We start from the raw sequence: 110,829 nt of genomic DNA on the forward strand, positions 1-110,829 counted from the left end.
CACGACACGTTGACCGACGCGCTGCGCGCCACCGCGCCCGTCGTCGTCGAAATCGAAGTGGCCTGACGCGCAGCGCGCGTCGTTTCGGAGACTCCATGCAAACCGTATCGATGCTGATCGGCGGCGTACGCCGCGATTCGTCCAGCGGCGCGACATTCGTGCGCCGCAACCCGCTCGACGGCGAAATTGCGTCGACCGCACCCGCGTGCACGATCAACGATGCACGCGCGGCGGCCGACGCAGCGGCTCACGCGTTTCCCGGCTGGGCGGCCCTCGGCCCCGGCGCGCGCCGCGCGCTGCTGCTCAAGGCCGCCGCCGCACTCGAAGCGAAGCACGACCAGTTCGTCGCCGCGATGGCGGCCGAAACCGGCGCGTCGGCGCTGTGGGCCGGTTTCAACGTGCAGCTTGCCGCGAGCGGCCTCGTCGAGGCCGCGTCGCTGACCACGCAGATCGGCGGAGAGCTGATTCCGTCCGACGTGCCCGGCTCGCTCGCGATGGGCGTGCGGCAGCCGGCCGGCGTCGTGCTCGGCATCGCGCCGTGGAATGCGCCGGTGATCCTCGCGACGCGCGCGCTCGCGCTGCCGCTCGCATGCGGCAACACGGTCGTGCTGAAGGGCTCGGAACTGTGTCCGGTCACGCACGGGCTGATCGTCGAGGCGCTGCAGGAGGCCGGCTTGCCGCCGGGTGTCGTGAACTTCGTGACGAACTCGCCCGACGATGCGGGTGCCGTCGTCGACGCATTGATCGCACATCCGGCCGTGCGCCGCGTGAACTTCACCGGGTCGACGCGGGTCGGGCGGATCGTCGCCGAAGCGTGTGCGCGCCATCTGAAACCGTCGGTGCTCGAGCTCGGCGGCAAGGCGCCGTTCGTCGTGCTCGACGATGCCGATCTCGACGCGGCGGTGGCTGCGGCCGCCTTCGGCGCGTTCGCGAATTCCGGGCAGATCTGCATGTCGACCGAACGGCTCGTCGTCGATGCGGCGATCGCCGATGCGTTCGTCGCGAAGCTCGCCGACAAGGCGGCTTCGCTGCCGCTCGGCGATCCGCGCCACGGGCCCGTCGTGCTCGGCTCGCTGATCGACATGAAGGCCGTCGAGCGCTGCAACGCGCTGATCGACGATGCGCTCGCGCATGGCGCGACGCTCGCGTGCGGCGGCAAGTCCGACAGCACGCTGTTCCCGGCGACGCTCATCGATCGCGTGACGCCCGCGATGCGGATCTATGCGGAGGAATCGTTCGGGCCGGTGAAGGGCATCGTGCGCGTCGACGGCGAAGAGGCGGCGATCCGCTGCGCGAACGACAACGCGTTCGGGTTGTCGTCGGCCGTATTCAGCCGCGACGTCGCGCGCGCGATGCGCGTCGCGGCGCGCATCGAAGCGGGCATCTGCCACGTGAACGGCCCGACCGTGCACGACGAGGCGCAGATGCCGTTCGGCGGCGTGAAGGACAGCGGCTTCGGCCATTTCGGCGGCAAGGCCGGCATCGCCGCGTTCACGGACCTGCGCTGGATCACCGTGCAGACCGCGCCGCGTCACTATCCGTTCTGAGAGGCTGGCGACGATGAGGATTGCGATTCTCGGCGCGGGCGCGATGGGCTCGCTGTTCGGCGGCTTGCTGGCCGAGCGCGGCGCGGCCGTCACGTTGATCGACGTGAACGACGCGCATCTCGACGCGATTCGTCGCGACGGGTTGCGCATCGACGACGATCGCGGCGAACGCCGCATCCGCACGCTGGCTGCCGTGCGACCCGAAGCCACGCATGCGGCGGCGCTTGCCGCGCCCGACACACCATTTGATCTGCTGATCGTCTTCACCAAATCGCTGCATACGCACGCGGCGCTCGACGGCGTGCGCGCGTTGCTGAGCCCGCATACGTCCGTGCTGACGCTGCAGAACGGGCTCGGCAACGTCGAGACGCTGAACGCGTTCGTGCCGCTCGAACGCATTCTGGTCGGTGTCACGACGTGGCCGGCCGACGTCGCCGGCCCCGGGCATGTGCGCTCGCACGGTGCCGGCACGATCCGCATGATGACGGCCGACGGTGCGGCGCGCCCGTTCGCGGCGACGGTGGCCGCCGCATTGTCGGATGCCGGGCTCGCGTGTTCGCTCGATGCCGACGTGTGGGCCGCGATCTGGGAGAAGGTCGCGTTCAACGCGGCGCTCAACACGTTGTGCGCGACGACGCGCTGCACGGTCGACCAGCTCGGCTGTCATGACGACGGGCCGAGGCTCGCGCTGGCGATCGCGGCCGAGACGGCCGCCGTCGCGCGTGCGAAAGGCATCGGCGTCGACGGCGAGCGCATCGCGCGCAACGTCGGGCATGCGATCCGCGAACATCGCGGCCACCGGCCGTCGATGCTGCAGGACGTGCTCGCGGGCCGCCGCACGGAGATCGACGCGATCAGCGGCAGGGTCGTCGCGGCGGCGCGCGAGACGGGCGTCGCGGTCCCGCATACCGACACGCTGCTCGCGCTGGTCAGGCTGATCGACGCGCGGATCGACTGAGCATCGGGCCGATCGCAGGCTTGCAGCGCGCGGCAGCACGCATGCACCGCGCGCGGGCAGACGATGCGTGGCCGATACGGACTGGACAGGAACGCTGAACGAGCCGGCGCGTCGACGCCGACCGCGCAGCACGAGATTCGGGCACGCGCCTGCGCGCCAGCCCGGGCAACTGGAGACGCCATGAAAGCCATCGAATGCCGTTGTCTTGCTGCGCGCCGTGCGCGCACATCGCCGCCGCCGCGTGGCGCACGGGAGGCCGCATGAGCACGCGCGACGGATTGCCGGCGCCGTCGGTCGACATCGGCGCGACACTCGACGACGGGCCGTTCACGACGATGCAGCGCTGCGTGGTGCTGCTCGCCGCGCTGGCGATCGTGCTCGACGGTTTCGACGGCCAGTTGATCGGTTTCGCGATTCCGGTGCTGATCCGCGAATGGGGGATCACGCGCGGCGCATTCGCGCCCGCGGTGGCGGCCGGGCTGATCGGGATGGGTATCGGCAGCGCGTGCGCGGGGCTCGTCGCGGACCGCTTCGGCCGTCGCCAGGCCGTGATCGGCAGCGTGTTCCTGTTCGGCGTCGCGACCTGCGCGATCGGCTTCGCGCCGAACGTCGCAGCGATCGCGATGCTGCGTTTCTGCGCGGGGCTCGGGATCGGCGGCGCGCTGCCGACGGCCACGACGATGACGGCCGAATACACGCCTGCGCGGCGCCGCACGATGATGGTCACGGCGACGATCGTGTGCGTGCCGCTCGGCGGCATGCTGGCCGGGTTGTTCGCGCACGAGGTGCTGCCGCGCTACGGCTGGCGCGGGCTGTTCTTCGCGGGCGGCGCGCTGCCGCTCGTGCTCGGCTTCATCCTCGTGCGCGCGTTGCCCGAATCGCCGCGCTATCTGGCGCGCCGCCCCGCGCGCTGGCCGGAACTCGGTGCGCTGCTCGCACGCATGCAGCGGCCGGTCGCGCCCGGCACCGTGTTCACCGATTTGCGCGATGCGCGTGCGCCCGGTGCGCGAGGCGGCTTCGGCGCGCTGTTCGGCGGCGGCCAGGCGCGCGACACGATCGCGCTGTGGTGTGCGTTCTTCATGTGTCTGCTCGCGGTGTACGCGGCATTCAGCTGGCTGCCGACGATGCTGGCCGCGAGCGGGCTCAGCGTATCGGTCGCGGGCGCGGGGCTCACCGCGTACAACCTCGGCGGCGTGATCGGCGCGCTGCTGTGCGCGTGGGCGATCGCGCATGCCGGTTCGCGCTGGCCGCTCGCGCTGTGCAGCATCGGCGGCGCCGCGAGCGCGGCCTGGCTGATGGGCGTCGACGCGGGGCGTCACACGGGCTGGCTGATCGTCGGGCTCGGCCTGCACGGCCTGTTCGTCAACGCGGTGCAGTCGACGATGTATGCGCTGTGCGCGTACATCTATCCGACGGCGGTGCGCGCGACCGGCACCGCGAGCGCGCTCGCGTTCGGCCGGCTCGGCGCGATCCTCAGCGCGTTCGCCGGCGCGATCGTGATCACCACGGGCGGCGCGAATGCGTACCTGGCGATGCTGGCCGCCGCGATGGGCGTGGTCTGCGTCGCGCTGCTCGCGATGCGGCGGCACATTCCGCGCTTGACGCGCGAACGGGCGTTGCCGCGCGAAGGAGAGGAGCTGGCCCGCACGTCGTCGTGACGCGCGGGCGCATGGCGTGCGTTACAGCGTGGTCCGAACGTGCCACAGCTCGGGGAACAGCACGACGTCGAGCATCTTGCGCAGATACGGCGCGCCGCTCGTGCCGCCCGTGCCTTGCTTGAAGCCGATGATGCGCTCGACGGTCGTCACGTGACGGAAGCGCCACTGGCGGAACGCATCCTCGAGATCGACGAGTTCCTCGGCCATCTCGTACAGCTCCCAGTGCTGCTGCGGATGACGATAGACCTCGAGCCACGCGGCCTCGACCGTTTCGTCGTGACGCATCGGCTGCGTCCAGTCGCGCTCGAGCCGCTCGGGCGCGATCGCGAAGCCGCGGCGCGCGAGCAGGCGCACGACTTCGTCGTAGAACGACGGCGCCTCGAGCGTCGCACGCACCTGTTCGAGGATGTCGGGCCGGTGTGCATGCGGCTGCAACATCTGCGCGTTCTTGTTGCCGAGCAGGAATTCGAGCTGCCGATACTGGTACGACTGGAAGCCCGACGACTGGCCGAGATACGGCCGCATCGCCGAATATTCCGACGGCGTCATTGTCGACAGCACGCTCCACGCCTGCACGAGCTGCTCGAGAATGCGCGACACGCGCGCGAGCATCTTGAACGCGGGCGGCAGCGCATCGTCGCGCACGGCATTAAGCGCGCCGCGCAGCTCGAACAGCGCGAGCTTCATCCACAGCTCGCTCGTCTGATGCTGGATGATGAACAGCATCTCGTTGTGATCGGGCGACAGCGGATGCTGCGCATCGAGGATCGAATTCAGCGACAGGTAGTCGCCGTAGCTCATCGACTTCGAAAAATCGAGCTGCGCGTCGTGCCAGCCGGCTGGCGCGCCGGCATCGCCCGGCACGTGCGGCGCTTCGTGGGTGGCGCGTGCGCCCGAGAACGGGCAGCCCGCCGGCGCATCGTCGCCGGGTGGCTGCATATGACCAGAATTCACGACTTTCTCCAGAATTGAATGACGGGGGCGCGGCGCGCGGCCTGCGCGCGCCGGGCGACGCCGATCAGGTCACCGCGCCGCGCTCGGCGAACTCGGGTGCCTTCCACGCGTCGGTGGCGAGGATGTCGCGCAGCGTCTCGACCGCATCCCACACGTCGGCGAAGCGCGTATAGAGCGGCGTGAAGCCGAAGCGCAGCACGTACGGCTCGCGATAGTCGCCGATCACGCCGCGCGCGATCAGCGCCTGCATCACCTCGTAGCCGTGCGGATGCTCGAAGCTCGCCTGCGAGCCGCGCTGGTGATGCGCGCGCGGCGTGACGAGCTTGAGCGACAGGCCGGCGCAGCGCGCTTCGACGAGCGCGATGAACGCGTCGGTCAGCGCGAGCGACTTGCGGCGGATGGTGTGCATGTCGGTCTGCAGGAACACGTCGAGCCCGCATTCGACCATCGACATCGACACGATCGGCTGCGTGCCGCACAGGAAGCGCGCGATGCCCGGATCGGGCGCGAAGCCCGGCTGCATCGCGAACGGCGCGCGGTGGCCCCACCAGCCCGACAGCGGCTGCGAGAAATGCGCGAGATGGCGCTGCGGCACCCACACGAACGCGGGCGAGCCGGGGCCGCCGTTCAGGTACTTGTACGTGCAGCCGACCGCGCCGTCCGCGCGTGCGCCGTTCAGGTCGACCGGCACCGCGCCGGCCGAGTGCGCGAGATCCCACAGCATCAGCGCGCCCGCGTCGTGCACGAGCTGCGTGACGGCCGGCATGTCGTGCATGTAGCCGGTGCGGTAGTTCACGTGCGTGATCATCGCGACGGCCGTATCCGCGCCGAGCGCGTCGGGCAGATCCGACGGATCGTCGATCAGGCGCAGCTCGTAGCCGCCGCCGAGCTGCTCGATCAGCCCTTGCGCGATGTACAGGTCGGTCGGGAAGTTCGAGCGCTCCGACACGATCACGCGGCGCTCCGGCGCGCGCTCGGCCTGGTGGCGCAGCATCGCCGACAGCAGCTTGAACAGGTTGATCGAAATGGTGTCGGTCACGACGGTTTCGCCGGGCGCGCCGCCGATCAGCGTCGCGAGCTTGTCGCCGAGGCGGCGCGGCAGCGCGAACCAGCCGGCGGTGTTCCAGCTGCGGATCAGGCCTTCGCCCCATTCGGCGCTGATCACCTGCTGCGCGCGGGCGGCCGACGCGCGCGGCTGCGCGCCGAGCGAGTTGCCGTCGAGGTAGATCACGCCGTCGGGCAGCGCGAACTGGTCGCGCAGTGTGGCGAGCGAGTCGTCGCGGTCGAGTGCGAGCGCGTCTTCACGGGTCTTGATCATGATGTCGGGTAAAGGGTTCGGGTAATCAGGCGGCGCGGCCGGGCAGCGCACGCAGCACGGCGCGCACGGGGCTTGCGTCGAGCGTCGTGAACTTCAGCGGCAGCGCGATCAGTTCGTAGTCGCCTTGCGGCACGTCGTCGAGCACGATCCCTTCGAGGATCGCCATCCGGTGCGCTCGCACGCGGTGATGCGCATCCATGGTCTTCGATTCCTGCGGGTCGAGCGACGGCGTGTCGATGCCGATCAGCGTCACGCCGTGCGCGGCGAGCAGGTCGACGGTCGCGGGCGCGACCGCGCAGAAGCTGCTGTCCCAGTGCTCGACGCTCGCGTGGGCATAGGTGCGCAGCAGCACGCGCGGCGGTACGCCGTCGAGCGCGGCCTCGATGTCGGCCGGCTGCACGACCGGCGTGGCGCCGATGCAGTGGATCACGCGGCAGGGCCCGAGGTAGGTGTCGAGCGGCACGGCGCCGATCGGCGCGCCGTTCGCGTCGTAGTGCAGCGGCGCGTCGCAGTGCGCGCCGGTATGCGGCGACAGCGTCAGGCGGGCGACGTTGACCGGCGAGCCGGCCTCCATCCGCCACACGCGTTCAACGGAGACCGGCGTGTCGCCCGGCCATACGGGAGTGGCGGGGCTGATCGGCGGCGAGATGTCCCAGAGTGTGTCCATGGCATGACGAATCGGTGAGTCGATCCTTCGAATGATAGGTGGACGCTCGTAGAAAGTGCTTGCGAAATAAACATGGACAATCCGCCGGATTGGCAGATAATTCGAATCAGAGGGAAAACGGGGATCAAAAATGCACGCGATCACGCTCGATGCCACCGACTGCCGGATCCTGGCAGTCCTGCAGGAAGAGGGCAGAATCAGCAATCTCGATCTGGCGGAGCGGATCTCGCTGTCGCCGTCCGCCTGTTTGCGCCGGATGCGCCTGCTCGAGGAGCAGGGCGTGATCGAGCACTACCGCGCATGCCTGAGCCGCGAGAAGCTCGGCTTCGAGCTCGAGGCATTCGTGCAGGTGTCGATGCGCAATGAGGAAAACCAGTGGCACGAGCGCTTCGCGGAAGCGCTGCGCGAATGGCCGGAGGTGGTCGGCGCGTTCGTCGTGACCGGCGAGAGCCACTATCTGTTGCGCGTGCTCGCGCACAACCTCAAGCACTATTCGGATTTCGTGCTGAACCGGCTCTACAAGGCGCCGGGGGTGATGGACATCCGTTCGAACATCGTGCTGCAGACGCTGAAGGACGAGGCGGGCGCGCCGGTCGGGCTGGCGCGCACCGGGGCGATCAAAGCGGTGTGAGGCCGTGGAACCCGCCGCCGTGGAACACGAGCGGCGGCGCGTCGTCGGTTGCGGCCCGCACGCCGCAGCGCTCCACTTCACCGACGAAGATCACGTGGTCGCCTTCGTCGTAGCGGCTGCGGTTGTGGCATTCGAACCACGCGAGCGCACCGTCCAGCACCGGCATGCCCGAGTTGCCTGCCGCGTGCGCAATCCCTTCGAAACGATCGCCCTTGTAGGTCGAGAAACGCTTGCACAGGTCCAGTTGCGACGCCGCGAGCACGTTCACCACGTAATGGCTGTTGCTGCGGAACACCGGCGTCGACGCAGATTTGTGCGCGAGGCTCCACAGCACGAGCGGCGGATCGAGCGACACCGAGTTGAATGAGCTCGCGGTGATGCCGATCAGCTGTCCGGACGGCGCGCACGTCGTGATGACCGTGACGCCGGTCGCGAACTGGCCGAGCGCCTGGCGAAATGCGGCCGAGTCGAAATCCGGCGGAGTGGGCTGGTTCATCGGGCGGCCATCCGGGACGAAACGGGCGGGCGCGGCGCACGGCGGATCCGGGGGGCGCGGCGGACGAAAGGCGGCAAGGCCGGGGTGGTCGATTGGAAAGTGGTGCGCATGCCCGGATTTTAGCGGAATCAGGGCCGCCGGGCCCGTACGGGCGGCGCATTGCGGCGCGAGCGTGAGGTAGCGAACACTGCCGCGCGGCGCCGAAATTGCGCGCAAATGCCTGTTCCGTCGCGTTTTGTTGCGCGTGGTTGGCAGCGGCGTCGCGTGGCGAACGTGCTGCCTTGCTATCGCGCCGCCGCCAGTCCGAGCGACAGCGCGCCCGTCACGATCAGGCTCGATGCCCACACGGCATCGAGGTTGAACCAGCTCCGCGCGACGAATTTCAGCCCGAGATAGCGATAGACGAGCCACGCCAGCACGCCGCCCGTCGCGATCATCGCGGCCGCATGCACGGCCGCGACGACGAGCGCCATGCCGAGATGCGCATCGACGAGCGTCGCGGCCGCGCGATGGCCGGCGTCCCCGGCGCCCCCTTCGAGCCCGCAGAGGCCGAGGTAGATCGGCACCAGCATCAGCCCGGCGCCGTGCGCGATCGCGACCGCGAACGACCACAGCCCGAGGCGCGCCGGCGCGATCCGCGCGAGCGCCCGCGGATGGCGGCGGCGGATCAGCAGCAGCGCGCCGAAGCCGATCACGAGCGCGCTCGCGCCGATCCGGATCGCCGACTGCCACGCGAGCAGCGCGGCGAGCAGCCCGAACGGCAGCATCACCATGAACACCGCGAGCGCGTGGCCGAGCGCGAGATAGCCGAGCGCCGCGACGAGCGCGCCGCCGCGGCGCGTCATCAGCGCGTTCGACACGGCCAGCGGCCAGCCCATCGCCGGATTGAGCCCGTGATAGACGCCGCTCGCGAGCACGGCCGCCCAGAGCGCGAGCGGCGCGGAGAGCCCCGTGTTCAACGCTTGACCGACGGATAGCAGAACGAGTCGGTCGAGCAGTCGCCGCCTTCCAGCCGGATCTGGTGCGCGCGATAGCCTTCGGGGAAGTCGACCCAATAGTCGTCGGCGAGCGTGAGCCCGCCGTCCGGCCCCGCATGCGCGAGCACCTGCGCGGCCGGCACGCCGTCCGGGTAGAACTGGTCGTCCCACGTCGAGTACAGCGAGTTGGTCCAGTACACGCGCCGGCCGTCGCGGCTGATTTCCACCATCTGCGGGCCGCCCGCGAACGCGCGGCCGTTCGTGTGCGGCGCCCGGCGCACGATCCCGCCGATCCGTACCGACCCCGCGAGCACCGGCTGATGCGGATCCGACACGTCGTACTGGCGCATCTCGCCGGTGCCCCAGCACGACACGTACAGGAAGCGGTCGTCGAGCGACAGGTCGATGTCGGTCACGAGCGGCGGCACCGCGCCGAATCCCTTGAGCAGCGGCGGCAGCTCGTCGGCCGCGGCCGGTTCGGCCGGGATCGTCGCGGTCTTGCGCACATGGAACTTGCCGCCTTCGCGCCACCAGGTCCAGATCGACCCTTCGAGATTGGTCGTGTCGACCACCACGCCGACGAACCCGTATTCGCGCACCGGATCGTGGGCGGGCCGCACTTCCAGCGCCATCTGGTGGTGCGCGCCGAGATCGATCGTCTGCACGTTGCGCCGCGCGCGCAGGTCCCAGAAATGCAGCCGGTGGCCGTACCGGTTCGCGAGCAGGTCTTCCGGCACGATGCCGTGCTCGAATTGCGGCGGCAGCGCCCATTCGCTCGACACCATGTAGTCGCGCGGCAGGTTCCACCAGAAGTCGTAATGCTTGTCCTGCGGGCCGCGATCGATTTCCCAGCGGCCGAGCACGTCGAAGGTCTCGCAGTCCATGATGAAGATGCCGGGCGCGCCGTCGGTGCCGTCCTTGCCGGCTCCGCCTAGCGTGCTCACGTAGATGCCCTCGGGGCCGCAGTGGACCGTGTGCGGTCGCGAATAGCCGGTCTTCGCGAAGATCTCGTCGGGCTCGATGATCTTGTGGATGCGCGCCTGCGTCGGATGCGGCTTGGTGTCGATCACGTAGATGCGTGACGAGCGCAGGCCGGGGATGATCAGGAAGCGCCGCTCGAGAAACGCGTGGCCGGTGAGCGGCGACAGCGACGACGAACACGCATTCCAGCCGAAGTGGTGAAACTCGTCGCCGGTGTTCGGCATCGTCACCGTGTGGACGATTTTTCCGTAGGTCGCGGAGCCGGGCTTCACGTCGATCACGGCGAGCGCGTCGGGTCTGGAAAAATCGGGGCTCAGCAACAACGTATAGGCGAACGCTTCCGCCGGCGCCTGCATCGCAAGTTCCGGCGAAGCGTGAAAGGTCGGGTCGGGCCGCATGCTCATCGGGGTGCCTCTCTCGGTTGTATCGGATCGGTGGCGCACGGCCGTTCGCTGTGGCGTGCGGGGCGAAGGCGTTGCGCGGCGCACGCGTCGGCGGGACGCGCGCAGCCGTGCATCAGGTCGGGAAAGCGGGCAGGCGCGAGGGCCCGGATCGCTGCGCAGGGCAGCGCGAGGGTGCGGGTGAAGCGGCGGCGCGTCGTGCGCCGGCGGTGCGGGCGATATCTGCCAAGGCGTGCATAGCGATGTTCCGGCGGATGATGGATACATCAGGAGCGGGCATGCATCGGACGCTGCGTGCAGCCGGACGGTGTGCCGTCGCGGCGACGCGTGACCCGGTGTAGAAGTGTAGACGAGAAACGCGCGACGGGTCGTGTGCGGCGGGCATGCGGTTCTGCCGGATTCGCACGCGAGTGAGATACTTGAACGCGTGCCGCTTTGCCCGCGCAAACGGGCGGCGGCGAGACGAACAGGCGGCGGCATGTACACGCGTGCGTGTCGCCGCTGTCATCAACGAGGGACTGATTTCATGGGGAACGACATGCTTGAAACCGCGACTGTGGGCGGCGGGTGCTTCTGGTGCACGGAGGCCGTGTTTCTCGACGTCGACGGTGTGACGGCCGTCCAGTCGGGCTATGCGGGCGGCCATACGCGCAACCCCGGCTATCGCGACGTGTGCGAGGGCGACACCGGACACGCGGAGGTCGTGAACGTGACGTTCGATCCGGCCCGCATCGGCTATCGCGAGATCCTTGAGATCTTCTTCGCGACGCACGATCCGACCCAGCTGAACCGGCAGGGTAACGACGTCGGCACGCAGTACCGTTCGGTCGTGTTCTCGCATTCGGATGCGCAGCGCGACACTGCGCTCGACGTGATCCGCGAACTGGAGCGCGAACAGGTGTTCGGGCAGCCGATCGTCACGCAGGTCGTGCCGCTCGACGACAACAACTACTGGCCGGCCGAGGACTATCACCAGAACTATTACGCGCGCAATCCGGGGCAGGGCTACTGCTCGGTCGTGATCGGGCCGAAGCTCGCGAAATTCCGCCAGAAGTTCTCTCACCGGCTGAAGTCGGTGCGCGGCGCATGAGCGGTGGCCAGGCAGCCACCAAGCAGCCACTAAGCGGCGCCTGATGCCTGCGCCGCCTCGTCGCGCCAGTGCGCGCACGCGGCGGCGATCTCGCGCGCGAGCGCGATGCACGACAGCGGCGCGGAGCCTTCCGCCTTGTTGTTGATCGTGATGATCACCGGCTGCCCGGCCAGCGCGTAGCGCGCGGCCAGTTCGGCGAGCGCCGAGCGCGTGGCCGGATCCTCGTCGACGAGCTTGTCGAACGGCTCGTACTTCGCTTTCGCCTGCTCGTACTTGAACCCGCCGTGCAGGCTCCAGCGCACGATCAGCGGCCCCGGCGTATCGCCGTCGAGCAGTGCGAGCGCCGCCGCCTGGCGCAGCGGGTCGGGCATCCGTGCATGCAGGCCGACGCAGTAGCGCACGCCGAGCGCCGCGAGCGCGCGGATGAAGCGCGGCGTCAGCAGGCTCGCGTCGCGAATCTCGATCGCGTAGCGCGTGCCGTCCGCTTCCGGGGCCAGCGGCGGCAGCGCCGCAAAGAACGCCGACAGCCGGTCGATCAGCGCGGCCGGGTCGGCGAGCAGCTGATCGGGCATCGGCGAGAACTGGAACACGAGCACGCCGGCCTTCTTGCCGAGCCCGTCGATGCACGGCTGCACGAATTCCGCGGTTGCAAGCTGCGCGTCGAGAAAGGTCGGGTTCGGTCCCGACGGCTCGCCGCGCCGGCCGCGCACCACCGCGTCGGTCACGGAGGCCGGCGCCTTCACGACGAAGCGGAAATCGTCCGGCACCTGCTGCGCGTAGCGCAGGTAGTCGGCCACCGACAGCGGGCCGTAGAACGACCGGTCCAGGCTCACGCTTTTCAGCAACGGATGCGCGCCGTATGCGGCGAGCCCTTCGCGCGACAGCTTCGTCTGTGCGAAGTCGCCGTCGTAGACGATGCCGTCCCAGCCGGGGAAGTACCACGACGATGTACCGAGCCGCACGTTCGGCGGCAGCGCGGCCGCCGCATCGGCGACTTCCGCGGAGACCGGTGCGGGCGCCACACCGCGCTGGCGTCGGCCTTTCTTCGGCGGCGCGGCCGGCGGGGACGGGTCGTCCCACAGCATGCCGGAGGCGGGCGCGGGTTCTTCGTCCGGGGCGGACGGGCGGGGCGATGCGCGGCGGGCGCGGGCAGGCGATTGCCCGTCGTCGCCTTCGTGGGGCGTCACGTGCTCGCTGCGGCTTGCAGCGTCGTCGTCGGACGCAGCCGCGCGCGCGTCGTCGGACGGCGCGCCGAACAGGTCGAACTGCCCTTCGGCGTGCGCCCCGTCCGTGTCGTCGCGCTGCTGTCGTTGCGGCGGCGTGTTGCGCCGCGTCCTGCCGTCACCCATGCATGCCCAGCGTCAAGTGCCGCCTAGCGCGGCAGCGGGTTTTCGTACATGTAGCGCCGCGACCACGGCAGCGTTTTCGCGCTCTGGCCGGCCTTGCGGCACACGATCTGGAAGATCGACACGTCGTCGTGCTCGAACGCATACGCGCAGCCGGCCAGATACACGCGCCAGATGCGGAATTTTTCGTCGTCGACGAGCGAGCGTGCCTGGTCCGCCTTCGCCTCGAAGTTCTCGGTCCAGATCTCGAGCGTGCGCGCATAGTGTCGCCGCAGGCTTTCGATGTCAATCGCCTCGAGGCCGCCGCGCTGCGCCGATTCGAGCGCGAGGCTGATGTGCGGCAACTCGCCGTCCGGGAACACGTAGCGGTCGATGAACTCGCCGCCGCCGAGCGCCGTTTCGCCGCTTTCCGCGTCGGTCGACGTGATCCCGTGGTTCATCGCGATGCCGTCGTCGGCCAGCAGGTCGTGCACGCGCGAGAAATAGAGCGGCAGGTTCTTGCGGCCGACGTGCTCGAACATCCCGACGCTCGTGATCCGGTCGAACTGGCCCTCGATCTCGCGGTAGTCCTGCAGCCGGATCTCGATCTTGTCCTCGAGGCCGGCGGCCTTCACGCGCGCGGTCGCGAGATCGAACTGGTTCTGCGACAGCGTCACGCCCAGACACGTCGCGCCGAACTTCTGCGCCGCGCGCAGCACGAGCGCGCCCCAGCCGCAGCCGATGTCGAGCAGGCGCTGGCCCGGCTGGAGCCGGATCTTGGTCAGGATGTGGTCGATCTTCTTGATCTGCGCGGTCGCGAGATCTTCGTCGCCGTTCTCGAAGTACGCACACGAGTACACCATGTTCTCGTCGAGCCACAGCTGATAGAACTCGTTCGACACGTCGTAGTGATACTGGATCGCCTTCCGGTCGGTGTTCTTCGTATGATTGAAGTAGCGCCGCACGCGCGCGAGCTTGTTCGCGTTGGTGACCGTGTTGCGCGCCAGCGAATAGCTGATGTTGATGATGTCCGACAGCCTGCCTTCGATGTCGATCTTGCCCTTCACGTAGGCCTCGCCGAGATTGTCGAGGCTTGGTTCGAGCAAGAGCGGCAACGCCGACGCGCTGTTGACCTTCAGCGTGACCTGCGGCGCGCTGAAGGTGCCGAAATCGAGTTGTTCGCCATTCCATAGCACCAGGCGCGCGGGGATGTTCGCCTTTGCCCGTACTTCGTCCGCCCACTGTGCCAGCTTCTTTTCCCAGAACATTTGGATTCTCCGTTTGTTCGTTGAATCGAATACAGCCAAGTATCTTGACGGCGCTCGCCCTTCGCGAGGCGGGCGCCCGGATGCAACACGAGATACGACCGGTTCGCGCCGGCGCTGCCGGAGCCTTTACGGCGACAGGCGCGAGATCGTCCAGCCCGGCGCCGCCGGGGCGTCGCGCGTATAGAGCAGCCGGTCGTGCAACCGCGACGGGCGGCCCTGCCAGAACTCGATCGCGTCGGGCACGAGGCGATAGCCGCCCCAGTGCGGCGGACGCGGCGGATTCTCGCCGTAGCGTTCGGCCACGTCCCGCTCGCGCGCTTCGAGCGTCGCGCGGCTGTCGATCACGGCGCTCTGCTCGGAGGCCCACGCACCGATGCGCGAGCCGAGCGGGCGCGACGCGAAATAGCGGTCGCTTTCGTCGGCGCTGGTTTTCTCGATGCGGCCTTCGATGCGCACCTGGCGCTCGAGCTCGATCCAGTAGAACAGCAGCGCCGCCTGCGGATGCGTGGCGAGTTCGCGGCCTTTGCGGCTTTCGTAATTGGTAAAGAAGACGAACCCGCGTTCGTCGACACCCTTGATGAGCACGATTCGGGCCGACGGCCGGCCGTCGTCGCCGACGGTGGCGAGCGTCATCGTATTGGGCTCGGGAAGTTTGGCGGCGAGCGCCTCCTTGAACCAGCGATCGAACTGGGCGAAGGGGTCGGGGGCGGCATCGGCTTCGTCGAGCGAAGCACGTGAATAGTTGATGCGAAGATCGGCGAGAGTCGTCATGTTATGCAAACGCTTCAATCTGGGGCCAGTATAGCGAACGCTGAAGAATCGTGCGTGCACAGTGGCGCGTACGGGCGGGGATATCAGGCAAAATAGAGGGCTGCTCGACTTACGTTTTCCTTGCTGCCATGTCCGCTGCCGACGCTGCCCCGCCCAGTTCCTCTGATCTTACCCCGAGCCCGACAATCCAGCTTGACGTGGATCGCGACCGCCGTTTCGGCGGCATCGCGCGGCTGTACGGCGCGCCCGCGCTCGCCGCGTTCGAGCGTGCACACGTCGCCGTGATCGGGATCGGCGGCGTCGGGTCATGGACAGCCGAAGCACTCGCCCGCAGCGCGGTCGGCACGCTGACGCTGGTCGATCTCGACAACGTCGCGGAAAGCAATACCAACCGTCAGATTCACGCGCTCGACGGCAATTACGGCAAGCCGAAGGTCGACGCGATGGCCGAGCGGATCGCGCTGATCGATCCCGCGTGCCGCGTGAACCGGATCGAGGATTTCGCGGAGCCCGACAACTTCGACGCGCTGCTCGGCGGCGGTTTCGACTACGTGATCGACGCGATCGACAGCGTGCGCACGAAGGTCGCGCTGATCGCATGGTGCGTCGCGAAAGGGCAGCCGCTCGTTACGGTCGGCGGCGCGGGCGGCCAGCTCGACCCGACGCGCATCCGCATCGACGATCTCGCGCTGACGATCCAGGATCCGCTGCTGTCGAAGGTGCGCGCGCAGTTGCGCAAGCAGCACGGCTTTCCGCGCGGGCCGAAGGCGCGCTTCAGGGTGAGCGCCGTGTATTCCGACGAGCCGCTGATCTATCCGGAAGCCGCCGCGTGCGACATCGAGGACGGCGCGGAGCCGTCCGCGGCCGCGCATGTCGCGGGGCTCAACTGTGCGGGGTTCGGTTCGAGCGTGTGCGTGACTGCGAGCTTCGGCTTCGCGGCCGCCGCGCATGCGTTGCGTGCGATCGCGGCGCGGGCCGCCGGCTGAGCCGTTGAACGGCTGAACGTCGAATCGTTCGACGTGAAGGAATGCTGCGGCGCGTCACGCGCGCCGCGTGCGATGCGGCAGGTCAGCCGGGCCGTTGCAGCCCGGCCGGTCGCGCGTCAGTTGAGCGCCATGCTCAGCTTGCGTCGCCATGCAGCGACGAGCTCGGGGTGATCGCCCGCCAGTTCGAACACCGAAATCATCGTGCGGCGGCCGAGATCGTCGCCGTACGCGCGGTCGCGCATCACGATTTCCAGCAATTGCTCGAGTGCGCCTTCGTACGCCCGCCGTGCGATCAGGCTCTGCGCGAGGTCGAAGCGCGCTTCGAGATCGGCGGGGTTTGCGGCGATGCGTGCTTCGAGCGCGTCGGTCGGCGGCAGGTCGGCCGTCGCGTCGAGTGCGTCGAAACGGGTCTTGATCGCCTGGTAGCGCGGATCGCCGCCCTGCACGGTCTGCGGCGCGAGACGTTCGGTCTCCGCACGCGCGAGGTCCACCTGGTTGTTCGCGAGCAGCAGCTCGATCAGGTCGAGCCGTGCGTCGTCGAAGCCGGGGTTTAGCGCGAGCGCCGCTTCGAGGTGGGTGACCGCATCGTCGTAGCGCGACTCGGCGATCGCGTATTGCGCGGCGCGGCGTTCGGCTTCGTCGGGCGCCGGCAGCAGCCGGTCGAGGAATGCGCGCAACTGGCCTTCCGGCAGCACGCCGACGAACTGGTCGACCGGGCGCCCGTCGGCGAACGCGATCACGTGCGGAATGCTGCGCGTCTGGAAGTGCGCGGCGAGCTCCTGGTTCTCGTCGACGTTCACCTTCACGAGCTTCCAGCGGCCTTCGTAGTCGGCTTCGAGCTTCTCGAGCAGCGGGCCGAGCGTCTTGCAGGGGCCGCACCACGGCGCCCAGAAGTCGACCAGCACGGGCGTGTCCAGCGACGCCTCGATGACGTCTTTCTCGAAAGTGGCAAGCGTGGTGTCCATGTCGTTCTCTGCTGTTCGAATGTCGTCAGGATGGGGGCGGCACGCCCCTTTTTCAACGCGGCTTTGATTCGGGCAGCGGGATCCACTCGGTTTCGCCCGGCACCTTGCCCATTTCCTGGTTTGTCCACGCCTGTTTCGCGCGCTCGATCGCGTCGCGGCTGCTGGCGACGAAATTCCATTCGATGAAGCGTTCGCCGTCGATCCTGTCGCCGCCGAGCAGCATCGCGCGTGCGCCGTTGCTGCTCGCGAGCGTGACCGTCGCGCCCGGCGTGAGCACGGCCATCTGCTCGGCCGGCACCGGCGTGCCGTCGATCGTCAGGTCGCCGCTGACCACGTAAACCGCGCGCTCCTCGTGCGATGCGTCGAGCTCGACGCGGCCGCCGGCCGCGAACTCGGCGGCGACGTACAGCGTGCGCGAGAACGTCGTGACGGGCGAATGCAGGCCGAACGCGTCGCCGGCGATCACCGTCAGCGCCACGCCGTTCGCGTCGCGCTTGGGCAGCGTGCCGGCCGCATGGTGTTCGAACGACGGCTCGGTGGTCTCGTTGGCGACCGGCAGCGCGACCCAGGTCTGGATCCCGTGCACCGTGTGACCGTTGGCGCGCTGTGCGTCGGGCGTCCGTTCCGAGTGGACGATGCCGCGGCCGGCCGTCATCCAGTTCACGTCGCCCGGCACGATTTCCTGCAGCGAGCCGAGGCTGTCGCGGTGCAGGATCGCGCCGTCGAACAGGTAGGTGACGGTGGCGAGCCCGATATGCGGATGCGGGCGCACGTCGAGGCCGGTACCGGCCGGCAGCGTCGCGGGGCCCATGTGATCGAAGAAGATGAACGGGCCGACAAGGCGCGCGGCGAGCGCGGGCAGTGTGCGGCGCACCTGCAGGTTGCCGATGTCGCGGATGTGCGGCTTCAGCAGGGCTTTGATCGGATCGGTCATGGCGGGTCTCGTGAGGACGGCGGGGATGCCGGTCATTGTACTGGCCGCGCGGCAACGACGCGCGCAACGATGCGGTGCAGACGCGGGCCGGCAAGCCCGGCCCGCGCGGAGCGATCGTCGGGTCGCTGCACCGCTGCTCGGGCAGCCGATTCCATGCGCGCGGCGCAGGTATCGGGCGGGCCGCACGGCGAAACCCGGTAGACTGACCGGCTTCAGAACAACCATTCGAAAATCGAGGAGACGCCGATGATGGCCCCGAAGGACTTGCTGCTCGCGCTGATCGTGATCCTGGCGTGGGGCGTGAACTTCGTCGTGATCAAGGTCGGCCTGCACGGCATGCCGCCGATGCTGCTCGGCGCGCTGCGCTTCACGCTCGCCGCGGTGCCCGCGGTGTTCTTCGTGCGCCGCCCGCAGATTCCGTGGCGCATGCTGATCCTGTACGGCGCGACGATCCAGCTCGGCCAGTTCGTGTTCCTGTTCACCGGCATGTACGTCGGCATGCCGGCCGGCCTCGCGTCGCTCGTGCTGCAGTCGCAGGCGTTCTTCACGCTCGTGTTCGCGATGCTGTTCCTCGGCGAGCGGCTGCGCGTGCAGAACCTGATCGGCCTCGCGATCGCCGCGGGCGGGCTCGTCGTGATCGCGGTGCAGGGCGGGGGCGCGATGACGCTCGCGGGCTTTCTGCTGACCATCTGCTCGGCCGCGATGTGGGCGTTCGGCAATATCGTCACGAAGAAGGTCGGCCGGGCGAACCTCGTGTCGCTCGTCGTGTGGGCCAGCCTCGTGCCGCCGGTGCCGTTCTTCCTGCTGTCGCTGTGGTTCGAGGGGCCGCAGCGGATCGAAGCCGCGCTCGTCGGCCTGACCGGCGCGTCGATCTTCGCGGTCGTCTATCTCGCGTTCGTCGCGACGCTCGTCGGCTACGGCTTGTGGAGCCGCCTGATGTCGCGCTATCCGGCCGCGCAGGTCGCGCAATTCTCGCTGCTGGTGCCGATCGTCGGACTCGCGTCGTCGGCGCTCTTTCTCGACGAGCACCTGACGCGCGTGCAACTGATCGGCGCCGCGCTCGTGATGGGCGGGCTCGCGGTGAACGTGTTCGGCGGGAAGCTGATGCGCCGCTTCGCGGCGTCGTGACGCGCCGGCACGCAGTGCGTGCCGGCGGCGGGGGAAGGGTGGCCGTCAGGCCATCCGGCTCTTCGCGAGCGGCGGATTCGCGGCGAAGTAACGCTTGATGCCGCGGAAGATCGCGTCGGCCATCTCGTCGCGATAGCTGTCGTCGTTGAGCTTGCGCTCTTCGTCCGGGTTACTGATGAATGCGGTTTCGACGAGGATCGACGGAATGTCCGGCGCCTTCAGCACGGCGAACCCGGCCTGCTCGACCGAGCCCTTGTGCAGCTTGTTGATGCCGCCGACTTCCTTCAGCACGTAGCCGCCGTAGCGCAGCGAATCGCGGATCTGCGCGGTCGTCGACATGTCGAACAGCGCGCGGTTCACGGTCGCGTCCTGCGTCTTGATGTTGATGCCGCCGATCAGGTCCGACGAGTTTTCCTTGTTCGCCATCCAGCGTGCCGCGGCGCTCGTCGCGCCGTGGTCGGACAGCGCGAACACCGACGAGCCGCGCGCGGACGGCGTCGTGAACGCATCCGCGTGGATCGACACGAACAGGTCCGCGCCGACGCGACGCGCCTTCTGCACGCGCACGTTCAGCGGTACGAAGAAGTCGGCGTCGCGCGTCATCATCGCGCGCATGTTCGGCGCACCGTCGATCTTCGCGCGCAGCTTCTTCGCGATGTCGAGCGCGATGTGCTTCTCGTACGTGCCACCGCCGCCGATCGCACCCGGATCCTCGCCGCCGTGGCCCGGATCGATCGCGACCGTCAGCAGGCGCACGGTGCCGCCCTTGCCGGATTTCGGCGCGGTGAACTTGTAGGCGTCGCTGTCGTCTTCGCTGTCGTCGCGGCGCGCGATGACGGGCGGCGGCTTGACGGCCGGCTTCGCGGGCGCCGAAGGCGTGGTGGCGGCCGGCGGTGTGCGCGGCGTGGCCGGTGTGTTTTGCGCGAAACGCTGGAAGAACGCATCGCTGTTGTCGTTGCCGGCCATGGGCGGCGGCGGGGGCGTGCCCGGGCCGTTCAGCGCGGTCGGCGGCTGCATCTGCTGCGCACGCGCGGTGTCGTTGAGCGCCTGTTCCTTGCGTTCGGTCTGCGCGATCAGGTCGGTCAGCGGATCGGGGGCGACGGCCGGATACAGGTCGAACACGAGCCGGTACTTGTAGGTGCCCACCGGCGGCAGCGTGAACACCTGCGGCTTCACCGAACCTTTCAGGTCGAACACCATCCGCACGACGTGCGGCTGATACTGGCCGACACGTACCGACTGGATCTGCGGATCGTTCGGCGCGATCTTCGACACGAGGTCGCGCAGCGCCTGGTCGAGATCGAGGCCGCTCAGGTCGACGACGAGCCGGTCGGGACCCTGCAACAGCTGTTGGGTATTCTGCAGCGGCTGATCGGATTCGATCGTGACGCGCGTGTAATCGCGTGCGGGCCACACGCGCACGCCGAGCACCGACGACGCATGCGCGAGCCGCGGGGTGACGAGACCGAGCACCAGCGTCGACGCGCCCGCGCACAGGATCTGGCGACGGCGCCAGTTGTGCGTCGCGGTGGCCGCCGATTCGATCGAGCGGAACGGTTTGATCAACATCTTTCGAGACATGCCTTTCCTGAAGCGCTGAACGCCCGGACGGTGAGGACGCGGCCGTCGCCATCCACGTCGAGCGAGAAAACCAGATCGGGCACGCCAAGCAGAGTGCCCGCCTGTTGTGGCCATTCGACGAGACAGATCGCGCTGGAATTGAAATATTCGCGAAAGCCTGCGTCGGACCATTCGGCCGGATCGTTGAATCGATACAGATCGAAGTGATAGACCTCAAGTTCCCCATCGTCGCGTGCGAATGCGTACGGTTCGACGAGCGTGTAGGTCGGACTGCGTACGCGCCCGGTGTGGCCGAGGCCGCGCAGGAGCGCGCGCACGAGGGTCGTCTTGCCCGCGCCGAGGTCGCCGACCAGCTGGATCTGCAGCCCGTCGAACGCATGGGTGCGGGCGAGTTCGCTGCGCGCCGCGTCGAGTGCGTGCGCGAAACGGGCGCCGAAGGCCTCGGTCGCCGCTTCGTCGGCGAGTGCGATCACGCGTTCCGCGAGCGGGGCGGGCAGCGTGTCTGCATGAGGCGTATGGGACGTGGCTGACATTCTCGTAAAATAGTGCGATGAACCGATTACCGGAACTCGCCGCATCCGACAGGCCTTCGACTCGTGCCGAAGGCGCGGCGCCGTGCGCGCTCGATGATGCGACGTTGACTGCGCTCGCCGCTCGCATCAGGGCGTGGGGGCGCGAATTGGGTTTCGGGGCGATCGGCATCAGCGATACCGATCTCTCGGATGCCGAAGCAGGCCTCGCCGCCTGGCTGGAAGCCGGGTACCACGGCGAAATGGATTATATGGCGAAACACGGGATGAAACGTGCACGTCCGGCCGAACTTGTGGCCGGTACGCGACGCGTGATCTCCGTGCGGCTCGCCTATTTGCCGGCCGAAACGCTCGCCGCCGACACGCCCGATGCGTCGTCCGGCACCCTCGCGCCGCGCGACTGGCGCGCACGCGAGCGTGCGCGGCTCGACGATCCGCAGGCGGCCGTCGTGTCGATCTATGCGCGCGGCCGCGACTATCACAAGGTGCTGCGCAACCGGCTGCAGACGCTCGCGGAGCGCATCGAGCGCGAGATCGGCGCGTTCGGCTATCGCGTGTTCACCGATTCGGCGCCGGTGCTCGAGGTCGAACTCGCGCAGAAGGCCGGCGTCGGCTGGCGCGGCAAGCACACGCTGTTGCTGCAGCGCGACGCCGGTTCGCTGTTCTTCCTCGGCGAGATCTACGTCGACGTCGCGCTGCCGACCGACGCGCAAGTGTCGCCCGACACCGCCCCCGAGACGCCCGGCGCGCACTGCGGCAGCTGCACGCGCTGCATCGGCGCATGCCCGACCGGCGCGATCGTCGAGCCGTATCGCGTCGACGCGCGCCGCTGCATCTCGTACCTGACGATCGAATTGAAAGGCAGCATTCCCGAGCCGCTGCGGCCGCTGATCGGCAATCGCGTGTACGGCTGCGACGACTGTCAGCTCGTGTGCCCGTGGAACAAGTTCGCGCAGGCCGCGCCCGTCGCCGATTTCGACGTACGGCACGGCCTCGATCGCGCGACGCTCGTCGATCTGTTCGGCTGGGATGCCGACGCCTTCGATACGCGGATGCAAGGCAGCGCAATCCGGCGTATCGGTTATGAAAGCTGGCTGCGCAATCTCGCGGTCGGGCTCGGCAATGCGCTGCGCGCGCCGGCGGATCGGCTCGCGTCGCAGGCGCGCGAAGCGATCGTCGCCGCGCTGCGGGCCCGTGCCGACGATCCGTCGCCCGTCGTGCGCGAGCATGTCGAATGGGCGCTGCGTGCCGCATGAAGGCGGCGTAAAGTGTCGGCGGCGCGCGGCGGTGCCGCACGTGTCACAGGTGAGGAGAGGGTCATGTTCAATGCAGTCATCGACGCACCGTTCGGCAAGGTCGGGATCCGCACCGATGCCGCGGTGGTGCGCGAGATCGTCTATCTGCCCGAGTCGATGAAGTCGGTCGATCCGGATTCGCCGCTCGCGAAGCGCGCGGTCAGGCAGATCGAACGTTATTTCGAGCGTGCATCGGCGCGCTTCGACCTGCCGCTCGCGGACGTCGGCAGTGCGTTCCAGCATCGCGTGTGGGACGTGATCAGCGACATTCCGCCGGGCACGGTGCTGACCTACGGACAGGTCGCGAAGCGCATCGGCAGCGCGCCGCGCGCGGTCGGCCAGGCGTGCGGCGCGAACTATTTTCCGCTCGTGATTCCGTGCCATCGCGTGGTCGCGGCGGGCGGCCTCGGCGGCTTCGCGAATCACGACGACAACGGCTATTACCAGCAAGTGAAGCGCTGGCTGCTGGCGCACGAAGGTGTCCCGTACCGATGAGCGAACCGCTGCTTTCCCCCGACGCAGGATCCGACGACGCGGCGGCGGCGGCATCGCCCGCGCTGCTCGCGAGCCGTGCGTCGATCGACGTGTTCTGCGATGCGCTGTGGCTCGAGCACGGGCTCTCGCGCAATACGCTCGACGCATACCGTCGCGATCTGGTGCTGTTTTCGCAATGGCTCGCCGCGGCGCACGACGCGCCGCTCGATGTGGCCGACGAAGCGATGGTGACGGGCTATATCTCCGCGCGCAGCGATGGCAAGGCGACGTCGTCGAACCGCCGTTTGTCGGTGTTCCGTCGCTATTACGGGTGGGCCGTGCGCGAACATCATGCGAGTGCCGACCCGACGCTGCGGATCACGTCGGCGAAGCAGGCCGCGCGCTTTCCGTCGACGTTGTCCGAGGCGCAGGTCGAGGCGCTGCTCGGCGCGCCCGACGTCGACACGCCGCTCGGCCTGCGCGATCGCACGATGCTCGAGCTGATGTACGCGAGCGGGCTGCGCGTGAGCGAACTCGTCACGCTGAAGACCGTCGAGGTCGGGCTCAACGAAGGCGTCGTGCGCGTGATGGGCAAGGGCTCGAAGGAGCGGCTCGTGCCGTTCGGCGAAGTCGCGCACGGCTGGATCGAGCGCTACCTGCGCAACGCGCGGCCGGCGCTGCTCGGCGCGCGCGCGGCCGACGCGCTGTTCGTGACCGCGCGCGGCGACGGGATGACGCGCCAGCAGTTCTGGAACATCATCAAGCGCCACGCGCAGCGCGCCGACGTGCGCGCGCACCTGTCGCCGCACACGCTGCGGCACGCGTTCGCGACGCACCTGCTGAACCACGGCGCCGACCTGCGCGTCGTGCAGCTGCTGCTCGGCCACAGCGACATTTCGACCACGCAGATCTACACGCACGTCGCGCGCGAGCGGCTGAAGACGCTGCACGCGCAACACCATCCGCGCGGCTGATTCGATGCGTAGCGGGCGGTTCGCGCGCCGGCATGCCGTGACGCGTTACGCGAGTTCGCGCAGCTTGTGCTTGAGCACCTTGCCGGTCGATGCGGCCGGCAGCGCATCGAGTACGCGAATGTGTGCAGGGCGCTTGTAAGGCGCGAGCCGGTCCGCGCACCACGCGTGCAGGGCAGCCTCGGTCGCCGCCGCGCCCGGCATCAGCTCGACGAACGCGAGCACTTCCTCGTTGCCCTCGACCGCACGGCCGATGACCGCCGCCTGCACGACGTCCGGATGCGCGTTCAGCACCTGTTCGACTTCGACCGGATACACGTTGAAGCCCGAGCGGATGATCAACTCCTTGCTGCGGCCCGCGATCGTCACCGCGCCGTCCGCTTCCTGCCGTGCGAGATCGCCGGTGCTCAGCCAGCCGTCGGGCGATACGGCCGCGCGCGTTGCGTCCGTGTTGCGGTAGTAGCCGAGCATCACGTTCGGCCCGCGCACGCGGATTTCGCCCACTTCGCCCGGCGGCACGTCGGTGCCGTCCGGTGCGACGAGCCGCATCTCGACGCCCGGAATCGGCACGCCGACCGAACAGTCGGTGCGCGGCGCGTCGAGCGGCGTCTGCGTGATCGTCGGGCTGCTTTCGGTCATCCCGTAGCCGTTGTGCAGCGGCACGCCGTACCTGCGCTCGACGCGCGCCTTCAGGTCGGCATCGAGCGGGGAGCCACCCGAATACGCGAAGCGCAGCCGCGGCGCATGCCACGCGTGAGCGTGCGTATGCAGGTGCTCGAGCAGCTTTGCGTGCATCGCGGGCACGCCCTGGAAGATCGTCACGCCTTCGTCGGCCAGCGCGACGCGCACGGCCTCCGGCGAGAAGCGCGGCGCGAGCCGCAGCGTCGCGCCTGCATAGAGGCTGCCGAGGCAGACCGACGCGAGCCCGTACACGTGCGACACGGGCAGCATCGTGTACACGACGTCGTCGGGCGACACGCGGCGCAGCGTGCTCGAGGTCGCCGCGATGAACAGCAGGTTGCGATGTGACAGCATCACACCCTTCGGCGCACCCGTGGTGCCGGTCGTGTAGATCAGCGCCGCGCATTGGGCGGCGCCGTCGGCCGCGACCGGCTCGTCGGGGGCATTCACGTCGAGCCGGTGCGACCACGCACCGATGTCGATCGGCAGCGCGTCGGCCGGCGTCGCGTCGTAGCGCACCGCGTGTGTGCGCGCATCGGGCGACGCCTCCGTCGCGAAGGCGATCAGTTTCGGCTGCGCGTGCGCGGCGATCGCATCGAGTTCGCCGGCCGACAGCCGCGCGTTCGTCATCAGCGCCCATGCGTCGACGCGCGCGACCGCGAACAGCAGCACGATCTGCGCGACGCTGTTTTCGGCCACGATCATCACGCGGTCGCCGCCGCGCACGCCGAGGCTCGCGAGCCGCCCGGCGGCCGCGTCGACGGCCTGCGCCAGCTCGCCGTAGGACAGGCGGCGCGCATCCTCGATCAACGCCGGGTGCGCGGGCGCACGCGCGGCCCAGCGGGCGGGCACGTCGGCGATCCGGTCGGGTAGCGCGGCGAGCAGGGCCGCGACGTCGAGCGGCGCGGATGAGCGGTCAGACGAGGTCATGGCGTCTCCAGTGGAAGGGCCGGGCGGCGGCACGGCGAGATTTGCGAACGATCGTGCCATGGCGGCGCGTACGCCACAATCGGCCGATTGGGCAATAACGCTTCGCACGCGCCGCAATGATGGCGCATTGCGGGGCGATGGCGTCGGCCGGTGCGTGAGGGGGCCGCGAGTATACCGCCGGCGCGCCGCGCACTCGCGCGAGCGCATGACGGAGGATCGTGCAATGGCGCCCGCCCGCCGGTCGTTCGCCATTAAAATGCCGCCATGAGCAAATCCAGACACGTGTCCGAGACACCCGCGACCCAGCTGCTGCGCCGCCACGGCGTCGCGTTCGGCGAGCATCCGTACGAATACGTCGAGCACGGCGGCACCGGTGAATCGGCGCGCCAGCTCGGCGTCGACGAACACAGCGTCGTGAAGACGCTCGTGATGGAGGACGAGCACGCGAAGCCGCTGATCGTGCTCATGCACGGCGACCGCACGGTGTCGACCAAGAACCTCGCGCGGCAGATCGGCGCGAAGCGCATCGAGCCGTGCAAGCCCGACGTCGCGAACCGCCACTCCGGCTACCTGGTCGGCGGCACGTCGCCGTTCGGCACGCGCAAGACGATGCCCGTGTACGTCGAATCGACGATTCTCGAATTGCCGACGATCTACCTGAACGGCGGCCGCCGCGGCTATCTCGTGAGCCTCGCGCCCGCGGTGCTCGCGACGCTGCTCGGCGCGACGCCCGTGCAGTGCGCGAGCGTCGACTGAGGGTTTCACCTTCGTGGCAGGCCGTGCTCGTTCGGTAGAATGGGCGCCGTTTCGGCTGGTCGGCCCGTGTGGCCGGCCGCCACAGCCTGCCGGCGGTTCGTCGCGACGGCGCCTGCCGCCACCGGCCGGTACGCCGTGCCCGGCCGTCCCTTCACCGATTCGTTGAAAGAAGAGTTCTCCGCATGCAGATCCTGCTCGCCGCACTTGTTGCCTACCTGATCGGTTCGGTGTCGTTCGCCGTCGTCGTCAGCACCGCAATGGGCCTGGCCGATCCCCGTTCGTACGGGTCGAAGAATCCCGGCGCGACCAACGTGCTGCGCAGCGGCAACAAGAAGGCCGCGATCCTGACCCTCGTCGGCGACGCGTTCAAGGGCTGGATCGCCGTCTGGCTCGCGCGTCACTTCGGGCTGCCCGACGTCGCGGTCGCGTGGGTCGCGATCGCCGTGTTCCTTGGCCACCTGTATCCGGTGTTCTTCCGCTTCCAGGGCGGCAAGGGCGTCGCGACCGCGGCCGGCGTGCTGCTCGCCGTGCACCCCGCGCTGGGGCTCGCGACCGCGCTGACCTGGCTGATCATCGCGTTCTTCTTCCGCTATTCGTCGCTCGCGGCGCTGGTGGCGGCCGTGTTCGCGCCGCTGTTCGACGTGTTCCTGTTCGGCATGCCGGGTCACAACCCGGTCGCATGGGCCGTGCTGGCGATGAGCGTGCTGCTCGTGTGGCGTCACCGCGGCAACATCTCGAAGCTGCTGGCGGGGCAGGAAAGCCGGATCGGGGACAAGAAGAAGGCGGCGGCCGACGGCGGCGCGCAGGACGGCGGGAAAGCCTGAAGGAAGGTGTGACTGCCGCCGCCCGCCGGGGCGCGCGGGGCCCGGCGGCGCGGCATCACTGGCCGACGGTGTCGATCAGTCGCGGAAGTTGTTGAAGTCGAGCGGGGTGTCGGTCACGTCCTTGCGCAGCATCGCGATCACGTTTTGCAGATCGTCGCGCTTCGTGCCGGCCACGCGCACCGCGTCGCCCTGGATGCTCGCCTGCACCTTGATCTTGCTGTCTTTCACGAGCCTGACGATCTTCTTCGCGAGGTCGCCCGTCACGCCTTTCTTCACGGTGACGATCTGCTTGACCTTGTCGCCGCCGATCTTCTCGACCTTGCCGTAGTCGAGGAAGCGCACGTCGACGTTGCGCTTGGCGAGCTTGTTGATCAGCACGTCCTTGACCTGGCCGAGCTTGAAATCGTCGTCGGCGAACAGCGTGAGCTCGCGCTCCTTGTGCTCGACGCGTGCGTCGGAGCCCTTGAAGTCGAAGCGCGTCGAAATTTCCTTGTTCGACTGCTCGATGGCGTTCTTCACTTCGATCATGTTCGCTTCGGAAACGACGTCGAACGATGGCATGGCATTCTCCCTTGAGATGCGGGCGCCCGGCTCGCGCGCGGGCACTCGCTATAATTGCGGACTGTTTGCCATTTTACCGATGCCCCTTCGTTTGCCCAAGGCCGGCCGTGTGCCTGCCCGGTGAACGTGACCGCGAATGCCGATGCCTCCTGACGATTCCGCCCTGTCGCTGCTCCCCGACCATCCGCTCGCCGCGCACAACACCTTCGGCATCGGCGTGCGCGCGCGCTTCGCCGCCCGCATCACGGACGCGGCGCAGTTCGCGGCGCTGCATCGCGACCCGCGGGTCGCGAACCTGCCGCAACTTGTGCTCGGCGGCGGCAGCAACGTCGTGTTCACGCGTGATTTCGACGGCGTCGTGCTGCTCGACGAGATCGTCGGCCGCCGCGTCGTGCGCGAAGACGACGACGCGTGGTACGTCGAGGCGGGCGGCGGCGAGACCTGGCATGCGTTCGTCGCATGGACGCTCGAACAGGGGATGCCGGGCCTCGAGAACCTCGCGCTGATTCCGGGCACCGTCGGCGCCGCGCCGATCCAGAACATCGGCGCATACGGCCTCGAGATGAAGACGTATTTCGATTCGCTGGACGCCGTCGAGCTCGCGACCGGGCGCAGCGAGCGCTTCGACGCCGCACGCTGTGCATTCGGTTATCGGGACAGCTTCTTCAAACGGGAAGGGCGTGGCCGCTTCGCGATCGTGGCGGTGACGTTCCGGCTGCCCAAGCGCTGGACGCCGCGGCTCGGCTACGCGGACGTCACGCGCGAGCTCGATGCGCGCGGCATCGCGACCGACGCGGCGACGCCGCGCGACGTGTTCGACGCGGTCGTCGCGATTCGCCGTGCGAAGCTGCCCGATCCGCTCGTGCTCGGCAACGCCGGCAGCTTCTTCAAGAATCCGGTGATCGACGCCGCGCAGTTCGATGCGCTGCGCGCGCGCGCGCCGGACGTCGTGTCGTATCCGCAGCCGGACGGGCACGTGAAGCTCGCGGCCGGCTGGCTGATCGATCGCTGCGGCTGGAAAGGGCGTGCGCTCGGCGCCGCGGCCGTGCACGACCGGCAGGCGCTCGTGCTGGTCAATCGCGGCGGCGCGACGGGCGCCGACGTGCTCGCGCTGGCGCGTGCGATCCAGGACGACGTGCACACGCGTTTCGGCGTCGAGCTCGAGCCGGAACCGGTCTGCCTGTAACGCGGCTTTGATCCCCGGCTTCGATCTCCGTTTGGCCGACACGAACAAAAAGCGCCGATCGACGATCGGCGCTTTTTTGCTTGCCGCCGGATTATTGCGGCGGCGCGCGCGTGCTGCGCTCAGTGCTTGAGGCGGCCGAGCAGCAGGAACTCCATCAGCGCCTTCTGCACGTGCAGGCGGTTTTCCGCTTCGTCCCACACGACGCTTTGCGGGCCGTCGATCACGCCGGCCGTCACTTCCTCGCCGCGGTGCGCGGGCAGGCAATGCATGAAGAGCGCATCGGCGTTCGCATGGCCCATCATTTCCTCGTCGACGCACCAGTCGGCGAACGCCTTCATCCGTGCCTCGTTCTCGGCTTCGAAACCCATGCTCGTCCACACGTCGGTCGTCACGAGATCGGCGCCCTTGCAGGCTTCGTTCGGATCGTCGCACACCTCGTAGAACGGCGCGCTGTCCGGCGACACCAGCTTCATGTCGAGCGCATAGCCCGGCGGCGTCGACAGGCGCAGCTTGAAGCCGAGGATCTGCGCGGCTTCGATCCACGTGTACAGCATGTTGTTCGCGTCACCGACCCACGCGACCGTCTTGCCGGCGATCGGGCCGCGGTGCTCGTAGTACGTGAAGATGTCGGCGAGCACCTGGCACGGGTGGTATTCGTTGGTCAGGCCGTTGATCACCGGCACGCGGGAATTCTGCGCGAAGCGCGTGATCACGTCCTGCTCGAACGTGCGGATCATGATGATGTCGACCATCCGCGAGATGACCTGCGCGGAATCCTCGACGGGCTCGCCGCGGCCGAGCTGCGTGTCTCGCGTGCTCATGAAGACCGCGTGGCCGCCGAGCTGGAAGATGCCGGCCTCGAACGACAGCCGCGTGCGCGTCGAGCTCTTCTCGAAGATCATCGCGAGCGTGCGGTCGTGCAGCGGGTGATAGGTCTCGTAGTTCTTGAACTTGCGTTTCAGGATACCCGTGCGTTCGAGCACGTACTCGTAGTCTTCCAGCGAGAAATCCTTGAACTGCAGGTAGTGACGAATGGTTTTGGCGGTCATGAAACGAAATACGGCGGGTCGGGACCGGCAGCGAGGCCGGACGGCGCCGCCGTCGGGTGTGGATAACTCAAAGCAGCATAAAGGATTTTCTGTGCTTTGACGAGCCACGACGAAAACCGGGGCGCGATCGAAACGGGTCCCGATCGGGTGCCGGAGGGTGTCGGAAGAGGGGCCGCGAGACGACGCGCGATGGCGCGCTGCGGTATAATTCAAAAGTTTTCTCCAGCCCGGCAGGCAAGCCGTTTCGCGCTCTGCCGGACACAAGCCATGCGCTGCACAAAATCGGTGCGGCGCGCCGGTGGCGCGCATCGAAAGCCAGTTTTTCAGGGTGTCGAAGCGCTTGCGCCGCCGTCGATTCCAGCTTTGTGTTCGCGTATCCAGGCGCCGTTGCCTGGGCATCGCCGGGCCGTCACTTGGGTAACCACATGGCTGAAACCCCCCCGACCGAATTCTTCATCCAGGGCATCACGAAAGACGGGAAAAAGTTTCGCCCGAGCGACTGGTCGGAGCGTCTGGCCGGCGTGATGGCCTGCTTCGGGCCCGGTGCGAGCGGGCGGAACGCGCGCCTGAAATATTCGCTGTACGTGCGCCCGACGATGATCGGCGACCTGAAATGCGTGATCCTCGACTCCCGGCTGCGCGACGTCGAGCCGATGGCATTCGATTTCGTGCTGAATTTCGCGAAGGACAACAACCTCGTCGTTACCGAGGCGTGCGAACTGCCGGACTACAGCGAGAAGAAGTGAGTGCGACGGGCGAGGGCGCGTCGCGCATGCGGCGCGTGCCCGATCCCCGGCGGCCGGCATGATGTCCGGACGACGCGCAGCAAAAAAGCCCGCCTAGGCGGGCTTTTTTGCGATCGCAGGACACAGGAGCGCTCGCCGAAGCGAGCGCCCTTGCCGGTCACGCCGGATTTACGCTGCTACCGGCAGACCTTTGACGGCTGCGGCCAGGCGGCTCTTGCTGCGAGCGGCCTTGTTCTTGTGAACGATCTTCTTGTCGGCGATCGTGTCGATCGTCTTCACGGCAGCCTTGAACAGCTCGGCAGCCTTTGCCTGGTCGCCGGCTTCAACAGCCTTGCGAACCGACTTGATCGCGGTACGGAATTTCGAGCGCAGCGCCGAGTTGTGCGAATTTGCCTTCGCGGCTTGGCGGGCGCGCTTGCGTGCTTGTGCGGAGTTAGCCATGACGGTTCCTTATCCTGTCCTGTTTCCAGAGCTTGGAGCCTGACGGCCAAGCGCTGCTTTTCGATCCGTCCCCTGAGAACGATTGCCCAGGGGCGCATAAAAAACGGTGATTTTAACCGAGGCCGAGACATGAAAACGACAGGCGCCGTGCATGTACAGGCTCAGAAACCGGCAATTATAGCAACAGAATCAAGCACGTGGCAAGTTCAACGTGACATCGGCCGGATGGGGCGCCGGCGGCACGCGTGCTTTTCGGCATCCGTCCGCGCCGGGTCGCGCAACGTCCGTATAATGAGCGCCCCATGAATCTATTCCGAGCCCTGCTGACGGTCAGCGGCTTCACGCTGCTGTCGCGCGTGACCGGACTGGCCCGCGAAACGCTGATCGCCCGTGCGTTCGGCGCCAGTCAATACACCGACGCGTTCTACGTCGCCTTCCGCATTCCGAACCTGCTGCGCCGCCTGTCTGCCGAAGGCGCGTTCTCGCAGGCGTTCGTGCCGATCCTTGCCGAGTTCAAGAACCAGCAAGGGCACGATGCGACCAAGGCGCTCGTCGATGCGATGTCGACCGTGCTCGCGTGGGCACTCGCCGTGCTGTCGGTCCTCGGGATCGCCGGTGCGTCGTGGGTCGTGTTCGCGGTCGCCTCCGGCCTGCACACCGACGGGCAGGCGTTCCCGCTCGCGGTCACGATGACGCGGATCATGTTCCCGTACATCGTGTTCATTTCGCTGACGACGCTCGCGTCCGGCGTGCTGAACACCTACAAGAGCTTCTCGCTGCCGGCGTTCGCGCCGGTGCTGCTGAACGTCGCGTTCATCTCCGCCGCCGTGTTCGTCGCGCCGCACATGAAAGTGCCCGTCTTCGCGCTCGCGTGGGCCGTGATCGTGGGCGGCGTGCTGCAGTTCCTCGTGCAGCTGCCGGCCCTGAAGAAGATCGACATGGTGCCGCTGATCGGGCTCAACCCGATGCGCGCGCTGCGTCACCGCGGCGTGAAGCGCGTGCTGGCGAAGATGGTGCCCGCGACGTTCGCGGTGTCGGTCGCGCAACTGTCGCTGATCATCAACACCAACATCGCGTCGCGGCTCGGGCAGGGCGCGGTGTCGTGGATCAACTACGCCGACCGCCTGATGGAATTCCCGACGGCGCTGCTCGGCGTCGCGCTCGGCACGATCCTGCTGCCGAGCCTGTCGAAGGCGCACGTCGACGCCGATACGCACGAATACTCGGCACTGCTCGACTGGGGGCTGCGCGTCACGTTCCTGCTTGCCGCGCCGAGCGCGCTCGCGCTGTTCTTCTTCGCGACGCCGCTCACCGCGACCCTCTTCAACTACGGCAAGTTCGACGCGCATACCGTCACGATGGTCGCGCGCGCACTCGCGACCTACGGGATCGGCCTCGTCGGCATCATCCTGATCAAGATCCTCGCGCCGGGCTTCTACGCGAAGCAGGACATCAAGACGCCGGTGAAGATCGCGATCGGCGTGCTGATCGTCACGCAGATCTCGAACTACGTGTTCGTGCCGTTGATCGGTCATGCGGGCCTCACGCTGAGCATCGGCGTCGGCGCCTGCCTGAACTCGCTGCTGCTGTTCATCGGGCTGCGCAAGCGCGGCATCTACCAGCCGTCGCCGGGCTGGCTGCGCTTCTTCGTGCAGCTGATCGGCGCGACGCTCGTGCTTGCCGGCCTGATGCACTGGTGCGCGATCAGCTTCGACTGGACCGGCATGCGCGCGCAGCCGCTCGACCGGATTGCGCTGATGGCGGCGTGCCTGGTGCTGTTCGCTGCACTATATTTCGGTATGTTGTGGGTGATGGGCTTCAAATACGCTTATTTCAGAAGGCGCGCCAAGTGACGACCGCACTGACCCGCGTCCTCGACTACTTCAGCACGCTCGTGGCGGACGACGACAGTCTGCCCGTCACGGAAACCGCGCTGTCGCTTGCGCAGGACGCGTATCCCGACCTCGACCTGCAGGGCACGCTGGCCGAACTCGACATGCTGGCCGCGCGGCTGCGCCGCCGGCTCGCCGACGATGCAGACCTGAAGGACCGCGTCGCCGCGCTCAACGAGTTCTTCTTTCGCGAACTCGGCTTCGCGTGCAATCACAACGATTACTACGACCCCGATAACAGCCACCTGAACGCCGTGCTGAAGCGGCGGCGCGGGATTCCGATCTCGCTGTCGGTGCTGTATCTGGAGCTCGCCGAGCAGGTCGGCGTGCCGGCGCGCGGCGTGTCGTTCCCCGGTCATTTCCTGCTGCGCGTGACGCTGCCGGACGGCGACCTGATCATCGACCCGACCAACGGCCATTCGCTGTCCGAGGCCGAGATGGTCGAGATGCTCGAGCCGTACGTCGCGCGTGCGGCCGGCGCGGTCGACAGCGCGTTGCGCGCGCTGCTGCAGCCGGCCACGAGCCGCGAGATCATCGCGCGGATGCTGCGCAACTTGAAGACGATCTATCTGCAGACGGAACGCTGGCAGCGGCTGCTCGCGGTGCAGCAGCGGCTCGTGATCCTGCTGCCCGAACAACTCGACGAAGTGCGCGATCGCGGGTTCGCGTATGCGCGGCTCGACTACCTGCGCCCCGCGCTCGAGGATCTCGAGCAGTATCTCGGCGAACGGCCCGATGCGGACGACGCCACCGTCGTCGAATCGCAGGTCACCGAGTTGCGCCAGCGGATGCAGCGCGACGACGAGGACTGAGCCCCCGCGGCCGTGCCGCAACCGGCAGCCGGAACGAAAACGCCCGCATTGCGGGCGTTTTGCATTTGCGGCGGTTCGCGGGTTACTTCGGCTGCATCCGGATCGCGCCGTCGAGGCGGATCACTTCGCCGTTGAGCATCGGATTTTCGACGATCTGACGCACCAGCATCGCGTATTCGTCCGGCTTGCCGAGCCGCGGCGGGAACGGCACCATCGCGCCGAGCGCGTCCTGCACGTCCTTGGGCATGCCCAGCAGCATCGGCGTCTCGAACAGCCCCGGTGCGATCGTCATCACGCGGATGCCGCTGCGCGACAGATCGCGCGCGATCGGCAGCGTCATGCCGGCGACGCCGGCCTTCGATGCGGCATAGGCGGCCTGGCCGATCTGCCCGTCGTACGCGGCGACCGATGCGGTGCTGACGATCACGCCGCGCTCGCCTGCATCGTTGGGCGCGGTCGCAGCCATCGCGGCGGCCGCGAGCCGGATCATGTTGAAGGTGCCGACCAGATTCACGCTGATCGTCTTCGCGAACACGTCGAGCGGATGCGCGCCGTCCTTGCCGACCGTTTTCGCGGCGGGCGCGATGCCCGCGCAGTTCACGAGGCCACGCAGCGTGCCCGCGCGCGTCGCGGCGTCGACGGCCGCCTGCGCATCGGCCTCGCTCGACACGTCGCAGCGCACGAAGACGCCGCCCAGTTCGCTCGCGAGCGCCGTGCCGGCCGTCTCGTTCAGGTCGGCGAGCACGACCTTGCCGCCTGCCTGCGCGAGCATGCGGGCCGTTCCCGCGCCGAGGCCCGATGCGCCGCCGGTGATCAGAAAGACGTTGCCGCGAATCTCCATGACTGTCTCCTTGGTGGGGCCGATGCCGGTCGATCGGCTCAAAGCCGGTACGCGCCGGTGTCCGGCGCGCACGTATTCGAACGATTGTATGGGGCGCCATCGCGCGGCGGCCAGACAAGCACGGTCGTGCGAATAGCGGCCGGGCGAAAAAAAAGCCGCCCGGGAAGGGCGGCTTGCGGGTGCGCGACGCAGCGCTTACTTCAGTGCGCCGAATGCGCGCTCGCGGATTTCGTCGACGCTGCCGAGGCCCGAGATCTTGCGATACTGCGGCGCCTTCAGGCCGTTTTCCTCGCCACGTTGCGCCCAGTCGCCGTAGTACGTGATCAGCGGCTTGGTTTGCGCTTCGTACACTTCGAGACGCTTCTTGACGGTTTCTTCCTTGTCGTCGTCGCGCTGGATCAGCGGTTCGCCCGTCACGTCGTCCTTGCCCTCGACCTTCGGCGGGTTGAACTTCACGTGATACGTGCGGCCCGATGCCGGGTGCGTGCGGCGGCCGCTCATGCGCTCGACGATTTCCGAGAACGGCACGTCGATCTCGAGCACGTAGTCGATCGCAACGCCTGCTTCCTTCATCGCGTCAGCCTGCGCGATCGTGCGCGGGAAGCCGTCGAACAGGTAGCCGTTCGCGCAATCCGATTCCTTCAGGCGCTCTTTCACGAGGCCGATGATCAGCGCGTCCGGCACGAGCTTGCCGGCGTCCATGTAGCCCTTTGCCTCGACGCCGAGCGGCGAGCCGGCCTTGACGGCCGCGCGCAGCATGTCACCCGTCGAGATTTGCGGGATGCCGAACTTTTCCTTGATGAAGTTTGCCTGGGTGCCCTTTCCCGCGCCGGGCGCGCCCAACAGGATCAAACGCATGGTGATATCTCCGGTATGTAGATTCGTGTGGCGAGGCGCAAAAGCGTCGACGACAACGGGCGCGGTGCTTGCCTGGTGCGCGGTGAACCGGTCTGACGCGACGCGTCGTCGAGAGCGACGCGTGGCTGCCGGAAAGGACCGCGGCGGGGGCAAGCGGAGGCGCGCGGGTCGCGGACGGCTCGCACAATCGCCTGATTATGCCATGGGTTATTTTGAAGTCGGCCGAAAAAGGGCCTGCACGCGCGCGAGGTCGGCCGGCGTGTCGACTCCGGCTGCGGGCGCCTGATCGGTGATGAGCACCGCGATGCGCTCGCCGTGCCACATCGCGCGCAGTTGTTCGAGCTGCTCGGCCTGCTCGATCGGTGCCTGCGCGAGCGACGGATACGTGCGCAGGAAACGCGCGCGATACGCATACAGGCCGATGTGGCGGTAGACCGGGAAAGCCGGTGCAGGCATGGCCGCGACGTCCGGCCAGTGCGATACGTACGCATCGCGGCTCCACGGAATCGGCGCGCGCGAGAAGTACATCGCGACGTTTCGCGCGTCGAGAGCGACCTTCACGACGTTCGGGTTGAACACGTCGGCTGCGTCGTGGATCGGGTGGGCCGCGGTCGCGATCGCGCAGTCCGCATGGGCCGCGAGGTGCGACGCTACGTCGCGCACCAGCGCCGGGTCGATCAGCGGCTCGTCGCCCTGCACGTTGACGACGACGGTGTCGTCGCTCCAGCCGAAGGCCGCCGCGACTTCCGCGAGCCGGTCGGTGCCGGACGGATGGTCGGCGCGCGTCAGCACCGCTTCGAAGCCGTGATCGCGAGCCGCGTCGAGCACGTCCTGCGCGTCGGATGCGACGAGCACCTGCTGCGCGCCGGCTTCGCGCGCGCGTTCGGCGACGCGCACGACCATCGGCTTGCCGCCGAGATCGGCGAGCGGCTTGTTCGGCAGGCGCGTCGACGCGAGCCGGGCAGGAATGACGGCGATGAAGGGCTGCGGATGAGTCATCGGGGTTCAGCGGTGAGAAGGGCGGGGCGGGCGGCGCATTGGCAGCGGGCCACCCGGAAAGGCCCGGCGCGCGGCCGCGGACAGGTCGCGACCGGGCGCCGGTTCAGCGGCGCGTCGGCTTAGCTGCCGGCGGGGCCGGCCGGGTCGACCGGCGTGCCTTCGACGGTCTGGCGCGCTTCGTCGACGAGCATCACGGGGATGCCGTCGCGGATCGGGTAGGCGAGCTTGTCCGCGTTGCAGATCAGCTCCTGCGCGGCGCGGTCATAGTGGAGCGGGCCTTTGCAGATAGGGCACACAAGGATTTCAAGCAGGCGAGCGTCCACGGAGTTTCTCCACAACGAGGGCAATGAGGCGAGGATCGAGCGCGGCTTCGACGGGGACGACCCACAGCCGAGCGTCGCGCCAGGAAGCGCCCAATTTTACTGCATCCTTCTCGGTGATCAGGATCGCGTCGACCGCGTCGTCGACGAACGGATTGTCGGCGAACGCGTAATGGTCGGGCAGCGCGCGCGTCGCCGGTGCGAGGCCGGCCGCGCGCAGGGTCGCGAAGAAGCGCTCCGGTGCGCCGATGCCGGCCGCGGCGAGCACGCGCTCGTTCGCGAACTGCGACAGCGGGCGGCGCAGCGCCGGCTGGTCGAGGTGCCAGGCGGCGCCCGGCGTCAGCGCGAGCGCATAGGTGTCGGGCCACGGCGGCAGCGCGCCGCTGTACGGATCGTTGACGAGCGTCGCGTCGCGGTGGCGCGACAGCGGCTCGCGCAGCGGCCCGGCCGGCAGCAGGAAGCCGTTGCCGCCGAGCCGGTGGTCGAACACGACGAGCTCGACCGTGCGCGCGAGGCGGTAGTGCTGCAGGCCGTCGTCGCTGACGATCACGTCGACGTCCGGGTGCGCGGCGCGCAGCGCCTGCGCGGCCGCGACGCGGTCGGGGCACACCCACACCGGCGCGCCGGTGCGGCGCGCGATCAGCAGCGGTTCGTCGCCGGCCGCGCTCGGGCGCGACGCGGGAGTGACGGCGGTCGGCGCCTTCACGTTCGCGCCGTAGCCGCGCGACACGACGCCCGGCGTGAAGCCGGCCGCGCGCAGCGCGTCGACGAGCGCGATCACGGTCGGCGTCTTGCCGGTGCCGCCGACGGTCACGTTGCCGACCACGACGACGGGCACGCCGACGTCGACCGGTTGCTTCCAGCCCTGCGCATAGGCGGTGCGCCGCAGCGCTGCGCACAGACCGAATACGCACGCGAACGGCGTGAGCGCCCAGGCGAGCGCACCGCGGCGCTGCCATTCGCGTGTCAGGTGCGCTTCGAGCCGCGCGAGCGGGCCGCCGGGCGCGCTCATCGGGCCGGGCGCGGCGCATCGTGCGCCGCGGCGTGGGACGGATTCGTCAAGGCGGATTCTCCGTTGGGCGGCGCATGCCGCAAGGTCTTCGGAAGGCGGCACTCTAGCGCGTCGCACGCGGGCGCGGCAAGCGCGGCCGGGCGGCAACCTCGATGGGGCCGGATCGGTGCGGCTTGTGGATAACTCTGTGAAAAACTCGCCGCCCGTTCACGTCAAACGCCCGCCCGGTGGGCATCGAATCGGAGGTGCATCTTTTTGTAATGTTTAAAAATTCATAAAAATCAATGCGTTACATCAAATCGTCTGTTTTTTTACGCGGTTTTTAAGCGTTTTTGGCGGACGATTGCCAGCATGTGGACACATTTCGCGCGGCGCGGCGCGGACGGTCGGCGCTGGACGTCGCGCGCATGTCGGACTATCGTGTCGCCGCCAGCATTCATCCGACCGCCCATGTCTTTCGACTCCCCTTTTTCCGCTCCCGGCGCCACCCGCGGCGGTGACGAAGTGATTCCCGTTTCGGCGCTCAACCGTGCCATTTCGACGATGCTCGAGCGCTCGTTTCCGCTGCTGTGGATTTCGGGCGAAGTGTCGAACTTCACGCGTGCCGCGAGCGGACACTGGTATTTCTCGATCAAGGACCAGCAGGCGCAGATGCGCTGCGTGATGTTCCGCGGTCGCGCGCAGTACGCGGAATTCACGCCGCGCGAAGGCGACCGGATCGAGGTGCGCGCGGTCATCACGATGTACGAGCCGCGCGGCGAAGTGCAGCTCAACGTCGAGGCCGTGCGGCGCACCGGGCAAGGGCGCCTGTACGAGGCGTTCCTGCGCCTGAAGGCCCAGCTCGAGGCCGAAGGGCTGTTCGCGCCCGAGCGCAAGCGCCCGTTGCCGACCCACCCGCGCGCGATCGGCATCGTCACGTCGCTGCAGGCAGCCGCGTTGCGCGACGTGCTGACCACGCTCGCGCGCCGCGCGCCGCACATCCCGGTGATCGTCTACCCGGCGCCCGTGCAGGGCGCGGGCTCGGCCGAGAAGCTCGTGGCGGCCGTGCAGGCCGCGAACGCGCGGTGCGAGGTCGACGTGCTACTCGTCTGCCGCGGCGGCGGTTCGATCGAGGATCTGTGGTCGTTCAACGACGAAGCGCTCGCGCGGGCGATCGCCGCGAGCGACTTGCCGGTCGTCAGCGGCGTCGGCCACGAAACCGATTTCACGATCGCGGACTTCGCGGCCGACCTGCGCGCGCCGACGCCGACCGGCGCGGCCGAGCTCGCGAGTCCGCAGCGTGCATTGCTCCTGCGCGAGGTCGCCGACCGGCAACGCGCGCTGGCGCGCAGCCTCGAGCGCGGGCTCGAGCAACGCGCGCAGCAACTCGACTGGCTCGCGCGGCGGCTCGTCAGCCCGGCTGAGCGGTTGCAGCGGCAGCGCACGCACGTCGAGCAGCTTGCCGTGCGGCTTGCGTCGGCGGCATCGCGGCCGGTGCGCGACGCACGGGCGCGCTTCGCACTGGCGCAACTGCGCTGGCAGCGCGCGCGGCCCGATCCGGCGTACGCGCGTCACGCGCTCGCGGGGCTGTCGCAACGTCTCGCGGTGGCGCTGCAGCGTCGTTACGAGCGGGATACCGCGCGGGTCTCGGCCTGTGCGGCGCGGCTCGAGGTGCTGAGCCCGCAGCGCACGCTGGAGCGCGGCTATGCGGCGCTGATCGACGCGCAGACCGGCCGCGCGGTGCGCGCGCCGAGCGCGTTGAAGCCGCAGCGCCGCCTGACCGTGCATCTCGCCGAAGGCTCGGCCGACGTATCGCTCGCCGACGTGCAGCCACGACTCACCGACACGATCTGACGGCCACCGCGTAAGCGAAACGAAGGTTGCCTGCCGGGTGCGCCCGCCGCATCCGGCGCGGGAACGAATGCTGCGCGATGTCGTCTGGTCCTGCCGGACGAAGCGCCAGCGTCGATTTTCGGCATACCGCGGATAAATGCCCGTGAGTTTGCGGGGATATTCGGACTCGCCTACAATCGGACGCTCGGCAGCATTCAACACAGCCTCCCCACATACTCAACGAAGGAATCGCCATGGCTCATACGCTCCCGCCGCTCCCGTACGCTGAAGACGCACTCGCGCCGACCATCTCGAAAGAGACGATCGAGTACCACTACGGCAAGCACCACCAGGCTTATGTGACGAACCTGAACAATCTGATCCCGGGCACGGAATTCGAAAACCTGTCGCTGGAAGAGATCGTCAAGAAGTCGTCGGGTGGCATCTTCAACAACGCCGCGCAAATCTGGAACCACACGTTCTTCTGGAACAGCCTGTCGCCGAACGGCGGCGGTGCTCCGTCGGGCGCGCTGGGCGACGCCATCAACGCGAAGTGGGGTTCGTACGACGCGTTCAAGGAAGCGTTCACGAAGGCGGCAGTCGGCACGTTCGGTTCGGGCTGGGCATGGCTCGTGAAGAAGGCTGACGGTTCGCTCGACATCGTGTCGACGAGCAACGCGGCAACGCCGCTGACGACCGCCGACAAGGCGCTGCTGACGATCGACGTGTGGGAACACGCGTACTACATCGACTACCGCAACGCACGTCCGAAGTTCGTCGAAGCGTTCTGGAACATCGTGAACTGGGACTTCGCAGCGAAGAACTTCGCGTAAGCCCCGGCGTTTGCACGCCATCGCGGCGCGCGGCACTGCGAAAAAAAGCCCTCGTCACGAGGGCTTTTTTGTTTTTGCCGGATGCCGACGAACGGGCGGCATCCGGCGGATCACGTCATCATCCCCGACACCCAGCCGAGCGCCGCACTCGCGATCACGACGGCCCACGGCGGCACGCGCCAGAACACGAGCGCGACGAACGCGACGAGCGCGGCCGCGAAATCGTGCGGCGCCACGATCGTGTTGCTCCACACCGGGTGGTAGAGCGCGGCGACCAGCAGCCCGACCACGGCCGCATTGACGCCCGCGAGCGCGGCCTGCATCCGCGTGCTGCGGCGCAGGCGTTCCCAGAACGGTGCGGTGCCCGCGACGAGCAGGAACGACGGCGCGAAGATCGACACGAGCGCGATCGCCGCGCCGAGCCAGCCGTTCGGGGCCTCGCGCAGCGACGCGCCGAGGAACGCCGAGAACGTGAAGAGCGGCCCCGGCACGGCCTGCGCGGCGCCGTAGCCGGCGAGGAACGCCGAGTCGCCGACCCAGCCCGGCGCGACCACGGCCGCCTGCAGCAGCGGCAGTACCACATGCCCGCCGCCGAACACCAGCGCGCCGGTGCGAAAGAACGCATCGACGACCGCGAGCGCGTGCGAATCCAGTGCGCGAGCCGCGAACGGCAGCACGACGAGCAGCGTGGCGAACAGCACGAGCCACAGCACGCCTGCGCGATGCGACACATGCAGCGGCAGCGGATCGTGCGCGCCGCGCTCGGGTTGCGGCAACAGCACGAGGCCGGCCGCACCCGCCGCGACGATCACCACGACCTGCAGCCACGCGGCCGGCACAAGCAGCGCGAGGCAGGCCGCGGCCGCCATCAGCGTGACGCGCCGCGCATCCGGACACAGCGTGCGCGCCATGCCCCACACCGCTTGCGCGATCACCGCGACCGACACGATGCGCAGCCCGTGCAGCGCGCCGGCCGCGACGGGCATGCCCGTCGCGTGCACGCCGAGCGCGAACAGCATCATCAGCAGCGCCGACGGCAGCGTGAAGCCGAGCCACGCGGCGAACATCCCCGCATAGCCCGCGCGCGACAACCCGATCGCCATCCCGACCTGGCTGCTGGCCGGCCCCGGCAGGAACTGGCACAGCCCGACGAGATCCGCGTAGGCGCGCTCGGTCAGCCAGCCGCGCCGCGTGACGAATGCGTCGCGGAAGTAGCCGAGATGCGCGACCGGGCCGCCGAACGACGTGAGGCCGAGCCGCAGGAACGCGACGAACACGGGCCACGCGTGGCGGGAAGGAGCGGAGACGGTCGACGTGTGCAAGGGCGGCGCGGGCGAGGGCGAACGAGCCGCCACGATAGCGCAACGGCGTGACGCCGGGAATGCGGCGTTGTGGCGATTGCGCGGGCGTCAGGCCATGCCGTCGGGCAGCCCGCTCGCGCGGCGCAGCGCGTCGACATCGACCAGTTCGATCTCGCCGACATGCAGCCGCACGACGCCGTCGGCCTGCAGCGCCTTCAGCAACTGGTTGGTGGTCTGCCGCGTCAGCGACAGCATCGACGCGAGCTTTTCCTGCGACAGCCGGATGCGCGTGCGGCCGGCACTGATCCCGCCGTAGCCGTTGGCGATCATCAGCAGCCGCGCGGCGAGCCGCTGCGCGGCCGGCATCACGCTCATCGCTTCGACGGTCAGGAAGCTCAGCCGGAGCTTTTGCGCCATCAGCAGCGCGAATTGCCGCCAGTATTGCGGCGTCGTGTCGAGGATCCCGAGCAGGGCGGCTTGCGGGACGTGCAGCAGCAGCGTGTCGTCGAGCGCGATCGCATCGTGGGTGCGCGGCTGGCCGTCGAACAGCGCGATTTCACCGAACCACGTGACGGGCTCGGCGACCGTCAACAGCGCCTCCTTGCCGTGCGCATCCACCGCGCCTATGGTGAGGGAACCGGCCAGTACCGCATACAGCCCGCATGGCGGGTCGCCGCGCCGGAACAGCGCATGGCCGGCAGGCAGGCGCCGCAACGCGGCGCGCTCGAGCAACTGCGCGCGCAAGTCGGGCGGCAGCGCGGCGAACCACGGGTGCGCTTCGATCTGCGGCAGGTAGGGGGCGAGCGACGAGGGCATGGGCACGCGATGTCGGGTAGTTGACAGAGGTTCTCGGGCGTGACGCGCATCATAGCGCTCAATGATCGTTCAGGAGACACCATGAAAACGCTCGAAGACCACCTTTCCCAGTACGCGGCCTACCACCGCGACGCGCGCAACATCGCGACGCACCTGGTCGGCATTCCGATGATCGTGTTCGCGGTCGAGGTGCTGCTGTCGCGGCCGGCGCTCGGGATGCTGGCCGGCGTCGCGCTGTCGCCGGCGCTGCTGCTCACCGTGGCGTTCGCCGTGTTCTACCTGCGCCTCGACCTGCGCTTCGGGGGCGTGATGACCGCGCTGTTCGCGCTCGGGCTGTGGGCCGCGCAGACGCTCGCGTTGCTGCCGACCGCGCAATGGCTCGGCGTCGGCATCGGCGCGTTCGTGGTCGGCTGGATCGTGCAGTTCGTCGGGCACTGGTTCGAAGGGCGCAAGCCCGCGTTCGTCGACGATCTCGTCGGCCTGATGGTCGGGCCGCTGTTCGTTGTCGCCGAAGTCGCGTTCTTCGCGGGGCTGCGCAACGATGTGCGCCGCGAAGTCGAGCGGCGCTCGGGGCCCGTGCACGGCGGCGCGCACTCGCATGTCTGACGTGTCGGCTGCGTCGGTCTGCGTGTTCGGCGCGGGTGCGATCGGCTGCTATCTCGGCGGCCGGCTCGCGGCGGCGGGCGCGCACGTGACGTTCGTCGGCCGGACACGGATCGCCGATGCGGTGCGCGCGCACGGGCTGACCCTGACCGACCGGCGCGGCTATCGCGCGCAGCTTGCGCCGGCGGACGTCGCGTTTTCGACCGATCCGGCTATCGCGGCTTCGGCGCGGCTCGTGCTGGTCGCGGTGAAGTCGGCCGCGACGCAGGACGCGGCGGCGCAACTGGCCGGTGTGCTGCGGCCCGGCACGGTCGTGACCAGTTTCCAGAACGGCCTGCACAACGCCGACGTGCTGCGCGACGCGCTGCCGCACGCGATCGTGCTGACCGGCATGGTGCCGTTCAACGTGATCGAGCGCGGGCCGGGCGCGTTCCACCAGGGCTCGGCCGGCGTGCTCGCGGCCGAGGTGTCGCCCGCGCTGCAGCCGTTCGCCGACGCCTTCGCCCGCGCCGGGCTGCCGCTCGCGCTGCACCGCGACATGCGCGCGGTGCAATGGGCGAAGCTGCTGCTGAACCTGAACAACGCCGTCAATGCGCTGGCCAACCTGCCGCTGCGCGACGAACTCTCGCAGCGCGCGTACCGGCGCTGCCTGGCGCTTGCGCAGCGCGAAGCCCTGCACTGGCTCGCGCGCGCCGCGATCCGGCCGGCACGGCTGACGCCGTTGCCGAACGCGTGGCTCCCCGTGGTGCTGGCGCTGCCCGATCCGGTGTTTCGCGCGCTCGGCGGCCGGATGCTCGCGATCGATCCGCTCGCGCGCTCGTCGATGTCCGACGATCTTGCCGCGCGCCGCGCGACCGAAGTCGAGTGGATCAACGGCGAGATCGTGCGGCTGGCTGCGCGCTTCGGCGCGCAGGCGCCGGTCAATGCGCGGCTGTGCGCGCTCGTTCGCGCGGCCGAAGCGGCGGCAGCGCGTCCGGCCTGGTCCGGCGAAGCGCTGTGGGCGGCGCTGTCCGCGCAGGCGCCGCACGCGGCGTAGCGGCGACGGTGTGCTCCCGGCAGGCCTGCGCCGCGCACGCCACGCACGATGCACAACGGCTAAGATGCGGAGTGCGTCACAAGACCGGACGCGTACGCGGAGCAATCGCCATGGTGGATCGCCCGACTCTCGATGCCTACGAAGCCCATGCCGCGCAATATGCGCAGGACTGGCTCGACCAGGCCGCGCCCGACGATATGTACGCGCTGCTCGAGCAGCATTTCTCGCCGGGGCTGACCGCGGACGTCGGCTGCGGTGCCGGGCGCGACACCGCGTGGCTCGCGTCGTGCGGATTCGACGTGCGCGGCTACGACGCGAGCGCCGCGCTGCTCGACGAGGCGCGCCGGCGCCATCCCGGCCTGACCTTCGAACTGGCCGCGCTGCCGGCGCTGGCCGGTGTGCCGTCCGGCGTGTTTCGCAACGTGCTGTGCGAAACGGTCGTGATGCATCTCGAACAGGCGGATGCGGCCGCGGCCACGGCACGGCTGGCCGCGCTGCTGGTACCCGGCGGCACGCTGTATCTCAGTTGGCGGGTGGCCGGCAACGGCGCGCTGCGCGACGAGCGCGGCCGGCTGTACACGCCGCTCGATTCTGCGCGGATGCATGCGGCGCTCGGCGCCGGCATGCAGGTGATCGACGAGCACGAGGTGGTCAGTTCGTCGTCCGGCAAGCGCGTGCACCGGCTGATCGCGCGCCGGGCCGGCACCGGCCTCGCTGCCGATGGCGCCGCATGAGCGCGGCGCGCACCTTCATTCGCGGCTGAGCGCCGCTTCCCAGTTGATGTCGACGCAGAGCACCTGCATGCCGGTCGCGGCCGTCGCGGCGACCGAGCCGGTCACGCACAGGTGCGCTTCGTTGATCGACAGGTACGGCGGCGTCACGTGCACGCGGCCCGGCGCACGCATCGCGTGGATGAAGTACGGGCGGCGCTCCCAGCTCGCGCCTTCCGAATGCAGCAGCGGCCGGAAGCGTTTGGCGCGCTGCGAGACGCTGCCGCGCGCGAGCACGTTGTCGCCGATCTGGCGGCCAGACGCGTCGAGCAGGAAGCAGCGCGCGGTTTCGGGCAGCCCGAGCACCGCCGCAGCTGCATCGAGTAGCGGCTCGCCCGCGGCGAGCTTGCGGCTCGCTTCCTCCAGCGCGGCGATGTACGGCGCCAGGCGCTCCGCCTGCGTGCGTTCGCGCTGCGCGACGCGCAGCCGCAACGCGGCCGACAGCGTATCCATGCAGCCGGCCGCGGCCTGCGGCTGTACCGGGTCGACGCTCGGCCCGGCGAAATACTGCCCCTGCACGAAATCCACGTCGCATTCGAGCGCGATCAACGCGTCGCGCTCGGTCGAGAGCCCGCCCATCAGCACGAGCTGGCCGGATTCGTGCAGCAGCGACACGAGCCCGGGCAGCACGCGCTCGAGGTGCGAGTGCTCGCTCGCCTGCGCGAGGATCCCGCGGTCGAGCGACACGATGTCGGGATGCAGGTGCCACACGCGGTCGATGTTCGAATGCTTCGCGCCGAAGCCGCCGAGTGCGATCAGGAAGCCGGCCTTGCGCAGTCCGTCGACGATCGCCGCATAGCGCGGCGTCTCGCCGCCCGCCTGTTCGGGCACCTCGAGCACCACGCGATGCGGCGGCAGGCCGAGCGCCTTCAGGTTCGCGAGCAGCGCGTCGCCGTAGATCGTGTCCATCAGCGCGGCCGGATGCAGGCTCAGGAAGAGCCATTCGTCATGGCTGTCGAACGCGTGGAAATTGCCCAGATGCAGCGATTCGGCGAGCCGGCCGAGCTCCAGCAGGTCGCCGCGCCGCGCCGCCTGCGTGAACACTTCGTGCGACGCGACCTGGCGGCTTTCCTCGTCGTGCGCGCGCAGCGAAGCGTGATAGCCGATCGCGCGGCGGTGCGACACCGAGAACACGGGCTGAAACACGCTGAACACGGTGTACGCGCCGTACAGCACGGTGCGCCGCTTGCCGTCGTCGCCGGCGACGGGGCGGGGCGGCTGGAAGCCAGGGGGATCGATGTCGATCATGCTCATGATGTCGGCCGAAGGAAGACTGCCAGTTTACCTACAGAATAGGCCAGCAAGAAGCATGCGCGGCATCGGGCCCCGTGCGGTGGCCCGTCGCGACCGGCTGCCGCCGCGCGCGGCAGCCGGCCTGCACCGCCCTGGTGCGTGGCGCGCCGGCGTGGTGTGTGCCGCGGTGCGCGCCGTGCCTCATGCGCGTTCGGACGGGTCGGTCTTGTGCGCGCGGCCGCGGATTTCCGGCGCGAGCTGCGCGAAGATCCACGCGGACGCGGCCGTGATGATCCCGACGCAGATGAACGTCGCATGGAACGCGGGCAGCGTGTTGCTCGGCGTCACCGTGCGCAGCATGCCGGTGAAGGTCGCGAGCAGCGCACCCGCGACCGTGACGCCGAGGCTCATCGACAGCATCTGCACGAGCGAGAACAGGCTGTTGCCGCTGCTTGCGCCGCCGGTGCCGAGATCCTTCAGCGTCAGCGTGTTCATCGCGGTGAACTGCATCGAGTTGAAACCGCCGAACAGCGCGAGATGGACGACTTTCACCCATACCGGCACCGTGTCGCGCATCAGCGCGAAGCTCGCCATCATCACGCCGACCATGATCGTGTTCGCGAGCAGCACCTTGCGGTAGCCGTGCTGCGTGATCAGCCGCGTGATGAGCCGCTTCGAGAACATCCCGGCTGCCGCGACCGGCAGCATCATCAGCCCGGCCTCGAACGCCGAATAGCCGAGGCTCACCTGCAGCAGCAGCGGAATCAGGTACGGCATCGCGCCGCTGCCGATCCGCGCGAACAGGTTGCCGAGCAGCCCGACGCTGAACGTATGGATCTTGAACAGCTCGAGCGAGAAGATCGGCTGCGGCGCGCGCACCGCGTACAGCCCGTATGCGACGAAGCACGCGAGGCTCAGGATCAGCAGCACCAGCACGGCCGCGTGCTGCATCCCGAGATCGGCGAGGCCGTCGAGCGACAGCGAGATCGCGACCATCCCGATCGTCAGCAGAAAATAGCCCTTCAGGTCGAAGCGGCCAACCGCCGGGTTGCGCGAATCGGGCATCGAGTAGAAGGTCGCGATGCAGCCGGCGACGCCGACCGGCACGTTGATCAGGAAGATCCAGTGCCACGACGCGATCTTCACGAGCCAGCCGCCGAGCGTCGGCCCGATCAGCGGGCCGATCAGCCCGGGAATCGCGACGAACGACAGCGCGGGCAGGTAGCGTTCGGCCGGGAACGTGCGCAGCACCGCGAGCCGTCCGACCGGCAGCAGCATCGCGCCGCCGACCCCCTGCACGACGCGGAACACGACGAGCTGCTGCAGCGTATGCGCGTTCGCGCACAGCAGCGAGCCGAGCGAGAACACCAGGATCGCGCTGAAGAACACGCGCCGCGTGCCGAACGTGTCCGCGAGCCAGCCCGAGACGGGGATCATCACCGCCATCGTCAGCGAGTACGCGATCACGACCGATTGCATCCGCAGCGGCGATTCGCCGAGGCTCGCGGCCATCGACGGCAACGCCGTGTTGACGATCGTCGAATCGAGCGTCTGCATGAAGAAGCCCGTCGCAACGAGCCAGAGCATCACGGTGAGGTTCTTTTCGCCGGGAGCGGCGGCGGGTGGGCGTTGGAACATGAAGGCTTGGCCGGTGGCGCGGGACAGCCGACATTGTAGGCAAAGCCGCCGTGCCTCGCAGGATCGGCCCCCATCACGGGATGCGCCAAATCGGCCGGCTGCGGCCGCGGCCGGATACTGATCCGCCGACAGGCCGGTACAGTTCAGCCGAAACTGTCTGCAGGCGTACCTGTCCGTGTGCTGCCACCGTCCGAAATACTGGTGTCATCGAACCCACGCGATCCGGAGGCGGCCATGCGCGAACTGCGACTCTACGAGATGGACGGCAACGAGCCGGCCGGGCGGTGGCGCATCGTCGATCGCACCGCGCTGCTGGTTGCGGATGGCGACCTGTGGGTGACGGTCGAAGGTCGCCTCGACGATCACTGGCTGCGCGCCGGCGAATCGCTGGCTCTGTTGCCTGGCATGCGCGTATGGATCAGTGCGGCGGCGGGCGGCGCGGTGTTTTCGTTCGGCCCGCAGCCGGCGCCGGCCGTGCAGGCCGCGCATGGATGGCGGCGCACGGTCGCCGCCTGGCGCAGCGGCCGCGCTCAGGCGGGCGCGTCGCTGCCGACGTAGCGTGCACGGGGCCGGATCAGCTTGCCGTCCGCATACTGTTCGAGCGCGTGAGCGATCCAGCCCGCGGTGCGGCCGGCCGCGAACAGCGTAAAGGCGGCGCCGCCCGGTAGCGCAAGCGTGCGCTCCAGTACCGCGAGCGCGAAATCGATCGCCGGCCGCAAGCCGGTCGCCGCTTCGACGCGCGCGGCGAGCGCACGGGCCGCGCGCAACGCCGGCTGCTCGGGCAGCGCGGCATGCAGCGCGTCGAGCAACGCGCGCGCACGCGGATCGCCGTCGGGATAGAGCGGATGCGCGAAACCGGACAGCATCGTGCGCGCGCCGTCCGCGCGCTCGTCGTGCGCGAGGCGCAGCGCAAGGTAGCGATCGAGATCGGCGGCGCGCGCCGCTTCGTCGAGCAAGGCGCCCGCGCGGAACGTCTCGCCGCCGTGGCGCGGGCCGGACAGCGCGGCGAGCCCGCCCGCGATCGCGCCGAACAGGTGCGTGCCGGTCGATGCGATGCAGCGCACCGCGAAGGTCGACGGATTCAGCTCGTGATCGGCACACAGCACGAGCGCGCGGCGCAGCAGGTCGGCTTCGTCGCGCCGCCGGATGCGCCACGCGCTCGCGAGCTGTCGATGCACGGGTGCGTCGTTCGGTGCGATGCCGGCCAGCGCGGCCGTCGCGATGCGCAACAGCAGCGACGCCGCTTCGAGCTGCGCGTCGCGCCCCTGCGCCCACCGGCGCGGCAGCGAGGCGGCTGCGGCCGGCAGTAGCACGAGCGTGCGCTCGAGCGGGGCGAGATGCGCCCAGCGGCCTGCCCACTCGTCCCATTGCACGGTATCGAAGCCGGCCGCCGCCAGCGATGCGGCTGCAAGCCGCGCAGGCGGACAATCCCATAACCGCGCGGCCGTTTCCTCGAGCGTCGCGTCGCGGGCGAGCGCGATCGCATCGGCGCCGCGATAGCGCAGGCAGCCGTCGGCGATCTGCGTGATCCGCGATTCGAGCACCGGCACGCCCCAGTCGAGCGAGCGTTCAGCCACGCCACCCGCGCGTTTCGCGTCGGCGCGGCGGCGCGCGAGCAGCCGCACTTCGTCGGCGTCGTAGATGCGGCGCTTGCTCGCGCCGTCAGGCAGCGAGCGCAGCAGGCCGCGGCTCACATACGCATAGAGGGTGCTCACGCTGACACCGAGAATGCCGGCCGCTTCCGGCGCGCTGAGGGACGTCATGCCGATCGCTCCTGTCGGGGCGCATGAAGCGCGGCCCGGTTACAACTATTCGTTATGTATTGATTCGCGCTATCAAGATTGATCGCATCTGTTGCGAATTCTAGACTCGATTCCATCTCCTCAACCGCCCGCTTGCACCATGGCACCCGAACTCGCATTGACCCATCTGTGGCAGCTCGCGCACGGCGAGCCTGGTGCGCTTGCCCGCGCGACCGTGACAGGGCAGGACCCGACGTTGCCGTCGACGTTCCAGGTCGGCATGCTGGCCGCATCGACGATCGCGGCAGTCGGGCTTGCGGCAGCCGAATGCCACCGGTTGCGCACCGGCGTCGCGCAGCGCGTCGACGTGTCGGTGCGCGACGCGCTCGTCGCGTTCCGCAGCGAGCGCTATCTGCGCGTGGACGACGGCCCGGCGCCGGAGCCGCGTCATCCGGTGACGGGTTTCTACGACACGCGGGACGGTCGCTGGATCCAGCTGCACGCAAACTTTCCGCATCACCTGCACGGGATTCTCGACGTGCTCGGCTGCGGCCCGCAGCGCGACGAGGTCGCCGCGGCGATCCGCACGTGGGACGGCGCGACACTCGATACCGCGCTGGCCGAGGCCGGCCTCTGCGCGGCATTGATCAGAACACCTGAGGAATGGGCAGCGCACGACCAGGCGCGCGCGATCGCATCGCTGCCGCTGTTCGAGATCGAACGGATCGGCGATGCGCCCGTCGAGGCGATCGGTCGCGGCGAGCCCGATCAACCGCTCGCCGGCGTACGCGTGCTCGACCTCACCCGCATCATCGCGGGGCCGGTCGCGGGTCGCACGCTCGCGTCGCACGGCGCACAGACGTTGCTCGTCAACGGCCCGCACCTGCCGAACATCGCATCGCTCGTGATCGACAACGGGCGCGGCAAGCGCTCGACGTGGATCGACCTGCGCGAGACGGCGGGTGTCGCTGCGCTGCGCGATCTCGCGCGCGACGCCGACGTGTTCCTGCAAGCCTATCGCCCGGGCGCGCTCGCGGCGCGCGGGTTCTCGCCGCAGGCGCTGGCCGAGTTGCGGCCCGGGATCGTCTGCGTGTCGGTGTCGGCGTACGGCCATGCGGGGCCGTGGTCGACGCGGCGTGGCTTCGACAGCCTCGTGCAGTCGGCGAGCGGCATCGCATGGCAGGAGCAGCACGCCGCGCACGAGGTGGGGCCGCGCCACCTGCCGTGCCAGGCGCTCGATCATGCGACGGGCTATCTCGCGGCGTTCGGCGCGATGATCGCGCTCGCTCGCCGCGCGACGGAAGGCGGAAGCTGGCACGTGCGGCTGTCGCTCGCGCAGACGGGGCGCTGGCTGCAATCGCTCGGCGCGGTGCCGGACGGCCTGCGTGCGCCGGACCTGACGCTCGACGACGTACGCGACCGGCTCGACCGGACGGCGTCGCCGTTCGGCGCGCTCGATGCCGTGCGTCCTGCCGAGCACCTGTCGGCGACGCCGCCGCGATTTGCGCGGCCGCCGGTGCCGCTCGGCACGGACGAAGCACGCTGGCTGTGAGCGCCGGCGCTGCAGCCGGCGTGACGGTCGTTACTTGCGCAGTTCGACGACGAAGTCGTAGTAGTCGTTGCGGCAGTAGGTATCGGTCAGCTCGATCGCGCGCTGGTCGGCCGTATAGCCGATCCGCGTGATCAGCAGCAGCGCGTCGTGCGGCGCGATGCCCATCTGCTGCGCGATTTCGTCGGTCGCGTTGACGGCGCGAAAGTGCTGCAACGCGCGCACGATCGGCGTGCCGCGCGCTTCGAGATAGCTGTACAGCGAACCGCCGATCGCCTGCGGATCGGGAATCAGCGTGGCGGGGAACGTCGAGTTTTCGACGGCCATCACGATGCCGTCGGCCAGGCGCAGGCGCTTGAGCCGCGTGACCGACGCGGCCGGCGACAGCCCGAGCTGGATCACTTCGTCGCGGTTGGCCGGCTGGATTTCGCGCTCGAGCCATTGCGAGCTCGGCTTGAAGCCGCGGCGCTCGAGCATCTCGCTGAAGCTCGACAGCCGCGACAGCGGATCCTCGTAGCGAGGCTGGATGAAGTTGCCCGCGCCCTGCGTGCGACGAATCAGCCCCTGCTCGACGAGCAGCGCGATCGCCTTGCGCGCGGTGATGCGCGACACGCCGAGCGCTTCGGACAGCACGCGTTCGGACGGCAGCGCCTCGCCGGCTGCCCAGCGATTGTCGTGGATCGCGTCGCCGAGCTTGCGGGTGAGCTGCAGGTAGAGCGGCGTGTCGTTGTCGGGGTCGGGGCGCAGGTCCTGCCAGCGGTCGTCCGTGGGTGCCTTCATGGGATGCGTATCGATCAGGTTGCCGGCCATTCTAAGTCATCATGCTGCGCCGTTAATAGCCGGTTTTTGCCGTGTAATAGGTAGGCGGCACGTCGATTGACTACACTACGGTGCGGTTTGTCCGCGTCACGCGCATGCGGTGACACGAGAACGGCCGGCCGCCGCGTGGCGCGCGCAGCAGGTTGTCGTGGCAACGCCGGATCTGAAAGCCGTCCACGGCATGCCTGAAATCGCCCGCATGGTGGCGTGGTGCGTTGCTGGTCCCGTTCGACGGCGAGCGATTTCGCGCATTCGTCCGCGCGCGACATCGGTAGAGAGAACCTGGCGTCGTACTGGACGCTTCGGCCGCGATGCGCGGCCACGAACCTGCAGAGAGGAGCGCATGACAGACACGATCGCGACGGTCGTCCTGCCGGACGGCGAGACGATCCCGAAGCTTGGCCTGGGCACCTGGGAAATGGGCGAGCGGCCGGGCCGCCGCGCGGACGAGATCGCCGCATTGCGCGAAGGTATCGACCTCGGGATGACGCTGGTCGACACCGCCGAGATGTACGGCGAAGGCGCGACCGAGGAACTCGTCGGCGAAGCGTTGAACGGGGTGCGCGACAACGTGTTTCTCGTCAGCAAGGTGTATCCGCATCATGCGAGCCGGCGCGGTGTCGTCGCCGCGTGCGATGCGAGCCTGAAGCGCCTGCGTACCGATCGCCTCGACCTGTACCTGCTGCACTGGCGCGGCTCGGTGCCGCTCGAGGAGACGGTCGAAGGTTTCGAGGCGCTGCGGCGCGCGGGCAAGATCCGTCACTGGGGCGTAAGCAACTTCGATACGTCCGACATGGCCGAGCTCGTCGACGAGGCGGGCGGCCGCGCGTGCGCGACCAACCAGATCCTCTACAACATCGCGCGGCGCGGCCCGGAATTCGACCTGCTGCCGTGGCTTGCCGAGCACCGGATGCCGGCGATGGCCTACAGCCCGGTCGACCACGGGCGGCTGCCGAAGCACTCGCCGCTCGACGAGATTGCGCGGCAGCGCGGCGTGTCGGTGATGCGCGTCGCACTCGCGTGGGTGCTCGCGCAGCCGGGCGTGTTCGCGATCCCGAAGGCGTCGCGGTTCGAACACGTGCGCGACAATCGCGCGGCGCTCGATCTCGTGCTGAGCGACGACGAACGCACGCAGCTCGACGCGTATTTCCGTCCGCCGCGCAGCAAGCGCGCGCTCGAAATGCTCTGAACGATGCCGCGCGCCGATCAGCGCGCCGGCGCGTCGGCTGCGCGCTGCCAGCGATGGAACAGGATCGACGCGATCCAGCACACGAGAAACAGCGCGACGATGCCGTAGCCGATCGTGCCGAAGCGCTCGCCGAGCGCGTCGAGCACATCGCGCACGGGGCCGGTCAGCGACAGCTTGTCGGCGAGCAGGCCGGCGGCCTCGATTCCGCCGATCGCCAGCGCGACGAGGGCCGACACCAGCGTGATGCTCGCGTTGTAGAGCAGCTTGCGATGCGGGTCGTCCATCGCCCATCCGTATGCATGAATCATCAGCACGTTGTCGGTCGAGTCGATCAGCGTCATGCCGGCCGTAAACAACGCGGGAAACAGCATGACCGCGTAGATCGGCAGTCCCTGGCTCGCCTGCGCGGCAGCGATCGCGAGCAGGCCGATCTCGGTGGCGGTATCGAATCCGAGCCCGAACAGCACGCCGACCGGGTACATGTGCCAGCTCTTCGACACGAAGCGAAACAGCGGCCGCAGCAGCCGCGACACGAGGCCGGCCGGACGATGGACGTGCGCGGCGTCGTGCGCATGCTCCGGCGCGCCGCGATAGCGCCGCCACACGTCGCGCAGGATCATCAGGTTCATGCACGCGAGCATCAGCAGGAACGTTGCCGACACTGCCGTGCCGATCGTGCCGCCGATGTCGCGGAACGCATCGAACCGGTCGCGCAGCGCGAACGCGGTCGCCGCGACGCCGAGCGTGGCGGCGATCACGATCGTCGAATGGCCGAGCGAGAAGAACAGGCCGACGGTCAGCGGACGCTGGCCGTTCTGCATCAGCTTGCGCGTCGCGACGTCGATCGCCGCGATGTGATCGGCGTCCACCGCGTGACGCAGCCCGAAGCCGTACGCGATCGCCGCGGTGCCGAGCAGCAGCGGATGGTCGTGCAGCACCGCGAGCGCCCAGAGCCACACGGCGACGTTCGCGGCGATCAGGCCGCCATACAGCATCAGCAGGCGGCGCAGGGCAGGGGTCGGGGGCATCGTGAGGGTTCCATCGGACGAATCGCGATGTATTGTGGCATGCGAAAAAAATGCCTGGCGGGCCGATCGAACGCGATGTCGGCCGCGCGCGTCGATGCGTTCGGCGGACGAAAAAAAGCCCGTCCGGAACCGGACGGGCTTCGACTTGCCGCGGCAGGGCGCAAGGCCCCGTCGCTTACTTCACTTTCGCGTTGATCACGCCTTCCGACACGTTGGCCGGCGTTTCCGCGTACTGCTTGAACTCCATCGTGTACGTCGCACGGCCTTGCGTGGCCGAGCGCAGCGACGTCGAATAGCCGAACATCTCGGCGAGCGGCACTTCGGCGCGCACCAGCTTGCCGCCGCCGCCCGCGATGTCCTCCATCCCCTGCACGATGCCGCGCCGGCTCGACAGGTCGCCCATCACGTTGCCCATGAAGTCCTCGGGCGTTTCCACCTCGACGGCCATCATCGGTTCGAGCAGCACCGGCTTCGCGCGGCGCATCGCTTCCTTGAAGGCCATCGAACCGGCCATCCGGAACGCGTTTTCGTTCGAGTCGACGTCGTGGTACGAACCGAACGTCAGCGTGACCTTCACATCGACGACCGGATAGCCCGCCAGCACGCCGCTCTTCAGCGTTTCCTGGATACCCTTGTCGACCGACGGAATGTATTCGCGCGGAATCACGCCGCCCTTGATCGCGTCGACGAACTCGTAGCCCTTGCCGGGGTTCGGCTCGAGCGTGATCACCGCGTGGCCGTACTGGCCGCGGCCACCCGACTGCTTGACGAACTTGCCCTCGACGTCCTTCGCGGGCGTGCGCACCGTCTCGCGATAGGCGACTTGCGGCTTGCCGACCGTGGCTTCCACGCCGAACTCGCGCTTCATCCGGTCAACCAGGATTTCGAGGTGCAGCTCGCCCATCCCGGAAATGATCGTCTGTCCCGATTCTTCGTCGGTCTGCACGCGGAACGACGGATCTTCCTGGGCGAGACGGTTGAGCGCCAGGCCCATCTTTTCCTGGTCGGCCTTCGTCTTCGGCTCGACGGCCTGCGAGATCACCGGCTCCGGGAAGATCATGCGTTCGAGCACGATCGGGTTAGCCGGATCGCACAGCGTGTCGCCGGTGGTCGCTTCCTTCAGGCCGACGGCCGCCGCGATGTCGCCCGCGCGCACTTCCTTGATTTCCTTGCGCTCGTTCGCGTGCATCTGCAGGATCCGGCCGAGCCGCTCCTTCTTGTCCTTCGTCGCGTTCAGCACCGTGTCGCCGGATTCGACCACGCCCGAATACACGCGGAAGAAGATCAGCTGGCCGACGAACGGGTCCGTCATGATCTTGAACGCGAGCGACGAGAACGGATCCTCGTCGTTCGGATGACGTTCCGCTTCCTTGTCGTGCAGGTCGTGACCGAGAATCGCCGGCACGTCGGCCGGCGACGGCAGGTAGTCGATCACCGCGTCGAGCATCGCCTGCACGCCCTTGTTCTTGAACGCGCTGCCGCACAGCATCGGCACGATCTCGTTGGCGATCGTGCGCTTGCGCAGCGCGCCCTTGATCTCGTCCTCGGTCAGCGATTCATGGTCGTGCAGATACTTCTCGAGCAGTTCCTCGCTGGCTTCGGCAGCGGCCTCGACCATCTTCTCGCGCCATTCGTTCGCGAGCTCGACGAGATTCGCCGGGATGTCTTCGTACGTGAACTTCACGCCCTGGCTTTCGTCATCCCACACGATCGCCTTCATCTTCACGAGATCGACGACGCCCTGGAAATGATCCTCCGCGCCGATCGGAATCTGGATCGGCACCGCGACGCCCTTCAGGCGCTCGCCGATCTGGCGCTGCACGCGGAAGAAGTCCGCGCCGATGCGGTCCATCTTGTTGACGAACGCGATGCGCGGCACCTTGTACTTGTTCGCCTGGCGCCACACGGTTTCGGACTGCGGCTGCACGCCGCCGACCGAGTCGTAGACCATGCACGCGCCGTCTAGCACGCGCATCGAGCGCTCGACCTCGATCGTGAAGTCGACGTGCCCGGGGGTGTCGATGATGTTGATGCGGTGTTCCGGATAGTTGCCGGCCATGCCCTTCCAGAAGGCCGTGGTCGCGGCCGACGTGATCGTGATGCCGCGTTCCTGCTCCTGCTCCATCCAGTCCATCGTGGCCGCGCCGTCGTGCACTTCACCGATCTTGTGGCTCACGCCGGTGTAAAACAGGATGCGCTCGGTCGTCGTGGTTTTGCCGGCATCGATGTGAGCGCTGATCCCGATATTGCGATAGCGCTCGATGGGGGTTTTGCGGGGCACGTGAACCTCCTGGTGGTTCGGATCGTAAGCGGGCCGACTGCGGCGGCCCGGACTGGAAGCAAGCGAGATTTAAAGGATAGCGCTTGTCCGTGGCTTTTGCAGATGCGGGCAGCGTTTGCCGAATCAAGGCGGGCGCGGCCGCCGGCAGGCGAAAAAAAGCCGGCGCGCAACGGGCGGCCGGCTTCGGTCGACGCGCGGCGGTGCCGCCGCGAAGGCCGTTACTGGGACTTCGGCAGGCCGTCGAGCTTCATGCCCGGCTTGATGCCTTTCGCCGCGAACCAGCCCTTGCTCATTTCGAGCGCATAGACGCCGTTGTTGCGCGGGCAGTGGTTGTCGGTCGTCTCGGCCTGCATTTCGTCGATGTCGGTGATCGTGCCGTCCGCGCGGACGAACGCGATCGACAGCGGGATCAGCGTGTTCTTCATCCAGAAGCAGTGCACGGCGTTTTCGTTGAACACGAACAGCATGCCTTCGTTCGGCGCGAGCTGCGACCGGTACATCAGCCCCTGTTCGCGGTCCGGGTCGTTCGCGGCGACGGCCGCGTCGATCACGTACATGCCGGCGCGCAGCTTCACGCGCGGGAATTCGCTCGGCTGCTTGGCGCCGGGCGGCATTTGCGCGCTGGCGGTCTGCATGCCGAGTGCGAGCACGGCGAGCGCGGCGGGAAACACGGCGGCGCGCGCAAGGCGGCCGAGCGACGAGCGCAGGGAGAATCGCACAGCAGGGCTCCTATCGGGAAAACGAGACCCGCATGGTACGCGAAGCGCGCAGGCGGGCACAAAAAAGAAAAAGGCAGATCGCCTTGCGGTGATCTGCCTTTCAACGCCGTAAGAACGGCAAGACTGCGTGTTCTTGACTGCGTTATTACAGCCAGCTTGCTTAGTTCGATGCAGCTGCCGGAGCTGCTGCTTCGCTTGCTGCTGCCTTCTTTGCTGCCTTGTGGTGTGCCTTCTTGTGTGCGTGCTTCTTGGCAGCGTGCTTTGCCGGTGCCGAAGCAGCTTCAGCAGCAGCCGGAGCAGCTTCCGGAGCCGATGCTTGTGCGAAAGCAGCCGTTGCGAAGAGGCCAGCGACCAGAGCGGCGATCAGTTTGTTCATGTTGTGTTCCTCAGCTTTAGTTAATTAACCAAATGACCCGGCAATATGGAGTCATGTCGTCTAACGGTGCCATCCACCTTTCGGTTGACAGACGCTTCGAGAAATTTCTCATTGCGCTGCGGGCGCCGAATCGTATTCGAAGAAAGCGTCGCTTTCGTGACGCAAACACGCAAATACCTGTTCGGCTGCCAATGCCGGATAGCTAAGGGTGGCATCTGCGTGGTTTAACGCGCGATCTTCGCCGTCGGTTGACGAAAAAGATGACGAAAAGAATCGAAAGTTGTCGGCGCGGTCATGCGCCGTGCGCGAAACCGTCCCACGGGGCCCGTGGCGGCAGGGTCATTGTTTCGCCCGGTGCAATGCCGAGCGCGAATATGTCGAGTGCGCCGATGCCGACGCGCACGAGACGCAAGGTCGGGAAGCCGATCGCGGCCGTCATCCGGCGCACCTGCCGATTCTTGCCTTCGGTGATCGCGAGCTCGATCCATGTGGTCGGAATGGCGGCGCGGTAGCGGATCGGCGGGTTGCGCGGCCACAGCGCGTCGGGCGGCTCGATGAATTCGGCGCGGCACGGGCGCGTCACGTAGTCGCCCAGGTCGACGCCGCGCGCCAGCGCCTTCAGGTCGTCCGCACCCGGCGCGCCGTCCACCTGCGCCCAGTAGCGCTTGACCAGCTTGTGGCGCGGCTCCGCGATGCGTGCCTGCAGCGCGCCGTCGTCGGTGAGCAGCAGCAGGCCCTCGCTGTCGGCATCGAGCCGGCCGGCGGGGTAGACGCCGGGCGTTTTTACCCAGTCGCCGAGCGACGGCCGCGTCTCGTGCGCGGAAAACTGGCAAATCGTGCCGAACGGCTTGTTGAGGGCGATCAGGGTCATGGCGAGGCGGCGAGCCCGGCGTGCCGCAAGGGGAAGCGGGGCGGGCGGTCTATGGCAAATAGCGGAATCTTAATGCATAATACGGAACGGCAAGTCCTCTGTCTTATATAAGACATAAGGGGAGACTTGATACGCAGCGCCGCGCTTCGTGCCGCCGCCCCCGGTTGGGGCGCTAGAATAGCGGCTCGCTGTTGCCGTCACGGGGTGGCAAGGCCGCCTCGCCGCGTGCGCAGTTTCGACCAGCATCACCTGCTCAGCCACGTCACTGGAGTCGATCATGCCGTATCAGCACATCAAGGTACCGGAGGGCGGTGACAAGATCACCGTCAACAAGGACTTTACGCTCAACGTTTCCGATCAGCCGATCATTCCCTATATCGAAGGCGACGGCACCGGCTTCGATATCACGCCGGTCATGATCAAGGTCGTCGATGCGGCGGTCGCGCACGCGTACAAGGGCAAGCGCAAGATCCACTGGATGGAGATCTTCGCGGGCGAGAAGGCGACGAAGGTGTACGGCCCGGACGTGTGGCTGCCGGACGAAACGCTGCAGGTGCTGAAAGAATACGTGGTGTCGATCAAGGGTCCGCTCACGACTCCGGTCGGCGGCGGGATCCGTTCGCTGAACGTGGCGCTGCGCCAGGAGCTCGACCTGTACGTGTGCCTGCGCCCGGTCCAGTATTTCAAGGGCGTGCCGTCGCCGGTGCGCGAGCCGCAAAAGATCGACATGGTGATCTTCCGTGAGAACTCGGAAGACATCTACGCGGGCATCGAATGGGCCGCGGGTTCCGAGCAGGCGAAGAAGGTCATCAAGTTCCTGCAGGACGAGATGGGCGTGAAGAAGATCCGCTTCCCGGAAACCTCGGGGATCGGCGTGAAGCCCGTGTCGACCGAAGGGACCGAGCGTCTCGTGCGCAAGGCGATCCAGTACGCGATCGACAACGATCGCAAGTCGGTCACGCTGGTGCACAAGGGCAACATCATGAAGTTCACGGAAGGCCTGTTCCGTGACGCCGGCTACGCGCTCGCGCAGAAGGAATTCGGCGGCGAGCTGATCGACGGCGGCCCGTGGATGCGCGTGAAGAACCCGCGGACGGGCAACGAGATCGTCATCAAGGATTCGATCGCCGACGCGTTCCTGCAGCAGATCCTGTTGCGCCCGGCCGAATACGACGTGATCGCGACGCTGAACCTGAACGGCGACTACATCTCCGACGCACTGGCCGCGCAGGTCGGCGGCATCGGGATCGCGCCGGGCGCGAACCTGTCGGATTCGGTCGCGATGTTCGAGGCGACCCACGGCACGGCGCCGAAGTACGCGGGCAAGGATTACGTGAACCCTGGTTCCGAAATCCTGTCCGCGGAAATGATGCTGCGCCACCTCGGCTGGACGGAAGCAGCCGACACGATCATCGCGGCGATGGAGAAGTCCATCCTGCAGAAGCGCGTCACGTACGACTTCGCGCGCCTGATGGAAGGCGCGACGCAGGTGTCGTGCTCCGGCTTCGGCGAAGTGCTGATCGAGAACATGTAAGACCCCTTCCGGGGTGGGCCGGCCGATTGCCGGCCGCCCCGGCGCTGACTGCCGGCGCCGGAGCGTTTCATGGATGGCAGGTTTGTTGGCAGGGTGGTCCGGCATGCGGGCCGCGGCGCCGCGATGCGGCCCGGATGCCCTGCAAGGTAGAACATGACGGCCCTCGCAACACCATCGCCCGGCTGAGCCGGCGCGCCCCTTTCGCGACCCACCCGGTCGCTACCCGCCGGTTACCGCCGGCGCTCCCAGCCCCACTTTCACGTAGCAACGCATCGACCATGTCCACTTCGCCCAAGATCATCTACACCCTCACCGACGAAGCGCCCGCGCTCGCGACCTATTCGCTGCTGCCGATCGTCAAGGCCTTCACGCGTTCGTCCGGCGTTGCCGTCGAAACGCGCGACATCTCGCTCGCCGGCCGCATCATCGCGGCGTTCGCCGACGCTCTGCCGTCGGAGCAGAAGGGTTCCGACGATCTGGCCGAACTGGGCCAGCTCACGCTGAAGCCTGAAGCGAACATCATCAAGCTGCCGAACATCAGCGCATCGGTGCCGCAGCTGAAGGCCGCGATCGCCGAACTGCAGGCGCAGGGCTTTGCGCTGCCGGCGTATCCGGAAGATCCGTCGACCGACGAAGAGAAGGCGGTCAAGGCTCGCTACGACAAGATCAAGGGTAGCGCGGTGAACCCGGTGCTGCGCGAAGGCAACTCCGACCGCCGCGCACCGCTGTCGGTCAAGAACTACGCACGCAAGCACCCGCACAAGATGGGCGCATGGAAGTCGACGTCGAAGGCGCACGTCTCGCACATGAGCGAAGGCGACTTCTACGGCAGCGAAAAGTCGGCGCTGATCGCCGATGCAGGCAGCGTGAAGATCGAACTCACGACGGCCGACGGCGTGAAGAAGGTGCTGAAGGAAAAGACGGCCGTGAAGGCCGGCGAAATCATCGACGCATCGGTGATGAGCCGCAAGGCGCTGCGCAGCTTCATCGAAGCGCAGATCGCCGATGCGAAGGCGCAGGACGTGCTGTTCTCGGTGCACCTGAAGGCGACCATGATGAAGGTCTCGGACCCGATCCTGTTCGGTCACTTCGTGTCGGTGTTCTACCGCGACGCGCTCGCGAAGCACGCGGACGTGCTGGCGCAGGCCGGCTTCAACCCGAACAACGGCATCGGCGACCTGTACGCACGCCTGAAGGAACTGCCGGCCGACACGCGCGAAGCGATCGAAGCCGACATCAAGGCCGAATACGCGCTGCGCCCGCGCCTCGCGATGGTCAACTCGGACAAGGGCATCACCAACCTGCACGTGCCGAGCGACGTGATCGTCGACGCGTCGATGCCGGCGATGATCCGCGACTCGGGCGGCATGTGGGGCCCGGACGGCCAGCTGTACGACGCGAAGGCCGTGATTCCGGACCGTTGCTACGCGGGCGTCTATCAGGCCGTGATCGAAGACTGCAAGCAGCACGGCGCGTTCGACCCGGTCACGATGGGCAGCGTGCCGAACGTCGGCCTGATGGCGCAGGCGGCCGAAGAATACGGTTCGCACGACAAGACGTTCCTGATCCCGGCCGACGGCGTCGTGCGCGTCACCGACGAAGCGGGCAACGTGCTGCTCGAGCACGCGGTCGAGTCGGGCGACATCTGGCGCATGTGCCAGACGAAGGACGCACCGGTGCAGGACTGGGTCAAGCTCGCGGTGAACCGTGCGCGCGCGACCGGCGCACCGGCCGTGTTCTGGCTCGATCCGGCACGTGCACACGATGCGCAGGTCATCGCGAAGGTCGAACGCTACCTGAAGGATCACGACACGAACGGCCTCGACATCCGCATCATGACGCCGGTCGACGCGACGCGTTTCTCGCTCGATCGCATCCGTGCGGGCAAGGACACGATCTCGGTCACGGGTAACGTGCTGCGCGACTACCTGACCGACCTGTTCCCGATCATGGAACTCGGCACCAGCGCGAAGATGCTGTCGATCGTGCCGCTGATGGCCGGCGGCGGGATGTTCGAAACGGGTGCGGGCGGTTCGGCACCGAAGCACGTGCAGCAGTTCGTCGAAGAAGGCTTCCTGCGCTGGGATTCGCTCGGCGAATTCCTCGCGCTCGCCGCGTCGCTCGAACACCTCGGCCACGCTTACCAGAACCCGAAGGCGCTCGTGCTCGCGAAGACGCTCGACCAGGCGACCGGCAAGTTCCTGGACGAGAACAAGTCGCCGGCACGCAAGGTTGGTGGTCTCGACAACCGCGGCAGCCACTTCTACCTGTGCCTGTACTGGGCGCAGGCGCTGGCCGAGCAGACCGAAGATGCGGCGCTGAAGGCACAGTTCGAAGGCGTCGCGAAGTCGCTGTCCGACAACGAAGCGCGCATTCTGGAAGAACTGTCGGCCGCGCAGGGCACGGCCCAGGCGATCGGCGGCTACTACCGTCCGAACGTCGAGCTGACGAGCCAGGCGATGCGCCCGAGCGCAACGCTGAACGGCATCGTCGACGCAGTCGCCTGACGCCGGCCGCGCCACCGCGCGCGCCACGGCAACGGCGACAGCCGACACGGCGGGCCTCGCGGCTCGCCGTCGCGCCGAACATGAAAACGCCCCGGTCGCCCGGGGCGTTTTTTGTTGCAGGCGTGTCATTCAGACGTGAACGATTTCCCATTCGGCGATTTCGTGCGGCACTTCCAGCGTGGCCGTGTCCAGTTCGGACGGCTGTTCGCAGTCGCCGCGAGAGATGTGGTCGGCCGCCACTTCCGGGCACGAGAACGCGCCGAGCAGGGCGTTGCCGAACGTCGCTTCCCAGCCGCCGTTACCCGGCAGGATGTAGAACGACCCGAGCGCTGAACCAAAGCGAAATCCCTTCATTTCCGTTCTCCCTTTCTGATCACAAGCGATTCTGTTGTGCCGCCCGCCGGCTCATCCGGCTGTGGCCCGACTGGCTGCTTGCGCCGGGTTCCGTATCGAACGTCGTGGCGAAGCGTCAGTGCATGGAACAAAGTCTACGTCCGCGACCGCATCCGATGGTGCGCGTAGAACGCTTTCTCGAAACAAAAAATTTCGTTTAAAAACAGCAATTTATTTTGTGTATTTTGTATTGCGGAACGGTTTTTGGCATCGCGAAACAGCGAATTTGTGCCTCGCACCACGAATTTTTATAAGGCAGTGACTTGTTCCACATCGTGAAAAATCGACGGATTCGCGAATCGGCCGAATGCGGCGGGCCGATCGCGGGTCGGGAGACGGGCGCGGACCGGCCTGCGTAAGGGATTGGAAAGGAGGGCGGTGGCGGCGACTGACGAGCTTGGCACACGTCAATACAGCGCGTGCAAATAGCGACGCGCACACGCGCTCGACGGTGTCGCGCGACCGCCGCCGATTCGTCCGGCGAGCCTGCGTGCTGCGGCGTATCGCCGCTCGTCCGGTGTCGCGGTGTTTCGTTCAGGGGCTGCGGTTATGATGACGCGGGCATCAGGCTTCGCGTTGCGGCGGCCGCGCGACGCAGCACCAATAATGAATAACGAGGAACGATTGATGATACGGAGAACCTTCCTGTCGCACGCCATCGGCATCGCGGCCGCATCGCTGTTCACGCGCACCGCGTGGGCGCAGCATGCCGGCCACGCGGGTATGGCCGGCATGGATCAGATGGACGACATGCCCGGGATGTCGGGCATGTCGGGGATGGCCGGCCACACGCAGCACGGCAAGCCGGCGCCGGCCGCGCTCGCGGCGCCCGACGCGCTGCCTGCCGGCGCGCCGCTCGCATCGTTGCGCACGCTCGCGAACGAAAGCCGCGAAGCCGGCACGTTCCGCGCGACGCTGGTCGCGCAGCCGGTCGCGCGTCCGCTGCTGCACGGCACGCGTCCGACGACGTTCTGGCAGTTCGGCACGGGCACGCAAGGGCCGGTCGTCGGCCCGCTGATCGACGTGCGCGAGGGCGACACCGTCGAAATCCGTTTCGTGAACAAGCTGCCGCAGCCGTCGACGATCCACTGGCACGGGCTACCCGTGCCGCCCGACCAGGACGGCAATCCGTCCGATCCCGTGGCGCCGGGCGCGTCGCGCGTGTACCGCTTCACGCTGCCGAAGGGCAGCGCCGGCACTTACTGGTATCACCCGCATCCGCACATGATGACGGCCGAGCAGGTGTTCCGCGGGCTGGCCGGCCCGTTCGTCGTGCGCGCTGCCGACGATCCGCTCGCCGGCTGGCCCGAGCGCAACCTGTTCGTGTCCGACTTGAAGCTCGCCCGTGACGGCACGATCCCGCCGAACGACATGATGGACTGGATGAACGGCCGCGAAGGCCAGTTCGTGCTGATCAACGGCGTGCGCCGGCCGCGGATCGACGTGGCGGGCGACGAGCGCTGGCGCGTGTGGAATGCCTGCAGCGCGCGTTATCTGCGCGTCGCATTCGACGACGGCCGCACCTTCGAGCATGCGGGCACCGACGGCGGGCTGTTCGATGCGCCGCGCCAGGTCACGTCGCTGCTGCTCGCGCCCGGCGAGCGCGCCGAACTGCTGGTGCGCGCGGGCGACCGTGCGTCACGCTCGGTGCTGCAGGCGGCCGAATACGACCGCCACAAGATGGCGATGTCGCACGACGACGGCCACGGCAGCCTGCCGCCCGATCCGGCGCTGGCACTCGCCGACGTCACATTCGCGCCGGCGGCCGCCCGTGCACTGCCCGCGACGCTGCGCGCGGTGCCGGCACTGGGCGAGCCGGTCGCGCGCAAGATGGTCGAGTTCGGCGAGGCGATGGACATGGACGCGATGATGAACGGTCCGGCGCACGGCCGCCCGGCGGGCATGCGCTTCATGATCAACGGCGCGACCTACGCGCCGCACCGAGCGACGCTGACGAGCCGCCGCGGCGACATCGAGCGCTGGGACATCCGCAATGCGACCGACATGGACCACCCGTTCCATTTGCATGGCACGCAATTCCAGGTGATCGAGCGTGCATCGGATGGTGCGCGCACGAGCGAACCGTTCCGTGCGTGGCGCGATACCGTGAACGTGCGCAGCGGCGAAACCGTGACGATACACGTGTCGCAAGACATGCCTGGCGAGCGCATGTTTCACTGCCACATTCTCGAACACGAGGATCTCGGCATGATGGGCACGCTGAAGGTCGTGTAACGAGACGTCGAATATGTTTCACGCGAATGACACGCATTCGATCTGCGCGTGCAACAAGACAATATGTGTTCAATTATCGGGATTGAACGAAAAGGCCGGCCAATCGAATTAACGAGTGGCCGGCCTGAAAAAAAAGAAACCCGGCGCAATGCCGGGTTTCTTCGTCCGATATCCGATGCCTTATGCGGCCTGGATGTTCGACGCTTGCTTGCCTTTCGGTCCTTGAACGACGTCAAAGCTCACCTTCTGGCCTTCCTTCAGCGTCTTGAAGCCATTCATGGTGATAGCCGAGAAGTGCGCAAACAGATCCTCACCGCCCTCGTCGGGAGTGATGAAACCGAAGCCCTTCGCGTCGTTGAACCACTTAACGATACCAGTTGCCATTTTCCTACTTCCCCTGTCATACAGTCGCTGCTACTTACCACGAGCACGCTCGAAAAGCTAAACGACCGGCAAATGCGGCCGTTTCCCCCTCACAAGCTCACCATCGGCCTCTTTCATTTCACTAACTGGCGAATTGAAAAAAGTGCCAGCTTGATTGTTGGCGCTCTTTATTTGAGTGTCAAGAGGAATTTTTAGACGGTTAGAGGGCCGTTGTAAAGAACCCATTTTCAGGGTTTTTCCGGCTTTGCTTTGCAGCATGCCGCCAAGCGCGCGGACTTGAAAAGTCGCATAATCGGCTCATATACCAGGCTCGAGTGACACGCGATCGAGTCGTCCCGGCTTGTGGGATACTGGACGCGGATGCGAAGGTCCGGTGCGGTCTCCCCCCTGACGGTTCGTGTTCCGCGCCATGCGTGAAAGCCGGCACCGCAGCCGGCTTTCGTATGGCACGAAGACGATCGCGTGTCGTCGGGAACCAGGGAGGGCGCCGGCCGGTCGGTCGGGTAATGGCAGGATTGCGGGCCTGTCCGAGTTGTTTAGAATGGGTGTATGGCGATTATCCCGGACAAGCAGGACAGCACCGTCCTGGAACGCAAGCAGCAGAAGCTCAAGCCGCCTTCGATGTACAAGGTGGTGCTGCTGAACGACGACTTCACACCGATGGAGTTCGTCGTGATGGTCGTACAGGAGTATTTCAAGAAGGATCGCGAGACGGCCACGCAGATCATGCTGAAGGTCCATCGCGAAGGGCGAGGGGTATGTGGGGTCTATACGCGGGACATCGCGTCGACCAAGGTTGAGCAAGTCGTTACCCATGCGCGGCAGGCCGGGCATCCGCTGCAGTGCGTGATGGAGGAAGCATGATTGCCCAGGAATTGGAAGTCAGCCTGCACATGGCGTTCATGGAAGCACGCCAGGCGCGCCATGAGTTCATTACGGTCGAGCATCTGCTGCTGGCCCTGCTGGATAATCCGACGGCAGCCGAGGTGTTGCGCGCGTGCGCGGCAAACATCGAGGACCTGCGTCAGAACCTGCGCAATTTCATCCACGACAACACACCGACCGTCCCGGGCACCGACGATGTCGATACCCAGCCGACGCTCGGTTTCCAGCGCGTGATCCAGCGCGCGATCATGCACGTCCAGTCGACGTCGAACGGCAAGAAGGAAGTGACCGGCGCGAACGTGCTGGTGGCGATCTTCGGCGAGAAGGATTCGCATGCCGTCTACTACCTGCAGCAGCAGGGCGTGACGCGCCTGGACGTCGTGAACTTCATTTCGCACGGCATTGCGAAGACGAACGGCGGCGAAGCCGCGAAGTCGACCGAGGCGAGCGCGGAAAGCGAAGACGCGAATGCGCAGAAGGAAACGCCGCTCGCGCAGTTCACGCAGAACCTGAACCAGATGGCGAAGGACGGCCGCATCGATCCGCTGATCGGGCGCGAGCCGGAGGTCGAGCGCGTCGTGCAGGTGCTGTGCCGTCGCCGCAAGAACAATCCGCTGCTGGTCGGCGAAGCCGGTGTCGGCAAGACCGCGATCGCGGAAGGGCTCGCCTATCGCATCACGCGCGGCGAAGTGCCGGACATCCTCGCGAATGCGCAGGTGTATTCGCTCGACATGGGCGCGCTGCTCGCGGGCACCAAGTATCGCGGCGACTTCGAGCAACGTCTGAAGACGGTGCTGAAGGAGCTGAAGGAGCGTCCGCACGCGATCCTGTTCATCGACGAGATCCATACGCTGATCGGCGCGGGCGCCGCCTCGGGCGGCACGCTCGACGCGTCGAACCTGCTGAAGCCGGCGCTGTCGTCGGGCACGCTCAAGTGCATCGGCGCGACCACCTTCACCGAATATCGCGGCATCTTCGAGAAGGACGCGGCGCTGTCGCGGCGTTTCCAGAAGGTCGACGTGACGGAGCCGACCGTCGAGCAGACGGTTGCGATCCTGCGCGGGCTGAAGTCGCGCTTCGAGGAGCACCACGGCGTCAAGTATTCGTCGGGCGCACTGTCGGCCGCGGCCGAGCTGTCGGCACGCTTCATCACCGACCGTCACCTGCCGGACAAGGCGATCGACGTGATCGACGAAGCGGGCGCCGCACAGCGCATCCTGCCGAAGTCGAAGCAGAAGAAGACGATCGGCAAGAGCGAGATCGAGGAAATCATCTCGAAGATCGCGCGCGTGCCGGCGCAGAGTGTGTCGCAGGACGATCGCAGCAAGCTGCAGACGCTCGATCGCGACCTGAAGAGCGTCGTGTTCGGCCAGGATCCGGCGATCGACGCGCTGGCCGCCTCGATCAAGATGGCGCGCGCGGGCCTCGGCAAGATGGACAAGCCGATCGGCGCGTTCCTGTTCTCCGGCCCGACGGGCGTCGGCAAGACCGAAGTGGCGCGCCAGCTCGCGTTCACGCTCGGCATCGAGCTGATCCGCTTCGACATGTCGGAATACATGGAGCGTCATGCGGTGAGCCGGCTGATCGGCGCGCCGCCGGGCTATGTCGGGTTCGACCAGGGTGGCCTGCTGACCGAAGCCGTCACGAAGAAGCCGCATTGCGTGCTGTTGCTCGACGAAATCGAGAAGGCGCATCCGGATATCTACAACGTGCTGCTGCAGGTGATGGACCACGGCACGCTGACGGACAACAACGGTCGCAAGGCGGATTTCCGCAACGTCATCATCATCATGACGACGAACGCGGGCGCCGAGTCGATGCAGAAGGCAACCATCGGTTTCACGACGCGCCGCGAAACGGGCGACGAGATGACCGACATCAAGCGTCTGTTCACGCCGGAGTTCCGCAACCGCCTGGATTCGATCATCAGCTTCCGCTCGCTCGATGAGGAAATCATCATGCGCGTGGTCGACAAGTTCCTGATTCAGCTCGAGGAACAGCTGCACGAGAAGAAGGTCGACGCGCTCTTTACCGACGCGTTGCGCAAGCATCTCGCGAAGCACGGCTTCGACCCGCTGATGGGCGCGCGGCCGATGCAGCGGCTGATCCAGGACACGATCCGGCGCGCGCTGGCCGACGAGCTGCTGTTCGGCAAGCTCGTCAACGGCGGCCACGTGACGGTCGATGTCGACGAAAGCGACAAGGTGCAGTTGTCGTTCGACAAGCTGGCGAATCCGCCGCACAAGCCGAACGAAGAGACGGTCGAAGTCGAGTAAGCGATAATTCGTTGTTCATGCGAACGGCGCGGGAAGTTCTCCGCGCCGTTTCGTTTTATCTGGCGCCGACGGCGCCGCGGCGGTGCAGGGGAGTGGTAACGCAGTGACACAACAACAACGGTCGTTCGACAACATCGTCGCGCGCGAACAAGGGTTGCGCCATGCGCTGACGTCCGGGCAGATGGCGATGATCGCGATCGGCGGCGCGATCGGCACGGGGTTGTTCCTCGGCAGCGGCTTCGCGATCGGGCTCGCCGGCCCGAGCGTGCTCGTTTCGTATGCGATCGGCGCGCTGATCGCGCTGCTGCTGATGGGCGCGCTCGCGGAAATGACGGTCGCGCATCCGACGGCCGGCTCGTTCGGCGCGTATGCCGAGCACTACGTCGGCCCGCTCGCGGGTTTTCTCGTGCGCTACGCGTACTGGTTCGCGGTCGTGTTCGCGATCGGCACCGAAATCAGCGCGATCGCGGTGTTCATGAAGTACTGGTTTCCGGCCGTGCCCGGCTGGTACTGGGTGATCGGTTCCTCCGCGCTGCTGATCGCGGTCAACCTCGCGAGCGTCACGCTGTACGGGTCGGTCGAGTACGCGTTCTCGCTGCTGAAGATCGCGGCGATCATCGTGTTCATCGTGCTCGGCGCATATCTCGTGTGGTCGGCGCCTGCCGCGTCGGGCATCGGCTTCGCGAACTACACCGCGCACGGCGGCTTCATGCCGAAGGGGCCGTGGGGAACGTGGGTCGCGGTGATCGTCGCGATCTTCAGCTACATGAGCATCGAGGCCGTCGCGATCGCGGCCGGCGAGGCGCGCGATCCGCAGCACGCGGTCACCCGGGCGTTCCGCTCGACGGTGTTCCGGCTCGTGCTGTTCTACCTGATGACGCTGGCGCTGATGCTCGCGATCGTGCCGTGGACGCAGGCCGGCACCGACGAAAGCCCGTTCGTGAAGGTGATGGCCGCGACGCACGTGCCGTATGCGGCCGGCGTGATCAACTTCGTGCTGCTGATCGCGGCGCTGTCGGCGATGAACAGCCAGCTCTACGTGACGACGCGGATGATGTTCAGCCTGTCGCGCGCGCAGCTCGCGCCGGCGGTGTTCGGCCGGCTCGGCACGAACGGCGTGCCGCGTGCGGCGCTGTGGATCTCGACGAGTGGCGTCGCGGTCGCGGCGGTGCTCGTCGCGCTGTCGCCGGACACCGCGTTCACCGTGATGATGGCGATCGCGATGTTCGGCGCGCTGTTCACGTGGCTGATGATCTTCGTCACGCATCTGCGCTTTCGCGCGCAGTACCGCGGCCCGGCGCTCGCGTTCCGGATGTGGGGGCACCCGTTCGGCAGCCTGCTCGGCGCGGGTCTCGTCGCGGCGATCCTGTTCACGACCGCGTTCACGCGCGAATTCCGGATGACGATGGTGGTCGGCGTCGTGTTCGTCGTGCTGCTGACGCTCGCATACGCGCTGCACTACCGGCACCGGCACGCGCGCTGACGCGTGCCTCCAACGCCGCAGGCTCGCGTTCTGGATCATGAAGATCTGCGCGACGACGCTCGGGGCAACGGTCGGCGACCTGCTGACGAAGCCCGTCGCGAAGGGCGGACTCGCGCTCGGCACGGTCGGCTCGTCGGCAGTGCTGCTCGGCGTGCTGGTCGCGATGGTGATCTATGCGAGCCTCGCACAGGCGCGGCGGCGCGAACTCGTGCCCGCCCGGATCGCGCAGACGGCAGACCGGTGAGGGCAAACGAAAAAAGGGGCCGCGCGGCCCCTTTTTTCGTTGCGATGGCGGTTCAGTGACGGCCGGTGCTGCCGAAGCCGCCTTCGCCGCGATCGCTCTGGTCGAAGTCGTCGACGATGTTGAACTGGGCTTGCACGACCGGCACGATCACGAGCTGCGCGAGCCGTTCGAACGGGTTCAGCACGAACTCGGTCTGGCCGCGGTTCCACGTCGAGATCATCAGCTGGCCCTGGTAGTCGGAATCGATCAGGCCGACGAGGTTGCCGAGCACGATCCCGTGCTTGTGGCCGAGGCCCGAGCGCGGCAGGATCAGCGCCGCATAGCCGGGATCCGCGAGATGGATCGCGAGGCCGGTCGGCACCAGCGTGGTTTCGCCCGGCTTCAGCGTGACGGGTGCGTCGAGGCATGCACGCAGGTCGAGTCCTGCGCTGCCGGTGGTGGCGTAGGCGGGCAGGTAGTCGCGCATGCGCGCGTCGAGAATCTTCAGGTCGAGTTTCATGCGGTCGTCGAATCGGTCGGGAAGGGCGCGGCGGCGTGTGCCGCCGCGCAAGGGATCAGATCAGGCGGTTGTCGGGCAGCCGTTTCGCGATTTCGGCCACGAGCGTGTGCGCGAGTTCGTCCTTCGGCGCGCGCGGCAGGCGCGTGAGGCCGCCCGCTTCGAACAGCACGACTTCGTTGTCGTCGCGGCCGAACGTCAGCGGGCCGAGGTTGCCCACCAGCAGCGGCACGTTCTTGCGCTTGCGCTTCTCGTCGCCGTGCACGTCGAGGTCGCCGCTTTCGGCCGCGAAGCCGACGCAGAACGGCGGATCGGACAGCGCCGCGACCGACGCGAGGATGTCGGGGTTCTCGACGAACGTGAGCTCGGGCATCTTGCGGTCGGCCGTCTTCTTCATCTTGTGCTCGGCGGGCTGGGTGACGCGCCAGTCGGCGACCGCGGCCACCGCGATGAAGATGTCGGCATCGTTCACCGCATGCATGACGGCGTCGTACATCTGCTGCGCGGTCTGCACGTCCTGGCGGTAGACGCCCCACGGCGTGTCGAGCGCGACCGGCCCGGCGACGAGGTGGACGTCGGCGCCGGCCTGTTGCGCGGCACGCGCGAGTGCGAAGCCCATCTTGCCGCTCGAGCGGTTGGTCAGGCCGCGCACCGGATCGAGCGGCTCGAACGTCGGGCCGGCCGTGATCAGCACGCGGCGGTGCGCGAGCACCTTCGGCGCGAAGTGCGCGACGATCGCTTCATAGATCGCTTCGGGCTCGAGCATGCGGCCGTCGCCGACTTCGCCGCACGCCTGCGCGCCCGAATCGGGGCCGAGCACCGACACGCCGTCGGCGCGCAACTGCGCGGCATTGCGTTGCGTGGCCGGGTTCTGCCACATCTGACGGTTCATCGCGGGCACGACGAGCAGCGGACAGTCGCGCGCGACGCACAGCGTCGACAGCAGGTCGTCCGCGAACCCGTGCGCGAGCTTCGCGAGGAAGTCGGTCGACGCGGGCGCGATCACGATCGCGTCGGCTTCGCGCGACAGGTCGATGTGCGCCATGTTGTTGTCGATGCGTGCGTCCCACTGGCTCGTATACACGGGCCGGCCGGACAGCGCCTGCATCGTGACGGGCGTGATGAACTGGGCCGCAGCTTCCGTCATCGCGACCTGCACGGTCGCGCCTGCCTTCACGAGCAGCCGGGTGAGTTCGGCGATCTTGTAGCAGGCGATGCCGCCCGTCAGGCCGAGAACGAGGTGCTTTCCTGCGAGTTCTGCGTGTGCCAACTCAGGCCTCCAAGGATCAAACGGAACGGCCGGCGCGAAGCCGGCCGTCGACACGGAGTATGCGCGCTCAGCGCGTGCCGCGCACGCGACGCAACTCGTCGTAGATCAGCAGCACGGCGCCGACCGTGATCGCGGAGTCGGCGAGGTTGAACGCCGGGAAGTGCCACGCACCGAGGTGGAAATCGAGAAAGTCGATCACGTGGCCGTAGACGAGCCGGTCGATCACGTTGCCGAGTGCGCCGCCGAGGATCATCGCGAGCGACAGGCTGAACAGTCGCTGCTGGCCGTGGCGGCGCAGCAGGAAGCAGATCACGAGCGTCGCGCCGATGCCGAGCGCGGTGAACGCCCAGCGCTGCCAGCCGCCCGCGGTCGACAGGAAGCCGAACGCGGCGCCGCGGTTGTACACCAGCACGAGGTTGAAGAACGACGTCAGTGCGTGCTGCGCACCGTACGCGAACGTTTTCTGGATCGCGATCTTCGACAGCTGGTCGAACAGGATCACGATCAGCGAAATGCCAAGCCAGGGCGCGAGCGCGCCGCTGGCCGGTCTCGACACGGTTTTTGCCATGGTTTAAGCAGCGCTCCGGATTTCGCCGTTTTCAAACAGGTTCGAGAAGCAGCGGCCGCACAGCGTCGGGTGGTCGGCGTGTGCGCCGACGTCTTCGCGGTAGTGCCAGCAGCGTTCGCACTTCTGGTACTTCGAAGCCGCCACGTCGATGCTTTCCTGCGCTTCGTCGTCGACCTTGACGACCGTCGCCGCCGACGTGATCAGCACGAACTTCAGGTCATCGCCGAGGCTCGTGAGCGCGTCGTAGCGCGCGCCGCTCGCATGCACGGCCACTTCGGCCTGCAGCGACGAACCGATGCGGTTCGCGGTGCGGGCTTCCTCGAGCGCCTTCGTCACGTTGCCGCGTACGTCGCGCAGCAGCGCCCACTTCTCGATCAGCGCGGCCGAGCCGGCGACTTCCGGATACGCGTAGTACGTTTCCGTGAACACGGTGTCGCTCGCCGGCTGGAACACCTTCCACGCCTCTTCCGCGGTGAACGACAGGAACGGCGCGAGCACGCGCAGCAGGCCGTGCGTCAGGTGGTACAGCGCGGTCTGCGCGGAGCGGCGCGCGCGCGAATCGGGCGCGCTCGTGTAGAGGCGGTCCTTCAGCACGTCGAGGTAGAAGCCGCCGAGATCCTCCGAGCAGTACGTCTGCAGCTTCGCGACGATCGGGTGGAATTCGTACTTCTCGTAGTGGCCGAGCAGCTCCGTCTGCAGTTGCGCGGAGAATGCGACCGCGTAACGGTCGATCTCGAGCCATTCTTCCGCCGGCACCGCATGCTGCGCGAAGTCGAAGTCCGACAGGTTCGCGAGCAGGAAGCGCAGCGTGTTGCGGATGCGGCGATAGCCTTCCGTCACGCGCTTCAGGATTTCCTCGGAGATCGCGAGCTCGCCCGAGTAGTCGGTCGAGGCGATCCACAGGCGGATGATTTCCGCGCCGAGACGGTTCGCGACTTCATGCGGATCGACGCCGTTGCCGAGCGACTTGCTCATCTTGCGGCCTTCGCCGTCGACGGTGAAGCCGTGCGTGAGCAGGCCCTTGTACGGCGCGCGGCCGTCGATCATCGACGCGGTCAGCAGCGACGAGTGGAACCAGCCGCGGTGCTGGTCCGAGCCTTCGAGGTACAGGTCGGCCGGGAACTGCAGCTGATCCTTGTGCGAGCCGCGCAGCACGTGCCAGTGCGTCGTGCCCGAGTCGAACCACACGTCGAGCGTGTCGCGGTTCTTCTCGTACAGGTTCGCGTCGTCGCCGATCAGCTCGCGCGGGTCGAGCGACTGCCACGCCTCGATGCCCGACTGCTCGACGCGCTTCGCGATTTCCTCGAGCAGCTCCAGCGTGCGCGGGTGCAGCTCGCCGGTTTCCTTGTGCACGAAGAACGCCATCGGCACGCCCCACTGGCGCTGACGCGACAGCGTCCAGTCGGGACGGTTCGCGATCATGCTGAACAGACGCTGCTTGCCCCACGACGGGTAGAACGCGGTTGCGTCGACGCCTTCGAGCGCCGTTTCGCGCAGCGTCTTGCCGCCGTCGCGCGGCGTCACGTCCATGCCGGCGAACCATTGCGACGTCGCGCGGTAGATGATCGGCGTCTTGTGGCGCCAGCAGTGCATGTAGCTGTGCGTGTACTTCTCGCTGCGCAGCAGCGAGCCGGCCGCGTTGAGCGCTTCGACGATCTTCGGGTTCGCGTCCCAGATCGACAGGCCGCCGAACAGCGGCAGCGATTCGATGTAGCGGCCGTCGCCCATCACCGGGTTGATGAAGTCAGAATCGGTCATCCCGTGCGCCTTGCACGACATGAAGTCTTCGATACCGTAGGCGGGCGACGAGTGCACGACGCCGGTGCCGGTGTCGGTCGTCACGTAGTCGCCGAGGTAGACGGGCGCGGTGCGCTTGTAGCCGGGGTGGGCCGACGCGAGCGGGTGGTGGAAGCGCAGGTTCGCGAGCTTCACGCCCGGCGCGGTCGCGACGACGCGGCCGGTCAGCTTGAAGTCGGTCATGCAGGCTTCGACGCGCTCTTCCGCGATGATCAGCAGCCCGCGCTCGGTGTCGACCAGCGCGTAGACGATTTCCGGATGGAGGTTCAGCGCCTGGTTGGCGGGGATCGTCCACGGCGTGGTGGTCCAGATCACGATGCCGCCCTCGGCGCGCGGCAGCGCCGGCAGGCCGAATGCGTGCGCGGTCTTTTCCGGTTCCGCGAACGCGAACATCACGTCGATCGTCGGGTCGGTACGGTCCTTGTACTCGACTTCCGCCTCGGCGAGCGCCGAGCCGCAGTCGAAGCACCAGTTCACCGGCTTCAGCCCGCGATACACGTAGCCCTTCTCGATGATCTTGCCGAGCGCGCGGATTTCTTCCGCTTCGTTGACGAAGTTCATCGTCTTGTACGGGTTCGCCCAGTCGCCGAGCACGCCGAGGCGCTTGAAGCCGACCTTCTGCTTTTCGATCTGCTCGGTCGCGTACGCGCGCGCCTTGCTCATCACTTCGGCCGCCGGCAGCGACTTGCCGAACTGCTTCTCGATCTGGATCTCGATCGGCATCCCGTGGCAATCCCAACCCGGCACGTAAGGCGCGTCGAAGCCGGCCATGTTGCGCGACTTGACGACGATGTCCTTCAGGATCTTGTTGACCGCGTGACCGAGGTGGATGTCACCGTTCGCATACGGGGGGCCGTCGTGCAGGATGAACTTCGGCCGGCCCTTGCTGGCCGCACGGATCTTCTCGTAGATGCCGCGCTCTTCCCATTCCTTGACCCACTGCGGCTCGCGCTTGGGCAGGTCGCCGCGCATCGGGAACGGCGTGTCGAGCAGGTTGACCGGATACTTGGCCTGCGGTTTCGAATCGGCTTTCTTGTTGCTCATGATGGGATCGCTATCAAATCGGAGGACGCTCGTGCGTCGTGAATCGGGGATGCGCGCGGGTCGGCGGCGCGAGGACGGCGGCGCGCGGCGCCGCCAGCCGGATCAGCTAATTCGGTCGGTGGCCGACGTCGAGAAGCCGGTTGCGCTGCTGCCCGGCGCGCGGTCGCGCTCGACGAAGTACGCACGCGCATTCGCGACGTCCAGCGCGATCGCGCGCGACAGCGCCTCGAGATCGTCGAACTTCGCCTCGTCGCGCAGCTTCTTCAGGAATTCGACGCGGATCAGCTTGCCGTACGCGTCGCCGTGCCAGTCGAGCAGGTGGACTTCGAGCAGCACGCGGCCCGAATCGTCGACGGTCGGGCGCAGCCCGAGGCTCGCGACGCCCGGCAGCGGGGTGGGGCCGAGGCCGTGCACCTGCACGACGAAGATGCCCGCGAGCGCCGGCCGCTTGTGCGCGATCGGCAGGTTCAGCGTCGGGAAGCCGAGGTCGCGGCCGAGCTTGAGCCCGTGCGCGACGTGGCCGCTGATCGCGTAGCCGTGACCGAGCGCCTGCGCGGCCGCATCGAGATCGCCCGCGCCGAGCGCGGCGCGCACGCCCGAGCTGGAGATGCGCGTGCCGTCGCTGCCGGCGACCGTGCCCATCTGCTCGACCTCGAAGCCGTACTGCTCGCCGGCCGCCTTCAGCGTGTCGAAGGTGCCCGCGCGTTTCGCGCCGTAGCAGAAATCGTCGCCGACCATCATCCAGCGCGTGTGCAGCCCGCCGACCAGCGTGCGTTCGACGAACGTCTGCGGCGACTGGCTCGCGAACGTATGGTTGAAATGTTCGACGACGACGCGGTCGACACCGTGATCACGCAGCGCTTCCAGCTTGTCGCGCAGCATCGCGATGCGCGGTGGCGCGCCGGCCGGATTGAAGAATTCGCGCGGGTGCGGCTCGAACGTCATCACGCACACGGGCAGGCCGCGCGCGTCCGCTGCTGCGCGCACGCGCGCGAGCAGGGCCTGGTGGCCGCGATGGACACCGTCGAAGTTGCCGATCGTCAGCGCGCAAGGCGCGCGGCTTTCGGCGTTGGGCAGGCCGCGGAAGACTTTCACGATAGCGGATGCAGCGTCGGGGAATGGGCGGTGGGATGCCGCAAAGCAGAAGATTATAAACGTTCGGGCGGCCCGGCGGCCGAGAAGGGGGGAAACGCGAGGGCGAATGGTAAAATTCGCGGATGAAAAAACTCGTGATCCTGATTTCCGGTCGCGGCAGCAACATGGAGGCCATCGTCCGCGCGTGCGCGCAGGAACGCTGGCCAGCCGAGATTGCCGCCGTGATCGCCAACCGGCCCGATGCGGCCGGCCTGGCTTTTGCTGCGTCGCACGGGGTGGCGACCGCGGTGGTCGACCATCGGTCGTTCGACGGCCGCGACAGCTTCGATGCGGCGCTCGCCGCCGAAATCGACCGTTTCGCCCCCGATCTCGTCGTACTTGCCGGCTTCATGCGTATCCTGACGCCCGATTTCGTCAGACGATACGAGGGCCGGCTGCTGAACATCCATCCGTCGCTGCTGCCGAGCTTCAAGGGCATCCACACGCACCAGCAGGCGCTCGATGCCGGCGTCGCGCTGCATGGCGCGAGCGTGCATTTCGTCATTCCCGAACTCGACAGCGGCGCGATCGTCGCGCAGGGCGCGGTGCCCGTGCGTGCGGGCGACGACGCGGCCGCGCTCGCGCAGCGCGTGCTGACGGTCGAGCACGTGCTGTATCCGCGTGCGGTGCGCTGGTTCGTCGAGGGGCGCCTGCGCCTCGAGAACGGGCGGGCAGTGGTGGCGCCGGAAGAGGCGCGCTGGATTTTCGCGGATCAACCGCATACCGAAACGAGCGAGGGCGTATGAAGCTGCACGGATTCCTGATTGGCCAGACCGAGACCTTGCTGGCCGAGGTACTGAAATTCGCCGGCCCGGCCGACGCGACGACGAGCCGGTTCTTCCGCGCGCACCCGAAGCTCGGCCACGCCGAGCGCGGCGTGATCGCCGAGGCGGTATTCGCGGTGCTGCGCCGCAAGATGGAGTTTTCGCACCTCGCCGAGAGCGGCACGGGCAGCCCCGCGCGGCGCCTCACGCTGCTCGGCCTGATGCAGACGCTCGGCCGCAACGCGCTGAAGCCGTTCGTGTCCGACACCGAGGCCGCATGGCTCGAGCACGTGTCGAAGATCGATCCGGCGAGCCTGCCGGTGCGCGTGCGCACGAACCTGCCGGACTGGATCTACCAGGCGCTGTCGGCCCGCTTTGATGCCGAGGAACTCGGGCAGCTCGCCGCGGCGCTGAACTACCCGGCGCCGCTCGACCTGCGGGCCAATGCGCAGAAGGCGACGCGCGATCAGGTGATCGACGCGCTGCGCGCGAACGGCATCGACGCGGGCGCGACGCCGTTCGCGCCGTATGGCGTGCGGGTCGTCGGCAAGCCGGCGCTCACGCGCCTGAAGCTGTTCGAGGAAGGCCAGATCGAGGTGCAGGACGAAGGCAGCCAGCTGCTGTGCTCGCTGGTCGCGCCGCGTCGCGGCGAGATGGTCGTCGATTTCTGCGCGGGCGCCGGCGGCAAGACGCTCGCGCTCGGCGCGATGATGCGCTCGACCGGGCGCCTGTACGCGTTCGACGTGTCGGAAAAGCGTCTCACGAAGCTGAAGCCGCGCCTGGCGCGCAGCGGCCTGTCGAACGTGAATCCGGTGCTGATCGACAGCGAGCACGATGCGAAGATCAAGCGGCTCGCCGGCAAGATCGACCGCGTGCTGGTCGACGCGCCGTGCAGCGGCCTTGGCACGCTGCGCCGCAATCCCGACCTCAAGTGGCGCCAGACGCGCACGTCGATCGACGAGCTCGCACCGAAGCAGGCGTCGATCCTCGCGAGCGCGGCGCGCCTCGTGAAGAAGGGCGGCCGCCTCGTCTACGCGACCTGCAGCGTGCTCCATGCGGAGAACGAAGCCATCGTCGAGCAGTTCCTGGCCGACCATCCGGAGTTCGTGCTGGTCCCCGCGCAGAAGGTGCTGGCCGACCAGCGCATCGAAATCGAGACTGGCGACTACCTGTCGCTGTGGCCGCACCGCCACGCCACCGACGGCTTCTTCGCGGCGGTGCTGGAACGGCGCCCGCAGTAACGGCGGCGCGCACGGATGATGCAGAATCGTCTGCTGTCGCACCGGCTCGCGTCGGTCATCCGCGACTTCAACCAGCCGGTGATGATCTGGCAGGCGGCGATCCTGGTCGGTGCGCTGTGTTTCGCCTGGGTGGCCGCGCGCTTCGTGCACGGCCGCATCGACGCGCGCCGGCGGGCTGCCGGCCGCGTGCCCGGCGCCGGCGCGCAGAGCCTGAAGCGCGCGCTGTTCCCGCTGTTCGGCGGGCTGTTCGTGCTGGCGGCCCAGCTCGCGTTCGACCCGTTCATGTCGACGTCGCTGCTGTCGCTCGCGCTCGTGCCGCTGTTCGGCATCGGGTTCATCTACGTGCTGTTCTTCTTCGCGCGGCGCGTGTTCGCGCGCGACGGCCACACGCATGCGTGGTTGTCGGTCGTCGAGAAGATCGTGTCGGTGATCGTGTGGGCGGCGATGGTGTTCACCGTGCTCGGGATCCAGTCCGACGTGATCGCTTGGCTCGACAGCGTGCAGTTTCGCGTCGCGAATGCGCACCTCACGCTGCTGTCGGTGATTTCCGGCGCGCTGTGGGTGTGCGTGACGCTGATGGTCGCCATGTGGCTCGGCTCGGTGCTCGAGGAGCGCCTCGCGCGCTCGAGCACGCTGGATGCGAACCTGAAGGTCGTGCTGTCGCGGGTCGGCCGCGCGCTGCTGGTGTTCGCGGCGATCCTGATCGGGCTGTCGCTCGTCGGCATCGACGTGACGGTGCTCGGCGTGTTCGGCGGTGCGCTCGGCGTCGGCCTCGGCTTCGGGCTGCAGAAGATCGCGAGCAACTACGTATCGGGCTTCATCATCCTGCTCGACCGCTCGCTGCGGCTCGGCGACGCCATCAGCGTCGGCGGGCTGCAGGGCATCGTCACGCAGATCCGCACGCGCTACACGGTCGTGCGCGGCCTCGACGGCAACGAGACGCTGATCCCGAACGAGAAGCTGATCACCGACGTCGTGCAGAACCAGTCGTCGTACCTGACACGCGGTTACGCGAAGGTTGCCGTGCAGGTCGCCTATACGAGCGACGTCGAGCACGCGCTGTCGGTGCTCGCGGAGGCTGCGCAGGGCGTGCCGCGCGTGCTCGCCGAGCCGGCGCCGACGCCGTACCTGGTCAGCTTCGGCGCGGACGGGATCGACCTGGAGCTCGGCTTCTGGATCGAGGATGCGGCGAAGGGCACGTCGGGCGTGCGTTCGAGCGTGAACCGCAACATCTGGCGGTTGTTCGGCGAACACGGGATCTCGATTCCGTTCCCGCAGCGCGAAGTGCGCGTGGTCGGCCTGCCGGACGGGTTTGCCGCGACCGGCGTGGCGGCCGGGGGCGTGCCCGTGGCCGACGGTGGCGCAGCCGACGGACAGGCGTCGGCTGCTTAGGCGCGCCGCACCGGCGTGAGCGGGCCGAATCGGGCCGAAATCGGGCCCGTCAGGCGGCCAGAACCGGATCGCGAGGCCTTCCGGGTCCGTCGATGGACTGTCCGCGTTGCTTCATAACAAGAAAATATTCATTTTTTACAAAGACTTGGAACGGTTGAAGTAAAATTCGAGTCTACACGCGGTATGCTTTCATTTTTCTGACGCCTGCGCGAGCTGGCGTCGCTCTCATCACAGGTAACTGCCTTGTTGAATTCCCTGCTCGATTTTCTTTCCCACGGGCTCCTGCATTTTTCGTGGTGGCAGGTCGCGCTGTTCGCGCTGGCCGTCACGCACGTGACGATCATCGGCGTGACGGTGTATCTGCACCGTTGCCAGGCGCACCGCGCGCTGGAACTGCATCCGATCGCGAGCCACTTCTTCCGCCTGTGGCTGTGGATGACGACCGGCATGCTGACGGGTCAGTGGGCCGCGATTCACCGCAAGCACCATGCGAAGTGCGAGACCGAGGAAGACCCGCACAGCCCGCAGACGCGCGGCATCTGGAAGGTGTTCCTCGAAGGCGCGGAGCTGTATCGCGCGGAAGCGAAGAACGAAGAGACGATGCGCAAGTTTGGTCACGGCACGCCGAACGACTGGCTCGAACGCAATCTCTACTCGAAGTATCCGATTCTCGGCATCAGCATGATGATGGTGATCGACGTCGCGCTGTTCGGCGTGCTCGGCCTGACCGTGTGGGCCGTGCAGATGGTCTGGATTCCGTTCTGGGCGGCTGGCGTTGTCAACGGCTTCGGTCACTTCTGGGGCTACCGCAACTTCAACTCGGCCGATGCGAGCACGAACCTGTTCCCGTGGGGCATCGTGATCGGCGGCGAAGAACTGCACAACAACCACCACACGTTCGCGACGTCGGCGAAGCTGTCGAACAAGTGGTACGAGTTCGACATCGGCTGGATGTACATCCGCATCATGTCGGCTTTCGGCCTCGCGAAGGTGAAGAAGGTCGCGCCGACGCCGCGCCTGAACAAGCCGAAGACGGTGCTCGACCAGGAAACGCTGCAGGCCGTGCTGTCGAACCGCTACGAAGTGATGGCGCGCTACGGCAAAGCCGTGAAGCGTGCGTACCGTCAGGAGCTCGCGCACCTGAAGGAACTCGGTTCGAGCGAGAAGTACCAGCTGATGCGCGGCGCACGCAAGTGGTTCCACAAGGACGCCGACGGCCTCGACGAGCCGCAGAAGAAGCTGCTGCCGGAGATTTTCGCGAACAGCCAGAAGCTGCATACGTACTTCCAGCTGCGTCAGGATCTGGCCGCGATCTGGGATCGCTCGACCGCGTCGCGCGAACAGCTGCTCGCGCAATTGCAGGATTGGTGCCATCGCGCGGAACAAAGCGGGATCAAGTCGTTGCAGGAATTTGCAACGCGCCTGCGTCGCTACGCCTGATTCGAAATAGATTAGAATCTCAGGACGTCGAAACCCCGCGTTGGCGGGGTTTTTTCTTTTGGGCGGCCGGTTTTCACAGGACGACCGGACGTGCCGGAATTCGTATGAGGCTTGGGGCTGCGCCGACGTGGCGCCCCGGAGGCGAGCGTAGGGGATAGGGCCGAAGGGAGCGCTCAGCGCAACTCGGTTCGACCGCGAAGCATGGGACCGGAGTAGGCGCCAAAGCGCCAACTCCGATCGACAGGAGATATGGAGATGCAATCGACGATCAAATCCGTCGAGTACGACCGGCCGGTCTCGGCAGGGACCGTCTGTGGCGTCGGGCAAGCATGGGCCAAGGTGCCCGATGCACCGTCCGCTGAAGAACGCGCCGCACTGAAGGCGCGCATCAAGGCGCTGCTCGTGCGTGAAAAAGCCGTGCTGGTCGCCCATTACTACGTCGATGCCGAATTGCAGGAACTGGCCGACGAAACCGGCGGCTGTGTCGCCGATTCGCTCGAAATGGCCCGCTTCGGCCGCGATCACGAGGCGCAAACGCTCGTCGTCGCCGGCGTGCGCTTCATGGGCGAAACCTCGAAGATCCTGAGCCCGGGCAAGCGCGTGCTGATGCCCGATCTCGATGCGACCTGCTCGCTCGACCTCGGTTGCCCGGTCGACGAATTCTCCGCGTTCTGCGATGCACATCCCGACCGCACCGTCGTCGTCTACGCGAACACCAGCGCCGCGGTGAAGGCGCGCGCCGACTGGATGGTCACGTCGTCGATCGGTCTCGAGATCGTCGCCGACCTGCATGCGCGCGGCGAGAAGATCATCTGGGCACCCGATCGCCATCTCGGCAGCTACATCCAGAAGAAAACCGGCGCGGACATGCTGCTGTGGCAGGGTTCGTGCCTCGTGCACGACGAATTCAAGGGCATCGAGCTCGACCTGTTGCGCGCCGAATATCCGGATGCGAAGGTGCTGGTTCACCCCGAATCGCCGGAAAACGTCGTCGCGCAGGCGGACGTCGTCGGCTCGACGACGCAGCTGATCGACGCGGCCGTGAAGTTCGACGCGAAGCACTTCATCGTCGCGACGGACCTCGGCATCCTGCACAAGATGCAGCTCGCGGCGCCCGGCAAGACCTTCGTTGCCGCGCCGACGGCCGGCAACAGCGCGACCTGCAAGAGCTGCGCGCATTGCCCGTGGATGGCGATGAACGGCCTCGCGAATCTCGCCGACGTGCTCGAGCGCGGTCACAACGAGATCTTCGTCGATCCCGCGATCGGCGAACGCGCGCGTCTGCCGATCGACCGGATGCTCGATTTCGCAGCCGCACACAAGAAACGCGTGCAGGCGAGCGGCGATCTGCAGCGCGACCAGCAACTGTTTGCGAACGTGGGGGCGGCATGACCACAGCAGTGTCCCCGTTGTTCGACAGCGTTCGTGCGCAATACGGCGCGGCATTCGACGAAGCGATCGCACGCAACGTCGCTGACGCGATTGCGGAAGACGTCGGCACCGGCGACCAGACCGGGCGGCTCGTGCCGGCCGGCGAGCGTCGCCATGCGCGCATCATCGTGCGCGAAGAAGCGGTGTTGTGCGGCGTGCCGTGGTTCGAGGCCGTCATCGCACGGATCGACCCGTCGATCGTCGTGCAGTGGCGCTATCGCGAAGGCGACCGGATGTCGCCGGATTCGACCGTCTGCGAACTCGAAGGGCCGGCGCGCGCATTGCTGACGGCCGAGCGCAACGGGCTGAACTTCCTGCAACTGCTGTCGGGCGTGGCGAGCGCGACGCGCCGTTACGTCGACCGTGTCGAAGGGACGCGCGCGAAGATTCTCGATACGCGCAAGACGCTGCCGGGCCTGCGGCTCGCGCAGAAGTACGCGGTGCGGGTCGGCGGTGGCGAGAACCAGCGTCTCGCGCTGTACGACGGCATCCTGATCAAGGAAAACCACATCGCGGCAGCCGGCGGCGTCGGCGAGGCGCTCGACGCGGCGTTCGCGCTCGATTCGGGCGTGCCCGTGCAGGTCGAAGTCGAGACGCTTGCGCAACTCGACACGGCGCTCGCGCACGGCGCGCAGTCGGTGCTGATCGACAACTTCACGCTCGACATGATGCGCGAAGCGGTGCGGGTGGCGGCCGGCAAGGCCGTGCTCGAAGTATCGGGCGGCGTCAATTTCGATACGGTGCGCGCGTTCGCGGAGACGGGCGTCGACCGCATCTCGATCGGCGCGCTGACGAAGGACGTGCGCGCGACCGACTATTCGATGCGGATCGTCAACTGATCGCAAGTCATGCTGTCTGACGAAAAAAAGCCGCTGGCGCGATACGCCAGCGGCTTTTTTTCGGGTGCAACAGCCCGAGAAAAGATGCGCCCGTTCAGCGTCGCGCGCGCGGCGTGAGCACGCTCGGCAGCGCTTTCGGCAGCGTATGCGGCCAGTCGCGGCTGTAGTGCAGCCCACGGCTTTCTCGGCGCGAATATGCGCTCTTCACGATCAGCGTCGCGACGTCGACGAGATTGCGCAGCTCGAGCAGGTCGCGCGTCACGCGGAAGTTCGCGTAGTACTCATGGATTTCGTCGCGCAATAGCGATAGCCGGTGCTTCGCGCGTTCGAGGCGCTTGTCGGTGCGCACGATGCCGACGTAGTTCCACATCAGGCGGCGCAGCTCGTCCCAGTTGTGTGCGACGACGACTTCCTCGTCCGCATCCGACACGCGGCTTTCGTCCCAGGCGGGCAGCGTGGCCGGCGTGTCGGCATCGTAGCCGGCCGCTTCGATCGCCTCGGCCGCCGCGCGACCGATCACGAGGCATTCGAGCAGCGAGTTGCTTGCGAGCCGGTTCGCGCCGTGCAGCCCCGTGTACGACGTTTCGCCGACTGCGTATAGGCCCGCGAGATCGGTGCGCCCCGCGAGATCGGTGACGACGCCGCCGCACGTATAGTGCGCGGCCGGCACCACGGGAATCGGCTGCTTCGCGATGTCGATGCCGAATTCGAGGCAGCGCGCGTGGATCGTCGGAAAGTGTTCACGCAGGAACGCTTCCGGCTGATGGCTGATGTCGAGATACACGCAGTCGATCCCGCGCTTCTTGATCTCGAAGTCGATCGCGCGCGCGACGATGTCGCGCGGCGCGAGTTCGGCGCGCGGATCGTGCGCCGGCATGAAACGCGTGCCGTCGGGCAGCCTCAGCAGGCCGCCTTCGCCGCGCACCGCCTCCGAAATCAGGAACGACTTCGCGTACGGGTGGAACAGGCAGGTCGGGTGGAACTGGATGAATTCCATGTTCGACACGCGACAACCCGCACGCCACGCCATCGCGATGCCATCGCCGGTCGCGGTGTCGGGGTTGGTCGTGTACAGGTACACCTTGCCGGCGCCGCCGGTCGCGAGCACCGTGTGCGGCGCCTCGATCGTGATCGTGCGGTCGTTGTCGACGTCGAGCGCATACAGGCCGTGACAGCGGCGGCCGGGCAGGCCGAGCCGGTCCGACGTGATCAGGTCGATCGCGTGATGGTTTTCGAAGAAGGTGATGTTCGGATGCTGGCGCGCGCGCTCGGACAGCGTCGCGAGCACCGCATGGCCGGTTGCGTCGGCCGCGTGAATGATCCGGCGGTGACTGTGGCCGCCTTCGCGCGTCAGATGGAAGCCGAGCTCGGCCGCATCGTCCTTCGTGAACGGCACGCCCTGCGAGATCAGCCATTCGATCGCTTCGCGGCCGTGTTCGACGATGTAGCGCGTCGCGCCTTCGTCGCAGAGTCCGCCACCGGCGACCAGCGTGTCGTCGACATGGTTCTCGATGCTGTCCGCGGAATCGAGGACGGCTGCGATGCCACCCTGCGCGTTATCGCTCGCGCCCTCCATCATCGAACGTTTCGCGATCAGCGCGACACGTCGCGTGCTGGCCAGGTTGAGTGCGACCGACAGCCCCGCCAGGCCGCTGCCGACGATCGCCACGTCGAATTTCATGCTGCATCTCCATCGTTACGCTTTAGATCTTGTGCGTTCCGTCGGCCGTGGCCGCGGAAAGGGGAGAGCATACCGCGTCGGGCTCATGCGTGCGCGCAAAACAAAAAGCCCCGCATGTGCGGGGCTTTTTGGTCGCCGTCAGGCTGGCAGAAACCGGAGATTACTTGATCTTGGTTTCTTTGTATTCCACATGCTTGCGGACGACGGGATCGAACTTCTTGATCGCCATCTTTTCCGGCATGTTGCGCTTGTTCTTCGTGGTCGTGTAGAAGTGACCCGTACCAGCGGTCGACTCCAGCTTGATCTTGTCGCGGGCGCCTTTTGCCATGATTGTGCTCCTTGGGCTTAGGCTTCGCCGCGTGCGCGCAGGTCAGCGAGCACGGAATCGATGCCGTTCTTGTCGATCAGGCGCAGGCCGGCGTTCGAAACGCGCAGGCGCACCCAGCGGTTTTCGCTCTCAACCCAGAACCGGCGGTTTTGCAGGTTCGGAAGGAAGCGACGCTTGGTCTTGTTGTTGGCGTGGGAAACGTTGTTGCCGCTCATCGGCGCTTTCCCAGTTACTTGGCATACGCGTGCCATGAGAGCACTCCTAATACGCTAAATTCGGGGTTCGATCGCCGATGAAGGTTCCATCGTACCGCCACGTGATCCATGGCTGCACTCAGAACGCCGAAGCCCATACAGACAAGGCCCTTCGATGGCTAGAACTGGTTGGAAAAAAGACAGACGACGATTCTAGCAGAAAAAGTTCAGAAAAATCAAACCCAATTTCGCTTCGTCGTTGCGGCGCCCCAGGGCGGGTCGCCGGGCCACAGTCTACAGCCAACCGGCGCGGGCGAACGAAAAAGTATCGGCGGTGCCGACGACGACGTGATCGAGCAGCTTCGCGTCGACGAGCTGGAGCGCTTCGTGCAGGGCGCGCGTGAGCCGGCGATCCTCCGCGCTCGGCTGCACCGCGCCGGACGGATGGTTGTGCGCGATGACCAGCGCGGCGGCATTCAGCGTCAGCGCGCGGCGCACGATCTCGCGTGGATAGACGGCCATCCGTGTGAGCGAGCCGCGCGCGCTTTCTTCCACGTCGATGAGGCCGTGGCGGGCATCCAGGTACAGCGTGACGAATACTTCGTACGGACGCGTGCCGATCTTCAGTCGCAGATAGTCCTCTACCGCGCCCGGCGAATCGATCTGCACCCGCACGCGTGCCTGTTCGGCCAACGCGCGCCGCGTGATCTCGGTCACGGCGATCAGCAGCGCCGAGCGCGCGGCGCCGATGCCGGGGTGCGTGGCGAACACGTCGGGCTCCGCGTCGAGCATGTCGCGCAGCGAGTTGCCGAACCGTGCGAGCAGTGCGCTCGCGCTGTCGAATACGTTGAGGCCGCCGCCGCCGGTGCCGAGCAGCAGCGCGATCAGCTCCGCATCGGTCAGCGCGGCCGGCCCGCGTTCCAGCAACCGCTCGCGCGGCAGGTTCGGTTTCCAGTTGCGCGGGCGGCGCTTGCGCGGCCGGACAGGGGTCGTGAGGCGGGCCGCGGCGGCCGGGACATCGGCGGTATCGCGACATTCGGTCGCCGCGACGGCGAGGCAGGGTGACAGCATGCTCGAAACTCCATTGGCGGCGGGGCGTGCGCGCGACCTCGTCGCACTTTCAGCCTTGCGCGCTCAGGTGACTTACAATATTGGCTTTGCGCCGGGCCTTTCGGCCCATTTCGGGCGCTGACGAACACGAGTAATTCATGAGTCTCATCGATCTATCCGAAGTGAAGCCCGGTTCCCATGTCACGCTGCATTACCGGCTTGCACTGGCCGACGGCGCCGATATCGTCAACACGTTCTCCGACAAGCCCGCCACGCTGCTGCTCGGCGCGGGGCAACTGGCGCCGTCGCTGGAACAGATTCTGATCGGGCTCCGGGTCGGCGACCATTCGACTTTTCAGCTAACGCCCGAACAAGGGTTCGGTCCCCGCAATCCCGACATGCTCCAGCGCGTGACGCTGTCGACGCTGCGCGAGAACGGGATGGTCGGTGACGATTTCACGCCCGGCGAGCTGATCGAGTTCAACGCGCCGGACGGCGGTCGCTATGCAGGCGTGCTGAAGGAAGTCAGCGAAACCTCGGCGCTGTTCGACTTCAATCATCCGCTCGCGGGCCAAGCGCTCACGTTCGAAGTGAAAATCATCGGAATCCTGTAATCATGAGCACCACCGATACGCTGTCCGGACAGGCCGTCGCCACCGACGCCGAAATCCTGCTGGCCCAGCCGCGCGGTTTCTGCGCGGGGGTCGACCGCGCGATCGAGATCGTCGAGCGCGCGATCGCGATGCACGGTGCGCCGATCTACGTCCGTCACGAGATCGTCCACAACAAGTACGTGGTCGAGGATCTGAAGAAGAAGGGCGCCATCTTCGTCGAGGAACTCGAGGAAGTGCCGGCCGGCAACACCGTGATCTTCAGTGCGCACGGTGTGTCGAAGGCGGTGCGTGATGAAGCCGACGTGCGCGGGCTGCGCATTTACGACGCAACCTGCCCGCTCGTCACGAAGGTGCACGTCGAAGTGGCGAAGATGCGCCAGGACGGCGTCGACATTGTGATGATCGGTCACAAGGGCCACCCGGAAGTCGAAGGCACGATGGGGCAGGTCGAGCGCGGCATGCATCTCGTCGAGAGCGTCGAGGACGTGCAGAAGCTGCAGCTTGCCGACCCGGAGCGCATCGCGCTCGTCACGCAGACGACGCTGTCCGTCGACGATGCGGCCGAGATCATCGGCGCGCTGAAGGCGAAGTATCCGAAGATCCGCGAGCCGAAGAAGCAGGACATCTGCTATGCGACGCAGAACCGCCAGGACGCGGTGAAGTTCATGGCGCCGCAGTGCGACGTCGTGATCGTCGTCGGCAGCCCGAACAGCTCGAATTCGAGCCGTCTGCGCGAAGTGGCCGAAAAGCGCGGCGTGGCCGCGTACATGGTCGACGCGCCGGAACAGATCGATCCGGCATGGGTTGCCGGCAAGCGCCGCATCGGCGTGACGGCTGGCGCATCGGCGCCCGAAGTGCTGGCGCAGGCCGTGATCGCACGGCTGCGCGAACTCGGCGTGCGTAACGTCCGCGCACTCGACGGGATCGAGGAAAACGTATCGTTTCCGCTGCCGCGCGGGTTGAACCTGCCGCCCGCCGCCTGATTGCCGCATCGCACCCGCGATACACCCGAAGCGCGCCTCCCGGCGCGCTTTTTTTTGCGCCGCATAATTCATATCGCAACCATTATTCACATTAATGGTGCAACCCGGTTGCTATGCCGGTGCTCAAGCGTCTCTCAAAATTGGTTGCAATGCAGGAAAACCCCATCGAATCAGGATTATTGGCGTCCTATAAATGGAGTTACAATGCGCCCGTTTTCAAGCCGGAATGGCTTTGAAATCGGGTTTTGGCAAGGCGCGGGAGACCTACTCGATGCATGTGAAGTTGGCTTACGCCATGTCCGTCGCCGCACCGGTTGCAATGCTTGCCGGTTGCAGCAAAAAGAGCGACGACGGGGTGGGCAGGGAGACTGCGGTACACGCAGGACCGGCGGCCAGCGACGTGCGCGCTGCCACGACCGGTGGTGCGGTGCCGTTGGCGTGCCGCATTGCGCAATCGGACAGAGACAAGGATAACGGGGCACGTTTGGCGATCGAGGAATTCAACGCGCAAGGCCCGAAGTTCGGCATGCAGGCAGCACGGCGCGCAGTACGCGCCGGCGACGCCGCGGCCAGCCGGGCAACGGGCACGCGAGTGGCCCGACAACGCGCTGCGGCCGCAGTGGGGCGCGTCGATCGACGGACGCCCGGGTGTCGGGGCAACGCAGGCAACGTGCAGATGTCGCTGATCCCCATTCATTTCGATTCGACGAAACAGCATGTCGCCGCGACCCGTCGCGCTGCGGCAGGCGCGCTGCTTCATTCGACGGATTCCGACGGACTCCTGACGAAAGTCGGGTGCTGTCTTCGCGATGCCGGTTACGGCGTCGTGCGGGCGGCGGACGGCGCGCTTGCGAAGCAGGCGACGGCGTCCGGCATCGGAGCGCAAACCCTTGACGGCAATGGCATGTGCGCCGCCAAGGTGGTCGAGCCCGCGGACGACGCGGCGCGGAACCTGATCTGCCCGGTTGCGGGTTTCACCGCGGCCCGGACGGAAAAAGGCACGGACTTCGGAACACCGGACGACGGCCGTTTTGGCACGCAGCCCTACGACTTCAAGGAGGCCAACACCACCGTCCTCGATGTCGTGACGATTTAGCGACGGGACTCATGGCGGCACCGGCACAGTGCGGTGTCGTTTTTGTATCCGCTCCGGCGGCAGGTTCGGCCGTACAGGCCGGGCGGCGCGCGCCGGGACGATCCACCCTTACCGGTATCGACTAGTACCCGCAGTGTCGCCGAGAAGGCGCGATTCCTCGCTTACCCGCGGGGCGCAACGTCCTCCGGCAGCACGGGCCAAGGAGCTTTAAATGGATATCTTCGTCCAGCAGGTCCTCAACGGGCTGGTGCTCGGCAGTGTGTACGCCATCATCGCGTTGGGCTACACGATGGTGTACGGCATTCTCGGCATCATCAACTTCGCACACGGCGACGTGCTGATGATCGGTGCGATGGTCGCGCTTTCCGCGATCACCGTGCTGCAGAACCACTTCCCCGGACTCGGCAACGTTGCGACGTTGACGATCGGTCTTGGCATCGCTGCAGTCGTCTGTGCATTCCTCGGCTTCGCGATCGAAAAGGTCGCATACCGGCCGCTGCGCCGCGCGCCGCGCCTCGCCCCGCTGATCACCGCGATCGGCGTGTCGATCCTGCTGCAGACGGCTGCGATGATCATCTGGTCGCGCAATCCGCTGCCGTTCCCGCAATTGCTGCCGACCGATCCGATCAACGTGATCAAGGCCACCGACACGACGCCGGGCGCCGTGATCTCGGTGACCGAAATCGTGATCATCGCGGTGGCGTTTCTCGTGATGGCCGGCCTCCTGCTGCTCGTGCACAAGACCAAGCTCGGTCGTGCGATGCGTGCGATCGCGGAAAGCCCGAATACCGCGAGCCTGATGGGCGTGAACCCGAACTTCGTGATTTCGGCGACGTTCATGATCGGCTCCGCGCTCGCCGCGCTGGCCGGCGTGATGATCGCGTCCGAATACGGCAACGTGCACTTCTACATGGGCTTCATCCCCGGCATGAAGGCGTTCACGGCGGCGGTGCTCGGCGGGATCGGCAACCTGGGCGGCGCAATGGTCGGCGGCGTGCTGCTCGGCCTGATCGAGCAGCTCGGTGCGGGCTACATCGGCAACCTCACGGGTGGCGTGTTCGGCAGTAACTACCAGGACGTGTTCGCATTCATCGTGCTGATCATCGTGCTGGTGTTCCGTCCGTCGGGCCTGCTGGGCGAACGTGTCGCGGACCGCGCGTAACGGAAGGGGAGCAAACAACATGACATCCATTCAACCGATCGAATCGTCGACGTCGCTCGTCGAACAGCGCAACACGGCCAAGACCGTCACCATCGGCATCCTGACCGCGGCCCTCGTGATCGCGGCACCGATCGTGATCGGCTCGGCCGGCGGCAACTACTGGGTCCGCGTGCTCGACTTCGCGATGCTGTACGTGATGCTTGCGCTGGGCCTGAACGTGGTGGTCGGCTTCGCCGGCCTGCTCGACCTGGGCTACATCGCGTTCTACGCGGTGGGCGCATACACGGCAGCGCTGCTGAGCTCGCCGCACCTGACCACGCAGTTCGAGTGGATCGCGAACCTCGCGCCCGGCGGATTGCATCTGCCGTTCTTCGTCATCGTGCCGATCGCGATGGCGCTGGCGGCGACCTTCGGGATCCTGCTCGGCGCGCCGACGCTGCGCCTGCGCGGCGACTACCTGGCGATCGTGACGCTCGGCTTCGGTGAAATCGTCCGGATCTTCATGAACAACCTCGACCGTCCGGTGAACATCACCAACGGCCCGAAGGGGATCACGGGCATCGATCCGGTGCACGTCGGCGGCTTCAGCCTCGCGCAGACGCATACGCTGTTCGGCTTCCAGCTGCCGTCGGTCTACCTGTACTACTACCTGTTCGTGCTGTGCTCGCTGCTGGTGATCTGGGTCTGTACGCGTTTGCAGCACTCGCGTATCGGCCGTGCCTGGGCGGCGATCCGCGAAGACGAAATCGCCGCGAAGGCGATGGGCATCAACACCCGTAACGTGAAGCTGCTCGCGTTCGCGATGGGCGCGTCGTTCGGCGGTCTGTCGGGCGCGATGTTCGGCGCGTTCCAGGGCTTCGTGTCGCCGGAGTCGTTCACGTTCTGGGAATCGATCGTCGTGCTGGCCTGCGTGGTGCTCGGCGGCATGGGCCACATCCCGGGCGTGATCCTCGGTGCGGTGCTGCTCGCGATCTTCCCGGAATTCCTGCGCTCGACGATGAGCCCGCTGCAGCACGCGTTGTTCGGTCACGACATCGTCGATACCGAAGTGATCCGTCAGGCGCTGTACGGCCTCGCGATGGTGGTCATCATGCTGTACCGCTCGGAAGGCCTGTGGCCCGCGCCGAAGCATGAGGACAAGATCGCGAAACTGGCGAAGCGCAACAGCAAGAAGCCGGTGCGCGCCTAACCAACGGACAAGGGGATACACACATGAGCGACAAGCAAATCCGACTGTCCGTGCAGGGCGTGAACAAACGCTTCGGCGGGCTGCAGGCGCTGTCCGACGTCGGGCTGCAGATCCGCGAAGGCGAGATCTACGGCCTGATCGGCCCGAACGGCGCCGGCAAGACCACGTTCTTCAACGTGATCACGGGCCTCTACACGCCGGACTCCGGCGACTTCAAGCTGGACGGCACGAACTACACGCCGACGGCCGTGCATCAGGTCGCGAAGGCCGGCATCGCGCGTACGTTCCAGAACATTCGCCTGTTCGGCGGGATGACCGCGCTGGAAAACGTGATGGTGGGGCGCCACGTGCGCACCAAGCACGGGCTGCTCGGCGCGGTGTTCCAGACGCCGGCCGAACGTCAGGAAGAGCGCGAGATCAAGGAGCGTGCGATCGAGTTGCTCGAGTACGTCGGCGTGCTGCAGTACGCCGACTACACGTCGCGCAACCTGTCGTATGGCCACCAGCGTCGTCTTGAAATCGCGCGCGCGCTGGCAACCGACCCGAAGCTGCTCGCGCTCGACGAGCCGGCAGCCGGGATGAACGCGACCGAGAAGGTCGAACTCACGCGCCTGCTCGACAAGATCCGCTCGGACGGTCGCACGATTCTGCTGATCGAGCACGACGTGAAGCTCGTGATGGGACTGTGCAACCGGATGACGGTGCTCGATTACGGCAAGGTGATCGCCGAGGGTCTGCCGCAGGACGTGCAGAAGAATCCGAAGGTGATTGAGGCATATCTCGGCGCAGGGGTGCACTGATGGCAGCGGCAATGTTGAAAATCAAGGGCTTGCAGGTCAACTACGGCGGCATCCAGGCCGTCAAGGGCGTTGACATGGAAGTCCGCCAGGGCGAGCTCGTCACGCTGATCGGCGCGAACGGTGCCGGCAAGACCACGACGATGAAGGCGATCACGGGCCTGAAGGCGTACTCGGCGGGCGACATCGAGTACGACGGCAAGTCGATCAAGGGCGTGCCGTCGCACGAGCTGCTCAAGCGCGGCCTCGCGATGGTGCCGGAAGGCCGCGGGATCTTCGCGCGGATGTCGATCATCGAGAACATGCAGATGGGCGCGTACCTGCGCAACGACAACGACCAGATCAAGAAGGACGTCGACCGGATGTTCGGCTTCTTCCCGCGCCTGAAGGAGCGTGCATCGCAGCTCGCGGGCACGCTGTCGGGCGGCGAGCAGCAGATGCTGGCGATGTCGCGCGCGATTCTGTCGAAGCCGAAGCTGCTGTTGCTCGACGAGCCGTCGATGGGCCTGTCGCCGATCATGGTCGAGAAGATCTTCGAAGTGGTGCGCGAGATCTCGAAGGAGGGCATCACGGTGCTGCTGGTCGAGCAGAACGCACGTCTTGCGCTGCAGGCGGCCGACCGTGGTTACGTGATGGACTCGGGTACGGTCACGATGGAAGGCGACGCGAAGCAGATGCTCGACGATCCGAAGGTGCGGGCCGCGTATCTGGGCGAATGAGCGGGCCCGGTGCGGCGGCAGATGCCGGCGCACCGCGAGAGGGCTTTCGAAAAGCTGTCACGGGATGCCGTGACAGCTTTTTTTTCGTGCGGGGCGGTCGCCGGCGAACTATGCGGGCGGATGCGACTCCATTCATTCGACAGCGATGTTGATGGTGTGACGCACGACACGGCGGCGTGGCGGAGGTCGACAGCAGCGGCCCGCCACCGGCCGTCCGCTACCGGCCGTCCGCAAACCGACACGCGGGCTGCGTAGCATGGTCGATCCATCGGAACATGGAGAGCACGCATGAGTCTGGACTACGGTTTCGTGAAGGCGAAGGTGACGTCGGTGGCGCAGCTGAAGGGCTCGCCGCACGGCGGCGAAATCCAGTATCACATCCACCTGACGCTCGCGTTGCCGACAGGCGACTGGGACGTCGCGATCAACGTCGGAACCAGCGACGCGGACGACTTGCTGAACTACAAGCTTGTCTACGATTTCCATCATCCGGTCACCGCGACGCTCGCGGCCGCGGCCGAAGGTTATACGGATCTCACCGGGCAGGCCGCGCTGCCGGCGCTCGACTATCTGCGCAGCGACATCCTGAACGAGACGGGCGCGTGGCGCGCCAGCGCGGTGATGGACGGCACCGAGAATCCGGAGCCGATCCCGTCGCTGCTGCGGCTCGTCAATGCCGCGCAGTCGCAGGGGCTCGACGTCGCCGTGTTCGGCCGCACGTACTCGGAAGGCAACGGCATTCACGACACGCACATGAACCAGGGTTCGACGGGCTCGAACTACCTGCATCGCGTGGGCGACGACCACAACGATCACAACGACGTATGGCAGGACGGCGCACTGATCGTGCGCGTGAGCGAGTCGCAGTGGGCCGCGTATTTCGCGGCGTTCGAGCAGCAGGCCGTGCCGACCGATGCGCTCGGCAATCCGTTGCCGGGCGCGGGGCCGATCACGCGCTGAACGGGATGAGGGCGGCTGCCGGCCGTCAGGCGGCCGGCAGCGTCTTGCCGAACGAGATGCGTTCCTCGACGCGATAGCCGAGCGCCGCATAGAAGCGGCACGCATCGTCGTTGCCGGGCAGTACCTGCAGATTGATCTTCAGGCAGCCGCGCGCGGCGAGCGCACTTTCCGCATGCGCGATCAGCGCGCGGCCGATGCCGAGCCGACGCGCATCGTTCGACACGCCGAACGAGTAGAGCCAGCCGCGATGTCCGTCGAAACCCGCCATCAGCGTGCCGACCACCCGCGCGTCGCAGGTCGCGACGAAGAACAGCTCCGGCTGCGTCGCGAGCTTCAGCTCGATCGATCGCAGCGGGTCGCGGTGCGGCGGCGCGCCGGCTTCGTCGTACTGCGGGAACGCGTCACGCCAGACCGTGAGCACGGCATCGGTGTCGGCGCGTTCGAACGGGCGGATAGCAACAGCATCGGCGGCGGCATCCATCGCGGCGCTCTCCTTACAGCGTGTCGAGGATCGACCGCAGCATCGCCATCATCTGGTCGATCTCTTCGGTCGTGACGTTCAGTGCGGGCATGAAGCGCAGCAGGTTCGGGCGCGCCGCGTTGAGCAGCAGGCCGTCGGGCTGCATCTCGCGCGCCTTCTCGACGATCTGCGTGCCGATGTCCTTGCCGAGCAGCAGCGCGCGCAGCAGGCCTTCACCGCGTTCGCCTTCGAAGCCGCGCTCTTCCGACAGTTCGAGCAGCTTGCGCTTCAGATACTCGCCGCGCGCACGCACGCCTTCGAGGAAGCCGGGCGCGACGAGCTGCGAGATCACCGAGTAGCCAGCCGCCGTCATCAGCGGGTTGCCGTTGTACGTGCCGCCCTGGTCGCCGGCCTCGAACACCGCGACGTCGGCCTTCGACAGCAGCGCCGCGAGCGGCACGCCGCTGCCGATGCCCTTGCCGAGCGTCATGATGTCCGGCTCGATGTCGGAGAGCTCGTACGCGAACAGCGTGCCCGCGCGGCCGCAGCCGCTTTGCACTTCGTCGACGATCAGCAGCAGGTTGTGCTGCTTCGTCAGTGCGCGCAGCTCGCGCATGAATTCGGGCGTCGCCGGAATCACGCCGCCTTCACCCTGGATCGGCTCGAGCATCACCGCGACGGTCTTGTCGGTGATCAGCTTTTCGACCGAATTGATGTTGTTCAGCTCGGCCTTCGGGAAGCCCGGCACCTGCGGTGCGTAGATGGTGTCCCAGCCCGGCTTGCCGCTGGCCGACATGGTCGCGAGCGTGCGGCCGTGGAAGCTGTGGTCGAACGTGATGATCTCGTACGCGCCGTTCCGGAACTTGCGGCCCCACTTGCGCGCGAGCTTGATCGCGCCTTCGTTCGCTTCGGCGCCGCTGTTCGTGAAGAACACCTTGTCGAACACGCTGTGCTGCGTGAGCAGCCCCGCGAGCTTCGCCATCGGCTCGTTGTAGAACGCCGGCGACGGGTTCAGCAGCGTTTCCGCCTGCTTCTTCAGCGCTTCGACCACGCCGTCGTTGCAGTGGCCGAGACTGTTGACGGCCCAGCCCTGGATGAAGTCCAGATATCGCTTGCCCGTTTGATCGTAGAGCCACGAACCCTTGCCGTGCGTAAACACGATGTCGGGGCGGTTCGTGATGTACATCAGCGAGTCGATCGGGTAATCGTTCAGGGGCATGGCAGCAGACTCCAGCGGACGTTGAAAAGGAAACGGGCAATAAAAAAGCCACGGAATGCCGTGGCTGGTGGATCGAACAGCTTGTGCGTAACCGGTGAAGCGGGGGAGGGTTACGCGCGAGTCCGTGACGAGCCGGCGGCATCCGGGCGGAGCGGCGAGCGGCGACGTCGAAGGGCGGACAGGTAGCGGTTCATGTGCGCAAGCATAAGGCATCCCGCGCCCCACTGTAAACCGCCGCGATGCCACGGATGTGACACGGCGGCGCGCAGCGGGGGCGCAGGTGCCCGGTACTCAGACCGGATGCGCGAGATCGGCGGCGCTCGTGAACGAGTCCGCGTAGAACTCGTCGGCCGGCAGTGCGTGGTGCTGCGTGAAGTCGCGCTGCGCGGATTCGACCATCACCGGCGCGCCGCAGGCGTACACCTGGTGGCCCGACAGATCGGGCAGATCCTCGATCACCGCGCGGTGGACGAAGCCGGTACGGCCGGTCCACTGGTCGGTGTCTTCCGGTTCGGACAGCACCGGCACGTACTTGAAGTTCGGAATCTCGCGCGCCCACTGCTCGGCCAGCTCGCCGAGGTAGATGTCCTGCTTGCGGCGGGCGCCCCAGTAGAGCGTCATCGGGCGCGTGATGCCCGAGTGCTTGACGTGCTCGATGATCGCCTTGATCGGCGCGAAGCCGGTGCCCGATGCGAGCAGCACGATCGGCTTGTCGGAGTCCTCGCGCAGGAAGAACGTGCCGAGCGGGCCTTCGAAGCGCAGGATGTCGCGTTCCTTCATCGCGCCGAACACGTGGTCGGTGAACTTGCCGCCCGGCATGTGGCGGATGTGCAGCTCGATCGGGCCTTCCTCGTGCGGCGCGTTCGCCATCGAGTAGCTGCGGCGCGAGCCGTCCTTCAGGATGAACTCGACGTACTGGCCCGCGAGGTACTGCAGGCGTTCGTTGGCGGGCAGCTGCAGCTTCACGATCATCACGTCGTCGGCGCGGCGTTCGAGCGCGGCGATCCGGCACGGCAGCTTCTTCACCTGCACGCCGTCGACGCCGGCGATTTCACGCACGTCGATCTCCAGGTCGCATTGCGCCTTCGAGCAGCACAGCAGCGCGAGGCCGCGCGTGCGTTCGTCGTTGGACAGTGCCGATGCGGCATGCGGGCCCTGTTCGATCTGGCCCGACACGATCTGGCCCTTGCAGGAGCCGCACGCGCCGTTCTTGCACCCGTACGGCAGATGGACGTTCTGGCGCAGCGCTGCCGCCAGCACGGTTTCGTCCGACTCGACCTGGAACTGCCGGCCGCTTTGCTTGAGAGTAACGTTGAATGCCATAGAACCAAATAGAACAAAATGTGGGGACCGTGCATCTCGCGCACGGCAGCTACAATGCAAACCCGTTGCGCGCCGCGCAACGGTGGCTACTGATTTCGCAACCAACATGATCGCGACTCGAATCCTGCGCCGGCCGCGCGTACTGATCGTCGGCTGCGGCGACGTCGGGCTGCGCTGCGTCGCGCAATGGCGCGACGCGCACCGCAACCTGCGCATCGTCGCGCTGACGAGCCATCCGGGCCGCTGCGACACATTGCGCGCGGCGGGCGCGACGCCGATCGTCGGCAACCTCGATCGCCGGGCGACGCTCGGGCGTCTCGCGGGGCTCGCCGGTACGATCCTGCATCTTGCGCCGCCGCAATCCGACGGTCGCGACGACCTGCGCACGCGTGCGCTGATCGCCGCATTGTCCGTGCCCGCGCGGCGCCCGACCGTACCAGCGGTAGCGTCGGTCGGCCGGCTTCGCACGCTGCGCGCCGCTGCCCGACAGGCTGGCGCGCCGCTTCGGGCAGCGCGTATTGTACCCGACGCCCTTCGTGCGCCGACGCTCGTCTACGCCAGCACGACGGGCGTATACGGCGACTGCGGCGGCGCGCGAATCGACGAAACGCAGCCGCTGCGCCCTGCGAATCCGCGTGCGTTCCGGCGCGTGTCGGCCGAGCGTCAACTGCGGGCGGCGACGGTGCGCGGCGTGCTGTCCGCGCGCCTCGTGCGCATTCCGGGCATCTACGCGGCGAACCGGCTGCCGCTCGCGCGGCTCGAGCGCGGCACGCCGGCGCTCGACGCGGCCGACGACGTGTACACGAACCACATCCATGCGGACGACCTTGCGACGATCCTGCGCCGGGCAGCCGTGCGCGGCAGGCCGGCGCGCGCGGTGCATGCGTCGGACGACAGCGAGCTGCGAATGGGAGAGTATTTCGACCGGGTCGCGCAGGCGTTCGGTCTGCCGCCGCCGCCGCGCATCAGCCGCGCGGACGCCGAGCGTCAACTCGAGCCGACGCTCCTGTCGTTCATGCGTGAATCGCGGCGCTTGTCGAATGCCCGGCTCAAGGCCGAATTGTGCGTGACGTTGCGCTATCCGACCGTAGACGAATTCCTTCAAACGCTCGCGCCGGGCGGCGCATCAGGTGAGCGCGGGTAACGCTTCGATCAGCAGGAAGCACAGCAGCGCGCCGATCAGCGCGCCAATCAGGTTCGGATGATATTTGTGCTTCATGTGCATCGTGGCCAGCAGCGCACCGATCACGATGGCGCCCACGATTGCGAACGTGATCGTCACGTACGAAAGCTCGAACGAATGGTTGATGTTCATGATGTCCCCCTGCGTCGCTGCTCGTGCAGCTTGTGATTTCAGTATAGCGGGGGATCGCGCGGCCGCGATGCGGCCGGACGTCGAACGGTCGTGCGGATTTTCCCTTACAGGGTTTTGACGGGATTGTGGAGTGCTGAAAGGTCGGTTTCGCCGAGCCAGCGCCATGCGCCCGGTGCGAGGTCGTCCGGCAGCGTGAAGCCGCCGATGCTTTCACGGTGCAGCGCCTCGACGCGATTGCTGGCCGCGGCGACCATCCGTTTCACCTGATGATATTTGCCTTCAAGGACGGTCAGCGCGAGCGCGTGTGTGTCGCGCGCGTCGGCGGCGACCGCCGCGATCGGCTTCGGCTCGCCGTGCAGTTGCACGCCGGCGCGCAGCGCCGCGAGTTGCGCGTCGTCGAGCGGATGGCGCACCGTGGCGACGTAGGTCTTGGGCACCTTGCGCTTGGGCGACGTGTACGCATGCACGAACTGGCCGTCGTCGGACAGCAGCAGCAGGCCCGTCGTGTCCTGGTCGAGGCGCCCGACGCACTGCACGCCGCGCGCGACGAGCGGCGCCGGCAGCAGGCTGAACACGCTGGCATGGTGTTGCGGGTCGCGCGAACACTCGTAGCCGGCCGGCTTGTTGAGCGCGAGATACGCGTGCGCGTGGAACGGCCACGCGATGTCGTCGACCGTGAACACGAAGCCGTCGGTGTCGAACGATGCGTCGGGGGCGGTCGCGCTCGCGCCCGCGACGGTGACGCGGCCCGATTCGATCAGGCCGCGGCACTGGCGGCGCGAGCCGAAGCCCTGCGTGTAGAGAATGCTTTCGAGATCCATAGCGCGCGCATTCTATCAAGCGGCGCGCCGGCATCGGCGCGAATCGGTGCGCGCTGGTAAGCTGCCGGGGCGTCGCGCCGCGTGCGGCGCTCGTTCATTCTTCACGGAAAGTCCATGGCATTCGACCCGTTGCTGTTCGGCCGCAAGGCCGCCGCCGTCGTGCTGGCCGCGACGGTTTCGTCGGCGGCATTCGCGCACGCGCACGTCGCGCACAGCGATCCGGCCGCGAACGCGGCGCTGGCCGCCGCACCCGCCGCCGTCACGATCGCTTTCACCGAGCCGCTGGAGCCGGCGTTCAGCTCGATCGTCGTCGTCGACGGCGACGGCAAGACCGTTTCCAACGGCCGCGCGAACATCGACGCCGCAACCGCCAGGCGGATGACGGTGCCGCTCACCGCGCTCGGCACGGGCGCCTATACGGTGAAATGGGTGGCGGTGGCGACCGACGGGCATCGCACGCAAGGGGCATACGGCTTCAGCGTGAAGTAGTGCCACGACGGCGGCAGGCGCGTGCCAGGGCCGCCCGCCGTCGTTTCCATTCGACAGGAGCCTGCCACATGAATCCGACGACGCTCGACGCACTCGCCGATTTTCCCCGCCTGCTCGAAGCCTATTTCGCCGCCGTGCCGGATGGCTATGCGCGCTGGACGCCCGACGACTGGAGCGGGATCCCGAGCGAGCATTTCTCGCCGCTCGGGCAGCTCTGCCACGTGCGCGACATCGAGATCGACGGCTATCACGTGCGGTTGCGGCGCATGCTCGACGAGGATCGGCCGCTGCTGGTGTCGGTCGACGGCGACGCGCTCGCGACCGAGCGCCGCTACGAGGCCGCCTATGCGTCCGACGTGCTCGCGGCGATTCGCGATGCGCGGCGCGACACGCTCGACCTGCTCGCGCGCCTCACCCCGGAACAGTTTGCGCGCACCGGCGAGTTCGAAGGCTACGGCCCGCTGACCGTGCGTGGCCTCGTCCATTACCTGTGCAGCCACGATCAGCAGCATCTGGCCGGCATGCAATGGTTGCTCGGCAAGATCGATGCAACGCTGCATGCGCGTTGATTTGCGCGGCTACCCGGATCATCCCAAGCGGATTTCGATGCGGTTGTCAGTGGGGCAGGACACCGTTCGCGCGTTTCGATTGGATCGTTTTTCTGGATAATCCATCCAGCCGCGCCGGGCTGACCGGTGCGTCGCGCGTGCCTACACTCCTAGCTTCATTCAACGAAAAAGGAGTCAGCCGTGGCCACTCACACGCTCGCAGACAAGGTCGTCCTGATCGCAGGCGGCGCCAAGAATCTCGGCGGCCTGATCGCCCGGGATCTGGCCAGCCACGGCGCGAAGGCGGTGGCGATTCACTACAACAGCGCGGCGTCGCAGGCGCAGGCCGAGGAAACGGCTGCGGCCGTGCGTGCGGCCGGTGCGCAAGCCGCGACGTTCCAGGCCGACCTGACGACGGCCGCCGCGGTCGAGCAGCTGTTCGACGCCGCGAAGCAGCGCTTCGGCAAGATCGACATCGCGATCAATACCGTCGGCAAGGTGCTGAAGAAACCGTTCACCGACATCACCGAGGCCGAATACGACGAGATGTTCGCGGTCAACAGCAAGTCGGCGTTCTTCTTCATCAAGGAAGCGGGGCGGCACCTCGAGGATCACGGCAAGCTCGTCACGCTCGTGACGTCGCTGCTCGGCGCGTTCACACCGTTCTACGCGGCCTACGAAGGATCGAAGGCGCCGGTCGAGCACTTCACGCGCGCGGCGTCGAAGGAATACGGCGCGCGCGGGATCTCGGTGACGGCGGTCGGGCCGGGCCCGATGGACACGCCGTTCTTCTACCCGGCAGAAGGCGCCGACGCGGTTGCGTATCACAAGACCGCGGCCGCGCTGTCGCCGTTCAGCAAGACGGGCCTGACCGATATCGAGGACGTCGTGCCGTTCATCCGCCATCTGGTGACCGACGGCTGGTGGATCACCGGCCAGACGATCCTGATCAACGGCGGCTATACGACGAAGTAACCCACGACGTCACGCTCGCCTGCGGTCGTCGCGGGCGAGCGGCGCACCGCAATGGCGCGTTTGCATGGACAATGGACGGGCGCGCGGGCACGAGGCCGCGCGCCCGTTTCTTCTGGGTCGCCGGAGCCGGCCGCTGCGCACGACGGCGGCCGGTGACGGTTGCCCGAACCTACGTTTTCCGCCGATGGACAAGCTGGATCAGGTCAGGATCTTCCTTCAGGTTGCCGAGATGGGCAGCTTCATCAAGGCCGCGCACGCGCTCGACGTGCCGCGCGCGACCGTATCGGCTGCCGTCCAGCAGCTCGAGACGGCGCTCGGCACGCGGCTGTTGCATCGCACGACGCGGCAAGTCCAGCTGACCGCCGACGGTGCGCTGCTGCTCGAGCGCGGCCGGCGTCTGCTCGCGGAAGCCGACGAGCTCGACCGGCTGTTCCGGCGGCGTGATCGCGACGTGATCGGGCGGCTGAACGTCGATGCGCCGAGCCGGATCGCGCGCCGCGTGATCGCGCCCGCGCTGCCGTCGCTGTTTCGTCGCCACCCGAAGCTGCAACTGTCGCTCGGCTCGACGGACCGCTCGATCGATCTGGTGCAAGAGGGCGTCGACTGTGCGATCCGGGTCGGGCGGCTCGCGGACAGCAGCCTCGTCGTGCGGCCGCTCGGGCAGTTCGCGCTGATCAACTGCGCGAGCCCCGACTACCTGCGCGAGTGCGGTGTGCCCGAGCATCCGGACGCGCTTGCGCACGGGCACTGGGCGATCGGCTATGCATCGCCGACGACCGGGCGCGAGCTCGACTGGGAATACTGCGCGGACGGCGGGCGGCACACGCTGGCGCTGCCGAGCCGCGTGATCGTCAACAACGCCGAAACCTATATCGCGAGCTGCATCGCCGGAATGGGGCTGATCCAGATCCCGCGCTTCGACGTTGCCCATCTGCTCGACAGCGGCGCGCTCGTCGAGGTGATGCCCGGCCACCGGGCCGCGCCGATGGACGTGTCGGCAGTCTATCCGCATCGTCGCCACCGGTCGCGGCGGCTCAACGCGTTCATCGAGTGGTTCGGGGAACTGATGGCGGATGCGTTGAACGACACGGGCGCGGCTGCGGGCGGTGACTGAACGGTGCGGTGTCGGGGCGCGGTAACGATTTGCCCGGCACGATCGGCCGGCGTCGACGAAGACGCGTTCGCATCGCAGGGCGACGCGGCGTGACCCCGCGACCGGCGCGCGCGTTCAGTCGGCCAGCGCGGCGAAGCGCCGCGTGCGCCCGGTGGCCCGCACCGCGTCGATCAACGCGGCGCCGGCCCCGTCGGGCTTCGACGCGAACGCGTAAAAGCGCGCGGCCGGCAATGCCGGCAGTCCGTCATCCGGCCCGCACGCGCGCAGGCCGTCACGCAACTGGCTGCGCGCGAGCGCCGTGACCGCGAAGCCCGCGAGCGCGGCCGACACGCAGCCGGCCATGCTGCCGCTTTCGAACTGCACGCGAAACGGCCGCAGCGCGGCGGCGAGCGAGGACACGGCCGCTTCCCGGTACACGCACGGCTCCGGAAACAGCGCGAGCGGCACGTCATCCGTGACATCGAGTGCGGTGTCCGACGCGAACGCCCACACGAGCGGCTCCTCCCACAGCAGTTCCCCGGCTGAATCGACCTGCCGGCATTGCTTGCCGAACACGACGTCGAGCCGGCCCAGCGTTTGCTCGCGCAGCAGCGATGCGGTGATGCCGACCTTCAGCTCGATCGACGAGCACGGATGGCTGTCGCGGAACGTGCGCAGCACCTGCGGCAGCCACGTGCCCGCGAAGTCCTCCGATGCGCCGACGCGCAACCGGCCGTGCGCCGCAGCGCCGCGCAGCCGGGCGCGTACCTCGCGCTCCATGTCGACGATGTTGCGCGCGTACGCATACAGCGTGTCACCGGCCGGCGTGAGCGCGACGCGGCGCGTGGTGCGCGCGAGCAGCACCGTGCCCGCCGCCTGTTCGAGCCGCTTGATGTGGCCGCTGACCGCGGACGGCGTCAGCGCGAGGCGCTCGGCGGCCGGCGCAAAGCCGCGGCTGTCGACGACTTCGAGAAAAGTGCGCAACAGCGCGATGTCGAGCGTGGTCGACGCGGGATCGTTCGGCGGTTCCATCTGTCGATTCAACGTGATATTCGAAGAATGGATGATAATACTCCGCGAATCGTGATGAGCGGCGGCCCTATCATCGACTTTCGGACCGATCTACCGGAGTGCTCGATGACCGCTTATCACCATGCGACGACCGCGTCGCTCGACATTGGCTATCTCGAATGGAACCCGCGCGGCGAGCGCGTGGCCGTGCTGCTGCACGGCTGGCCGGACAGCCCGGTCGGCTGGGAAACGGTGGCGCAGACGCTTGCCGCGCGCGGCTACCGCGTGCTCGCCCCGGCGCTGCGCGGCTTCGCGCCGACCCGCTTTCGCGATCCCGCGACGCCGCGCAGCGGCCGGCTCGCGGCGCTTGGCCGCGACCTGCTCGAATTCGTCGATGCGCTCGGCATCGAGCGGCCGGTACTGGTCGGGCACGACTGGGGCGCACGCGCGGCGGCGAACGCCTGCGGGCTACGCGACGGCGCGGCGTCGCATCTGGTGATGCTGTCGGTGGGGTACGGCACGAACGATCCGGCCCAGCCGCTATCGCTGTCGCAGGCGCGCAATTACTGGTACCACTGGTACATGGCGACGCCGCGCGGCGAGCAGGCGCTGCGCGACGATCGCCGCGCGTTCGCGCGTCTGATGTGGGACACATGGTCGCCGGCCGGCTGGTACGACGCGCGCGACTTCGACGCGGCCGCAACGGCCTTCGACGGGCCGGACTGGATCGAGGTGGTGCTGCATTCGTACCGGTATCGCTGGGGATTCGTCGACGGCGCCGCCGCGTATGCGGAAGACGACGCGCAACTGACGCCCGCACCCGTGCTGTCGGTGCCGACGCTCGTGTTGCACGGCGGCGCGGATACCTGCACCGGGCCGGAGACCTCCGCGGGGCGCGAGGGGTATTTCACCGGCCGCTACGCGCGTACCGTGCTGGACGGCGTCGGGCATTTTCCGCAGCGGGAGGCGCCGGGCGCGGTCGCGGATGCGATTTTGAGGTTCTGCGAGCAAGGCTGAGCGCGCGGCGCGCACCAGGGTGCGATGCGGAACGTTGCCGGCGGACGAACAGCCGGGGTGCATGCGGCCCCGACTGGCCGGGCACCGGCGGTTCGCGCCGCAGGCTGCATTCATTCTTCATTCAGCATGGCCGATCGCGGCGCGGCAGGCATGCCGCGCGCGGCCAAAACAAAAAACCCGCGAAGCGGCGAGCTTGCGCGGGTTTCGACAGCTGCAGCGCATGACGCTGCGAAAAATACTGGTGCCCAGGGCCGGAATCGAACCGGCACGCCTTGCGGCGGGGGATTTTGAGTCCCCTGCGTCTACCAATTTCACCACCTGGGCTTTAATCCTGGCCGCGCATGCGATTGTGCGCGGCGAAACGCGAATTATGGCGGAAAATGCAGCACCGGGCAAGCTGCCCGATACCGGCCCGCGTTACTGGCTCAGATAGACGAACTGGCCGTGCCTCACGATCCCCATCACGCTCGCGCGTTGATCGAGCCCCACATGGTCCTTGTCGCTCGTATTGACCACGCCGTTCGGCACGACGAGTTCGTGCGCGCGTTCGAGCTCGCGCCGCAGCGCTGTGCGAAACGCCGGCGTGCCGGGCTGCGCGGTCTTCAGCGCGCGGCCGACCGCGTCCGCGAGGCGCGGGTACACGCCCGCCGCGTCGCCGGCGAACTGCGTGACCGTGCCGGCGCCGTATTTCGCTTCATACGCGTCGACGAACGCCAGCGCGGCCTTGCGGGCCGGATGGTCGGCGGGCAGCGTGCGCGCGACGACCACCGGCTGGGTCGGGAACAGCGTCCCGTCGACATCCTTGCCGCCGAGCTTGATGAATTCCGGCGTCGCGATTCCGTGCGTCTGGTAGATCGCGCCCTTGTAGCCACGCTCGACCAGCGTGCGCTGCGGCAGCACGGCCGGCGTGCCCGCGCCCGCGATCAGGATCGCATCGGGTTTCGCGGCCATCAGCTTCAGTGCCTGGCCCGTGACGCTCGAGTCGGTGCGGTTGAAGCGCTCCGTCGCGACGACGCGGATCTTGCGCACCTCGGCGAAGCGCGTGAACTCGTTCAGCCAGCTGTCGCCGTAGCTGTCCGCGAAGCCGATGAAGCCGACCGTCTTCACGCCGTGGTTGGCCATGTAGCGCGTCATCACGTCGGCCATCGCGCTGTCGCTCTGCGCCATCTTGAACGCCCAGGTCCGCGCGCCTTCCTGCGGCTCGACGATCGCGGCGGAGCCGACCAGCGTGATCATCGGTGTCTGGGCAGCCGCCACCGCGTCGAGCGCCGCGAGCGCGGCGGGCGTGATGTTCGGCCCGACCACCACGTCGACGTGATCCTCGTCCACCAGCTTGCGGATGTTGCGCACGGCGGCGCCCGGGTCGGATGCGTCGTCGAGCACCGTCACCTGCAGCGGCTGCCCGGCGATCGTCTTCGGCCACATCAGGATCGCGTTCTTGCTGGTGATGCCGATCGCGGCGGCCGGGCCGGTCGACGACAGGTCGACGCCGACCTTCAGGTCGGCATGCGCGGCCGCGCATGCGAGCACGAGGGCGGCGCCGGCGGCGCGGCGCAACAGGGCGGGAGGCGTCATGCGGGGATCTCCGTCGGACAATAAAAAAGGGGCGCGATATGCGCCCCTCGTTTATACACGTCGGTCAAAGCTCGTACGATTCGGATTCGCCCTTGAGCGCCTGCTCGATCAGCTTGCGGTTCAGCGTCGGCGACAGCAGCTCGACGAGCGTATACACATAGCTGCGCAGGTAGGCGCCGTGTTTGAGCGCGACGCGCGTCACGTTGCTGCCGAACAGGTGGCCGACCGGAATCAGCCGCAGGTTGCGGTCGCGCTCGGGGTTGAACGCGATGTCGGCCATGATCCCGACGCCGAGGCCGAGCTCGACGTAGGTCTTGATCACGTCGGCGTCGATCGCCTCGAGCACGATGTCCGGCGACAGCCCGCGCAGTGCGAACGCGTGGTTGATCTTCTTGCGGCCCGCGAACGCGTCGTCGTACGTGATCAGCGGGTACTGTGCGAGATCGTCGAGCGTGACCGGCTTGCGTTCGAGCAGCGGGTGGTCGGCCGGCACGACGGCCGCGTGATGCCACTGGAAGCAGGGCAGCGACACGAGTTCCTTGTAGTCGGCGATCGCCTCGGTCGCGATCGCGAGATCGGCCTGGTCGTGGATCACCATCTCGGCGACCTGCGTCGGGCTGCCTTGCAGGATCGACAGGTGCACCTTCGGGAAGCGCTTCTTGAACTCCGCGATCGCGGCCGGCAGCGAGTAGCGCGCCTGCGTGTGGGTCGCGGCGATCGTCAGGTTGCCCTGATCCTGCGCGGCATAATCTTTCCCGACCCTTTTAAGGCTTTCCACCTCCTGCAGGATCCGCTCGACCGACGCGAGGATGATCCGGCCCGGCTCGGTGAGCGAGCGCACGCGCTTGCCGTGCCGCGTGAAGATCTCCACGCCGAGCTCGTCCTCGAGCTCGATGATCGCCTTCGATACCCCCGGTTGCGACGTGTACAGCGCCTTGGCGGCCTCGGTGAGGTTGAAATTCTGCCGGACGGCCTCGCGCACGAAGCGAAATTGGTGCAGGTTCATTTATAACCCTTCCGCATATCAACAGAATTTTTTAGTCGTTTGAAATATAAGGCGAGTTTATTACGATTCACCGGAGTTTTTCAAATATGGATATCTGTTTTCGTCATTAGCAATCCAGCCAGGCCGCAGATGGCCGGCGGTGGCGGCGGAACGGAGATTCGGACGCGACGTGGCTAGGACGTCGCGCGGTCACCACGAAAACCCTGGGGTCCCCGAATGTATCAGTACGACCAGTACGACCAGACGATCGTCGACGAGCGAGTCGCGCAGTACCGCGATCAGGTGCGCCGCCGCCTGTCGGGCGAGTTGAGCGAAGACGAGTTCCGTCCGCTGCGCCTGCAGAACGGCCTGTACATGCAGCGCCACGCGTACATGCACCGCATCGCGATTCCGTACGGCAACCTGCGCAGCGAGCAGCTCCGCATGCTGGCGCGCATCGCCCGCGAGCACGACCGCGGCTACGGTCACTTCTCGACCCGCTCGAACATCCAGTTCAACTGGGTCGAGCTGGAAGACACGCCCGAGATCCTCGCGAAGCTCGCATCGGTGCAGATGCACGCGATCCAGACGTCGGGCAACTGCATCCGCAACATCACGGCCGACCAGTTCGCCGGCGTGGCGCAAGACGAAGAGATCGATCCGCGTCCGTGGGCCGAGATCCTGCGCCAGTGGTCGACGTTCCATCCCGAATTCGCATGGCTGCCGCGCAAGTTCAAGATCGCGGTGTCCGGCTCGAAGGACGACCGTGCGGCCGTGCAGATCCACGACCTCGGCGTGTACCTGAAGAAGAATGCGCAGGGTGAAGTGGTTGCGAGCATCCTCGCGGGCGGCGGCCTCGGCCGTACGCCGATCGTCGGTGCGGTGATCCGGGAAGATCTGCCGTGGCAGCACCTGATCACGTATTGCGAAGCCGTGCTGCGCGTATACAACCGCTACGGCCGCCGCGACAACATGTACAAGGCGCGGATCAAGATCCTCGTGAAGGCGCTGTCGCCGGCGAAGTTCGCGCAGCAGGTCGAGGAAGAGTGGCAGCACCTGAAGGACGGCCCGTCGACGCTCACGCAGGCCGAGCTCGATCGCGTGTCGCAATACTTCCAGCCGCCCGTCTACGAGAAGCTGGCCGACACCGATGCATCGTTCGAACAGCACCTGCTCGAGAACAAGGCGTTCGCGCGCTGGGTCGAACGCAACGTCGCGCCGCACAAGGTGCCGGGCTATGCGGCCGTCACGCTGTCGCTGAAGGATCACCGCGCGGCGCCGGGCGACGCGACCGACACGCAGATGGAGCAGGTGGCCGACTGGGCCGACGCGTACTCGTTCGGCGAACTGCGCGTGTCGCACGAGCAGAACCTGATTCTCGCGAACGTGAAGAAGCACGACCTGTTCGCGGTGTGGGAAAAGGCCAAGGCGGCCGGTTTCGCGACGCCGAACATCGGCCTCCTGACCGACATCATCGCGTGCCCGGGCGGCGACTTCTGCTCGCTCGCGAACGCGAAGTCGATCCCGATCGCACTCGGGATCCAGCAGCGTTTCGACGATCTGGACTACGTGTACGACCTCGGCGACCTGTCGCTGAACATTTCCGGTTGCATGAACTCGTGCGGTCACCACCACGTGGGCAACATCGGCATCCTCGGCGTCGACAAGGATGGCGCCGAGTGGTACCAGGTGTCGCTCGGTGGCGAGCAGGGTACGGGCCAGAACGGCGCGCGCCTCGGCCGCGTGATCGGGCCCTCGTTCTCCGCGGAAGAAGTGCCGGACGTGATCTCGAAGCTGGTCGACACGTTCGTCGAGACGCGCATCGACGGCGAGCGCTTCATCGACACGTACAACCGCATCGGCATCGCACCGTTCAAGGAGCGCGTGTATGCGGCGCGCCAGGCAGTGAACGCGTAACCAACCGGGTAGAAGGAATTTGCAGATGGCTTCGATTATCAAGAACCGCGCAGTGATCGACGACGCATGGCAGGTCGTGCGCGCGACGGAAGACGGTGCGCTGCCCGCGGTCGACGCATTGCCGGCCGGCAAGGTGCTGGTGCCGTTCGCACTGTGGCAGGCCGAGCGCGCAGCGCTGGTCGCCGCGAAGACGAAGGACGAACTGGGCGTGTGGCTGGCGCCGGACAGCGAGCCGGCCGATCTCGTGGCCGACTTCGACGCGATCTCGCTGATCGCGGTCGAATTCCCGCGCTTCGCGGACGGCCGCGGCTACAGCATCGGCCGCCTGTTGCGCGAGCGCCACGGCTGGACGGGCGAACTGCGTGCGATCGGCGACGTGCTGCGCGACCAGCTGCTGTACATGTCGCGTTGCGGCTTCGACGCGTTCGCGGTGCGTGCCGACAAGGACATTCACGACGCGCTGAACGCGTTCGTCGAATTCACGCAGCGTTATCAGGGCGCGTTCGACGAGCCGGCGCCGCTGTTCCGCCGCCGCGCTGCCGCGGCCGACGCCAAGGTGAGCGCATGAGCACCGCGACCGCCACCGCGCTGACGCCGGAATTGGCTGCGAAGGTCGAGCGCCTCGACGCGCTGCTCGCGCAGATCGGCGAGCGTCATGCGAAGGTGAAGTTCGCGAGCAGCCTCGCGGCGGAAGACATGCTGCTCACGCACGCGATCCTGTCGAAGGGCGCGTCGATCGGCATCTTCTCGCTGAACACCGGCCGCCTGCATGCGGAAACGCTGGGCATGATCGACCGCGTGCGCGAGCGCTACGGCTACGAGATCGAGCAGTTTCACCCGCAGCAGGACGCGGTCGACCAGTACGTCGCCGAGCACGGCCTGAACGCGTTCTACGACAGCGTCGAGCTGCGCAAGTCGTGCTGCCACATCCGCAAGGTCGAGCCGCTGAACCGCGCGCTGGCCGACGTCGGCGCGTGGGTCACGGGCCAGCGCCGCGAGCAGTCGGTCACGCGTGCGGAGCTGCACGAGGAAGAGCAGGACGACGCGCGCGGGATCGCGAAGTACAACCCGCTCGCCGACTGGACGGAAGCCGACGTATGGGCGTACCTTGAAGCGTTTGACGTACCGGTCAACCCGCTGCACGCCCGCGGCTACCCGAGCATCGGCTGCGAGCCCTGTACGCGTGCGATCCGCCCCGGCGAGGACAGCCGGGCGGGCCGCTGGTGGTGGGAGTCGCGCGATACGAAGGAATGCGGGCTGCACATCACGATCACGCCGATTCCCGTGGCAGCCGAATCCGGCGCCGCGCACTGAAAGCTGACAAGAAACTGAATATTGCGCCGCCTGCGACAGCGGGCGGCACGAACCCAGAAGAGAAGGACTGAAATCATGAGCACGACGCTCGAGCAATCCGCCTTTGCCCCGCCCACCGGTGCCGACAACCGCATGGGCCACCTCGACTGGCTCGAAGCCGAGTCGATCCACATCCTGCGCGAACTGGTCGCCGAGTGCAGCAAGCCG

General features: G+C 67.3%; 107 protein-coding genes, 1 tRNA gene and 1 pseudogene (2 of these 109 only partly in view). 56 read left to right on the forward strand and 53 right to left on the reverse strand.

The features are described 5' to 3' along the window. From mdlC to BX604_RS10785, 4 genes are all read left to right on the forward strand, one after another. A protein-coding gene (gene mdlC / locus BX604_RS10770) for a benzoylformate decarboxylase (protein ID WP_098550794.1) crosses the window boundary here: on the forward strand, positions 1 to 66 show its 3' portion. 1,542 nt of this gene lie to the left of the window's left edge; the window shows 66 of its 1,608 coding nt (coding positions 1,543–1,608); its start codon lies off the left edge, out of view; its stop codon occupies positions 64 to 66. 29 nt (positions 67 to 95) lie between these two features. After that, complete coding sequence (locus BX604_RS10775; protein ID WP_098550795.1) at positions 96 to 1,547, forward strand: aldehyde dehydrogenase; 1,452 nt, start codon at positions 96 to 98, stop codon at positions 1,545 to 1,547. Positions 1,548 to 1,560: 13 nt separating this feature from the next. Beyond that, complete coding sequence (locus BX604_RS10780; protein ID WP_098550796.1) at positions 1,561 to 2,505, forward strand: ketopantoate reductase family protein; 945 nt, start codon at positions 1,561 to 1,563, stop codon at positions 2,503 to 2,505. A gap of 260 nt (positions 2,506 to 2,765) precedes the next feature. After that, positions 2,766 to 4,163, forward strand: coding sequence for an MFS transporter (locus BX604_RS10785; protein ID WP_098552820.1), 1,398 nt, complete (start codon positions 2,766 to 2,768; stop codon positions 4,161 to 4,163). A 21-nt stretch (positions 4,164 to 4,184) separates the two neighbouring features. On the opposite strand, the gene kynA is transcribed toward BX604_RS10785, so the two are convergent. The 3 genes from kynA to kynB form a co-directional block, all read right to left on the reverse strand. Further along, the gene (gene kynA / locus BX604_RS10790; protein ID WP_098550797.1) at positions 4,185 to 5,102 is read right to left on the reverse strand and encodes a tryptophan 2,3-dioxygenase; all 918 of its coding nucleotides are present in this window, start codon (positions 5,100 to 5,102) and stop codon (positions 4,185 to 4,187) included. Between the two features lie 79 nt (positions 5,103 to 5,181). Beyond that, positions 5,182 to 6,435, reverse strand: coding sequence for a kynureninase (kynU, locus tag BX604_RS10795; RefSeq protein WP_373562416.1), 1,254 nt, complete (start codon positions 6,433 to 6,435; stop codon positions 5,182 to 5,184). A gap of 25 nt (positions 6,436 to 6,460) precedes the next feature. Continuing rightward, positions 6,461 to 7,102: an arylformamidase gene (gene kynB, locus BX604_RS10800; RefSeq protein WP_098550798.1), complete on the reverse strand. Its 642-nt coding sequence runs from the start codon at positions 7,100 to 7,102 to the stop codon at positions 6,461 to 6,463. A 130-nt stretch (positions 7,103 to 7,232) separates the two neighbouring features. Between kynB and BX604_RS10805 the strand changes: the two genes are divergently transcribed. Next, on the forward strand, positions 7,233 to 7,733 hold the full coding sequence (locus BX604_RS10805; protein ID WP_006477992.1) for an Lrp/AsnC family transcriptional regulator: 501 nt from the start codon (positions 7,233 to 7,235) through the stop codon (positions 7,731 to 7,733). Here the strand turns inward: BX604_RS10805 and BX604_RS10810 are convergent. The 3 genes from BX604_RS10810 to BX604_RS10820 form a co-directional block, all read right to left on the reverse strand. Further along, positions 7,720 to 8,229 (reverse strand): flavin reductase family protein, encoded by a 510-nt coding sequence (locus BX604_RS10810; RefSeq protein ID WP_098550799.1) that lies wholly within the window; start codon positions 8,227 to 8,229, stop codon positions 7,720 to 7,722. The genes BX604_RS10805 and BX604_RS10810 overlap by 14 nt on opposite strands. Before the next feature lie 284 nt (positions 8,230 to 8,513). Then, positions 8,514 to 9,188 carry a hypothetical protein gene (locus BX604_RS10815; RefSeq protein WP_098550800.1) on the reverse strand — a complete coding sequence of 225 codons (675 nt, stop codon included), beginning with the start codon at positions 9,186 to 9,188 and terminating at the stop codon, positions 8,514 to 8,516. Further along, positions 9,185 to 10,591 carry a selenium-binding protein SBP56-related protein gene (locus tag BX604_RS10820; protein ID WP_098550801.1) on the reverse strand — a complete coding sequence of 469 codons (1,407 nt, stop codon included), beginning with the start codon at positions 10,589 to 10,591 and terminating at the stop codon, positions 9,185 to 9,187. Before BX604_RS10820 ends, BX604_RS10815 begins: the two co-directional genes overlap by 4 nt. Before the next feature lie 523 nt (positions 10,592 to 11,114). Here BX604_RS10820 and msrA point away from each other — a divergent pair. Beyond that, entirely contained in the window at positions 11,115 to 11,678 is a 564-nt protein-coding gene (gene msrA / locus BX604_RS10825; protein WP_098550802.1) for a peptide-methionine (S)-S-oxide reductase MsrA, read from the forward strand. A 29-nt stretch (positions 11,679 to 11,707) separates the two neighbouring features. Here the strand turns inward: msrA and BX604_RS10830 are convergent, their stop codons facing one another. The 3 genes from BX604_RS10830 to pdxH form a co-directional block, all read right to left on the reverse strand. Then, positions 11,708 to 13,027 carry a DUF72 domain-containing protein gene (locus BX604_RS10830; RefSeq protein WP_098550803.1) on the reverse strand — a complete coding sequence of 440 codons (1,320 nt, stop codon included), beginning with the start codon at positions 13,025 to 13,027 and terminating at the stop codon, positions 11,708 to 11,710. A 23-nt stretch (positions 13,028 to 13,050) separates the two neighbouring features. Then, a complete protein-coding gene (locus tag BX604_RS10835; protein WP_098550804.1) occupies positions 13,051 to 14,271 on the reverse strand; it encodes an SAM-dependent methyltransferase in 1,221 nt (406 codons plus the stop codon). Positions 14,272 to 14,397: 126 nt separating this feature from the next. Then, a complete protein-coding gene (pdxH, locus tag BX604_RS10840; RefSeq protein WP_098550805.1) occupies positions 14,398 to 15,042 on the reverse strand; it encodes a pyridoxamine 5'-phosphate oxidase in 645 nt (214 codons plus the stop codon). Positions 15,043 to 15,170: 128 nt separating this feature from the next. Between pdxH and tcdA the strand changes: the two genes are divergently transcribed. Continuing rightward, the gene (gene tcdA, locus BX604_RS10845; protein ID WP_098550806.1) at positions 15,171 to 16,028 is read left to right on the forward strand and encodes a tRNA cyclic N6-threonylcarbamoyladenosine(37) synthase TcdA; all 858 of its coding nucleotides are present in this window, start codon (positions 15,171 to 15,173) and stop codon (positions 16,026 to 16,028) included. 116 nt (positions 16,029 to 16,144) lie between these two features. Here the strand turns inward: tcdA and trxA are convergent, their stop codons facing one another. Together trxA and BX604_RS10855 are read right to left on the reverse strand one after the other, a co-directional pair. Beyond that, positions 16,145 to 16,993, reverse strand: a complete 849-nt coding sequence (gene trxA, locus BX604_RS10850; RefSeq protein ID WP_098550807.1) for a thioredoxin — start codon at positions 16,991 to 16,993, stop codon at positions 16,145 to 16,147. Between the two features lie 52 nt (positions 16,994 to 17,045). Then, the gene (locus BX604_RS10855) at positions 17,046 to 17,927 is read right to left on the reverse strand and encodes a pirin family protein (protein ID WP_098550808.1); all 882 of its coding nucleotides are present in this window, start codon (positions 17,925 to 17,927) and stop codon (positions 17,046 to 17,048) included. A gap of 249 nt (positions 17,928 to 18,176) precedes the next feature. On the opposite strand from BX604_RS10855, the gene BX604_RS10860 reads away from it, so the two are divergent. Then, positions 18,177 to 19,055 (forward strand): EamA family transporter, encoded by an 879-nt coding sequence (locus BX604_RS10860; protein ID WP_175801245.1) that lies wholly within the window; start codon positions 18,177 to 18,179, stop codon positions 19,053 to 19,055. 45 nt (positions 19,056 to 19,100) lie between these two features. Here the strand turns inward: BX604_RS10860 and BX604_RS10865 are convergent, their stop codons facing one another. Both BX604_RS10865 and tsaE read right to left on the reverse strand, forming a co-directional pair. Further along, positions 19,101 to 20,636, reverse strand: coding sequence for an N-acetylmuramoyl-L-alanine amidase (locus tag BX604_RS10865; RefSeq protein ID WP_098550810.1), 1,536 nt, complete (start codon positions 20,634 to 20,636; stop codon positions 19,101 to 19,103). Then, on the reverse strand, positions 20,618 to 21,169 hold the full coding sequence (gene tsaE / locus BX604_RS10870; RefSeq protein ID WP_098550811.1) for a tRNA (adenosine(37)-N6)-threonylcarbamoyltransferase complex ATPase subunit type 1 TsaE: 552 nt from the start codon (positions 21,167 to 21,169) through the stop codon (positions 20,618 to 20,620). Before tsaE ends, BX604_RS10865 begins: the two co-directional genes overlap by 19 nt. Before the next feature lie 17 nt (positions 21,170 to 21,186). Between tsaE and queG the strand changes: the two genes are divergently transcribed. From queG to xerD, 3 genes are all read left to right on the forward strand, one after another. Next, positions 21,187 to 22,422 (forward strand): tRNA epoxyqueuosine(34) reductase QueG, encoded by a 1,236-nt coding sequence (gene queG, locus BX604_RS10875; RefSeq protein WP_098550812.1) that lies wholly within the window; start codon positions 21,187 to 21,189, stop codon positions 22,420 to 22,422. Positions 22,423 to 22,485: 63 nt separating this feature from the next. After that, positions 22,486 to 22,956: a methylated-DNA--[protein]-cysteine S-methyltransferase gene (locus BX604_RS10880; RefSeq protein WP_098550813.1), complete on the forward strand. Its 471-nt coding sequence runs from the start codon at positions 22,486 to 22,488 to the stop codon at positions 22,954 to 22,956. After that, positions 22,953 to 23,909 (forward strand): site-specific tyrosine recombinase XerD, encoded by a 957-nt coding sequence (gene xerD / locus BX604_RS10885; RefSeq protein WP_098550814.1) that lies wholly within the window; start codon positions 22,953 to 22,955, stop codon positions 23,907 to 23,909. The genes BX604_RS10880 and xerD overlap by 4 nt, the downstream gene beginning before the upstream one ends. A gap of 45 nt (positions 23,910 to 23,954) precedes the next feature. On the opposite strand, the gene BX604_RS10890 is transcribed toward xerD, so the two are convergent. Next, complete coding sequence (locus BX604_RS10890; protein ID WP_098550815.1) at positions 23,955 to 25,517, reverse strand: class I adenylate-forming enzyme family protein; 1,563 nt, start codon at positions 25,515 to 25,517, stop codon at positions 23,955 to 23,957. Positions 25,518 to 25,781: 264 nt separating this feature from the next. Between BX604_RS10890 and ybaK the strand changes: the two genes are divergently transcribed. Both ybaK and plsY read left to right on the forward strand, forming a co-directional pair. Continuing rightward, positions 25,782 to 26,273 carry a Cys-tRNA(Pro) deacylase gene (ybaK, locus tag BX604_RS10895; protein WP_098550816.1) on the forward strand — a complete coding sequence of 164 codons (492 nt, stop codon included), beginning with the start codon at positions 25,782 to 25,784 and terminating at the stop codon, positions 26,271 to 26,273. Positions 26,274 to 26,455: 182 nt separating this feature from the next. Then, the gene (plsY, locus tag BX604_RS10900; RefSeq protein ID WP_098550817.1) at positions 26,456 to 27,097 is read left to right on the forward strand and encodes a glycerol-3-phosphate 1-O-acyltransferase PlsY; all 642 of its coding nucleotides are present in this window, start codon (positions 26,456 to 26,458) and stop codon (positions 27,095 to 27,097) included. A 75-nt stretch (positions 27,098 to 27,172) separates the two neighbouring features. Here the strand turns inward: plsY and BX604_RS10905 are convergent, their stop codons facing one another. Beyond that, entirely contained in the window at positions 27,173 to 27,658 is a 486-nt protein-coding gene (locus BX604_RS10905; protein ID WP_098550818.1) for a YajQ family cyclic di-GMP-binding protein, read from the reverse strand. A 136-nt stretch (positions 27,659 to 27,794) separates the two neighbouring features. Between BX604_RS10905 and murB the strand changes: the two genes are divergently transcribed. Next, positions 27,795 to 28,844, forward strand: a complete 1,050-nt coding sequence (murB, locus tag BX604_RS10910) for a UDP-N-acetylmuramate dehydrogenase (protein WP_098550819.1) — start codon at positions 27,795 to 27,797, stop codon at positions 28,842 to 28,844. Positions 28,845 to 28,963: 119 nt separating this feature from the next. Here the strand turns inward: murB and argF are convergent, their stop codons facing one another. After that, positions 28,964 to 29,893: an ornithine carbamoyltransferase gene (gene argF / locus BX604_RS10915; protein WP_098550820.1), complete on the reverse strand. Its 930-nt coding sequence runs from the start codon at positions 29,891 to 29,893 to the stop codon at positions 28,964 to 28,966. Positions 29,894 to 30,318: 425 nt separating this feature from the next. Between argF and BX604_RS10925 the strand changes: the two genes are divergently transcribed. Continuing rightward, positions 30,319 to 30,639 carry a DUF3579 domain-containing protein gene (locus BX604_RS10925; protein ID WP_098550821.1) on the forward strand — a complete coding sequence of 107 codons (321 nt, stop codon included), beginning with the start codon at positions 30,319 to 30,321 and terminating at the stop codon, positions 30,637 to 30,639. A 168-nt stretch (positions 30,640 to 30,807) separates the two neighbouring features. Here BX604_RS10925 and rpsT read toward each other — a convergent pair whose 3' ends face one another. Then, the gene (rpsT, locus tag BX604_RS10930) at positions 30,808 to 31,080 is read right to left on the reverse strand and encodes a 30S ribosomal protein S20 (RefSeq protein WP_098550822.1); all 273 of its coding nucleotides are present in this window, start codon (positions 31,078 to 31,080) and stop codon (positions 30,808 to 30,810) included. Between the two features lie 302 nt (positions 31,081 to 31,382). Here rpsT and murJ point away from each other — a divergent pair, with 302 nt between their 5' ends. Further along, positions 31,383 to 32,933, forward strand: a complete 1,551-nt coding sequence (gene murJ / locus BX604_RS10935; protein ID WP_098550823.1) for a murein biosynthesis integral membrane protein MurJ — start codon at positions 31,383 to 31,385, stop codon at positions 32,931 to 32,933. 8 nt (positions 32,934 to 32,941) lie between these two features. Further along, positions 32,942 to 33,784 carry a SirB1 family protein gene (locus BX604_RS10940; protein WP_098552824.1) on the forward strand — a complete coding sequence of 281 codons (843 nt, stop codon included), beginning with the start codon at positions 32,942 to 32,944 and terminating at the stop codon, positions 33,782 to 33,784. 82 nt (positions 33,785 to 33,866) lie between these two features. On the opposite strand, the gene BX604_RS10945 is transcribed toward BX604_RS10940, so the two are convergent. The 5 genes from BX604_RS10945 to lpxK form a co-directional block, all read right to left on the reverse strand. Next, a complete protein-coding gene (locus BX604_RS10945) occupies positions 33,867 to 34,625 on the reverse strand; it encodes an SDR family NAD(P)-dependent oxidoreductase (protein ID WP_098550824.1) in 759 nt (252 codons plus the stop codon). 195 nt (positions 34,626 to 34,820) lie between these two features. Further along, positions 34,821 to 35,483 (reverse strand): adenylate kinase, encoded by a 663-nt coding sequence (gene adk, locus BX604_RS10950; protein WP_098550825.1) that lies wholly within the window; start codon positions 35,481 to 35,483, stop codon positions 34,821 to 34,823. 207 nt (positions 35,484 to 35,690) lie between these two features. Further along, complete coding sequence (gene kdsB / locus BX604_RS10955; RefSeq protein WP_098550826.1) at positions 35,691 to 36,482, reverse strand: 3-deoxy-manno-octulosonate cytidylyltransferase; 792 nt, start codon at positions 36,480 to 36,482, stop codon at positions 35,691 to 35,693. Positions 36,483 to 36,601: 119 nt separating this feature from the next. Next, positions 36,602 to 36,805: a Trm112 family protein gene (locus tag BX604_RS10960; protein ID WP_006750935.1), complete on the reverse strand. Its 204-nt coding sequence runs from the start codon at positions 36,803 to 36,805 to the stop codon at positions 36,602 to 36,604. Next, entirely contained in the window at positions 36,786 to 37,814 is a 1,029-nt protein-coding gene (gene lpxK / locus BX604_RS10965; protein WP_098550827.1) for a tetraacyldisaccharide 4'-kinase, read from the reverse strand. The genes BX604_RS10960 and lpxK overlap by 20 nt, the downstream gene beginning before the upstream one ends. A gap of 450 nt (positions 37,815 to 38,264) precedes the next feature. Here lpxK and xseA point away from each other — a divergent pair, with 450 nt between their 5' ends. Together xseA and sodB are read left to right on the forward strand one after the other, a co-directional pair. Next, entirely contained in the window at positions 38,265 to 39,647 is a 1,383-nt protein-coding gene (xseA, locus tag BX604_RS10970; RefSeq protein WP_098550828.1) for an exodeoxyribonuclease VII large subunit, read from the forward strand. A gap of 233 nt (positions 39,648 to 39,880) precedes the next feature. Beyond that, complete coding sequence (sodB, locus tag BX604_RS10975) at positions 39,881 to 40,459, forward strand: superoxide dismutase [Fe] (RefSeq protein ID WP_006762833.1); 579 nt, start codon at positions 39,881 to 39,883, stop codon at positions 40,457 to 40,459. 110 nt (positions 40,460 to 40,569) lie between these two features. On the opposite strand, the gene chrA is transcribed toward sodB, so the two are convergent. Then, entirely contained in the window at positions 40,570 to 41,781 is a 1,212-nt protein-coding gene (gene chrA, locus BX604_RS10980) for a chromate efflux transporter (protein ID WP_098550829.1), read from the reverse strand. 87 nt (positions 41,782 to 41,868) lie between these two features. Continuing rightward, positions 41,869 to 42,576 (reverse strand): Crp/Fnr family transcriptional regulator, encoded by a 708-nt coding sequence (locus BX604_RS10985; protein WP_098550830.1) that lies wholly within the window; start codon positions 42,574 to 42,576, stop codon positions 41,869 to 41,871. Positions 42,577 to 42,657: 81 nt separating this feature from the next. Here BX604_RS10985 and BX604_RS10990 point away from each other — a divergent pair, with 81 nt between their 5' ends. The 3 genes from BX604_RS10990 (at position 42,658) to BX604_RS11000 (ending at position 44,949) form a co-directional block, all read left to right on the forward strand. After that, entirely contained in the window at positions 42,658 to 43,182 is a 525-nt protein-coding gene (locus BX604_RS10990; protein WP_098550831.1) for an Mpo1 family 2-hydroxy fatty acid dioxygenase, read from the forward strand. Further along, positions 43,175 to 44,215: a 2-dehydropantoate 2-reductase gene (locus tag BX604_RS10995; RefSeq protein ID WP_098552826.1), complete on the forward strand. Its 1,041-nt coding sequence runs from the start codon at positions 43,175 to 43,177 to the stop codon at positions 44,213 to 44,215. Before BX604_RS10990 ends, BX604_RS10995 begins: the two co-directional genes overlap by 8 nt. A gap of 110 nt (positions 44,216 to 44,325) precedes the next feature. Then, on the forward strand, positions 44,326 to 44,949 hold the full coding sequence (locus BX604_RS11000) for a class I SAM-dependent methyltransferase (protein ID WP_098550832.1): 624 nt from the start codon (positions 44,326 to 44,328) through the stop codon (positions 44,947 to 44,949). Positions 44,950 to 44,964: 15 nt separating this feature from the next. Here the strand turns inward: BX604_RS11000 and BX604_RS11005 are convergent, their stop codons facing one another. Further along, the gene (locus BX604_RS11005; protein WP_098550833.1) at positions 44,965 to 46,239 is read right to left on the reverse strand and encodes an EAL domain-containing protein; all 1,275 of its coding nucleotides are present in this window, start codon (positions 46,237 to 46,239) and stop codon (positions 44,965 to 44,967) included. Positions 46,240 to 46,419: 180 nt separating this feature from the next. Next, the gene (mdtD, locus tag BX604_RS11010) at positions 46,420 to 47,856 is read right to left on the reverse strand and encodes a multidrug transporter subunit MdtD (protein ID WP_098550834.1); all 1,437 of its coding nucleotides are present in this window, start codon (positions 47,854 to 47,856) and stop codon (positions 46,420 to 46,422) included. A gap of 234 nt (positions 47,857 to 48,090) precedes the next feature. Here mdtD and BX604_RS11020 point away from each other — a divergent pair, with 234 nt between their 5' ends. Further along, the gene (locus tag BX604_RS11020) at positions 48,091 to 48,414 is read left to right on the forward strand and encodes a DUF2917 domain-containing protein (protein WP_098550835.1); all 324 of its coding nucleotides are present in this window, start codon (positions 48,091 to 48,093) and stop codon (positions 48,412 to 48,414) included. Here BX604_RS11020 and BX604_RS11025 read toward each other — a convergent pair. Next, a complete protein-coding gene (locus BX604_RS11025) occupies positions 48,387 to 49,619 on the reverse strand; it encodes a citrate/2-methylcitrate synthase (protein ID WP_098550836.1) in 1,233 nt (410 codons plus the stop codon). The genes BX604_RS11020 and BX604_RS11025 overlap by 28 nt on opposite strands. 139 nt (positions 49,620 to 49,758) lie before the next feature. Here BX604_RS11025 and BX604_RS11030 point away from each other — a divergent pair, with 139 nt between their 5' ends. Beyond that, on the forward strand, positions 49,759 to 51,150 hold the full coding sequence (locus BX604_RS11030; RefSeq protein WP_098550837.1) for a CoA transferase: 1,392 nt from the start codon (positions 49,759 to 49,761) through the stop codon (positions 51,148 to 51,150). Between the two features lie 30 nt (positions 51,151 to 51,180). Here BX604_RS11030 and BX604_RS11035 read toward each other — a convergent pair whose 3' ends face one another. Continuing rightward, positions 51,181 to 51,927 (reverse strand): GntR family transcriptional regulator, encoded by a 747-nt coding sequence (locus tag BX604_RS11035; RefSeq protein ID WP_057926215.1) that lies wholly within the window; start codon positions 51,925 to 51,927, stop codon positions 51,181 to 51,183. Between the two features lie 382 nt (positions 51,928 to 52,309). Here BX604_RS11035 and BX604_RS11040 point away from each other — a divergent pair, with 382 nt between their 5' ends. Further along, a complete protein-coding gene (locus BX604_RS11040) occupies positions 52,310 to 53,155 on the forward strand; it encodes an aldo/keto reductase (RefSeq protein ID WP_098550838.1) in 846 nt (281 codons plus the stop codon). A gap of 17 nt (positions 53,156 to 53,172) precedes the next feature. Here the strand turns inward: BX604_RS11040 and BX604_RS11045 are convergent, their stop codons facing one another. The 5 genes from BX604_RS11045 to BX604_RS11065 form a co-directional block, all read right to left on the reverse strand. Then, a complete protein-coding gene (locus BX604_RS11045) occupies positions 53,173 to 54,183 on the reverse strand; it encodes a HoxN/HupN/NixA family nickel/cobalt transporter (RefSeq protein WP_098550839.1) in 1,011 nt (336 codons plus the stop codon). A 175-nt stretch (positions 54,184 to 54,358) separates the two neighbouring features. Continuing rightward, positions 54,359 to 56,464 carry an elongation factor G gene (gene fusA, locus BX604_RS11050; protein ID WP_098550840.1) on the reverse strand — a complete coding sequence of 702 codons (2,106 nt, stop codon included), beginning with the start codon at positions 56,462 to 56,464 and terminating at the stop codon, positions 54,359 to 54,361. Positions 56,465 to 56,682: 218 nt separating this feature from the next. Further along, positions 56,683 to 57,183 carry a DUF192 domain-containing protein gene (locus tag BX604_RS11055; protein WP_098550841.1) on the reverse strand — a complete coding sequence of 167 codons (501 nt, stop codon included), beginning with the start codon at positions 57,181 to 57,183 and terminating at the stop codon, positions 56,683 to 56,685. A gap of 160 nt (positions 57,184 to 57,343) precedes the next feature. Further along, the gene (locus tag BX604_RS11060) at positions 57,344 to 57,559 is read right to left on the reverse strand and encodes a hypothetical protein (protein WP_098550842.1); all 216 of its coding nucleotides are present in this window, start codon (positions 57,557 to 57,559) and stop codon (positions 57,344 to 57,346) included. 292 nt (positions 57,560 to 57,851) lie between these two features. After that, positions 57,852 to 58,430, reverse strand: a complete 579-nt coding sequence (locus tag BX604_RS11065) for a pseudouridine synthase (RefSeq protein ID WP_175801146.1) — start codon at positions 58,428 to 58,430, stop codon at positions 57,852 to 57,854. A 277-nt stretch (positions 58,431 to 58,707) separates the two neighbouring features. Here BX604_RS11065 and icd point away from each other — a divergent pair, with 277 nt between their 5' ends. Together icd and BX604_RS11075 are read left to right on the forward strand one after the other, a co-directional pair. Beyond that, positions 58,708 to 59,964, forward strand: coding sequence for an NADP-dependent isocitrate dehydrogenase (gene icd / locus BX604_RS11070; RefSeq protein WP_098550843.1), 1,257 nt, complete (start codon positions 58,708 to 58,710; stop codon positions 59,962 to 59,964). Between the two features lie 278 nt (positions 59,965 to 60,242). Next, positions 60,243 to 62,471, forward strand: a complete 2,229-nt coding sequence (locus tag BX604_RS11075) for an NADP-dependent isocitrate dehydrogenase (protein ID WP_098550844.1) — start codon at positions 60,243 to 60,245, stop codon at positions 62,469 to 62,471. A 129-nt stretch (positions 62,472 to 62,600) separates the two neighbouring features. Here the strand turns inward: BX604_RS11075 and BX604_RS11080 are convergent, their stop codons facing one another. Then, complete coding sequence (locus BX604_RS11080; protein WP_043190017.1) at positions 62,601 to 62,825, reverse strand: hypothetical protein; 225 nt, start codon at positions 62,823 to 62,825, stop codon at positions 62,601 to 62,603. Between the two features lie 666 nt (positions 62,826 to 63,491). Here BX604_RS11080 and BX604_RS11085 point away from each other — a divergent pair. Continuing rightward, entirely contained in the window at positions 63,492 to 65,099 is a 1,608-nt protein-coding gene (locus tag BX604_RS11085) for a multicopper oxidase family protein (RefSeq protein ID WP_098552828.1), read from the forward strand. 180 nt (positions 65,100 to 65,279) lie between these two features. Here BX604_RS11085 and BX604_RS11090 read toward each other — a convergent pair whose 3' ends face one another. Next, positions 65,280 to 65,483, reverse strand: coding sequence for a cold-shock protein (locus tag BX604_RS11090; RefSeq protein ID WP_006478030.1), 204 nt, complete (start codon positions 65,481 to 65,483; stop codon positions 65,280 to 65,282). 549 nt (positions 65,484 to 66,032) lie between these two features. Here BX604_RS11090 and clpS point away from each other — a divergent pair. The 4 genes and pseudogenes from clpS to BX604_RS11115 form a co-directional block, all read left to right on the forward strand. Further along, positions 66,033 to 66,347, forward strand: a complete 315-nt coding sequence (gene clpS, locus BX604_RS11100; RefSeq protein ID WP_006398529.1) for an ATP-dependent Clp protease adapter ClpS — start codon at positions 66,033 to 66,035, stop codon at positions 66,345 to 66,347. Continuing rightward, positions 66,344 to 68,644: an ATP-dependent Clp protease ATP-binding subunit ClpA gene (clpA, locus tag BX604_RS11105; protein ID WP_098550845.1), complete on the forward strand. Its 2,301-nt coding sequence runs from the start codon at positions 66,344 to 66,346 to the stop codon at positions 68,642 to 68,644. The genes clpS and clpA overlap by 4 nt, the downstream gene beginning before the upstream one ends. A 103-nt stretch (positions 68,645 to 68,747) precedes the next feature. Then, on the forward strand, positions 68,748 to 70,127 hold the full coding sequence (locus BX604_RS11110) for an amino acid permease (RefSeq protein WP_098550846.1): 1,380 nt from the start codon (positions 68,748 to 68,750) through the stop codon (positions 70,125 to 70,127). A gap of 22 nt (positions 70,128 to 70,149) precedes the next feature. Next, a pseudogene (locus tag BX604_RS11115) lies at positions 70,150 to 70,371 on the forward strand (hypothetical protein); the annotation flags it as partial. Between the two features lie 52 nt (positions 70,372 to 70,423). Here the strand turns inward: BX604_RS11115 and dut are convergent. The 5 genes from dut to BX604_RS11140 all read right to left on the reverse strand — a co-directional run bounded on the left by dut (position 70,424) and on the right by BX604_RS11140 (position 76,641). Beyond that, positions 70,424 to 70,870, reverse strand: coding sequence for a dUTP diphosphatase (dut, locus tag BX604_RS11120; protein WP_098550847.1), 447 nt, complete (start codon positions 70,868 to 70,870; stop codon positions 70,424 to 70,426). A 55-nt stretch (positions 70,871 to 70,925) separates the two neighbouring features. Beyond that, on the reverse strand, positions 70,926 to 72,137 hold the full coding sequence (gene coaBC, locus BX604_RS11125; RefSeq protein ID WP_098550848.1) for a bifunctional phosphopantothenoylcysteine decarboxylase/phosphopantothenate--cysteine ligase CoaBC: 1,212 nt from the start codon (positions 72,135 to 72,137) through the stop codon (positions 70,926 to 70,928). Positions 72,138 to 72,204: 67 nt separating this feature from the next. Beyond that, positions 72,205 to 72,705: a signal peptidase II gene (gene lspA, locus BX604_RS11130; RefSeq protein WP_098550849.1), complete on the reverse strand. Its 501-nt coding sequence runs from the start codon at positions 72,703 to 72,705 to the stop codon at positions 72,205 to 72,207. A 3-nt stretch (positions 72,706 to 72,708) separates the two neighbouring features. Further along, positions 72,709 to 75,546, reverse strand: a complete 2,838-nt coding sequence (gene ileS, locus BX604_RS11135) for an isoleucine--tRNA ligase (protein WP_098550850.1) — start codon at positions 75,544 to 75,546, stop codon at positions 72,709 to 72,711. A 102-nt stretch (positions 75,547 to 75,648) separates the two neighbouring features. After that, positions 75,649 to 76,641, reverse strand: a complete 993-nt coding sequence (locus BX604_RS11140; RefSeq protein WP_098550851.1) for a bifunctional riboflavin kinase/FAD synthetase — start codon at positions 76,639 to 76,641, stop codon at positions 75,649 to 75,651. 122 nt (positions 76,642 to 76,763) lie between these two features. On the opposite strand from BX604_RS11140, the gene purN reads away from it, so the two are divergent. From purN to nadC, 6 genes are all read left to right on the forward strand, one after another. After that, on the forward strand, positions 76,764 to 77,426 hold the full coding sequence (gene purN / locus BX604_RS11145; RefSeq protein WP_098550852.1) for a phosphoribosylglycinamide formyltransferase: 663 nt from the start codon (positions 76,764 to 76,766) through the stop codon (positions 77,424 to 77,426). Then, positions 77,423 to 78,685, forward strand: coding sequence for an RsmB/NOP family class I SAM-dependent RNA methyltransferase (locus tag BX604_RS11150; RefSeq protein ID WP_098550853.1), 1,263 nt, complete (start codon positions 77,423 to 77,425; stop codon positions 78,683 to 78,685). The genes purN and BX604_RS11150 overlap by 4 nt, the downstream gene beginning before the upstream one ends. A gap of 15 nt (positions 78,686 to 78,700) precedes the next feature. Continuing rightward, the gene (locus BX604_RS11155; protein WP_098550854.1) at positions 78,701 to 80,077 is read left to right on the forward strand and encodes a mechanosensitive ion channel family protein; all 1,377 of its coding nucleotides are present in this window, start codon (positions 78,701 to 78,703) and stop codon (positions 80,075 to 80,077) included. 243 nt (positions 80,078 to 80,320) lie between these two features. After that, positions 80,321 to 81,517, forward strand: coding sequence for a DesA family fatty acid desaturase (locus BX604_RS11160; protein ID WP_098550855.1), 1,197 nt, complete (start codon positions 80,321 to 80,323; stop codon positions 81,515 to 81,517). Positions 81,518 to 81,772: 255 nt separating this feature from the next. Beyond that, positions 81,773 to 82,909, forward strand: coding sequence for a quinolinate synthase NadA (nadA, locus tag BX604_RS11165; protein ID WP_098552830.1), 1,137 nt, complete (start codon positions 81,773 to 81,775; stop codon positions 82,907 to 82,909). Continuing rightward, a complete protein-coding gene (nadC, locus tag BX604_RS11170) occupies positions 82,906 to 83,787 on the forward strand; it encodes a carboxylating nicotinate-nucleotide diphosphorylase (protein WP_098550856.1) in 882 nt (293 codons plus the stop codon). Before nadA ends, nadC begins: the two co-directional genes overlap by 4 nt. 94 nt (positions 83,788 to 83,881) lie before the next feature. Here the strand turns inward: nadC and nadB are convergent, their stop codons facing one another. From nadB to radC, 4 genes are all read right to left on the reverse strand, one after another. Next, positions 83,882 to 85,468 carry an L-aspartate oxidase gene (gene nadB / locus BX604_RS11175; protein WP_098550857.1) on the reverse strand — a complete coding sequence of 529 codons (1,587 nt, stop codon included), beginning with the start codon at positions 85,466 to 85,468 and terminating at the stop codon, positions 83,882 to 83,884. 160 nt (positions 85,469 to 85,628) lie between these two features. Beyond that, positions 85,629 to 85,796 (reverse strand): 50S ribosomal protein L33, encoded by a 168-nt coding sequence (gene rpmG / locus BX604_RS11180; protein ID WP_006478046.1) that lies wholly within the window; start codon positions 85,794 to 85,796, stop codon positions 85,629 to 85,631. A 17-nt stretch (positions 85,797 to 85,813) separates the two neighbouring features. Then, complete coding sequence (gene rpmB, locus BX604_RS11185; protein ID WP_004186391.1) at positions 85,814 to 86,047, reverse strand: 50S ribosomal protein L28; 234 nt, start codon at positions 86,045 to 86,047, stop codon at positions 85,814 to 85,816. Between the two features lie 237 nt (positions 86,048 to 86,284). Continuing rightward, positions 86,285 to 87,061 carry a RadC family protein gene (gene radC / locus BX604_RS11190; RefSeq protein WP_098550858.1) on the reverse strand — a complete coding sequence of 259 codons (777 nt, stop codon included), beginning with the start codon at positions 87,059 to 87,061 and terminating at the stop codon, positions 86,285 to 86,287. A gap of 137 nt (positions 87,062 to 87,198) precedes the next feature. On the opposite strand from radC, the gene BX604_RS11195 reads away from it, so the two are divergent. The 8 genes from BX604_RS11195 (at position 87,199) to BX604_RS11230 (ending at position 94,560) form a co-directional block, all read left to right on the forward strand. Beyond that, on the forward strand, positions 87,199 to 87,654 hold the full coding sequence (locus BX604_RS11195; RefSeq protein WP_014896285.1) for an FKBP-type peptidyl-prolyl cis-trans isomerase: 456 nt from the start codon (positions 87,199 to 87,201) through the stop codon (positions 87,652 to 87,654). Positions 87,655 to 87,656: 2 nt separating this feature from the next. Beyond that, positions 87,657 to 88,637, forward strand: coding sequence for a 4-hydroxy-3-methylbut-2-enyl diphosphate reductase (ispH, locus tag BX604_RS11200; protein ID WP_098550859.1), 981 nt, complete (start codon positions 87,657 to 87,659; stop codon positions 88,635 to 88,637). 271 nt (positions 88,638 to 88,908) lie between these two features. After that, the gene (locus BX604_RS11205; RefSeq protein WP_098552831.1) at positions 88,909 to 89,733 is read left to right on the forward strand and encodes a branched-chain amino acid ABC transporter; all 825 of its coding nucleotides are present in this window, start codon (positions 88,909 to 88,911) and stop codon (positions 89,731 to 89,733) included. Between the two features lie 211 nt (positions 89,734 to 89,944). Further along, positions 89,945 to 90,895 (forward strand): branched-chain amino acid ABC transporter permease, encoded by a 951-nt coding sequence (locus BX604_RS11210; RefSeq protein ID WP_098550860.1) that lies wholly within the window; start codon positions 89,945 to 89,947, stop codon positions 90,893 to 90,895. Positions 90,896 to 90,914: 19 nt separating this feature from the next. Next, the gene (locus tag BX604_RS11215) at positions 90,915 to 92,084 is read left to right on the forward strand and encodes an ABC transporter permease subunit (protein ID WP_098550861.1); all 1,170 of its coding nucleotides are present in this window, start codon (positions 90,915 to 90,917) and stop codon (positions 92,082 to 92,084) included. A gap of 23 nt (positions 92,085 to 92,107) precedes the next feature. Beyond that, positions 92,108 to 92,884 carry an ABC transporter ATP-binding protein gene (locus BX604_RS11220; protein ID WP_027785192.1) on the forward strand — a complete coding sequence of 259 codons (777 nt, stop codon included), beginning with the start codon at positions 92,108 to 92,110 and terminating at the stop codon, positions 92,882 to 92,884. Beyond that, positions 92,884 to 93,600, forward strand: a complete 717-nt coding sequence (locus tag BX604_RS11225) for an ABC transporter ATP-binding protein (protein ID WP_098550862.1) — start codon at positions 92,884 to 92,886, stop codon at positions 93,598 to 93,600. The genes BX604_RS11220 and BX604_RS11225 overlap by 1 nt, the downstream gene beginning before the upstream one ends. A 288-nt stretch (positions 93,601 to 93,888) precedes the next feature. Continuing rightward, the gene (locus BX604_RS11230) at positions 93,889 to 94,560 is read left to right on the forward strand and encodes a DUF2278 family protein (RefSeq protein ID WP_098550863.1); all 672 of its coding nucleotides are present in this window, start codon (positions 93,889 to 93,891) and stop codon (positions 94,558 to 94,560) included. 25 nt (positions 94,561 to 94,585) lie between these two features. Here the strand turns inward: BX604_RS11230 and BX604_RS11235 are convergent, their stop codons facing one another. The 3 genes from BX604_RS11235 to BX604_RS11245 form a co-directional block, all read right to left on the reverse strand. After that, complete coding sequence (locus tag BX604_RS11235; RefSeq protein ID WP_098550864.1) at positions 94,586 to 95,041, reverse strand: GNAT family acetyltransferase; 456 nt, start codon at positions 95,039 to 95,041, stop codon at positions 94,586 to 94,588. Positions 95,042 to 95,054: 13 nt separating this feature from the next. Next, a complete protein-coding gene (locus tag BX604_RS11240; protein ID WP_098550865.1) occupies positions 95,055 to 96,239 on the reverse strand; it encodes an acetylornithine transaminase in 1,185 nt (394 codons plus the stop codon). Positions 96,240 to 96,530: 291 nt separating this feature from the next. Beyond that, a complete protein-coding gene (locus BX604_RS11245; protein WP_098550866.1) occupies positions 96,531 to 97,562 on the reverse strand; it encodes a CDP-6-deoxy-delta-3,4-glucoseen reductase in 1,032 nt (343 codons plus the stop codon). A 106-nt stretch (positions 97,563 to 97,668) separates the two neighbouring features. Between BX604_RS11245 and BX604_RS11250 the strand changes: the two genes are divergently transcribed. Further along, positions 97,669 to 98,706 (forward strand): NAD-dependent epimerase/dehydratase family protein, encoded by a 1,038-nt coding sequence (locus BX604_RS11250; protein WP_098550867.1) that lies wholly within the window; start codon positions 97,669 to 97,671, stop codon positions 98,704 to 98,706. On the opposite strand, the gene BX604_RS11255 is transcribed toward BX604_RS11250, so the two are convergent. Together BX604_RS11255 and BX604_RS11260 are read right to left on the reverse strand one after the other, a co-directional pair. Further along, the gene (locus BX604_RS11255; RefSeq protein WP_098550868.1) at positions 98,689 to 98,877 is read right to left on the reverse strand and encodes a hypothetical protein; all 189 of its coding nucleotides are present in this window, start codon (positions 98,875 to 98,877) and stop codon (positions 98,689 to 98,691) included. The two genes, BX604_RS11250 and BX604_RS11255, sit on opposite strands and share 18 nt — an antisense overlap. 104 nt (positions 98,878 to 98,981) lie before the next feature. Continuing rightward, the gene (locus tag BX604_RS11260; protein WP_098550869.1) at positions 98,982 to 99,698 is read right to left on the reverse strand and encodes a pseudouridine synthase; all 717 of its coding nucleotides are present in this window, start codon (positions 99,696 to 99,698) and stop codon (positions 98,982 to 98,984) included. A 114-nt stretch (positions 99,699 to 99,812) separates the two neighbouring features. Between BX604_RS11260 and copC the strand changes: the two genes are divergently transcribed. The 4 genes from copC to BX604_RS11280 all read left to right on the forward strand — a co-directional run bounded on the left by copC (position 99,813) and on the right by BX604_RS11280 (position 102,824). Next, entirely contained in the window at positions 99,813 to 100,187 is a 375-nt protein-coding gene (copC, locus tag BX604_RS11265) for a copper homeostasis periplasmic binding protein CopC (protein WP_098550870.1), read from the forward strand. Positions 100,188 to 100,255: 68 nt separating this feature from the next. Then, a complete protein-coding gene (locus tag BX604_RS11270; protein ID WP_098550871.1) occupies positions 100,256 to 100,756 on the forward strand; it encodes a DinB family protein in 501 nt (166 codons plus the stop codon). A gap of 180 nt (positions 100,757 to 100,936) precedes the next feature. Continuing rightward, on the forward strand, positions 100,937 to 101,710 hold the full coding sequence (locus tag BX604_RS11275) for an SDR family oxidoreductase (RefSeq protein WP_098550872.1): 774 nt from the start codon (positions 100,937 to 100,939) through the stop codon (positions 101,708 to 101,710). 184 nt (positions 101,711 to 101,894) lie between these two features. Then, positions 101,895 to 102,824: a LysR family transcriptional regulator gene (locus BX604_RS11280; protein WP_098550873.1), complete on the forward strand. Its 930-nt coding sequence runs from the start codon at positions 101,895 to 101,897 to the stop codon at positions 102,822 to 102,824. 114 nt (positions 102,825 to 102,938) lie between these two features. On the opposite strand, the gene BX604_RS11285 is transcribed toward BX604_RS11280, so the two are convergent. Continuing rightward, positions 102,939 to 103,835, reverse strand: coding sequence for a LysR family transcriptional regulator (locus BX604_RS11285; protein ID WP_098550874.1), 897 nt, complete (start codon positions 103,833 to 103,835; stop codon positions 102,939 to 102,941). Positions 103,836 to 103,940: 105 nt separating this feature from the next. On the opposite strand from BX604_RS11285, the gene BX604_RS11290 reads away from it, so the two are divergent. Next, positions 103,941 to 104,831 carry an alpha/beta fold hydrolase gene (locus BX604_RS11290; RefSeq protein ID WP_098550875.1) on the forward strand — a complete coding sequence of 297 codons (891 nt, stop codon included), beginning with the start codon at positions 103,941 to 103,943 and terminating at the stop codon, positions 104,829 to 104,831. A gap of 239 nt (positions 104,832 to 105,070) precedes the next feature. Here the strand turns inward: BX604_RS11290 and BX604_RS11295 are convergent. From BX604_RS11295 to BX604_RS11305, 3 genes are all read right to left on the reverse strand, one after another. Further along, positions 105,071 to 105,155: transfer RNA gene (locus BX604_RS11295), tRNA-Leu, on the reverse strand. Positions 105,156 to 105,248: 93 nt separating this feature from the next. Beyond that, positions 105,249 to 106,406, reverse strand: a complete 1,158-nt coding sequence (locus BX604_RS11300; protein ID WP_098550876.1) for an ABC transporter substrate-binding protein — start codon at positions 106,404 to 106,406, stop codon at positions 105,249 to 105,251. Between the two features lie 64 nt (positions 106,407 to 106,470). After that, positions 106,471 to 107,412, reverse strand: a complete 942-nt coding sequence (locus tag BX604_RS11305) for a CysB family HTH-type transcriptional regulator (protein WP_098550877.1) — start codon at positions 107,410 to 107,412, stop codon at positions 106,471 to 106,473. Positions 107,413 to 107,628: 216 nt separating this feature from the next. Between BX604_RS11305 and BX604_RS11310 the strand changes: the two genes are divergently transcribed. From BX604_RS11310 to cysD, 4 genes are all read left to right on the forward strand, one after another. Then, entirely contained in the window at positions 107,629 to 109,308 is a 1,680-nt protein-coding gene (locus BX604_RS11310; RefSeq protein ID WP_098550878.1) for a nitrite/sulfite reductase, read from the forward strand. Positions 109,309 to 109,333: 25 nt separating this feature from the next. Next, positions 109,334 to 109,876 (forward strand): DUF934 domain-containing protein, encoded by a 543-nt coding sequence (locus BX604_RS11315; protein WP_098550879.1) that lies wholly within the window; start codon positions 109,334 to 109,336, stop codon positions 109,874 to 109,876. Next, a complete protein-coding gene (locus tag BX604_RS11320) occupies positions 109,873 to 110,622 on the forward strand; it encodes a phosphoadenylyl-sulfate reductase (RefSeq protein ID WP_098550880.1) in 750 nt (249 codons plus the stop codon). The genes BX604_RS11315 and BX604_RS11320 overlap by 4 nt, the downstream gene beginning before the upstream one ends. Positions 110,623 to 110,697: 75 nt before the next feature. Next, positions 110,698 to 110,829: the beginning of a sulfate adenylyltransferase subunit CysD gene (cysD, locus tag BX604_RS11325; RefSeq protein ID WP_098550881.1), read on the forward strand. The gene runs 831 nt beyond the window's last position; only the first 132 of its 963 coding nucleotides appear in the window; its start codon is at positions 110,698 to 110,700; the stop codon falls past the right edge of the window.

This window comes from Burkholderia sp. JKS000303 (assembly GCF_002563755.1).
In the GTDB taxonomy this organism is placed as follows: Bacteria; Pseudomonadota; Gammaproteobacteria; order Burkholderiales; family Burkholderiaceae; genus Burkholderia; species Burkholderia anthina_B.

Excerpts from the sequence above, each read along its gene's own strand:
- copC (WP_098550870.1), top strand. The coding sequence starts at position 99,813 with ATGGCATTCGACCCGTTGCTGTTCGGCCGCAAGGCCGCCGCCGTCGTG.
- BX604_RS10880 (WP_098550813.1), top strand. The coding sequence starts at position 22,486 with ATGTTCAATGCAGTCATCGACGCACCGTTCGGCAAGGTCGGGATCCGC.
- adk (WP_098550825.1), bottom strand. The coding sequence starts at position 35,483 with ATGCGTTTGATCCTGTTGGGCGCGCCCGGCGCGGGAAAGGGCACCCAG.
- BX604_RS11195 (WP_014896285.1), top strand. The coding sequence starts at position 87,199 with ATGAGTCTCATCGATCTATCCGAAGTGAAGCCCGGTTCCCATGTCACG.
- murJ (WP_098550823.1), top strand. The coding sequence starts at position 31,383 with ATGAATCTATTCCGAGCCCTGCTGACGGTCAGCGGCTTCACGCTGCTG.
- BX604_RS11240 (WP_098550865.1), bottom strand. The coding sequence starts at position 96,239 with ATGCCCCTGAACGATTACCCGATCGACTCGCTGATGTACATCACGAAC.
- BX604_RS10860 (WP_175801245.1), top strand. The coding sequence starts at position 18,177 with ATGGCCCCGAAGGACTTGCTGCTCGCGCTGATCGTGATCCTGGCGTGG.
- BX604_RS11085 (WP_098552828.1), top strand. The coding sequence starts at position 63,492 with ATGATACGGAGAACCTTCCTGTCGCACGCCATCGGCATCGCGGCCGCA.
- BX604_RS11245 (WP_098550866.1), bottom strand. The coding sequence starts at position 97,562 with ATGGCATTCAACGTTACTCTCAAGCAAAGCGGCCGGCAGTTCCAGGTC.
- BX604_RS10830 (WP_098550803.1), bottom strand. The coding sequence starts at position 13,027 with ATGGGTGACGGCAGGACGCGGCGCAACACGCCGCCGCAACGACAGCAG.
- clpS (WP_006398529.1), top strand. The coding sequence starts at position 66,033 with ATGGCGATTATCCCGGACAAGCAGGACAGCACCGTCCTGGAACGCAAG.
- BX604_RS11305 (WP_098550877.1), bottom strand. The coding sequence starts at position 107,412 with ATGAACCTGCACCAATTTCGCTTCGTGCGCGAGGCCGTCCGGCAGAAT.
- BX604_RS11005 (WP_098550833.1), bottom strand. The coding sequence starts at position 46,239 with ATGAGCATGATCGACATCGATCCCCCTGGCTTCCAGCCGCCCCGCCCC.
- tsaE (WP_098550811.1), bottom strand. The coding sequence starts at position 21,169 with ATGTCAGCCACGTCCCATACGCCTCATGCAGACACGCTGCCCGCCCCG.
- xseA (WP_098550828.1), top strand. The coding sequence starts at position 38,265 with ATGTCTTTCGACTCCCCTTTTTCCGCTCCCGGCGCCACCCGCGGCGGT.
- BX604_RS11040 (WP_098550838.1), top strand. The coding sequence starts at position 52,310 with ATGACAGACACGATCGCGACGGTCGTCCTGCCGGACGGCGAGACGATC.
- BX604_RS11250 (WP_098550867.1), top strand. The coding sequence starts at position 97,669 with ATGATCGCGACTCGAATCCTGCGCCGGCCGCGCGTACTGATCGTCGGC.
- BX604_RS11020 (WP_098550835.1), top strand. The coding sequence starts at position 48,091 with ATGCGCGAACTGCGACTCTACGAGATGGACGGCAACGAGCCGGCCGGG.
- BX604_RS10890 (WP_098550815.1), bottom strand. The coding sequence starts at position 25,517 with ATGACCTCGTCTGACCGCTCATCCGCGCCGCTCGACGTCGCGGCCCTG.
- BX604_RS10945 (WP_098550824.1), bottom strand. The coding sequence starts at position 34,625 with ATGGAGATTCGCGGCAACGTCTTTCTGATCACCGGCGGCGCATCGGGC.
- argF (WP_098550820.1), bottom strand. The coding sequence starts at position 29,893 with ATGACCGCCAAAACCATTCGTCACTACCTGCAGTTCAAGGATTTCTCG.
- BX604_RS10855 (WP_098550808.1), bottom strand. The coding sequence starts at position 17,927 with ATGACCGATCCGATCAAAGCCCTGCTGAAGCCGCACATCCGCGACATC.
- rpmB (WP_004186391.1), bottom strand. The coding sequence starts at position 86,047 with ATGGCACGCGTATGCCAAGTAACTGGGAAAGCGCCGATGAGCGGCAAC.
- nadC (WP_098550856.1), top strand. The coding sequence starts at position 82,906 with ATGACCACAGCAGTGTCCCCGTTGTTCGACAGCGTTCGTGCGCAATAC.
- BX604_RS11000 (WP_098550832.1), top strand. The coding sequence starts at position 44,326 with ATGGTGGATCGCCCGACTCTCGATGCCTACGAAGCCCATGCCGCGCAA.
- kdsB (WP_098550826.1), bottom strand. The coding sequence starts at position 36,482 with ATGACTCATCCGCAGCCCTTCATCGCCGTCATTCCTGCCCGGCTCGCG.
- BX604_RS10805 (WP_006477992.1), top strand. The coding sequence starts at position 7,233 with ATGCACGCGATCACGCTCGATGCCACCGACTGCCGGATCCTGGCAGTC.
- BX604_RS11290 (WP_098550875.1), top strand. The coding sequence starts at position 103,941 with ATGACCGCTTATCACCATGCGACGACCGCGTCGCTCGACATTGGCTAT.
- BX604_RS10990 (WP_098550831.1), top strand. The coding sequence starts at position 42,658 with ATGAAAACGCTCGAAGACCACCTTTCCCAGTACGCGGCCTACCACCGC.
- BX604_RS10905 (WP_098550818.1), bottom strand. The coding sequence starts at position 27,658 with ATGCCATCGTTCGACGTCGTTTCCGAAGCGAACATGATCGAAGTGAAG.
- BX604_RS11210 (WP_098550860.1), top strand. The coding sequence starts at position 89,945 with ATGGATATCTTCGTCCAGCAGGTCCTCAACGGGCTGGTGCTCGGCAGT.
- plsY (WP_098550817.1), top strand. The coding sequence starts at position 26,456 with ATGCAGATCCTGCTCGCCGCACTTGTTGCCTACCTGATCGGTTCGGTG.
- sodB (WP_006762833.1), top strand. The coding sequence starts at position 39,881 with ATGGCTCATACGCTCCCGCCGCTCCCGTACGCTGAAGACGCACTCGCG.
- BX604_RS11260 (WP_098550869.1), bottom strand. The coding sequence starts at position 99,698 with ATGGATCTCGAAAGCATTCTCTACACGCAGGGCTTCGGCTCGCGCCGC.
- BX604_RS11080 (WP_043190017.1), bottom strand. The coding sequence starts at position 62,825 with ATGAAGGGATTTCGCTTTGGTTCAGCGCTCGGGTCGTTCTACATCCTG.
- rpmG (WP_006478046.1), bottom strand. The coding sequence starts at position 85,796 with ATGGCAAAAGGCGCCCGCGACAAGATCAAGCTGGAGTCGACCGCTGGT.
- murB (WP_098550819.1), top strand. The coding sequence starts at position 27,795 with ATGCCGATGCCTCCTGACGATTCCGCCCTGTCGCTGCTCCCCGACCAT.
- rpsT (WP_098550822.1), bottom strand. The coding sequence starts at position 31,080 with ATGGCTAACTCCGCACAAGCACGCAAGCGCGCCCGCCAAGCCGCGAAG.
- kynB (WP_098550798.1), bottom strand. The coding sequence starts at position 7,102 with ATGGACACACTCTGGGACATCTCGCCGCCGATCAGCCCCGCCACTCCC.
- ispH (WP_098550859.1), top strand. The coding sequence starts at position 87,657 with ATGAGCACCACCGATACGCTGTCCGGACAGGCCGTCGCCACCGACGCC.
- BX604_RS11270 (WP_098550871.1), top strand. The coding sequence starts at position 100,256 with ATGAATCCGACGACGCTCGACGCACTCGCCGATTTTCCCCGCCTGCTC.
- BX604_RS11280 (WP_098550873.1), top strand. The coding sequence starts at position 101,895 with ATGGACAAGCTGGATCAGGTCAGGATCTTCCTTCAGGTTGCCGAGATG.
- BX604_RS11075 (WP_098550844.1), top strand. The coding sequence starts at position 60,243 with ATGTCCACTTCGCCCAAGATCATCTACACCCTCACCGACGAAGCGCCC.
- queG (WP_098550812.1), top strand. The coding sequence starts at position 21,187 with ATGAACCGATTACCGGAACTCGCCGCATCCGACAGGCCTTCGACTCGT.
- BX604_RS11285 (WP_098550874.1), bottom strand. The coding sequence starts at position 103,835 with ATGGAACCGCCGAACGATCCCGCGTCGACCACGCTCGACATCGCGCTG.
- lspA (WP_098550849.1), bottom strand. The coding sequence starts at position 72,705 with ATGGCAAAAACCGTGTCGAGACCGGCCAGCGGCGCGCTCGCGCCCTGG.
- msrA (WP_098550802.1), top strand. The coding sequence starts at position 11,115 with ATGGGGAACGACATGCTTGAAACCGCGACTGTGGGCGGCGGGTGCTTC.
- kynU (WP_373562416.1), bottom strand. The coding sequence starts at position 6,435 with ATGATCAAGACCCGTGAAGACGCGCTCGCACTCGACCGCGACGACTCG.
- BX604_RS10985 (WP_098550830.1), bottom strand. The coding sequence starts at position 42,576 with ATGCCCTCGTCGCTCGCCCCCTACCTGCCGCAGATCGAAGCGCACCCG.
- BX604_RS11215 (WP_098550861.1), top strand. The coding sequence starts at position 90,915 with ATGACATCCATTCAACCGATCGAATCGTCGACGTCGCTCGTCGAACAG.
- nadB (WP_098550857.1), bottom strand. The coding sequence starts at position 85,468 with ATGAAATTCGACGTGGCGATCGTCGGCAGCGGCCTGGCGGGGCTGTCG.
- BX604_RS10835 (WP_098550804.1), bottom strand. The coding sequence starts at position 14,271 with ATGTTCTGGGAAAAGAAGCTGGCACAGTGGGCGGACGAAGTACGGGCA.
- kynA (WP_098550797.1), bottom strand. The coding sequence starts at position 5,102 with ATGCAGCCACCCGGCGACGATGCGCCGGCGGGCTGCCCGTTCTCGGGC.
- BX604_RS11220 (WP_027785192.1), top strand. The coding sequence starts at position 92,108 with ATGAGCGACAAGCAAATCCGACTGTCCGTGCAGGGCGTGAACAAACGC.
- BX604_RS11255 (WP_098550868.1), bottom strand. The coding sequence starts at position 98,877 with ATGAACATCAACCATTCGTTCGAGCTTTCGTACGTGACGATCACGTTC.
- BX604_RS11045 (WP_098550839.1), bottom strand. The coding sequence starts at position 54,183 with ATGCCCCCGACCCCTGCCCTGCGCCGCCTGCTGATGCTGTATGGCGGC.
- BX604_RS11310 (WP_098550878.1), top strand. The coding sequence starts at position 107,629 with ATGTATCAGTACGACCAGTACGACCAGACGATCGTCGACGAGCGAGTC.
- BX604_RS11155 (WP_098550854.1), top strand. The coding sequence starts at position 78,701 with ATGATGCAGAATCGTCTGCTGTCGCACCGGCTCGCGTCGGTCATCCGC.
- BX604_RS11025 (WP_098550836.1), bottom strand. The coding sequence starts at position 49,619 with ATGACGTCCCTCAGCGCGCCGGAAGCGGCCGGCATTCTCGGTGTCAGC.
- radC (WP_098550858.1), bottom strand. The coding sequence starts at position 87,061 with ATGCTGTCACCCTGCCTCGCCGTCGCGGCGACCGAATGTCGCGATACC.
- BX604_RS10865 (WP_098550810.1), bottom strand. The coding sequence starts at position 20,636 with ATGTCTCGAAAGATGTTGATCAAACCGTTCCGCTCGATCGAATCGGCG.
- ileS (WP_098550850.1), bottom strand. The coding sequence starts at position 75,546 with ATGAGCAACAAGAAAGCCGATTCGAAACCGCAGGCCAAGTATCCGGTC.
- BX604_RS10775 (WP_098550795.1), top strand. The coding sequence starts at position 96 with ATGCAAACCGTATCGATGCTGATCGGCGGCGTACGCCGCGATTCGTCC.
- clpA (WP_098550845.1), top strand. The coding sequence starts at position 66,344 with ATGATTGCCCAGGAATTGGAAGTCAGCCTGCACATGGCGTTCATGGAA.
- BX604_RS11320 (WP_098550880.1), top strand. The coding sequence starts at position 109,873 with ATGAGCACCGCGACCGCCACCGCGCTGACGCCGGAATTGGCTGCGAAG.
- BX604_RS11205 (WP_098552831.1), top strand. The coding sequence starts at position 88,909 with ATGCATGTGAAGTTGGCTTACGCCATGTCCGTCGCCGCACCGGTTGCA.
- BX604_RS10820 (WP_098550801.1), bottom strand. The coding sequence starts at position 10,591 with ATGAGCATGCGGCCCGACCCGACCTTTCACGCTTCGCCGGAACTTGCG.
- BX604_RS11225 (WP_098550862.1), top strand. The coding sequence starts at position 92,884 with ATGGCAGCGGCAATGTTGAAAATCAAGGGCTTGCAGGTCAACTACGGC.
- lpxK (WP_098550827.1), bottom strand. The coding sequence starts at position 37,814 with ATGAGCGCGCCCGGCGGCCCGCTCGCGCGGCTCGAAGCGCACCTGACA.
- BX604_RS11035 (WP_057926215.1), bottom strand. The coding sequence starts at position 51,927 with ATGAAGGCACCCACGGACGACCGCTGGCAGGACCTGCGCCCCGACCCC.
- BX604_RS11235 (WP_098550864.1), bottom strand. The coding sequence starts at position 95,041 with ATGGATGCCGCCGCCGATGCTGTTGCTATCCGCCCGTTCGAACGCGCC.
- BX604_RS11150 (WP_098550853.1), top strand. The coding sequence starts at position 77,423 with ATGAAGCTGCACGGATTCCTGATTGGCCAGACCGAGACCTTGCTGGCC.
- BX604_RS11030 (WP_098550837.1), top strand. The coding sequence starts at position 49,759 with ATGGCACCCGAACTCGCATTGACCCATCTGTGGCAGCTCGCGCACGGC.
- dut (WP_098550847.1), bottom strand. The coding sequence starts at position 70,870 with ATGAAACTCGACCTGAAGATTCTCGACGCGCGCATGCGCGACTACCTG.
- BX604_RS11230 (WP_098550863.1), top strand. The coding sequence starts at position 93,889 with ATGAGTCTGGACTACGGTTTCGTGAAGGCGAAGGTGACGTCGGTGGCG.
- pdxH (WP_098550805.1), bottom strand. The coding sequence starts at position 15,042 with ATGACGACTCTCGCCGATCTTCGCATCAACTATTCACGTGCTTCGCTC.
- purN (WP_098550852.1), top strand. The coding sequence starts at position 76,764 with ATGAAAAAACTCGTGATCCTGATTTCCGGTCGCGGCAGCAACATGGAG.
- BX604_RS11090 (WP_006478030.1), bottom strand. The coding sequence starts at position 65,483 with ATGGCAACTGGTATCGTTAAGTGGTTCAACGACGCGAAGGGCTTCGGT.
- BX604_RS10785 (WP_098552820.1), top strand. The coding sequence starts at position 2,766 with ATGAGCACGCGCGACGGATTGCCGGCGCCGTCGGTCGACATCGGCGCG.
- BX604_RS11300 (WP_098550876.1), bottom strand. The coding sequence starts at position 106,406 with ATGACGCCTCCCGCCCTGTTGCGCCGCGCCGCCGGCGCCGCCCTCGTG.
- BX604_RS11315 (WP_098550879.1), top strand. The coding sequence starts at position 109,334 with ATGGCTTCGATTATCAAGAACCGCGCAGTGATCGACGACGCATGGCAG.
- tcdA (WP_098550806.1), top strand. The coding sequence starts at position 15,171 with ATGTCCGCTGCCGACGCTGCCCCGCCCAGTTCCTCTGATCTTACCCCG.
- BX604_RS11060 (WP_098550842.1), bottom strand. The coding sequence starts at position 57,559 with ATGAACAAACTGATCGCCGCTCTGGTCGCTGGCCTCTTCGCAACGGCT.
- BX604_RS10925 (WP_098550821.1), top strand. The coding sequence starts at position 30,319 with ATGGCTGAAACCCCCCCGACCGAATTCTTCATCCAGGGCATCACGAAA.
- xerD (WP_098550814.1), top strand. The coding sequence starts at position 22,953 with ATGAGCGAACCGCTGCTTTCCCCCGACGCAGGATCCGACGACGCGGCG.
- BX604_RS10810 (WP_098550799.1), bottom strand. The coding sequence starts at position 8,229 with ATGAACCAGCCCACTCCGCCGGATTTCGACTCGGCCGCATTTCGCCAG.
- mdtD (WP_098550834.1), bottom strand. The coding sequence starts at position 47,856 with ATGTTCCAACGCCCACCCGCCGCCGCTCCCGGCGAAAAGAACCTCACC.
- BX604_RS10995 (WP_098552826.1), top strand. The coding sequence starts at position 43,175 with ATGTCTGACGTGTCGGCTGCGTCGGTCTGCGTGTTCGGCGCGGGTGCG.
- nadA (WP_098552830.1), top strand. The coding sequence starts at position 81,773 with ATGCAATCGACGATCAAATCCGTCGAGTACGACCGGCCGGTCTCGGCA.
- trxA (WP_098550807.1), bottom strand. The coding sequence starts at position 16,993 with ATGGACACCACGCTTGCCACTTTCGAGAAAGACGTCATCGAGGCGTCG.
- BX604_RS10780 (WP_098550796.1), top strand. The coding sequence starts at position 1,561 with ATGAGGATTGCGATTCTCGGCGCGGGCGCGATGGGCTCGCTGTTCGGC.
- BX604_RS11065 (WP_175801146.1), bottom strand. The coding sequence starts at position 58,430 with ATGACCCTGATCGCCCTCAACAAGCCGTTCGGCACGATTTGCCAGTTT.
- ybaK (WP_098550816.1), top strand. The coding sequence starts at position 25,782 with ATGAGCAAATCCAGACACGTGTCCGAGACACCCGCGACCCAGCTGCTG.
- icd (WP_098550843.1), top strand. The coding sequence starts at position 58,708 with ATGCCGTATCAGCACATCAAGGTACCGGAGGGCGGTGACAAGATCACC.